Source organism: Atlantibacter sp. MEI4A-1023, assembly GCF_056155425.1.
Genome location: NZ_CM149568.1, coordinates 4,020,850 through 4,132,390, shown reverse-complemented (window position 1 = coordinate 4,132,390; position 111,541 = coordinate 4,020,850). Strand labels below are relative to the sequence as shown.

Here is a 111,541-nt window from a genome sequence, read left to right as displayed (position 1 = left end):
TGGTAGAAGATATCGAACTGAACGTGATTGTCGCCCGCTCGGTACTGGAAAAAATGGGTAATAGCGTCGATGTGGCGATGACCGGCCAGGAAGCGCTTGATATGTTTAAACTGGGTGAATATGACCTGGTGCTGCTGGATATTCAGCTCCCGGACATGACCGGGCTGGACATTTCCCGCAAACTGACCAGCCAGTTTGACGCCAGTGAACTGCCACCGCTGGTGGCGTTAACTGCCAACGTTTTGAAAGACAAAGGTGAATATCTGGCGGCGGGCATGGATGACGTGCTCAGTAAACCGCTATCTGTCCCGGCGCTTACCGCCATGATCAAGAAGTTCTGGGATTCCCGTTCTAACCATGAGGAGAGGATCGTGTCACTCGAACAACACAGCAAACAGAATGCATTGCTGGATGTCGCAATGCTGGAACAGTACATGGAACTGGTTGGACCGAAACTGATCACAGACGGTCTTGCCGTGTTTGAGAAAATGATGCCGGGCTACCTGAGCGTCCTGGATTCCAATCTGACCGCCCGGGATCAAAAAGGGATCGTCGAGGAAGGCCATAAGATCAAAGGCGCGGCGGGATCGATCGGTTTACGCCATCTCCAGCAGGTCGCGCAGCAGATCCAGTCTCCGGATCTTCCGGCATGGTGGGATAACGTCGGTGAATGGATCGAAGAGCTGAAACAGGAATGGCAAAACGACGTGGCGGTGTTGAAAGCGTGGGTAGCGAGCGCTCCAAAAAAATGACCCCGGCTATACCGGGGTGCGCGAATACTGCGCCAACACCAGGGAAATCGAGGCCATGTTAATGGTGTTGTGTTAGTCGGGTAACATGGCCGGGTAGATGAAACTGCACGTGCATTAAGATAGCAAAACTTAAATTTATTGTTACGTGAATCAGTTAAATGTGTGAAGCATAGCGTTTTATAAGCGTAATTAATCTGCTTCGGGATGTCGGAAGAAAGGAAAATCGCGATGAAAAAAATAGGCGTGGTGCTGGCAGGATGTGGCGTTTATGACGGCGCTGAAATCCATGAAGCGGTGATCACTTTACTGGCGTTGGCACGGCAGGATGCGCAGGCTTGTTGCTTCGCGCCGGATAAACCCCAGGCCGATGTGATCAATCATCTGACCGGTGATCCTATGGCGGAAAGCCGCAATGTGCTGATCGAAGCGGCGCGTATTGCCCGTGGCGCGATCAAACCCCTTAGCGCGGCCAATGCCAGTGAACTGGATGCGCTAATCGTACCGGGCGGCTTTGGTGCGGCGAAAAACCTCAGCAACTTCGCCAGCCAGGGCAGTGAATGCACCGTCGATCCTGAATTAAAGCGCCTGGTTCAGGCGATGCACGCGGCGGGTAAACCGCTGGGGTTTCTGTGTATCGCCCCCGCGATGCTGCCAAAACTGATCCCCGCGCCGCTGCGCCTGACCATCGGCACCGATATCGATACCGCCGAAGTTATTGAAGAAATGGGCGGCGAACATGTGCCATGCCCGGTTGAAGATATCGTGGTCGACGAAGAGAACAAACTGGTGACCACCCCGGCTTATATGCTGGCCAAACGTATTGATGAAGCGGCAGACGGCATTGAGAAACTGGTCGCCAGGGTGCTGGATCTGTGCGAATGACGCGGGGCCGCTTGCCGATCGTAGGCACGCTAAAACGGTGGATTGTCCGGTTACTGTTAGGGGTTTTTGGCTTGTGGATCGCCGGGATCCTGATGTTCAGCATACTGCCGGTGCCTTTTTCCGCCGTGATGATTGAGCGGCAGCTTTCCGCCTGGCTGCACGGTGATTTCGGCTATGTGGCGCACTCTGACTGGGTCGGTATGGATGAGATCTCACCGTGGATGGGCCTCGCGGTTATCGCGGCTGAGGATCAAAAATTCCCGGAGCACTGGGGATTTGATATGGCGGCGATCCAGAAAGCTGTCGCCCATAATGAGCGCAATGAAACACGCATTCGCGGCGCGTCGACGCTGTCTCAGCAAACGGCAAAAAATATGTTTCTGTGGGACGGCAGAAGCTGGCTGCGCAAGGGGCTGGAAGCCGGTTTAACCGTGGGGATCGAGACAGTATGGAGCAAGCGGCGGATCCTGACGGTATACCTCAACGTCGCCGAATTTGGCAACGGGATCTTTGGCGTGGAAGCCGCCGCGCAGCACTATTTTAATAAGTCAGCTAGCAGGCTTAGCGCCTCGCAGGCCGCATTGCTGGCCGCTGTGCTGCCAAACCCGCTGCGTTTTAAAGCGGATGCGCCGTCAGGCTACGTGCGTTCGCGCCAGGCCTGGATCCTGCGTCAAATGCAGCAGCTTGGTGGGGAGTCGTTTATGGCGCAGCACAAGCTTGATTGAGCGCGCCGGGAGGTTAGTCTTCGTCGAAACCCGCGTTAAACAACGCAATCACCGCCGCCAGCGCTTCGACTTCCTGCGGGCCATTGGCTTCGATTTCAATATGACCGCCCTGGGCGGAATCCAGCATCAACAGGCCGATAACGCTGCTGGCTTCCGCTTCGGTGCCCGCCTCGTTTCGTAATAACACTTCCGCATCAAAGCTTTGCACTAATTCGAAAAGCTTCATTGCCGGGCGGGCGTGCATGCCCAGCTTATTGGTAATTTCAACGGTTTGTTTGACGGTCATGTTTTACGTTTTTCCAGCGTGCGATGGCGGGACTGGACGTTTTTGCCGCGTGAGCGGAAGTAATCAGCCAGTTGCTCGGCAATGTACACAGAGCGGTGTTTGCCGCCGGTACAGCCAATGGCCACCGTTAAGTAGCTACGGTTGTTGGTTTCCAGCATCGGCAGCCACAGTTCAAGATAGCTGCGCGTCTGGTAGATAAAATTATGCACTTCGGTGTGGCGGTCTAAAAACGCCGCGACCGGTTTATCCAGACCGGTCATCGGACGGAGTTTCGGGTCCCAGTGCGGGTTAGGCAAAAAGCGCACGTCAAATACATAATCCGCATCGATAGGGATGCCGTGTTTAAAGCCAAAGGATTCGAACACCATGGTCAGTTCACGCTCGCGTTTACCCAACAGGCGGGTACGCAGCATTTCCGCCAGTTCGTGGACCGACATCTCAGAAGTATCGACGATCAAATCGGCGCGGGAACGCAGCGGCTCCAGTAGATCGCTTTCTTTGTCGATAGCGCTTTCCAGTGAGAGATTCTTGCTGGAAAGAGGGTGCAGGCGACGGGTATCGCTGTAACGGCGGATCAGCGTATTGCGATCGGCATCGAGAAACAGCAACTGCGGCGAGAAGGTATCCGGCAGGTTGTTCATCGCCTGTTCGAAAATTTCCGGTGATTCCGGCATGTTGCGAACGTCAATGCTGACAGCGGCGGAAATATGATTATCTGAAAGCGTCCGGGCAAGATCGGGTAGGAGCACAACCGGCAGGTTGTCTACGCAATAGAACCCCATATCTTCCAGCGCACGCAACGCCACGGACTTTCCTGAGCCTGAGCGTCCGCTGACAATCATCAATACCATCTCGATTTCTCCCACACGGCGGGCTGCTTCGGTACAGCCAGGGTGACTTCCTCCACCCGATTATTCACTTTGGTTTTCATTGCTGCCTTCAGTAATGATCTGATACAGCTCTTCGTCGCTTTGCGCGGCACGCAGGCGGCGGCAAATCGTTTTGTCCGCCAGACGCTTCGCCACTAATGACAGGGTATGCAAATGCGTTTTGGTTTGATCTGCCGGGACCAGTAAGGCAAACAGCAGATCTACGGGTTGGTTATCAATGGCATCGAATGCAATAGGCGTCTCAAGCTGTACAAACACGCCTACGGCGCGCAAGGTATCTTCTTCCAGTTTGCCGTGTGGAATGGCAATGCCGTTGCCGATACCGGTACTGCCCATACGTTCGCGGGTCAGGATCGCTTCAAATACCACTTGTGGCGGCAGGCTTAACTGTTTTGCGGCCAGTTCGCTGACGATTTCCAGAGCGCGTTTTTTGCTCTGGCAGTGAACACCGCTGCGGGTACATTCCTGGTTAAGGACACTGCTCAAATCATAAGTCATCATATTTTCACCTAAGCATTCTCAATGCCAACGGCTCGTCGTCAGTGACCACGAGCCGTTGAAACACCAGGTAAACGCCCGGACTCTTAATGTTGTTTTAGTTTATCTTTATGTTTAGTCAATTGACGCGCCAGTTTATCAATAAGCCCGTCGATGGCTGCATACATGTCTTGCCCTTCCGCACTGGCATGAATCTCCCCACCGTTCACATGCAGAGTCGCATCCGAAATGTGAGTGACCTTCTCCACTTTCAGCACAATATAGACCTGGTTTATCCTTTCAAAATACTGCTCCAGCTTGGCGAACTTCGTGTTCAAAAACTCGCGCAAAGATTCAGTGATTTCGACGTTATGTCCTGTGATGTTGAGCTGCATAGTGTCTTCCTTATCGGTTATATCAGACCAGTTGTTTACGCTGGTTTGACGGCGGAATGGACAGAGACTCTCGATATTTGGCGACGGTACGGCGTGCCACCATGATACCTTGTTCAGACAGCATGGAGGTCAGTTTACTGTCGCTCAGGGGTTTTGCCGGATTCTCGCCGGCAATTAATTTCTTCACCAGAGCCCGAATAGCGGTGGAGGAGGCTTCGCCGCCGCCTTCAGTATTCACGTGGCTGGAGAAGAAATACTTCAGTTCAAAAATGCCGCGCGGGCTATGCAAATATTTTTGGGTCGTGACGCGCGAAATCGTCGATTCGTGCATTTCGACGGCCTGGGCGATATCTGCCAGCACCATCGGTTTCATATGTTCTTCACCCTGTTCAAAAAACGCCTGCTGCTGTTCTACAATGCAGCGGCTAACACGTAACAGGGTGTCGTTGCGGCTTTCCAGGCTCTTAATCAACCAGCGTGCTTCCTGAAGGTTGCTGCGGATAAACTGGCCATCGGCGTCGTTGCGGGCGCTACTGCCCATCGAGGCATAATGTTGATTGATCTTTAAACGCGGAATACTGTCGGCATTGAGTTCTACCGTCCAGACGCCGTTGTGTTTGCGCACCAGCACATCCGGGATGACATATTCCGGCTCGCTGGTTTGAATCGACTGGCCCGGTCTGGGGTCGAGGGACTGGATAAAATTGACCGCCTCTTTGAGGATGTCTTCTTTGAGCCGCGTCACGCGCATTAGCGTGCGGAAATCGTGATTCGCCAGCAGATCGAGATGCTCACTGACGATCAGCCGCGACTCTTCCAGCCAGGGGGTGTCTTTGGCATATTGCGAAAGCTGGATCAACAGGCAATCGCGCAAATCCCGGGCGGCGACGCCGACAGGATCAAAACGCTGGATGCGCTTCAGTACGGCTTCGACTTCTTCAATATCCGTTTCGTCATCCCCGACGCTTTCCAGAATATCTTCCAGCGACACGGTGAGATAGCCGGTGTCGTCCACGGCATCGACGATAGACGTGGCAATTGCGCGGTCGGTATCGGAAAAGGGGGTCAGTTCAACCTGCCACATCAGGTAATCCTGGAGTGACTGGGTGGTTTCGCCCTGATAGATAGGCAGTTCATCATCCTGATAATCCACCCCGTTACCCGAAGGCGTTCCAGCGGTGTAGATTTCGTCCCAACTGGCGTCTAACGGCAGTTCGTCCGGCATCTCTTTTTGTTCAAGAGCGTCGGCGGTGTCCAGCGTTTCAGTATCACGGGCTTCCTGAGTGTCTATCTCATCATGAAAGTCGGTTTGCTCCAGCAACGGATTGCTGTCCAGCGCCTGTTGCAGCTCCTGCTGGAGTTCTAACGTAGACAGCTGCAACAAGCGGATCGCCTGTTGCAGTTGCGGCGTCATGGCAAGCTGTTGGCTTAGCCTCAGTTGCAAACCTTGCTTCATATTCAGAGCAACATTCCTCAGGTTTATACCCTAACTGTACAACCTCTCTGGCATCGAAGGCCGATGCAGGGAAGCGGCAAGGGGTACTTACGTCAATTATACCTGCACAGGCAGATTCTGAAGCTTCGTCAGGGAGCTTCAACCCTCTGTGATTTGCTCTACCGTATCAGAGTCTGAACTCTTCCCCAAGATACACACGTTTAACCTGTTCGTCTTGCAGGATTTGGTCAGGCGTACCGTGCGCAATCAGGTTGCCCTGGCTCACGATATAAGCGCGCTCGCAGACCGCCAGCGTTTCGCGGACGTTGTGGTCAGTGATCAGTACGCCGAGGCCGCTGTCGCGCAGATGCTCAATAATACGTTTAATATCAATTACCGAGATGGGATCTACCCCAGCAAACGGCTCATCGAGCAGAATAAATTTGGGATTCGCCGCCAGCGCACGGGCAATTTCAACGCGGCGACGTTCACCGCCGGACAGCGACTGGCCGAGGCTATTACGCAAGTGGTCGATGTGGAACTCTTCCATCAGCTCGACGGCGCGGTCTTCACGCTGTTCGCTGGTGAGATCGTCACGGATCTGCAACACCGCCATCAGGTTGTCATAAACGCTCAGGCGGCGAAAAATCGACGCTTCCTGCGGGAGGTAACCAATACCGCGACGGGCGCGGGCATGCAAAGGCAGCAGGCTGATGTCTTCATCATCAATGATGATATTCCCGGCATCGCGCGGGACAATTCCCACCACCATATAGAACGTCGTGGTCTTGCCCGCACCGTTCGGGCCGAGCAGACCCACGATTTCACCTGAATTCACCGTCAGGCTGACATCCTCGACGACGCGGCGGCCTTTATAGGCTTTGGCGAGGTTTTTCGCTGTTAATGTTGCCATAAAAAATTAGTTACTCTTGTTGGGCGCTGGCGCATTGGCGGCGGGTTTGTTCTTGTCCTGCAACTGCGACGGCACCAGCACGGTCGTCACGCGTTTGCCCTTATCGCTAAACGCCTGCATCTTCTGCTCTTTGACCAGGTAGGTGATTTTGTCGCCCTTGATGTTGCTGTCCAACTGCTCAAGGAAGGCATTGCCGGTCAGGGTCACAAAGTCATTCTGCAGTTCATAATGCATGGTATCGGCACGGCCTTTAACCGGTTTGCCGTTGTCCTGCATCTGGAAAAAGGTGGCGGGTTTACCGTAGCCGTCGATCACCTCTTTGCCGCTCTCGCCGCCCGGACGGGTGACAACCACTTTGTCGGCATTGATTTTGATCGTGCCCTGGGTCACCACGACGTTACCGGTGAAGGTCACGACGTTGCCCTGCATATCCAGCGACTGTTGATCGGATTCGATATGAATCGGCTGATCGGTATCACCGGTCAGCGCCAGCGCTGGAAAAGCCGCCGCCAGCAACGCACCGGATAAGGCAAGGTTAAGGCTGAGTTTGTTTATTTGGAATTTCATAGGACGTTCTAACCTTTTCAATCAGCTCGGCAGTTTTGCTGCGTAAGTTTCCGCGCATTTTTAGGCCGCTGGAGTTAAAGCTGGTGCCGTATAACGTCACCAGATCGTCTGACGCCACATCCTGCGTCAGTAGATTGATCTGCGCGTTATCGGTAGTAATTTTGCGTAATTGCGCTTCAGGGGTCAGCGCGTCAACAACGACATTGCCATACAGATACAGCATCCTGTCATTAGTCAGTTTGGCTTTATCTGACGTGATTGACCAGGTAGGAACTTTGTTGGCATCCAGCATGATCATGACAGGTTTCGTAAACCACGACACGCCACTATCAGAAAAGTATTCAACGTGTTGCGCTTCCAACTGGTAATTTAGCGCCCCTTCAGGACTATAAACCAGCGTGTTGGATTGCTCGCTTTGGTAAGTCGGCTCGTTGTTATTATTAACGACCTGCGTCGCGTCATCCTGGCTGGTCAGATTAATACCGATCAAAACCAGCGCGACCAGCGCGAGCAGAATGATAACCCAACGTCTGGTTTTACTCATATCGATTGCCCTTTGGCGTCTTCCAGCTTGCCCTGCGCCAGCAGCAGCAGATCGCAAACCTCACGTACCGCGCCCCGGCCACCCGCGATGTGGGTGACATAATCCGCACGCGGCGTCAGTAGAGGATGGGCATCGGCAACCGCCACGCTGAGCCCAACGTCTGCCATCACCGGCCAGTCAATCAAATCGTCGCCCACATAGGCGACCTGTTGAGCCGACAGCGACAATTTTTCCAGTAGCTCGTGATAGGCGAGCAGTTTATCCGACTGGCCCTGGTACAAATGTTTAATCTTCAGCGTGGCGCACCGGTCTTCCAGCAGTTTGGCTTTACGCCCGGTGATGATGGCCACGTCAATACCCGACGTCAGCGCGCAGCGTATGCCATAGCCATCGCGCACATTGAACGCTTTGAGCTCTTCGCCATTATTACCCATATAAATCAGGCCGTCGGACATCACGCCGTCGACGTCCAGAATCAACAGGCGGATCTTCTGTGCCTTGTGAATGACTTTTGCGCTCACCGGACCGTAACAGGTGGTGATTGCAGCATCATGATTACTCATTAAAGACTTATCCTTCATTACACTACGCCAGCGCGCAGCAGATCGTGCATATGTACCACACCCATTAACTGGTCGCCATCCGCCACCAGAACGGAGGTAATATGCCGTGATTGCATCAGGTTCAGCGCATCCACCGCCAGGGTGCCAGGGCGAACGCGTACGCCGCCAGGGGTCATCACCTCGGCAATGCTCAGGGTACGAACATCAGCATCCATATCCAGTACGCGACGTAAATCGCCGTCGGTAAAGATGCCTTCGATTTTCATCAGGTCATCGCAAACCACTACCATACCCAGCCCTTTACGGGTGATCACCAGCAGCGCATCACGTAATGACGCTTCTTTGCTGACGTGTGGGATTTCATCGCCGCTGTGCATTATATCGTTGACGCGCAACAATAACTTACGCCCCAGTGCGCCGCCGGGGTGGGAGAGGGCGAAATCTTCTGCCGTAAAACCGCGCGCTTTTAATAATGCCACAGCCAGCGCGTCACCCATTACTAAGGTGGCGGTCGTGCTGGTGGTAGGGGCCAGCCCTAACGGGCAGGCTTCCTGCGGCACATGAATACACAAATGAATGTCTGCGGCTTTCGCCATGGCGCTTTCCGGGCGGCTGGTCATGCAAATCATCGGGACGCGCAGGCGCTTGAGCACCGGGATCAGCGCAAGGATTTCATTGGATTCCCCGGAGTTGGAGATCGCAATCACCACATCCTGGGCGGTGACCATGCCGAGGTCGCCGTGGCTGGCTTCGCCAGGGTGAACGAAGAACGCAGGCGTACCGGTACTGGCGAACGTTGCCGCCATTTTTTTACCGATATGGCCGGACTTGCCCATTCCCATTACGATCACTTTGCCCGCGCAGTAAAACATCAGTTCGCAGGCCTTCACGAAATCTTCATTGATGTACTGATCAAGCTGTGCCAGACCTTCACGTTCAATATCCAGGACATCTTTCCCGGCCCTTTGAAAGTCAAAACCCGGCTGCAAATCTATGTGCGACATATGCGTTTCCGATTCATCCAATGAGATAAGATGAGCCCCAAAAAAGCAGCACCATCCATAACATAAAACCGATCAATAACCCTGCGCCGGTGCGTTTGCCGATATGGCGGGCACGTCGCCAGCAAAACAGAGCAAACAGGGCGCTAACCCCTAACATCACCCCGTAGTCACGGGTAAACGCGAGGGCGTTGATCGCGCCGGGCGCCAGCAACGCCGGTAAACCTAATACAATGGCGATATTATAAATGCTGGAGCCGATGATGTTGCCGATAGCGATATCATCTTCACCTTTACGCACGCCAGCAATAGCCGTGGCCAGCTCCGGCAAACTGGTGCCGATGGCAATAACCGTCAGGCCAATAGTGAGCTCATCAACGGCAAAGTAATGCGCCACTACCGTCGCGTTGTCGATCACCATGCGTGTAGCCATAGGCATAATAATCAGCGCCACGGCTAACCACAGAAACGCTACCGGTAGCGTGCCGCCGCGCGGCAGTTCGGCCAGTTGCTCGCGCGTCAGGCTGTCATTGCCCTGTTGCTGCGCAAGCTTTGCGATTTTAACGACAAACCACAGGTAACACACGGCAATCAGTAATAAAACTATGCCATCGGTGCGCGACAGGGCCCCGTCATAGAGAAATAAGCCTGCCAGCGCGCTCATCAGCAACATTAGCGGCAATTCGCGGCGAAGAATATCGGAATGCACGGTAAATGGATGCAGTAATGCCGCCAGGCCAGCGATTAACAGAATATTGGTTATATTTGAGCCCAGCGCTGTACCTACGGCTAAATCCAGTTGCCCATGCAGCGCTGCCGCGACCGATACCATGATTTCTGGTAGGGATGTCCCGACGCTCACCACCGTCATGCCGATAATCAATGGAGGTATATTAATGGAGCGACACAGTAACGAAGCCGCGAAAACCAGTCTATCGGCGCTATAAACCACCAGAAATAAACCAATTACTAACAGCATCGTTGCTAACAGCATGCAAAGTCCTTTCTTCAGGTATAATCGCCGGCCCACTTTACCTGATGTACTGGCCGCTCAGAGGGAAAGACTCAGGATGGTTGTGAATTCTTAATTTTGACTTTTAGCGTCCGAAAAGTAAAACAAATGCCAGCTTTGGCTAACTCTGGTGGGTAATAATCTGTAAAAATGTTGGGTTTATGGTGATGTTACGCGCCATGCTTAACCTGAAAATCACTTAAAGGATAAGTTGATGAGCCAGGCTGACTCAAATCTGGTTGAGATCCAGGGGATGCGTTTTACCCGCGGGAATCGTTGTATCTTCGATGATATTTCGCTGACCGTACCCCGAGGAAAAATCACGGCCATCATGGGGCCGTCGGGGATTGGTAAAACCACGCTCCTGCGCTTGATTGGCGGCCAGATCCAACCCGATTGCGGCGAAATTTTATTTGATGGCGAGAATATTCCCGCCATGACGCGCTCACGCCTGTATACGGTGCGTAAGCGTATGAGCATGCTTTTCCAGTCCGGCGCGCTGTTTACGGACATGAACGTTTATGAAAACGTGGCTTACCCGCTGCGGGAGCACACGCATCTGCCCGCGCAGTTGCTGAAAACAACGGTCATGATGAAACTGGAAGCCGTCGGGCTGCGCGGCGCGGCGAAACTCATGCCGTCGGAACTCTCTGGCGGGATGGCGCGGCGTGCTGCGCTGGCGCGCGCCATTGCGCTTGAACCGGATCTGATCATGTTTGACGAACCGTTTGTCGGGCAAGACCCCATCACGATGGGTGTGCTGGTCAAACTGATTTCCGAACTGAACAGCTCGCTGGGCGTGACCTGTATTGTAGTGTCGCACGATGTGCCCGAAGTGTTAAGTATCGCGGATTACGCCTATATCGTCGCTGATAAACGCATCGTCGCCCACGGGCAGGCGCAAGCGCTGCAAACCAACACCGACCCGCGCGTCAGGCAGTTCCTGGATGGCAACGCCGACGGGCCTGTACCCTTCCGTTATCCTGCTGGCGATTACCAGCACGATCTTTTACCTGGAACAGGGAGTTAAGCCACTCATGCTGTTAAATGCACTGGCATCGTTAGGCCATCGCACGCTGAAAAGCTGCGCGTCCTTTGGTCGTGCCGGTTTGATGTTATTCAATGCGTTGGTTGGGAAACCGGAATTCCGCAAGCACACGCCGCTATTGCTGCGCCAGCTGTATAACGTCGGCGTGCTGTCGATGATTATTATCATGGTTTCCGGCGTTTTTATCGGCATGGTGCTGGGGCTGCAAGGCTATCTGGTCTTGACGACCTATAGCGCGGAAACCAGCCTCGGTATGCTGGTGGCGCTGTCGTTATTGCGCGAGCTGGGTCCGGTGGTGGCGGCGCTACTGTTCGCCGGACGCGCCGGTTCGGCGTTAACGGCGGAAATTGGCCTGATGCGCGCCACCGAACAGCTCTCCAGCATGGAAATGATGGCGGTCGACCCGTTACGCCGGGTGATATCTCCGCGCTTTTGGGCGGGTGTGATCTCACTGCCGCTGCTGACCATTATTTTCGTCGCGGTAGGGATCTGGGGCGGGGCGCTGGTCGGCGTCAGCTGGAAAGGCATCGATGCGGGCTTCTACTGGTCGGCGATGCAAAGCGCCATCGACTGGCGCATGGATCTGGTCAACTGTCTGATTAAAAGCGTAGTTTTTGCCATTACGGTAACGTGGATCGCGTTATTCAATGGTTATGACGCTATCCCGACTTCAGCAGGGATTAGCCGGGCAACTACACGTACTGTTGTGCACGCATCGCTGGCCGTTCTCGGCCTGGATTTTGTGCTTACTGCACTGATGTTTGGGAATTAAGTCATGCAAACGAAGAAAACTGAAATCTGGGTCGGCGTTTTTATGCTGGTAGCACTGCTGGCGGCGCTGTTCATCTGCCTGAAAGTGGCGAATGTCACGTCGATGCGCACGGAGCCGACGTACCGTATTTATGCCACTTTCGATAATATCGGCGGCCTGAAAGCGCGTTCGCCGGTGCGTGTCGGCGGGGTGGTGGTTGGCCGGGTTGCCGACATTGAACTCGATCCGAAAACTTATTTACCGCGTGTCGCCATGGACATTGAAGATCGCTATAACCAAATCCCGGATACCAGCTCCTTGTCGATCCGCACTTCAGGGTTACTGGGCGAACAATACCTGGCGCTGAATATCGGTTTCGACGATCCTGAGCTAGGATCTTCAATTCTGAAAGAGGGCGGCACTATTCAGGATACCAAGTCCGCCATTGTGCTCGAAGACCTGATTGGTCAGTTCCTCTACAAGAGCAACAGCAGCGAGAATCAGAATCCAGGCGATGCGCCAGCGCCTGGCACCGAACATAATGGATCCATGCCTCAAAACGGCACGACGAACTAACTGGAGAATTACACTATGTTTAAACGTCTGTTAATGGTCGCCATGCTGGTGATCGCCCCGTTGGCGCACGCTGCCGATCAGTCCAATCCGTATAAGCTGATGACTGAAGCGGCACAGAAAACCTTTGATCGTCTTAAGAACGAACAACCGCAAATTCGTAAAAATCCGGATTACCTGCGCCAGGTGGTGGATCAGGAACTGCTGCCTTACGTGCAGGTTAAATACGCCGGTGCGCTGGTATTAGGCCGCTACTATAAAGACGCGACCCCTGCGCAGCGCGACGCCTATTTTGCCGCGTTCCGTGAATACCTGAAACAGGCTTATGGCCAGGCGCTGGCGATGTATCACGGCCAGACTTATCAGATTGTGCCGGAACAACCGCTGGGCGATGCCACGATCGTGCCGATTCGCGTCACCATTGTCGATCCTAACGGCCGTCCGCCGGTACGCCTGGATTTCCAGTGGCGTAAGAATACCCAAACGGGTAACTGGCAGGCATATGACATGATTGCCGAAGGCGTCAGCATGATCACCACCAAGCAAAACGAGTGGAGCGACCTGCTGCGTACCAAAGGTATCGACGGCCTGACCGCGCAACTGCAGTCAATTTCCCGTCAACCGATCACCCTGGACGATAAAAAATAATGACAGAGGCTCTGGAGTGGCGACGTGAGGACGAACGGTTAGTTCTGCGCGGCGAACTCGATCAGGAAACCGTGGTCGCGCTGTGGGAACGGCGCGAAGCGGCGATGGCGGGTATTGAGGTGATTGATCTTAACGCCCTGAGCCGCGTTGACACGTCCGGCCTGGCGCTGTTGCTGCACCTGGTTGATCTCGGCAGGCAGAGCGGTAAAACCGTGATCCTGACCGGGATGAGCGATAACTTAGCCACCCTCGCTAAGCTTTATAACCTGCCTGACGGACTTTTACCTGCCAGGGTATTCTAACCTTTTCAGTTAATTACTCTGAAAGCCTCGCAAACTATCATTGCGGGGCTTTTTGTTTGTTTAAGCGCGCCTCACTTTCCTCTAAAATGTTTGGCCTGTTTTCACTTAACGACGAATAGAGAACCCCATGGAAAATCATGAAATCCAGACAGTGCTGATGAATGCGCTGCCCCTTCAGGAAGTTCACGTTACCGGCGACGGCAGTCACTTCCAGGTTATTGCAGTGGGTGACCTGTTTGCAGAGATGAGCCGAGTGAAAAAACAGCAGACGGTTTACGGCCCGTTAATGGGGCTGATTGCCGAGAACCGCATTCATGCGGTGTCGATCAAAACGTACACGCCGCAAGAGTGGGCGCGCGACCGCAAGTTAAGTGGTTTTTAAGCTGTGGGCCTTGTGCCGGCAGCCTGTGTGATTATTAAGAGATAAATTTCCATGGATAAATTTCGTGTACAAGGTCCGTGCCGCCTTCAGGGCGAGGTAACAATCTCCGGCGCTAAAAACGCGGCGTTGCCGATCCTGTTCGCTGCGCTGCTGGCGGAAGAACCGGTAGAAATCCAGAACGTACCGCAGCTCAAAGACATCGACACCACCATGAAACTGCTGAGCCAACTGGGTACCAAAGTTGAGCGCAACGGTTCCGTATGGATTGATGCCAGCAACGTCAACATTTTCTGTGCGCCTTATGAGCTGGTGAAAACCATGCGCGCCTCTATTTGGGCGTTAGGGCCGCTGGTGGCGCGTTTTGGTCAGGGCCAGGTCTCCTTGCCGGGCGGCTGCGCTATCGGCGCGCGTCCGGTCGATCTGCATATCGTCGGCCTTGAGCAACTCGGCGCTGAGATCAAACTGGAAGAGGGTTATGTGAAAGCCTCCGTCCAGGGCCGTCTTAAAGGCGCTCATATCGTGATGGATAAGGTAAGCGTTGGCGCAACGGTGACGATTATGTCCGCTGCGACGCTGGCTGAAGGCACCACAATCATTGAAAACGCCGCCCGTGAGCCGGAAATTGTCGATACCGCCAACTTCCTGAATACTCTGGGTGCGAAAATCACCGGTATGGGCACAGACCGCATCGTTATCGAAGGCGTTGAGCGTCTGGGCGGCGGTGTTTACCGTGTTCTGCCGGACCGTATCGAAACCGGGACCTTCCTGGTCGCCGCTGCCGTTTCCGGCGGCAAAGTGGTGTGTCGCAATACCCGCCCGGACACCCTTGATGCGGTGTTGGCAAAACTGCGTGAAGCGGGTGCCGACATCGACGTGGGCGAAGACTGGATCAGCCTGGATATGCACGGTAAGCGCCCGAAAGCGGTTAATGTGCGCACCGCGCCGCATCCGGCGTTCCCAACGGATATGCAGGCGCAGTTCACCCTGCTGAATCTGGTGGCAGAAGGTACGGGCGTGATCACCGAAACCATTTTCGAAAACCGCTTTATGCATGTGCCAGAACTGATTCGTATGGGCGCGCATGCTGAAATCGAGAGCAATACCGTGATTTGCCACGGCGTGGAAACGCTGTCCGGTGCTCAGGTTATGGCGACAGATTTACGCGCTTCGGCAAGCCTGGTGCTGGCGGGCTGTATTGCTCAGGGCGCCACCTATGTCGATCGCATTTATCATATTGACCGTGGTTATGAGCGTATTGAAGAAAAATTACGGAGTTTAGGCGCTAATATCGAGCGTGTAAAAGCCAGTTAATTCTGGTAGTGGCGCATTTAATCGCGCCATCCGCCTGCACAGGAAGCCGGGGCATTGCCCCGGCTTTTTTAATTTAACGCGATCGAATTAGCTGCGAGCGATCGATAAACTCGTGGGTAATCGGGTCGTAATAACGGGAGGGCCAAATCAGCCAGGGCTCCACGCCCAGCGCATCGGCAATAATGCGCTCCCCTTTGGGCCACGGGCGCGTCAGCGCGTTGGCCAGCGTTGATGAACTCAGCCCTGCTTTTCGTGACTCAGCCGCTAAAGAGGTCCCTCTTTTGCGTAACCCTGCGATAATGTCTGCCGGATGCCAGTCTGTGACTTTCTTTTGCATGTTTTCCCTCTATACAAAAATGACGCACGCTTTCGTCTGCTGTTTTTTCCTGCAACAGATATAACATGAAAAGTTCCGAATAGTTCCTGTTAGTTTTAGATATAACCAGAAGTGTGCACAGATACGCATTATTTAATGCAAGCGATAGACGTTGACGGGAAAATTTCTGCGCCAGACGGCGCAGAAACAGGAGAGGGAAGGGAATTAATGATCGCGCTGAACAGACATATGCGCCAGTGCGATTAATGCCTCACGGTAAGGCGTGTCAGGCAGCACATCCAGGGCAGCGATGGCTTTATCCGCCTCTTCTTCAGCACGCTGGCGCGTCCATTCCAGCGAACCGCATTCCGCCATAGCGTGAAGCACCGGATCGAGAAGATGACGGCCATTACCCTGCTGAATGGCGTCACGGATCATCTTCGCCTGATCCTCTGTTCCATTCCACATGGCATGCAGCAACGGCAACGTTGGCTTCCCTTCATTGAGATCGTCGCCGACGTTTTTACCCAGCCGTTCGCCGTCTGCGCTGTAATCCAGCAAATCGTCAATCAGCTGGAACGCGGTGCCCAGATAGCGCCCATAATCCTGCAACGCCTGTTCCTGAACATCGCTGGCGCCTGCCAGGATGCCGGAGCATTGTGATGCCGCCTCGAAAAGCCGCGCGGTTTTGCTGTAAATAACCCGCATATAGCTCTCTTCTGTGATGTCAGGATCGTTGACGTTCATCAGCTGAAGGACTTCGCCTTCCGCAATGACGTTAACGGCCTCAGACATCACGCCCAGCACTTTTAGCGAACCGAGCTGGGTCATCATTTGGAACGCGCGGGTATAAATGAAATCGCCCACCAGTACGCTGGCGGCGTTACCGAATGCCGCGTTGGCTGTGGCTTTACCCCGGCGCATATCGGATTCATCCACGACGTCGTCGTGCAGAAGCGTGGCGGTATGAATAAACTCGATCAGCGCCGCAATGGTCACGTGCGCGTTGCCCTGGTAATCCAGCGCGCGAGCGGAAAGCACGGCAATCATCGGGCGGATGCGCTTACCGCCACCGCTCACAATGTAATAGCCTAACTGGTTGATAAGCTGAACATCCGAGTTGAGTTGCTCAAGGATGGTCGCATTAACGCCCGCCATATCTTGCGCGGTTAACTCATTAATTTTTTCTAAATTCATCGCAAAAGTCTGGCTATCGTCCTGTTTACCACAAGTAACAATGGAAGAACGTAAGATAGTAGGGTTGAAGACGTAGGGTTGATTGTACCGTAAAAACGTAGCAGATAAACGTCACCATCAATGTTGTGTTTTTTTTCTGCGCTGTTTCACGACAGGACTTGTCAAAGGCTCACGTTTTGCGTAATATTCGCGCCCTATTGTGAATATTTGTAGCGCACTCTGAATCCTATAGAAGGCGTGCGCGGAAGCGGAGTTTTATATGTACGCGGTTTTCCAAAGTGGTGGTAAACAACACCGAGTAAGCGAAGGTCAGACCGTTCGCCTGGAAAAGCTGGACATCGCAACTGGCGAAGCTGTTGAGTTCGCTGAAGTTCTGATGATCGCAAACGGTGAAGATGTCAAAATCGGCGTTCCTTTCGTTGATGGCGGCGTAATCAAAGCTGAAGTTGTTGCTCACGGTCGTGGCGAGAAAGTTAAAATCGTTAAGTTTCGTCGTCGTAAACACTACCGTAAGCAGCAAGGCCATCGTCAGTGGTTCACTGATGTGAAAATCACTGGCATCAGCGCTTAATACAGGGGAGCAGATTAAATGGCACACAAAAAGGCTGGCGGCTCAACTCGTAACGGTCGCGATTCCGAAGCTAAACGTCTGGGCGTGAAACGCTTTGGCGGTGAAGCAGTTCTGGCAGGCAGCATCATCGTTCGTCAACGTGGCACCAAATTCCACGCTGGCTCGAACGTAGGTTGCGGCCGTGACCACACTCTGTTCGCTTTGACTGACGGTAAAGTTAAGTTCGAAGTTAAAGGTCCGAAAAACCGTAAATTCATCAGCATCGTTGCTGAATAAGTTTTTCGTGTCCCGGTAACGGATTGAGCCCCGCACTTGTTGCGGGGCTTTTTACATTCCGTATCTGGAAAATTCTCCAGGGATTTTCATGAAACAGCAGGCTGGCATCGGTATCCTTCTGGCGCTTACCACAGCGATTTGTTGGGGCGCGCTTCCCATAGCAATGAAACAGGTGCTGACGGTAATGGAACCGCCTACGGTGGTGTTTTATCGCTTCCTGATGGCATCTATTGGGTTAGGCGCTATTCTGGCCATGAAGGGCAAGCTGCCGCTGTTAAAAATGTTTCGTAAACCGCGTTGGCTGATTCTGTTGGCTATCGCGACCGGAGGACTGTTCGGCAACTTTATTCTGTTCAGTTCTTCGCTGCAGTATTTAAGCCCGACGGCGTCGCAGGTGATTGGTCAACTGTCGCCCGTGGGAATGATGGTAGCCAGCGTTTTTATCCTCAAAGAGAAGATGCGTGGAACCCAGATTGTGGGGGCCATTATGCTGCTGTCCGGTCTGGTGATGTTTTTCAACACCAGCCTGATTGAGATCTTCACACGTCTAACGGATTACACGTGGGGCGTTATTTTCGGCGTGGGTGCCGCGACGGTTTGGGTGAGTTATGGCGTTGCGCAGAAAGTATTGCTGCGACGGCTGGCCTCGCAACAGATCCTCTTTTTGCTGTACACTTTATGTACTATTGCGATGTTCCCGTTGGCCGATCCTGAGGTCATCGGGCAATTAAGCACCTGGCAACTGGCATGCCTGGTTTTTTGCGGTTTGAACACGCTGGTAGGTTATGGCGCGCTCGCTGAAGCGATGGCGCGTTGGCAGGCGTCGCAGGTCAGTGCGCTGATTACGCTGACCCCGTTATTTACCCTGCTGTTTTCGGACTTGTTATCCATTGCCTGGCCCGATTTCTTCGCCAAACCGATGCTCAACGTATTGGGTTATGTCGGTGCGTTTGTCGTGGTTGCGGGCGCGATGTATTCCGCCATTGGTCATCGTCTCTGGGGACGCTGGCGTAAAAGCGAAGCGGTAGTCACGCTACCCCGCTCGGGCGAATGATTTACGGAGAAGTAAAATGAAGTTTGTTGATGAAGCAACGATTCTGGTCGTCGCGGGTGATGGCGGCAACGGTTGCGTTAGCTTCCGTCGTGAGAAGTATATCCCGAAAGGCGGCCCTGACGGCGGCGACGGCGGTGATGGCGGCGACGTCTGGCTGGAAGCTGACGAGAACCTGAATACCCTGATCGACTACCGTTTCGAGAAAGCATTCCGCGCCGAACGCGGACAGAACGGCCAGAGCCGCGACTGTACCGGTAAACGTGGCAAAGATGTTTCGGTGAAAGTGCCGGTCGGGACGCGCGTTATCGATCAGGGCACCGGTGAGACTATGGGTGATATGACCAAACACGGTCAGCGCCTAATGGTGGCGAAGGGCGGCTGGCACGGTCTGGGCAACACCCGTTTCAAATCGTCGGTCAACCGTACCCCGCGTCAGAAGACCATGGGTACGCCGGGCGAGAAACGCGATCTGCAACTGGAGCTGATGTTGCTGGCTGACGTGGGTATGCTCGGCTTGCCGAATGCCGGTAAATCGACCTTTATCCGTGCGGTTTCCGCAGCAAAACCAAAAGTCGCGGATTATCCGTTTACCACTCTGGTGCCAAGCCTGGGTGTGGTGCGTATGGATAACGAGAAGAGCTTTGTGGTTGCCGATATCCCTGGCCTGATTGAAGGCGCAGCGGAAGGCGCGGGTCTCGGTATCCGTTTCCTTAAGCACCTTGAACGCTGCCGCGTATTGTTGCACCTGATTGATATCGACCCGATTGATGGTTCCGATCCAGTAGAAAACGCCCGCGTGATCGTTGGCGAGCTGGAAAAATACAGCGAGAAGCTGGCTGCGAAACCGCGTTGGTTAGTATTCAATAAAATCGATCTGATCGATCGTGAAGAGGCGGAACAACGCGCGAAAGCGATTGCCGATGCGTTGGGCTGGGAAGGGGAATATTACCTCATCTCCGCAGCCACCCAGCAGGGCGTGAACCCGCTGTGTTGGGACGTGATGAACTTCATCATCGAGAACCCTATCACGCAGGAAAATGCCGAGAACGGCCCGGAAAAAGTCGAATTCATGTGGGATGACTATCACCGTCAGCAGCTTGAAGAGATGGAAGCTGAAGACGATGATGACTGGGACGACGACTGGGATGAAGATGACGACGAAGGCGTCGAAATCATCTACGAACGTTAACAAAAAAGGCCGGGTTTCCCCGGCCTTTTCCATTTAGTTATTCTGGTAAATGTCTTTGTACAGGCGGCTTTCAAAACGCACCAGCGGAATGCGTCGGTTGCGCTGATTGGCCGGTTCAACGGCGTAGCCGGACAAATACTGAATAAATGCCATCTTCTGACCGCTTGCGGTGGTGATAAACCCGGCCAGGTTGTACACGCCCTGTAGCGAACCGGTTTTCGCCGACACTTTCCCGTTTACGCCCGCCTCGTGAAGCCCGGCGCGATACTGCAACGAGCCGTCATAGCCAGCCAGAGGCAGCATCGAAATGTAATTCAACTGGGCATCATTCTGCGCGATGTACTGAAGCACCTGCATCATGGTGGCGGGGGAAATCAGGTTGTGGCGCGACAGGCCGGAACCATCAACCACAATACTGTTGCCCAAATCGACGCCCGCTTTCTGGCGCAGGATCTGGCGCACCGCATCAGCACCTGCGCGCCAGGTTCCCGGTACGCCGAAGTACTCGTGGCCAATGGTGCGAAACACGGTATCGGCAATCATGTTGTCAGATTTTTTTAGCATGATTTTTAGCAAATCATGGAGCGGTGGCGACTGCTTGCTGGCGATAACCGTTGCCTGCGGATTGGGCTGCGTTTGACGCAACAGCGTGCCGCTGTAGCTGATGCCCGCCGTTTTCAACTCCGATTTTAAAATCGCACCGGCATAGCCCGCGCCGTCCTGAATGGCAAACGCCAGCGGCAGCGGGTCCGCTCGCTGCGTCAGGCAACCGGTCAGGGTAAAGCGGTTCAAATCGCCGGGCACCACGTCCAGCTCGCAATACTGCGCTTCAGGCGAGCCTTTAGGCAAGGTTTTTACTTGGCTGAACATGGTGACCGGGTAGTAAGAGGCGATACGGATAAACGCCATATCGCCCGGTTTTGGCGCGCTGTAGAGCGAAATAGAAAAACAGTTACGGTCAACAATCGCGGCGGACGGCGGAGCGCTGAAGCATTGCGTCATATCGTTCCACGGCCAGCCCGGCGCTTTATCGTGGCTGGCGAAAACCGAGGTATCAATCAACACGTTTCCTTTGATTTCCTGAATACCGGTTTTTTTCAGCGCCGCGACTAAATTGCGTATATCCTGGCGTTTGAACGTGGGGTCGCCACCGAAGCGCAGGATCACATCACCGTTCAGCACGCCGTTCTCTTGGCTACCCCGGCTTTCCAGCGAGGTGGTGAAGCGATAGTCAGGGCCCAACTGCAATAGCGCCGCCAGCGCCGTAATCACCTTCTGAGTACTGGCGGGCAGAGCCATCTGCTGGCTGTGATAATCAATTGCCGGGGTTTGGCTGCCGACTTTCTGCACCATCAGCGCAAGGTTTGTGCCGGCGGGGAGTTGATTGATATATTCTTCAACGTTTGCTGCATTTGCAGTCAACGCCATACTTGTGGCCAATCCAATGACAAATCTGGTAAATCGCATAATCTCGCGGTAACAGCCTGGAAACGTGCCGTCATACTACGGTGCATCGTACGGTAAAGTAAACGATGACCCTCAGGGAACTTCAGGTTAAAATGCATATCAAAATGCAAAATCGTTCCTGACCTGGTGCCATGCTCCGGGTCGGTTTTTTTTTGTTTGTTACCCGGCGCCTGCGGGTGTTGGCCGGGGCGACATACTGGCCGTAGCGGGGATCACCGCTGCGAAAAGGACTGTTTAAGAGGTATAAAAATGCAAGCGATTCCGATGACCTTACGTGGTGCTGATAAATTGCGCGAAGAGCTGGATTTCCTGAAATCCGTTCGTCGTCCGGAGATCATTGCCGCGATTGCCGAAGCGCGTGAACATGGAGACCTGAAAGAGAATGCTGAATATCACGCCGCGCGTGAGCAGCAGGGTTTTTGTGAAGGGCGCATCAAAGATATCGAAGCCAAGCTCTCCAATGCCCAGGTGATTGATATCACTAAAATGCCAAACAATGGCCGCGTGATTTTCGGTTCAACCGTGACCGTGCTGAATCTGGATTCTGATGAAGAGTTAAGCTACCGCATTGTGGGTGATGACGAGGCAGATTTTAAGCAAAACCTGATCTCGGTAAACTCACCGATTGCGCGTGGACTGGTAGGAAAAGAAGTCGACGACGTTGTGGTAATCAACACCCCGGGTGGGCAAGTTGAGTTCGAGATCGTTAAAGTCGAATATCTTTAATAACGGCGATTACGGACGCACATTTTCGGCATAATCCGAATGGTTAAAGAATATACGTCTGAGTGGCAAGTTGGGCAGCAGGCGTTAGATAAAAATCATTATGATTGCGGAACGAAAATTTGCGGCTATTGTAAAGCCAGGTAAAAGGCCGCGATGCGGCCTTTTAACATCACACAGAGCATGGCATTTTGCTCAGCGCTGCCACATTATTGTTACAATTATGTGGCTCATCCGACGATGATTAACGCGGCAGGCTAATTTTGCGCTCTTGTGAAGGACGGTACAGAACGAGCGTTTTACCGATAACCTGGACATTACAGGCGCCGGTTTCCCGCACGATGGCCTCAACGACCAGGGTTTTTGTTTCGCGGTCTTCCGTGGCGATCTTCACCTTGATCAGCTCATGATGCGTAAGCGCTTGTTCAATCTCGGCCAGTACCCCTTCGGTCAAACCATTATTGCCAAGCATAACTACGGGCTTGAGCGGATGTGCCAGACCTTTCAGGTGCTGTTTTTGTTTAGTACTCAGATTCATCGGTTTTTTTACTTACGTTGGGATTGAAAACGGTTCATTCTACCGCCATCTCCCATTAATACCCAACAGATTTCAAATTGTACTGCGATGCGAAAGTGCAGGGTATTCAGCCTGACGGCATGTGGGTATCACGATGAACCCGGATGGAAATTGAAATGACAGGTAAAAAGCGTTCTGCCAGCTCGAGCCGCTGGCTCCAGGAACACTTTAGCGATAAATATGTTCAACAGGCTCAGAAAAAAGGGTTGCGTTCCCGAGCCTGGTTTAAACTTGATGAAATACAGCAAAGTGACAAACTTTTTAAGCCAGGAATGACGGTTGTCGATCTTGGCGCTGCACCCGGCGGTTGGTCCCAATATGTGGTGACGCAGATAGGCGGTCAGGGTCGCATTATCGCATGCGATCTTTTACCTATGGATCCTATCGTCGGTGTGGACTTTATTCAGGGCGATTTTCGTGATGAATTAGTCGTGAAAGCGCTGCTGGAGCGTGTAGGTGAGAGTAGAGTACAGGTTGTCATGTCAGATATGGCGCCAAATATGAGCGGGACACCTGCTGTTGATATTCCTCGCTCCATGTATCTGGTCGAACTGGCTCTGGATATGTGTCGCGATGTGTTGGCGCCGGGTGGTAGTTTTGTAGTGAAGGTGTTCCAGGGCGAAGGTTTCGATGAGTATCTTAGGGATATTCGCTCCCTGTTTACGAAGGTAAAAGTTCGTAAGCCGGATTCTTCTCGTGCCCGTTCACGTGAAGTTTACATTGTAGCGACTGGGCGCAAACTATAGTACCCTGACGCTGTTTGTTAACACAGTTGTAATATGAGGTTAATCCCTTGAGTGACATGGCGAAAAACCTAATACTCTGGCTGGTCATTGCCGTAGTGCTGATGTCAGTATTCCAGAGCTTTGGGCCCAGCGAGTCGAATGGCCGTAGGGTGGATTACTCTACCTTCTTGCAGGAAGTTAACCAGGATCAGGTTCGCGAAGCGCGTATCAACGGACGTGAAATCAACGTTACCAAGAAAGACAGTAACAAATACACGACTTATATCCCCGTTAACGATCCGAAGCTGCTTGATAACCTGATTACCAAAAACGTAAAAGTGGTTGGCGAGCCGCCGGAAGAGCCGAGCCTGCTGGCTTCCATCTTCATTTCCTGGTTCCCAATGCTGTTGCTGATTGGCGTCTGGATCTTCTTTATGCGCCAGATGCAGGGCGGCGGCGGTAAAGGCGCCATGTCGTTCGGTAAGAGTAAGGCGCGCATGCTGACCGAAGACCAGATTAAAACCACTTTTGCCGACGTCGCCGGTTGCGATGAAGCGAAAGAAGAAGTGGGCGAACTGGTTGAATACCTGCGCGAACCGAGCCGCTTCCAGAAGCTGGGCGGTAAGATCCCGAAAGGCGTCCTGATGGTCGGCCCTCCGGGTACCGGTAAAACCCTGCTGGCGAAAGCCATTGCGGGCGAAGCGAAGGTGCCATTCTTTACCATTTCCGGCTCTGACTTCGTAGAGATGTTTGTCGGTGTCGGCGCATCCCGTGTGCGCGATATGTTCGAACAGGCTAAAAAAGCCGCGCCGTGCATCATCTTTATCGATGAAATCGACGCCGTAGGCCGTCAGCGTGGCGCTGGGCTGGGCGGTGGTCATGACGAACGCGAACAAACGCTGAACCAGATGCTGGTTGAGATGGACGGCTTCGAAGGTAACGAAGGCATTATCGTTATCGCGGCGACTAACCGTCCGGACGTCCTTGACCCGGCGCTGCTGCGTCCAGGCCGTTTCGACCGTCAGGTTGTGGTTGGCCTGCCGGACGTGCGCGGTCGTGAGCAGATCCTGAAAGTGCATATGCGTCGCGTTCCGCTGTCTCCGGACATTGATGCCGCCATCATTGCGCGCGGTACGCCGGGCTTCTCCGGTGCCGATCTGGCGAACCTGGTGAACGAAGCCGCACTGTTTGCCGCCCGCGGTAACAAGCGCGTTGTGTCGATGGTTGAATTTGAAAAAGCGAAAGACAAAATCATGATGGGTGCGGAACGCCGCTCCATGGTGATGACCGAAGCGCAGAAAGAATCCACCGCGTATCACGAAGCAGGCCACGCCATTATTGGCCGCCTGGTGCCGGAACACGATCCGGTGCATAAAGTGACGATTATCCCGCGCGGTCGTGCGCTGGGTGTGACTTTCTTCCTGCCGGAAGGCGACGCGATTAGCGCCAGCCGCCAGAAACTGGAAAGCCAGATCTCTACGCTGTACGGCGGTCGCCTTGCTGAAGAGATTATTTACGGTGCTGAGCATGTTTCTACCGGTGCGTCCAACGATATCAAAGTGGCGACGAACCTGGCACGTAACATGGTCACCCAATGGGGCTTCTCCGACAAACTCGGTCCGCTGCTGTATGCGGAAGAAGAGGGCGAAGTTTTCCTGGGACGCAGCGTAGCGAAAGCGAAACATATGTCTGATGAAACCGCGCGTATCATCGACCAGGAAGTGAAAGCGTTGATTGAGCGTAACTACAATCGCGCCCGCACCATCCTGAATGACAACATGGATATTCTCCACGCCATGAAAGACGCATTGATGAAGTATGAAACCATCGATGCGCCGCAGATTGACGACCTGATGGCTCGCCGCCACGTGCGTCCGCCAGCAGGCTGGGAAGATCCAGGCACTAACAACTCTGATAACAATGGCACCCCGCAAGCGCCGCGTCCGATTGACGAACCGCGTACGCCGAACCCGGGCAATACCATGTCAGAACAGTTGGGCGACAAGTAAGCTTTAATGAAGCGGTAATGATAAAACCCTGGGCATGCCCGGGGTTTTTTTTGGTATGTGTAATGGTCTCAAGGATTAACGATGAAACTCTATGCCCAGGGATCCACGCTGGATCTTTCGCACCCTCATGTGATGGGAATTCTTAACGTCACACCGGATTCTTTTTCTGACGGCGGCAAGCACAACCGACTGGTTGATGCGGTGAAACATGCTAACGCCATGATTAATGCCGGGGCGACGATTATTGACGTGGGCGGCGAATCAACACGGCCTGGCGCTGATGAAGTCAGCGTGGATGAAGAGTTAGCGCGAGTGATCCCGGTCGTTGAGGCTATCGCGCAACGTTTTGAAGTGTGGGTTTCCGTTGATACCTCGAAACCCGACGTTATTCTCGCGTCTGCCAGAGCAGGCGCGCATATCATTAACGATATCCGTTCATTGCAGGAGCCTGGCGCGCTGGAAGCCGCTGCGCAAACCGGCCTGCCGGTTTGTCTGATGCATATGCAGGGCGAACCGCGCACCATGCAAAATGCGCCACATTATGACGACGTCTTTGAAGCGGTGAATCGCTATTTTGTTGTTCAAATCGCGCGTTGCGAAGCGGCGGGAATCGCAAAAGAGAAATTGTTGCTCGACCCGGGGTTTGGTTTCGGTAAAAATCTTCACCACAATTATCAACTTCTCGCCAGGCTATCAGAATTTCATCATTTCGAACTACCGCTATTAGTGGGAATGTCGCGTAAATCTATGGTCGGCCAGTTACTGAATGTCGGGCCGACAGAGCGATTGAGCGGCAGCCTTGCCTGTGCTGTGATCGCGGCGATGCAGGGGGCGCAAATTATTCGCGTCCATGATGTTAAAGAGACGGTAGAAGCAATGAGAGTTGTCGAAGCTACACTTTCAGCGAAGGATAAAAAACGCTATGAGTAACCGTAAATATTTTGGCACCGATGGCATCCGTGGGCGCGTAGGGGATGCGCCAATTACTCCTGACTTTGTGCTTAAACTGGGCTGGGCCGCTGGCCAGGTGCTGGCGCGTCATGGTTCACGTAAAATTATTATCGGTAAAGATACCCGTATTTCTGGCTATATGCTGGAATCCGCACTGGAAGCAGGCCTTGCCGCTGCGGGATTGTCGGCGATGTTCACTGGCCCGATGCCAACGCCTGCGGTAGCCTATTTAACCCGTACCTTCCGTGCTGAAGCGGGGATTGTGATTTCTGCCTCCCATAACCCGTTTTATGACAACGGCATCAAATTCTTCTCCATCGACGGCACCAAATTGCCTGACGAAGTGGAAGAAGCCATTGAAGCCGAAATGGAAAAAACCATTACCTGTGTAGATTCCGCACAGCTCGGTAAAGCTACCCGTATCGTGGATGCGGCAGGCCGCTATATTGAGTTTTGCAAAGCGACTTTCCCCAATGAACTCAACCTGAACGGCCTGAAAATCGTGGTGGATTGCGCCAATGGCGCGACATACCACATTGCGCCAAACGTCCTGCGCGAGCTGGGTGCCCAGGTGATTGCCGTGGGCTGCGATCCGGATGGCGTTAACATCAACGAAAAATGCGGCGCGACCGATGTCCGTATGCTTCAGGAACGTGTCGTGGCTGAGAAAGCCAACCTGGGCATTGCATTTGACGGCGATGGCGACCGTGTGATTATGGTCGACCATGAAGGTAACAAAGTCGATGGCGACCAAATTCTTTATATCATCGCCCGGGAAGGCTTGCGCCAGGGCAAACTGCGCGGCGGTGCAGTGGGTACGCTGATGAGCAACATGGGGCTGGAAGTAGCGTTGAAGCAGCTCGGTATCCCGTTTGCCCGCGCTAAAGTTGGCGACCGCTACGTACTGGAAAAAATGCAGGAAAATGGCTGGCGCATCGGTGCGGAAAACTCCGGTCACGTGATACTGCTCGACCAGACCACTACCGGCGATGGCATTGTGGCGGCGCTACAGGTATTAACCGCGATGGCCAGAAACCATATGAGCCTGCACGATCTGTGCAGCGGCATGAAGCTGTTCCCACAGGTGCTGGTGAACGTACGATTCACTGCTGGCAGCGGCGACCCGCTGGAAAGCGCTCAGGTGAAAGCGGTCACCGCCGAAGTCGAACAGGCGCTGGGCAATCGTGGCCGCGTGCTGTTGCGTAAATCTGGCACCGAGCCGTTAATCCGCGTGATGGTAGAGGGTGAAGACGAAGCGCAGGTCACTGCATTTGCCAACCGGATTGCCGACGCGGTTAAAGCTGCATAAAAAACGAAGCGCCGGAATTCCGGCGCTTTTTTATCAGGCGATGTCGGGATTTGCCTGGCGTTTCCGTAATGCCACCCCGCCGATCAGCATCAGCAACACCATTCCCGCCAGCCACGGTAGAATATTTACCAAATGCCCGGCGCGCAGAAACGTCAACACCAGCATCAGCAACCATCCACCCAGCATCGGCGGCGCGGTGCGCTTTACAATTTCCACCGGCGATACGCCAGCAATCCCCGCGATAGCAATGATCACCCCGGCAATAGGCGAAAGCGTGCGCCCAATCCCCGCAGAAAGCTGGACAGGTAACATCATTACGGCTACATCACTACAAATATGCTTACTGATTTCCGGCACCATCGGCGCGAAGGAGAAAAATGCCGCATTTCCTGACCCCATCAGCGCAGAGATAGAGAAAGTAATTAACGTCATCAGAAGAATAATCGACGCCGCGCTGAGCCCAAACTCGCTGGACATATTCAGCAGCGCGTCCACCGCGCCGGTGGCTTTTAGCCCGGCGGAGAACACCTCACCGGCGATAATCAGCGTGACCACGGTCGCAAACACGCTTCCCATACTGTCGAATACGCGCTGTAACCCGGCCATCACGTTACGGGCACTACGATGACGTAAGTACTCACAAACCAGACTGATAAAGACGCTGATAAGCACCGCCGTATCCAGAGTGATACGCAAGCTGCTAAACGCCAGGCTGCTACAGAGCAACATCAGCACCAGCGGCAGCATCGGCAGGAACATATAGAAAAGCGGCGCTGGCTGGCCTTCATTCTCTTTGAGGGTAACGTCGGCCTGTTGCGTGATGTTTTCCGGTTGACGCTTATCAAAAAAGCGCTGCACGACCACGTGAAGCAGTGCGATTAACAGCACGACAGGAACCACGACCGGCAGCTGGTCGTGAACAAAATACTCAACGACTTCTATGCCTGCGGTTTTGGCGGCCAGCACCGAGTTACCGGAACCAGGACCAAACTCAACGGCGCAGGTGCTGGCGATCACCGCTGCAACCGCCGCGCGGCTACATCCCAGGCGCGTCAGCAACGGGTAAAGCGTCGCCATGAGCAGCAGGCCCAGCCCGGTTGCGCTGCTGATAAACAGTGATAAAAACTGGCCGAGGAGTAATGCCAGGCCGAGCAATAAATAAGGCGAGTTGAGTTTTTGCAGCGGGCGAGAGGTCAGGCGCACCAGAACCTGGCTGGCGCCAATGGCGGACATATACACCGCAAACCCGCCGATCAGCATGATCTGCAAACCCAGCCCACCAAGCCGTACGCTCAGGGTATCGCGAATAAACTCAAACGTATCGAAGGCGCTGACGCCGGTGGTTTTCTTCACCAGCGCGGTGATATCCGACATGCTGAAAATCTGGGCGATAAACAGCAGCGCCAGGCCGGTTAACAGCAGCACCGCCTGGGGATTATATTTTTTTAGGATCAGCCGACCGGCAAAAATCACCGCGAGCAGTGCGATCAGTAATGACATGGCCAGTCCCTCACTCAAAATTGCCGCGGACCAGACATTCGCCAGATGCGAACATCAGTTGTCCGGCAGCGTAAGTCTGATAAAGCGACAGGTCGTCGTTAAGCACGCAGAGATCGGCGCGCTCGCCCACGGCGATACGGCCGCCGCTGATGCCTAAAGAGTCGGCAACGTTCGACGTCAGCATTGCCAGCGCCTGATCCACCGGAATACCGGCATCAACAAGACGCGGCAGCAGGCGAATATTGCCGTCAACCGGGGCGGCGGAAAGCCCTTCCACCACGCCGTTGGCGTTGAAACGCGGCACGCTGCCGTTACCATCGGAACTGATGGTGATGTTTTGCGGCGCGACGCCGGATCCCAGCGCATGAACAATCGCCTCTTCCTGCAATGTATAGCGGCTGCCGCCAGAGGTGACATCAATTGTGCCGCCGCGCCGGGCGAAAGCAATCGCCTGCTCGAACAGCGGCGCGGTGCGGGCAACGTGCGTCGGGGAAAGGTGGTGAATAGGTATACCGGCATCACATATTGCATTCAGCGCGGCGAACCCGTCAGGCAACCCGCCAAGATGAATATGCAGCAGGCCTTTTTTCCCGGCCAGCAGGGCGGCGACGCGAATGTCGCTTACCAGCCGCAACAGCTCCTGCACCGTTGGAAAAGAGCCGCGATGATCGGCAAGGGCAATCTTGACGCCCAAAATGGCAGGAATAAATGCGATATCGTCCCTCACATTACCGGTAAGGGTGCGGGTGGGCAGTTCGTAAGAACCGGTATGCATAAACGCCCGAATCCCTTCAAGATTCAGCGCCTGCATTTTGGCGTACAAATTCTTTGGTGAACGCGAGATCCCATCGGTACCCAGCACGCCAACCACGGTCGTGATGCCTGCGGAAATCAGGCGAGTCAGGTTACACGCTGGCGTTCTGCTGGCAAATCCCGCTTCGCCGCCGCCGCCGGTTAAATGAACATGCTGATCGATAAATCCGGGGACCAGCCATTTCCCTTTACAGTCGTGTGTAGTCACCGGGAAAGGGAGCGCCGGGGCGGTCTCGCTAATGCTGACAATCTTATCGCCGTAGAGTAAGACGGACTGCCTGCCTAAATCCTGTGGTGCAAAAACCCTGGCATTGGTCAGTAACGTAAACATATCAGGCCTGCTGTTAGTGTGAAAAAGGGAAGGTAAAGCATGGCGGCTTAGGAATATGAGAATTGAAATCAGTGCCGCTGCACTAAAAGGTAAAGTTTTACTTTTTGTGTGGCTATTGCGGATTTAGTATCGGGTGATACCGAAACGGCATAGCAGGGCAATACACATGGACAGTAAATGGCTGGAGGATTTCTTAAGCCTGACTCGGCACGGTAATTTTTCTCTGGCTGCACGCGAGCGATGCGTCACCCAACCGGCGTTTAGCCGCCGCGTTAAGGCGCTGGAGGAAACGCTGGGCGCGCCGCTATTTGACCGCACTACTACGCCCGTGACGCTCACGCGCTACGGTGCACGCTTTGAGCCTTACGCCAGGCAGGTGGTCTCAACGCTCAAAGAGGCGCAACACGAGCTATCGTGCATGCTGCCGCAAACCGATAACACTATCGTGATGGTGAGTTTGCATACTCTGTCGATTAATGTCCTGCCGGATATGATTAATTATCTTCATCGCACTTACCCTGAGGCCAGCTTTACGGTGAACGCCTGTATGCAAGGTATCGATAATCACTTCAATGCGTTGCTGAATCGCCAGATCGATTTGCTGATCACCTACGATCTGTTACAGGCCCAGCCATCGCTTGAAACGGCGGAACAGCTAAAGCGCACGGTCTGGCGTTATGAGCGGTTTATTCCCGTCATGGCTGCGCCTCTGCTGCCGCTTATCGCGGATGAGAGCAGCGCTATTCCCTGGCTGCGCTACAGTGACTACACGTTTGTGCAGCAAATTATCGCGCCTGCTGAAAAACAGGTCGCTTCCCGGCTCAGGCCGGTGTTTGAAAGCGGGCTCAGCGAGAGTATCCGCGAAATGGTGCTGCGGGGGATGGGGCTGGCGTGGCTGCCGGAATCGACGATTGCGGAGCAACTTGCCAGCGGTGAACTGATACAACTCTGGCCGGACAATCCCTCCCGGCAGCGCGAAATCGCGATTGTGATTTGGTGCCAGCGTCAGGAGAATCGCCCAATTCTTAGCCTTTGCTGGGAGAAATTGTCCCGAAAGTCACATGGTTGATGTTTTTTTCTGCAAACGCACAAGGATGGTGAAAATGGTCTTGCGTGCCACCCTGGCTTTGGTTAGTATTCACACCCGCTTCAGTGGGGAATGACAAACGCCTCCCACTTTACTTGGTGAAGCAATTGGTATGCGGTAACCCGCAAGGAACAGGTTGATTATGTACGAAGCTCTTTTGGTAGTTTTCCTTATTGTAGCCATTGGCCTGGTAGGTCTGATCATGCTGCAACAAGGTAAAGGCGCTGATATGGGAGCCTCCTTCGGAGCAGGCGCTTCCGCCACGCTGTTCGGTTCAAGTGGTTCTGGTAACTTCATGACCCGCATGACGGCTATTCTGGCGACGCTGTTCTTCATCATCAGCCTGGCTCTGGGTAATATCAATAGCAACAAAACCAATAAAGGAAGCGAGTGGGATAACCTGAACGCGCCAGCTCAGACTGAGAAAGTTCAGGACGCCGCGCCGGCTAAGCCGACCAGCGATATCCCGCAATAAGTTGTCAGCTTCAGTACGGTTATCGACGAAGCCGTACACAAAGTGCCGAGGTGGTGGAATTGGTAGACACGCTACCTTGAGGTGGTAGTGCCCGATTGGGCTTACGGGTTCAAGTCCCGTCCTCGGTACCAAATCATAGCAAAATTTGCATTTTAAACGTTTTAGGCGTAGTATTTGCCACGTTTTCGGACGCGGGGTGGAGCAGCCTGGTAGCTCGTCGGGCTCATAACCCGAAGGTCGTCGGTTCAAATCCGGCCCCCGCAACCACTTTCCCTGAAAGTTTTTTTTCAAATAGACTGTGATGAGCGGTTGACGCTTTACACTATGAATTTTGAAAGAAAATTCTCTCGGAAGTGTCCGGGCCGCGCTTGCGGCTTACAGGGTTCAGTTATTAAAAGCCCCGATTTATCGGGGTTTTTTGTTATCTGAGTTAATAATAACTGGGCTTTATGCCCTTTTTTTATGTCTTGGGGGTGGGCTTGTCCACATTAGAGCAAAAATTAACAGAGATGATTACAGCGCCGGTTGAAGCACTGGGCTATGAACTTGTCGGCATCGAGTTTCTTCGTGGTCGCACATCGACGCTACGCATCTATATTGATAGTGAAGATGGCATCAATGTTGACGATTGTGCTGATGTTAGCCACCAGGTGAGTGCTGTACTCGACGTCGAAGATCCGATCACTGTGGCATACAACCTGGAAGTTTCCTCACCAGGTCTCGACCGGCCACTGTTTACCGCTGAGCATTACACCCGTTTTCTGGGTGAAGAGGTAACGGTAGTACTGCGTATGGCGGTTCAGAATCGCCGCAAATGGCAGGGTGTCATCAAAGCCGTTGAAGGCGAAATGATCACCGTAACGGTTGAGGGCAAAGACGAAGTGTTCGCACTGAGCAACATTCAGAAAGCGAATCTGGTTCCCCATTTTTAACAGTCCGGATTGAGGCGAAGCCCAGGATGAACAAAGAAATTTTGGCTGTTGTCGAAGCTGTTTCTAACGAAAAAGCGGTTCCGCGCGAGAAGATTTTCGAAGCGCTGGAAAGTGCCCTGGCCACGGCAACCAAGAAAAAATATGAGCAAGAGATCGACGTGCGCGTCAGCATCGATCGTAAAAGCGGTGATTTCGATACCTTCCGTCGCTGGATGGTGGTTGAAGAAGTGACCCAGCCGACCCGTGAAATCACATTAGAAGCGGCGCAGTACGAAGATCCGAACTTCAATGTCGGTGACTATGTAGAAGATCAGATTGAATCGGTCACCTTTGACCGTATCACTACCCAGACCGCGAAGCAGGTTATTGTACAGAAAGTACGTGAAGCTGAACGCGCAATGGTGGTCGATCAGTTCCGCGAGCACGAAGGCGATATCATTACCGGCGTGGTGAAGAAAGTGAACCGCGACAATATCAGCCTCGATCTGGGAAGCAACGCGGAAGCCGTGATTCTGCGCGAAGATATGCTGCCGCGTGAAAACTTCCGTCCGGGTGACCGTATTCGCGGCGTGCTGTACTCCGTGCGCCCTGAAGCGCGCGGTGCGCAGCTGTTCGTGACCCGTTCCAAACCGGAAATGCTGATCGAACTGTTCCGCATTGAAGTGCCGGAAATCGGCGAAGAAGTAATTGAAATTAAAGCAGCCGCTCGCGATCCTGGTTCCCGTGCCAAAATCGCAGTGAAAACCAACGATAAGCGTATCGATCCGGTTGGCGCTTGCGTAGGTATGCGTGGCGCACGTGTTCAGGCGGTTTCTACCGAACTGGGCGGCGAGCGTATCGATATCGTTCTGTGGGACGATAACCCGGCGCAGTTCGTGATCAACGCAATGGCACCGGCAGATGTGGCTTCTATCGTTGTTGATGAAGATAAACACACCATGGATATCGCTGTTGAAGCCGGTAACCTGGCGCAGGCTATTGGTCGTAACGGCCAGAACGTGCGTCTCGCCTCGCAGTTAAGCGGTTGGGAACTCAACGTGATGACCGTGGAGGATCTGCAGGCGAAACACCAGGCCGAAGCGCATGCCGCTATCGATACCTTCACCAAACATCTTGGTATTGATGAAGATTTCGCTACGGTGCTGGTTGAAGAAGGTTTTTCAACCCTCGAAGAACTCGCTTACGTGCCAATGAAAGAGCTGCTTGAAATCGACGGGCTGGATGAAGCAACCGTTGAAGCATTGCGCGAACGTGCCAAAAACGCACTCACGACGCTGGCGTTGGCTCAGGAAGAAAGCCTTGGTGATAAGAAGCCGAGCGAAGATCTGCTAGCCCTGGAAGGGATGGATCGTACTCTTGCCTGGAAGCTGGCTGCTCGTGGGGTTTGTACGCTGGAAGACCTCGCCGAACAAGGCGTTGATGACCTTTCAGATATTGAAGAGTTGACGGATGAGAAAGCCGGTGAGCTGATCATGGCCGCGCGTAATATCTGTTGGTTTGGTGACGAAGCGTAATAAACTGTAGCAGGAAGGAACAGCATGACTGATGTAACCGTAAAAGCGCTGGCCGCAGAGATTCAGACCTCGGTGGACCGCCTGGTACAGCAATTCGCTGATGCAGGGATCCCGAAGTCCGCTGAAGACTCTGTGACGGCGCAAGAGAAACAAACTTTACTGGCTCACCTGAACCGTGAACATGGTTCGGCGCCGGATAAGTTGACATTGCAGCGCAAAACGCGCAGTACTTTAAGCATTCAGGGTACCGGTGGTAAGAGCAAATCGGTACAGATCGAAGTCCGCAAGAAACGCACCTTTGTAAAACGTGATCCGGCTGAGGCAGAACGCCTCGCCGCGGAAGAGCAAGCGCAGCGTGAAGCGGAAGAGCAGGCCCAACGTGAAGCAGAGGAAGCTGCAAAGCGCGAGGCTCAGGAAAAAGCGAAGCGTGAAGCGCAAGAGAAAGCTAAACGCGATGCAGACGAAAAGGCTAAACGTGAGCTTGCAGACCAGGCTAAACGCGAAGCTGCGGAAAATAGTAAAGTGAGCAATCAACAAACTGACGAAGCAACCAAAGCCGCTCAGGCTGAAAAAGCCCGCCGCGAAGCTGAAGCGAATGAACTGAAGCGTAAGGCTGAAGAAGAAGCGCGTCGTAAACTCGAAGAAAACGCTCGCCGTGTCGCTGAAGAAGCGCGCCGTATGGCTGAAGAAAACACGCCGGGCTGGACCAGCACTGAAACCGTGGAAGAAGACAAGAGTGATTACCACGTCACTACGTCTCAGCACGCTCGTCAGGCTGAAGATGACAGCGATCGCGAAGTAGAAGGCGGACGCGGCCGTGGTCGTAACACACCTAAAGTTGCCCGTCAGAAAAAAGGCAACAAACACGCTGAATCTAAAGCCGATCGCGAAGAAGCTCGTGCAGCCGTTCGTGGTGGTAAAGGCGGTAAACAGCGTAAAGGCAGCGCGCTGCAGCAGGGCTTCAACAAGCCAGCTCAGGCCGTTAACCGTGACGTTGTGATCGGCGAAACCATCACCGTTGGCGAACTGGCTAACAAGATGGCGGTTAAAGGCTCTCAGGTCATCAAAGCGATGATGAAACTGGGCGCCATGGCCACCATTAACCAGGTCATCGACCAGGAAACCGCACAGCTGGTTGCCGAAGAGATGGGCCACAAAGTTATCCTGCGTCGTGAAAACGAGCTGGAAGAAGCGGTAATGAGCGACCGTGATACCGGAGCGGCTTCTGAATCGCGCGCACCGGTTGTGACCATCATGGGTCACGTTGACCACGGTAAAACCTCGCTGCTGGACTACATTCGTTCAACGAAAGTGGCTTCAGGCGAAGCGGGTGGCATTACCCAGCACATCGGTGCTTACCACGTTGAAACTGACAACGGCATGATCACCTTCCTGGATACCCCGGGCCACGCCGCGTTTACCGCAATGCGTGCACGTGGTGCCCAGGCGACGGATATCGTGGTTCTGGTTGTTGCTGCGGACGACGGCGTGATGCCGCAAACCATCGAAGCTATCCAGCACGCGAAAGCGGCGCAGGTGCCGGTGGTGGTTGCAGTGAACAAGATTGATAAGCCAGAAGCCGATCCGGACCGCGTGAAGAACGAACTGTCCCAGTACGGCATCATGCCGGAAGAGTGGGGCGGTGAAAGCCAGTTCATCCACGTATCCGCGAAAGCCGGTACCGGTATCGATGACCTGCTGGACGCTATCCTGCTGCAGGCTGAAGTTCTCGAACTGAAAGCCGTTCGCAAAGGCATGGCAAGCGGCGTCGTTATCGAATCCTTCCTGGACAAAGGCCGTGGCCCGGTTGCCACCGTTCTGGTTCGCGAAGGTACGCTGAATAAAGGCGATATCGTACTGTGCGGCTTCGAATATGGCCGTGTACGTGCGATGCGTGACGAACTGGGTCGCGAAGTGACCGAAGCCGGTCCGTCTATCCCGGTAGAGATCCTCGGCCTGTCCGGCGTTCCGGCTGCGGGTGACGAAGTGACCGTGGTACGTGACGAGAAGAAAGCGCGTGAAGTGGCTCTGTATCGTCAGGGTAAATTCCGCGAAGTGAAACTGGCTCGCCAGCAGAAATCTAAACTGGAAAACATGTTCGCCAACATGACCGAAGGCGAAGTGTCCGAAGTGAACATCGTGCTGAAAGCCGACGTTCAGGGTTCTGTGGAAGCGATTACCGATTCGCTGTTGAAACTTTCCACCGACGAAGTGAAGGTGAAGATTGTCGGCTCCGGCGTGGGTGGTATCACCGAGACCGATGCGACCCTGGCTACCGCGTCCAACGCGATTCTGGTGGGCTTCAACGTGCGTGCCGATGCCTCTGCCCGCCGCGTTATCGAAGCGGAAAGCCTGGATCTGCGCTACTACTCCGTTATCTATCATCTGATTGATGAAGTGAAAGCGGCGATGAGCGGTATGCTGTCTCCGGAACTGAAACAGCAGATTATCGGTCTGGCTGAAGTGCGTGATGTGTTCAAATCACCGAAATTCGGTGCGATCGCGGGCTGTATGGTTACCGAAGGCACAATTAAACGTCACAACCCAATCCGCGTACTGCGCGACAACGTGGTTATCTATGAAGGCGAGCTGGAATCCCTGCGCCGCTTCAAAGATGACGTTAACGAAGTTCGTAACGGCATGGAATGTGGTATCGGCGTGAAGAACTACAACGATGTTCGCGTTGGCGATATGATCGAAGTGTTCGAAGTCATTGAGATTAAACGTACCATCGCTTAATCAGGCTGATGTGACTGCTTAATTTTAGGGGGGCCGAGTGCCCCCCGATTTGTCTGGAGATTTTACTATGGCGAAAGAATTTGGTCGCCCGCAGCGGGTGGCTCAGGAAATGCAAAAAGAAATTGCCATTATCCTGCAGCGCGAAATCAAAGATCCGCGTTTAGGTCTGATGACTACCGTATCCGGCGTGGAAATGTCCCGCGACCTGGCGTATGCAAAAGTATTCGTTACGTTTTTGAACGATAAAGACGAAGAGGCTATCAAAGCGGGCATTAAAGCCCTTCAGGAAGCCTCTGGCTTTATCCGCTCGCTGCTGGGTAAAGCAATGCGTCTGCGTATCGTGCCGGAATTAACCTTCTTCTATGACAACTCATTGGTAGAAGGGATGCGCATGTCTAACCTGGTGAGTAATGTCATCAAGGACGACGAAGCGCGTCGCGTCAACCCGGACGATAGCAAGGAGGACTGATGAGTCGTCCTCGTCGTCGCGGCCGCGATGTGCATGGCGTGTTGTTACTTGATAAGCCCGGCGGGCTTTCATCCAACGACGCGCTGCAAAAAGTAAAACGCCTCTACAATGCTAATCGGGCAGGGCATACCGGCGCGCTGGACCCGCTGGCGACCGGTATGTTGCCGATTTGCCTTGGCGAGGCGACGAAATTTTCCCAGTATCTGCTTGATTCCGATAAACGCTATCGTGTGATTGCGCGGCTCGGCCAGCGTACCGATACGTCGGACGCTGACGGCAATATCGTCCAGGAAAGGCCGGTTACCTTTACCGCTCAGGAGCTGGAGAGCGCGCTGGACAGTTTCCGTGGCGAGACGCAGCAGGTTCCAACTATGTTCTCGGCGCTCAAATATCAGGGCAAGCCGCTGTACGAATATGCACGCCAGGGGATTGTGGTACCGCGTGAAGCGCGTCCGATCACCGTGTATGAGCTGCTGTTTATTCGTCATGAAGGGCTGGAGCTGGAGCTGGAAGTTCACTGCTCCAAGGGCACCTATATTCGCACCATCATTGACGATCTGGGCGAAAAGCTCGGCTGCGGCGCGCACGTCAGCTATCTGCGTCGGCTTGCAGTGAGTAAATATCCTATCGACCGCATGGTGACGCTTGAGCAACTGACGGAACTGCGCGCTCAGGCAGATGAACAAGGCGTTGATCTGGCAACAGTGCTCGATCCGTTGCTGATGCCGATGGACAGTCCGGCTTCGGATTTCCCGATGGTGAATATTCAACCTGTTATCGCTGGCTATTTCAAAAATGGTCAGCCGGTGCGCGTCGCGGATGTGCCGTCGCAGGGCCTGGTACGCGTCACCGAAGGCGATGAGCAGAAATTTATTGGCATGGGTGAAATTGATGATGAGGGTCGCGTCGCGCCCCGTCGCCTGGTTGTGGAATACCACGACTAACGTTTGCGATAAGCTGCTGTGACAGGTAGAATATTGCGGCTAAATACACTGCCAGTCGTTATCTTAACGCTGACAGGTATCTGGGGTGGCTGAATTAGAGATCGGCACCCTCTTTTTTATCTATAATTTTGGAGTTGAAAATGTCTCTAAGCGTTGAAGCTAAAGCTAAAATCGTTTCTGAGTTCGGTCGTGGTACTAACGACAGCGGTTCTACCGAAGTACAGGTTGCTCTGCTGACTGCTCAGATTAACCACCTGCAAGGCCACTTTGCAGAGCACAAAAAAGATCACCACAGCCGTCGTGGTCTGCTGCGCATGGTTTCTCAGCGTCGTAAACTGCTCGACTACCTGAAACGTAAAGATGTAGCACGTTATACCAGCCTGATCGAACGTCTGGGCCTGCGTCGCTAATTCTTGCGAGTTTCAGAAAAGGGGGCCTTTATGGCCCCTTTTTTCAACCAGATGGCAGAAATCCACAGTACAATACTGTATTGTTGCCTGAAGGGATCTTCTTGTGCAGAGGTTCGCGCGGCTAATGAGAGGCTTGACTCCGCGACGGGGTTAGGATTGTCATTAGTCGCGAGGATGCAAAGAAGGTCAATACTCAACAGCACGCCGCATCGGTGTGCTGTCATTCATTCAGAAAGGGTATTATTTTGCTAAATCCGATCGTTCGTAAATTTCAATATGGTCAGCATACCGTCACGTTAGAGACCGGTATGATGGCGCGCCAGGCTACCGCCGCTGTGATGGTAAGCATGGACGACACCGCAGTATTCGTTACCGTTGTGGGGCAGAAAAAAGCCAAACCTGGCCAGGATTTCTTCCCGCTGACCGTTAACTATCAGGAGCGTACCTACGCCGCTGGCCGTATCCCGGGTAGCTTCTTCCGTCGTGAAGGCCGTCCGAGCGAAGGCGAAACCCTGATTGCACGTCTGATTGACCGTCCTGTTCGTCCGCTGTTCCCGGAAGGCTTCGTTAACGAAGTCCAGGTTATCGCGACCGTTGTGTCCGTGAACCCGCAAGTCCACCCGGATATCGTGGCGATGATCGGCGCGTCCGCTGCGCTGAGCCTGTCTGGTATTCCGTTCAATGGCCCAATCGGCGCTGCACGCGTGGGTTACATCAACGACCAGTATGTGCTGAACCCGACTGCCGACGAACTGAAAAACAGCAAGCTGGATCTGGTGGTTGCCGGTACTGAAGGCGCTGTGCTGATGGTGGAATCCGAAGCCGAACTGCTGAGCGAAGATCAGATGCTGGGTGCAGTGGTATTTGGCCACGACCAACAGCAGGTTGTTATCGAGAACATCAACTCACTGGTTGCTGAAGCGGGCAAACCGCGTTGGGACTGGCAGCCGGAAGCCGCTAACGACGCGCTGAACAGCCGCGTTGCTGCGCTGGCTGAAGCTCGTCTGAGCGACGCTTACCGCATTACCGACAAACAAGAACGTTATTCTCAGATCGACGCTATCAAATCTGATGTTATCGCTGCACTGCAAGCGGAACAATCAGAAGGCGACGCGCTGGATGAAAACGAACTGAACGACATTCTGCACGCTATCGAGAAAAACGTGGTGCGTAGCCGCGTACTGCGTGGCGAGCCGCGTATCGATGGCCGTGAAAAAGACATGATCCGTGGTCTGGACGTTCGTACCGGCGTACTGCCGCGTACTCACGGTTCCGCACTGTTCACCCGTGGTGAAACGCAGGCGCTGGTTACCGCGACGCTGGGTACTGCACGTGATGCGCAGAACCTGGACGAACTGATGGGCGAACGTACCGACAACTTCCTGTTCCATTATAACTTCCCTCCGTACTCTGTTGGTGAGACCGGAATGGTAGGTTCACCGAAGCGTCGTGAAATCGGTCACGGTCGTCTGGCGAAACGCGGCGTGATGGCAGTTATGCCGGATGCAGAGCGCTTCCCGTACACCGTACGCGTCGTATCTGAAATCACCGAATCCAACGGTTCTTCATCCATGGCTTCCGTGTGCGGCGCTTCTCTGGCGCTGATGGACGCAGGTGTGCCGGTGAAAGCCGCCGTTGCGGGTATCGCGATGGGTCTGGTGAAAGAAGGCGACAACTTCGTGGTTCTGTCTGACATTCTGGGCGACGAAGATCACCTGGGCGACATGGACTTTAAAGTAGCCGGTAGCCGTGAAGGTATCTCCGCGCTGCAGATGGATATCAAAATCGAAGGCATCACCCGCGAAATCATGCAGGTGGCACTGAACCAGGCTAAGGGCGCGCGACTGCACATCCTCAGCGTGATGGAGCAGGCTATCAACGCACCGCGTGGCGATATCTCCGAGTTCGCTCCGCGTATCCACACCATCAAAATCAACCCGGACAAGATCAAAGACGTGATCGGTAAGGGTGGTTCGGTGATCCGTGCGCTGACCGAAGAAACCGGCACCACCATCGAAATCGAAGATGACGGTACCGTGAAAATCGCAGCGACCGACGGTGAAAAAGCGAAATATGCTATCCGCCGTATCGAAGAGATCACCGCTGAAATCGAAGTGGGTCGCGTTTATAACGGTAAAGTCACCCGTATCGTTGATTTCGGTGCGTTTGTTGCCATTGGCGGCGGCAAAGAAGGCCTGGTACACATTTCCCAGATCGCTGACAAGCGCGTTGAGAAAGTGACTGATTATCTGCAGATGAATCAGGAAGTGCCGGTCAAAGTTCTGGAAGTGGATCGCCAGGGCCGTATTCGTTTAAGCATTAAAGAAGCAGCCGAGCCGTCTCAGCCGGCGGCCGCACCGGACGCTCCGGCAGCACCGCAAGCTGAATAAGGGTTGCTATTAGGCTCTCCATGTTCGCATGGAGAGCTCTTTGATACCGGGCTGGAAGCCGGGTTTGCAACCGGGGAACAGGACGTTCATCCAATTGTTGTCTTCGGGAGTGGGAAATGAAGCCTTTTTTGCGCTGGTGTTTCGTTGCGACAGCTCTCACGCTGGCAGGATGCAGCAACTCTGCCTGGCGTAAGAGTGAAGTCCTCGCGGTACCATTGCAACCGACTTTGCAGCAAGAAGTCATTCTGGCTCGCATGGAACAAATTCTTGCCAGTCGGGCTTTAACCGATGATGAACGTGCTCAGCTTTTATATGAGCGCGGAGTGTTGTATGATAGTCTTGGTTTGCGGGCACTGGCGCGAAATGATTTTTCACAAGCGCTGGCTATCCGCCCCGATATGCCTGAAGTATTCAATTACTTAGGCATTTACTTAACGCAGGCAGGCAATTTTGATGCTGCCTATGAAGCGTTTGATTCTGTACTTGAGCTTGATCCAACTTACAACTACGCGCATTTAAATCGCGGTATCGCCCTCTATTACGGCGGACGTTACCGGTTAGCGCAAGATGATCTGCTGGCGTTTTATCAAGACGATCCCAATGATCCTTTCCGTAGTCTGTGGCTCTATATTGCTGAAAGCAAACTGGATGAGAAACAGGCCAAAGCGTCGTTACAACAGCGCTTAGACAAATCGGACAAAGAGCAATGGGGATGGAACATTGTCGAGTTCTACCTGGGCAACATTAACGAAGCAACGTTAATGGAACGCCTCAAGGCGGACGCAACGGATAACACCTCGCTCGCTGAGCATCTCAGTGAAACCAACTTCTATTTAGGTAAGTACTACCTAAGTCTGGGGGAATTGGACAGCGCTACGGCACTGTTCAAATTAGCGGTAGCTAACAACGTACATAACTACGTTGAACACCGTTATGCATTGTTGGAATTAGCGCTCTTGGGCCAGGAGCAAGAAGACCTGGCAGAATCGGACCAGCAATAGCTGACGGACATTTATCAGCCCATAAACTTTTTTAAAGTCATCACCTTAACGGGTGAGGGCGTTTTTGTTCGTCAATCAATCAAATTTGAGCCGGTTCACACTTTTCAATGAAAATTGCAGATCTTTTTCATGATGAGTTATGTAGACTGGCCGCCATTTATCTTGAGGCACACGTACTACATGACTGAATTCGAAACCACTTTTTCTGATCTGGGGCTGAAGACTCCTATCCTTGAAGCCCTTAACGATCTGGGTTACGAAAAGCCATCTCCGATCCAGGCTGAGTGTATTCCGCACCTGCTTGGTGGCCGCGATGTTCTGGGTATGGCCCAGACAGGCAGCGGCAAAACCGCAGCGTTCTCTTTACCGCTGCTGAACAACCTTGATCCTGAATTGAAAGCGCCGCAAATCCTGGTGCTGGCCCCGACCCGCGAACTGGCGGTTCAGGTTGCTGAAGCAATGACGGACTTCTCTAAACATATGCATGGCGTAAATGTGGTAGCCCTTTACGGCGGCCAGCGTTATGACGTGCAGCTGCGCGCCCTGCGTCAGGGCCCACAGATTGTTGTGGGCACCCCAGGCCGCCTGCTTGACCATTTAAAACGCGGTACGCTGAACCTGTCCAACCTGAGCGGTCTGGTACTGGACGAAGCGGATGAAATGCTGCGTATGGGCTTCATCGAAGACGTTGAAACCATCATGGCGCAGATCCCGGAAGGTCATCAGACCGCTCTGTTCTCCGCTACTATGCCGGAAGCGATTCGCCGTATTACCCGCCGCTTTATGAAAGAGCCGCAGGAAGTACGCATTCAGTCCAGCGTGACCACTCGCCCGGACATCAGCCAGAGCTACTGGACTGTTTACGGTATGCGTAAAAACGAAGCGCTGGTGCGTTTCCTTGAAGCGGAAGACTTTGACGCGGCGATCATTTTCGTGCGCACCAAAAACGCAACCCTGGAAGTGGCTGAAGCGCTGGAGCGCAGCGGTTACAACAGCGCCGCGCTGAACGGCGACATGAACCAGGCGCTGCGTGAGCAGACCCTGGAGCGCCTGAAAGATGGTCGTCTGGACATCCTGATTGCGACTGACGTTGCGGCCCGTGGCCTGGACGTTGAGCGTATCAGCCTGGTTGTTAACTACGACATCCCGATGGATTCAGAATCTTACGTTCACCGTATTGGCCGTACCGGTCGTGCGGGTCGTGCTGGCCGCGCGCTGCTGTTCGTTGAGAACCGCGAGCGTCGTCTGCTGCGCAACATCGAACGCACCATGAAACTGACCATCCCGGAAGTGGAACTGCCGAACGCAGAACTGCTGGGCACACGCCGTCTGGAGAAATTCGCCGCTAAAGTACAGCAGCAGCTGGAAAGCAGCGATCTGGATCAGTACCGCGCCCTGCTGGCGAAAATCCAGCCGACTGCGGAAGACGAAGAGCTGGACATCGAAACCCTGGCTGCCGCGCTGCTGAAAATGGCACAGGGCGAACGTCCGCTGATCCTGCCGCCAGATGCGCCGATGCGTCCGCGTCGTGAATTCCGTGAGCGTGACGATCGTTTCGAACGTCGCAGCGATCGTAACGATCGTGGTCCGCGTAGCGACCGTCCGCAGCGTGAAGGCGAAGAGCGTCCGCGCCGTGAACGTCGTGACGTTGGCGATATGGAACTGTACCGCATTGAAGTGGGTCGTGATGATGGCGTTGAAGTTCGTCATATCGTTGGCGCTATCGCTAACGAAGGCGACATCAGCAGCCGTTACATCGGCAACATCAAGCTGTTTGCTTCCCACTCCACCATTGAGCTGCCGAAAGGTATGCCGGGTGAAGTTCTGCAACACTTTACCCGCACGCGTATTCTCAACAAACCGATGAATATGCAACTGCTGGGCGACGCGCAACCGCGTCCGGATCGCGGCGGTGAACGTCGTGGTGGTGGTGCCGGGGCTGGCGCTGGCCGTGGCGGTTTCGGCGGCGAGCGTCGTGAAGGCGGTCGTAGCGAAGGTCGTCGTTTCAGCGGCGAACGTCGTGAAGGTGGTGCAGGCCGTAGCTTCAGCGGTGAGCGTCGTGAAGGTGGCCGTGGCCCGCGTCGTGAAGATGGCGCAGCACCGTCCCGTCGTCGCTTTGGTGATGCATAAGTCCTGAACGCCTTACGGTTTACAAACTGTAAAGTTTAATAAACAGTCCCAGTCAAAATGATTGGGACTTTTTTTATCTGGTTTGTACTCATGTACTGGTACAATGACGCATCCTCTTCCAGGATTCGATTGTTACTACAGGACATAAAATGGCAACCCTCTCCACCACCAGCGTATCGCCTTCCATTCTGGGCGGCATTGTTATCATTGCAGGCACTATCATCGGCGCGGGGATGTTTTCTCTGCCGGTCGTTATGTCTGGCGCGTGGTTTTTCTGGTCGCTGGCGGCGTTAGGGATAACCTGGTTCTGTATGCTCCACTCCGGCTTAATGATCCTCGAAGCTAACCTCAACTACGCGCCCGGTGCCAGCTTCGATACCATGACCAAAGATCTGCTGGGCAAATACTGGACCTGGATTAACGGCCTCTCTATCGCCTTTGTGCTGTATATCCTGACCTATGCCTATATCTCGGCAAGCGGCTCGATACTGCATCACACGCTGTCGGAAATGTCGCTGTCGTTTTCTCCCCGGCTGGCGGGGCTGATTTTTGCTTTGATCGTGGCGTTCGTGGTGTGGCTCAGCACGCGCGCGGTCAGCAGAATGACGGCGATTGTGCTTGGCGCGAAAGTCATTACTTTTTTCCTGACCTTCGGCAGTCTGTTAGGCCATGTGGAACCCGCCACGCTGTTTAACGTCGCAGAACCGCAGCCTTCCTACTTCCCCTATTTATTAATGACGTTGCCGTTCTGTCTGGCGTCGTTTGGCTATCATGGCAATGTGCCGAGCCTGATGAAGTATTACGGCAAAGATCCGCGCACTATCGTCCGTTGCATTGTCTGGGGAACGCTTATTGCGCTGGCGCTGTATACCATCTGGCTGCTGGCGACCATGGGGAATATCCCGCGTCCGGCATTTATTGAAATTGCCCGTCAGGGCGGCAACATTGATGTGCTGGTTCAGGCGCTGGCTGGGGTGTTGAACAGCAAAACCCTCGATCTGCTGCTAATCATTTTCTCTAACTTCGCCGTTGCCAGTTCATTCCTGGGCGTAACCCTGGGCCTGTTTGATTATCTGGCGGATTTGTTCGGTTTTGATGATTCCGCGCTCGGGCGTTTCAAAACCGTGCTGTTAACCTTCGTACCGCCTGTCGCGGGCGGGATGCTGTGGCCGAACGGGTTTTTGTACGCCATCGGCTACGCCGGGCTGGCCGCCACTATCTGGGCCGCGATTGTGCCGGCATTACTGGCCCGCGCGTCGCGTAAGCGCTTCGGCAGCCCACTGTTTCGCGTCTGGGGCGGGAAGGGAATGATCGCGTTGATTCTGGTCTTCGGCATCGGCAATGCGCTGGTGCATCTGTTATCGACGGCGAATCTGCTACCGGTTTATCAATAAAAAACGCCCTCCGTGTGGAGGGCGTTCTGTTAAAGTGATTCGCGAACCTGCATCGCCAAATCGAAGGAGTGGAGACGGGCCTGATGATCGAAAATCTGCCCGTTAACCATGATTTCGTCAGCCTCGGTTTCCCGCAGGATTGACAGCAAACCGTGGCGCACTTTGGCTTTATCACCCACCAGCGACATCCCCAGCGCCTGCTGGACGCCGTACTGTTCAGCCGGGCTCCAGATACTCTCCATGCTTTCCACCGGCGGCGGTAACTGCCCGGCTTCGCCACGGCGCAGCTTCACAAATGCCTGCTGCATTGAAGTAAACAAAAACTCCGCGTCGCGATTGCTGTCGGCGGCCACAATATTGATACACACCAGCGCATACGGTTTTTCCAGCCGCGCGGACGGTTTGAACTGGGTGCGATACAGATGCAGCGCCTGGAACAGCATATCCGGGGCGAAGTGCGAGGCAAACGCGAAAGGCAGGCCCATCTGGGCCGCCAGCTGTGCGCTGTACAGACTGGAGCCTAACAGCCACAGCGGTATTTTCGCGCCGTAGCCCGGCACCGGACGCACGGCGGGGTGCGGATCGCGGGCGTCAAACCATTCCACCAGCTCATTCACATCGCGCGGGAAGTTATCTATGTCGCCGCTCATATGGCGGCGCAGCGCCATCATGGTGCGCTGATCGCTGCCCGGCGCGCGGCCCAGCCCCAGCTCGATACGGCCAGGATACAGCGCGTCCAGAGTGCCGAACTGTTCGGCGATCACCAGCGGTGAGTGGTTGGGCAGCATCACACCGCCAGAACCCAGGCGCAGCGTGGAGGTATTCGCGGCAAGATAGCCGATCAGCACCGACGTCGCCGCGCTGGCAATACCGGTCATATTATGGTGCTCAGCCAGCCAGTAGCGGTGATAGCCGCGCGCTTCGGCAAGCTTCGCTAAATCCAGAGAATGATGAAAAGCGTCCCGGGCGCTGAGCCCTTGCGGGATCGGGGCCAGGTCGAGCAAAGAGAAAGGTACAGTTGATTGCGTGGTCATAGCAGCTCACTTTGTCACAGCACTGTTTCAGATTAAAGGTCTGCCTCCGGCGCGCATGCGCCAGAAAGCTGTACCTTTTAATACTGCATTAAAATTCGCTGATTGCTGTTAACAAAGTGAGCTTTTTTTAGGCCTGTAGCTCAAGTCCGGCCAGGCGACGCCAGTAACCGTTGCAGTCGCTGTTGGCTTCCAGCGCCAGCGGTGCCGCGCCGGTTTCATTGGCGCGAAAGGCGTTTAGCATCTCGATGGTCTCCGTGCCCACAGGGGAGAGTCGCACCACATCCACTAAATCCTGCATAGAGGCTAACTCATTGCCGAGATTGTAGACGTAGCCGCTCATGGTCTGGATGCCGTTCAGCACAAACACCTGCTGGCCCTCCTGCGAATGGATAACCCGCCCGTGGGGATACTTAATGCAGCAGGTTTCGCATTCATCTTTAGGCCGGTCTTCTGAGCGCGCGGTAAAGCAGCGGGCGGAATAGGCCAGCGGCAGATGACCGTAGCTCAGCACTTCCACCTCAAACTGCTGGCGAATACCCAGCTCATCGCACTGCGTCAGCAAATTCACCAGCCAGTCGCGGGAAAGCTCCACGGGCATGCACCAGCGCATCATTCCCTGTTTCGCCAGGCGGCGCAGCGTGACGGCGTTGTAGCAGTTGAGCGCATGGCTGGCGACAAACGGCAACCCGCGCTCCCAGGCCATATTCACGGTACCGAAATCGCTGGCTTCAATCAGAAACTCGCCGTTTTCCACATAGCGTTTCAGTTCATTCAGCTCAGACGGTGCCTGCACCAGCGCTAAAGTGGAGATCACCACCTGCTTACCGCTGGCCGCAACGGTTATCGCCATCTCCAGCCAGTCGCCGACTTTGGTGTCGCGGCGTTTGCTGCATACCGATTCGCCGAGATAGACAATATCGGCGCTGCTGTTTACCGCCGCCTGGTAGAACTGTTCCAGCGTCGCTTTCGGCCAGTAATACAGTACGGGTCCTAATGAGTATTTCATGGTGGTTCCTTTACTGCCATTTGCGGTGATACGCGCCGAGCGTGGTTTGCGTGCCTTCGGACATTGCGCCGAGAGTATCCATCCAGGCCTGCTGCGGCTGGAACTGTTGCGGATTCGCCATGCAGCGGTCGATGGCCTGACGCCACACTTTCGCCACCTGGCTAACGTACGCCGGGCTACGCTGGCGGCCTTCGATTTTCACCGAAGCGATATTAGCTGCCAGCAGTTCCGGCAGCAGTTCCAGGGTGTTGAGGCTGGTGGGTTCTTCAAGGGCGTGATAGCGCTGGCCGTCAACCAGATAGCGCCCTTTACACAGCGTCGGATAGCCAGCGTTCTCCCCGTCCTGATAGCGATCGATCAGCACATCGTTCAGACGTGATTCCAGCCCCTGGGGCGTCTGCTGCCAGCGCACAAAACGCGCCGGTGAACACGCCCCGACAGTGTTGGGCGATTCGCCGGTCAGATAAGAAGAGAGATAGCAGCGGCCTTCCGCCATAATGCACAGGCTGCCGAAGGCGAATACTTCCAACGGCACCGGCGTCACGCGCGCCAGTTGCTTAACCTGGTGAATGGACAACACGCGCGGCAGCACCACCCGCGCCACATCAAAATTGCGCTGGTAAAAGCGGATTGCCTCTTCGTTGGTAGCGGACGCCTGCACCGAGACGTGGCGTTCGACGTGCGGATAGCGCTCGGCGGCGTACTCCAGCATGGCGATATCCGCCAGAATCAGGGCATCGGCCCCGGATTGCGCCGCCATATCCACCGCACGCTCCCAGCGCTGGTAGCCATCGGGATGCGCAAAAGTATTGATCGCAATATGCAGCTTACGGCGATGTTGATGAACCACATTCACCGCTTCCTGAAGTTTCTTCTCAGTAAAGTTGAGGCCTGCAAAATGGCGGGCGTTGGTATCGTCTTTCAGGCCGATATAAACCGCATCAGCCCCGTTTTCGATAGCCGCTTTCAGTGCCGGCAAGTTTCCGGCAGGACACAGCAACTCCATAGAATTTCCTGAAGGTGAGGGGGCGGACAAAAAAAGTCGCCATATTGTTAATGAACGGCGATTTTAGTTAACCTGGCAGCGACAATATTTGATTTGAGGCAGTTAAACGCGTATTGATGAAATCAATAAAGGGGTAATCAAAACGTTTAAAATCTTGATTTACGCCGCTATGTCGCAGGAACGATATGGCACAATGATGGGTCGATAGTTATCAAGGAGTAGAGCTCGTGTTAGATCAACTGCGTTCGCGCCTGGTTCGTCTTGGCCCCTCACTAATGAGGACGCCCGTTAAGCTGGCGCCCTTTGCTCTGAAGCGACAAGTACTGGAGCAGGTACTGGCCTGGCAGTTCCGTCAGGCGCTTGAAGAGGGAGAGCTGGCGTTCCTTGATGGGCGCTGGTTATGCATTGAAGTGCGCGATATCGGTTTGAGATGGTTTACTTCAGTGGAAAACGACCGGCTGGTGGTAAAAGAAGATGCGCCAGCGGATGTCAGCTTCAGCGCCGATGCCAGCGACCTTTTAATGATTGCCGCACGCAAACAGGACCCGGATACGCTATTCTTCCAGCGCCGATTAATCATTGAAGGCGATACCGAACTCGGTTTGTACGTCAAAAACCTGATGGACGCCATTGAGCTGGAGTCGATGCCAAAACCCCTGCGCATCATGCTTCTGCAACTGGCTGACTTCGTCGAAGCGGGTCTGAAAGACGCGCCGTCGACAAAAGCAACCTCAGTAGGTGAACCATGCTAATTCGTGTAGAAATTCCCATAGATGCACCTGGTATTGATGCGCTGCTGCGCCGCACGTTTAAAGACGGCGGCGAGGCGGATTTGATCCATGACCTGCGTGAAGACGGTATGCTGACGCTGGGCCTGGTGGCTACCGATGAGGAAGGGCAAGTGGTCGGTTACGTCGCGTTCAGCCCGGTGAGCGTACAGGGTGAAGATCTACAATGGGTAGGCCTCGCGCCGCTGGCGGTGGACGAATCGTTGCGCGGGCAAGGTTTAGCGCGTCAGCTGGTGTATGAAGGGCTCGATTCCCTGAATGAATTTGGCTACGCCGCCGTGGTGACGCTGGGCGATCCGGCGCTGTATGGCCGTTTCGGTTTTGAATTGGCCGCACATTACGATTTACACTGTCGCTGGCCGGGGACCGAAGCCGCATTCCAGATCCATCCGCTGGCTCCCGATGCGCTTCAGGGCGTAAGCGGTCTGGTGGAATACCACGAGCACTTCAATCGTTTCTAATCGCAGGCGCTGGTAAATCTGGGAACAGATCCGCCAGCGCGATTTCTCCCGCGACCAGGCGCTCTTTATCCCGCTTCGGCAATTGTTTAATCCGATATTCAATGCGCAACGCTTGTGAGCGCTCACCAACTTGTTGGGCGAAAACCATCGTTAATTCGCCTTTGCCCCGTAGCGAACGTGCGCCTTTACCGGTCTGATGCTGTAGCAAACGGCGCGCGGTGTCGGTGGTGACGCCGGTATAAAGCCGATTATCGGCAGTGCGAATTAAATAGAGAAACCAGCAGTTCATAAAGCGTATTCGGACGAAGATTTTGCCGCACCTTATCACGCTTTCTCTGTGACGACACTGTGGTAGTGTGTCGGCAAACCATTTTAGGAGGCGTTATGGAAGCACTGGAAAGCATCAGCCGCTGGCTCGGCAAACAGCATGTGGTGAGCTACTGCGTGGCAAACGACCAGGATATGTGGTGCGCAAATGCGTTTTACCTGTATTGCCCACAGGACGTGGCATTCTACTTGTTGAGCGACCCGCAGACGCGGCACGGGCAAATCAGCGGTGCAAGAGCGAGGGTGGCGGGTACGGTAAGCGGGCAAACCAAAAACGTCGCGCTCATACGCGGTGTGCAGTTTAAAGGCGAGATCCAGTTGCTTGAGGGCGAAGCGTCAGAGAGCCTTCGTGAACGCTATAACCGACGCTTCCCCATTGCCAGAGGGATGTCAGCGCCCGTCTGGCAAATTCGGCTGGATGAACTCAAATTGACTGACAACACTCTGGGTTTTGGTAAAAAATTTAGCTGGCAACGTCACGCTAACCGTTAACTGCCGAGCAGGCGTAGCGCCTCGCGGTTAAACGCCGGTAAATCATCTGGCGTGCGGCTGGTAACCAACTGGTCTTTATCGACCACCACTTCCTGGTCGAAAAACTCCGCGCCTGCGTTTTTCACGTCAATGACGATTGGCGTTACCGCCGTCAGCTTGCGTCCCCGGATCACGTCGGCGCTAATCAGCAACTGCGGCCCGTGGCATATCGCAAACACCGGTTTGCCGCTTTCGACAAAGTCACGGGTAAAATCGACAAAGCGGCTGTCGCCACGCAGATGATCTGGCGAATGGCCGCCAGGTAGCAACAGGGCATCAAACTCATCAGGTTTAACGTCATCAATGCCTTTATCGATAGTCACCTGAGCTTCGCCTTTTTTGCCTTTTACGGTATTCCCGGCTTGCTTCTCAATGGTGATCACTTCGTGGCCCGCTTTTTTAAATTCTTCCGCCGGGGAAGTGAACTCGGAATCTTCGAACTCGTCGGTAATCAGGACTGCAATCTTCTTGCTCATGTTTACTCCTCAGTTCGTTTTCGACACACCTAATCACTGAAAATAGTGAATACTGACTATTAAGCCTGGTTGAAGGGCATAGCTTTGCAACACGGATTAATCTGCAAGGGGGAAATGATGAGCCGGGTATTGATCACGGGTGCCAGCGGTTTAGTTGGCGGGCACTTACTTAGATTGCTGAACGACGAACCGCGCATCGAAAACATCGTCGCGCCCAGCCGCAGGCCGCTTGCGCCCATGAAAAAGATGTTTAACCCCCACGATCCGCAGCTTACGGATGCGTTAGCCCAGGCCACCGAGCCGGTGGATATTGTGTTCTGCTGTCTCGGCACTACCCGGCGCGAGGCCGGCAGCAAAGAGGCGTTTGTCCATGCCGATTTTACGCTGGTGGTGGATACGGGCCTGGCGGGGTTACGTCTTGGCGCGACCCATATGCTGGTGGTCAGCGCGATGGGCGCGAATGCCCATTCGCCATTCTTTTATAATCGCGTAAAAGGCGAGATGGAGGAGACGCTACGTGCGCAGGGCTGGCCACGATTAACCATCGCCCGTCCGTCGATGCTGATTGGCCATCGAAATAAAAAACGCGTTGCCGAGTCGCTGTTCGCACCGCTGTTCGGCCTGCTGCCGGGGAAATGGAAATCGATTCACGCGCGGGACGTGGCGCTGGCGATGTTTCAGGATGCAATGATGGGAGGAAAGCCTGGCGTGACGATTCTGGACTCTGCTGAACTGCGGGAAAAAGCGCAGCTGGCGGGGCGGTAATAAAAAGCGCCCGCGTAAATTAGCGGGCGCAAGCAGTTATTTAATATAGGTAAACGCGGTAGTGACGTGTTTCACGCCGCTCACATGGCTGGCGATATCTGCCGCCGCTTTCCCTTCGCGCTCGGTGACCAGGCCCAGCAGGAACACTTCGCTGTTCTCGGTGGTGACTTTCACGTTGGAGGATTTCACCAGATCGCTTGCCAATAGCTGGGAGCGCACTTTGGTGGTGATCCAGGTATCGGTAGAGGCGGTTCCCAGACCAATCGGCTGGCCCTGGCGCACTTCGTTATACACTTCGGTAGTGCCTTCCACTCCCATAGCGATCTGCTTCGCGCGCGAGGCCAGTTCGGTATTCGGTGCTTGTCCGGTTAACAGGACTTTGCCCTGATACGCGGTCACGTTGATGCGCGCCTCTTTCTTGATCTGCTCATCTTTAGACAATGCGCTATTGACCCGTAGCTCCAGCGTTCCGTCGTCAACCTGCGTACCTACCGAGCGCGGATCGGTAGCGGCTTTAGTGCCTACCGCCGCAGTTCCGACAACCGCTGCGGCAACGCAACCTTGTAATAGCAACGCGGCAATAAGGACTGCGAGGGGCGAAAATGCCTTCATGTGTACTCCTTAATCATCCTGGTGAGGGAAAAGCGTGTTATCTATCAAATCGCACAGACAGTTCACCGTCAGCATATGCATCTCCTGAATACGGGCGCTGCGGTGAGAAGGGATACGAATCTCTACATCCTGCGGACCCAGCAAACCCGCCAGCTCACCGCCGTCATAGCCGGTGAGGGCGACAATGGTCATATCACGGGTGACTGCGGCTTCTACCGCTTTGACGATATCCCGGCTGTTGCCGCGAGTGGAAATCGCCAGTAATACATCGCCCGCGTGGCCTAACGCGCGGACCTGTTTGGCATAAATCTCTTCATGCAACCGGTCGTTAGCGATGGCTGTTAAGACCACATTATCCGTATTTAGTGCAATGGCAGGTAAACTGGGGCGTTCGGTTTCAAACCGGTTGATCATGCTGGCGGCGAAGTGCTGGGCGTTAGCGGCGGAGGTCCCATTGCCGCAGCAAAGGATCTTATTGCCATTGAGTAAGGACTGAACCAGCGTCATTGCCGCACGAGAAATGGCATCCGGGAGAGCTTCGGCAGCAGCAATTTGAGTTTGAATGCTTTCCGTAAAGCAGACTTTGATTCGTTCTAACACAGTGATCCTTTGAAAATACGTCAATTGATTATTAGGCGGAAAACGCGTTCTCAATCCACTCGACTTCATCGCCGGTGAAGGCTAACACATCGAACCGGCAATCCACAGTATCAAAACTCTGGGACTGACGGGCGAGCCAGCCGCGCGCGGTTTGTAATAATTTATGTTGCTTGGCTTGCGTCACGCTGGCGGCGGCCCCGCCAAAACAGGCGGAGCGGCGGTAACGTACTTCGACAAACACGAGGACGTGGCGGTGTTTCATGATCAAATCAATCTCACCCCAGCGTCCGCGCACGTTTGCCGCGACAAACTGTAATCCCTGACTTTCCAGCCACAGGCGCGCCCGGTGTTCCCAGACCGCGCCCTGCTGTGAGCTTAATTTGCCCGCACCACCTGTCCCTGCTGGTATTTGAGCCATGTTAACTTCCTGTTGATCACACAATCCTGATCGGCGGTCAGCGTGCCGGTATTGCCGTTGAGCTGGAAGCCCTGCACCTGCCGCATCTGCGAAAAGTGATTCGCCAGGGACCAGGCATCAACGCCCATGGCGTACAATCGCGCCAGTGAAAAGTCATTATTCACTGCGGCCAGCGCCTGCTGCTGCAAACCGGGGTTTTCCCCGGCTAACATTGGGATTTCGCTGAATTGCAGGCCCTCCATTTCCAGACGGAAATCCGGCCCGGTATTGCCCTGCGAACTGCGTGACGAAGCATACAGCGTCGCGCCGTTATGGCTGCCGGTACGCATGGCGATCATCGGTTTGATTAATGCGATTTCATCCTGGCTAGCCACAATGTAAACCGAATCGACGTTGCCGCTGCTGCCTGCGGTGATTTGCGCATCGGTCGGCGGTGCAGGAATAGTCAGGCCGCCGATAGTGGTGGCTTGCTGGGTCGGCAGGCTGGACGCCACCGGCGAACCGGTTAAGGCAATCCCGGAGCCGCTGTTGATGCCCATTTTCAACTCCGATACCGAGCCGAATTTTTGCTGTAACACCGTACCGCCGCCCAGATGCTGCCATTGTTCGGCAAACGCGCGGGTCACGCGGTCGCCCAGCGCGCTGCGCGGCACCAGAACCAACGGATTACGTTGCCCCTGTTGCCAGATATGCTCCGCAGCGTCACGGGCTTCGTCTTCCGGGGAGAGAGCGAAATAGCAAATGTTGGCGCGGTTTTGCACGTTTTCAGGTTCATTCATCGCCAGCACGTTTAAGGGGGTATTACTGCGTACCAGCTCTTCAACGTTAGGTTTCAGCAACGGGCCGACGACAATACTGGCACCATCCTGCTGCACCTGGTTCAGGACCTGATTGAGCGGCTGGCTACTGGTGTCGTAGATTTTAATTTCCGCGCCAGGATTGGCGGGCGCACTCACGGAGGCTTGCGCAACCGGTGTCTGCGTCGCGGGTTCAGCGGCTGGCGCAGCGGCGTCCCGAGTCAGATCATTAACGTTTGCCGCCGACGGGCTGACAATGCCATCGGCTCCGGCAGGTTGTTCAGCGGCTGGCTGGTCAGCGGTAAGCTGTTCAGCGGCGGGCTGGGCGGTTTCGGTTTGTGGCGCATTTGGCGGCGTGTTTACCGGGCTGACGCCGCTGTTTTTCGCTGCTTCAAAACCCTGTTGGATCGCGCGCCCAAATACCGCGGCCTGGCCATTAAGCGGTAACAACAGAGCGATTTTGTCCGCCGAGGCGGGTTTGAAATTCTGCACGTTTACCAGTTGGGTCGGGAGTAGCTTCGCGCCTGGGTTCTGGGGATAACGGGTTTGCCAGTCCTGGATACCCGCTTTCAGCATGGCGGGATCGCTGCGGTTATCAAACCACATGCGCTGTAAATCGAGCCAACCGCGCAGCACGTTTTCATCAGCGCTAATCACCAGCGCATTGGCCTGGTCGGGCGTCATGGATGAGAGCGCTTGCCAGGTGGCGTCGATATTCTTTTGCTTATCGGCTGGTTTCAGCAGCGGCTCCTGCGCAATCAATGCGCGCAGCAGCTCCAGCGACGGGCGGCCCTGGCTGGCGTCAATCTGTGCCTGATAGTACCGGGCTTTCTGGCCGTCGTTGAAATCAGAGATATCCAGCGAGGCCAGTTCAGCAGCGGCACCCTGATAGTTTTTATTCGCCAGGATTAATTCGATGTCCAGCAGACGCTGTTCGCGGTGCTGTTCAGCGGTGAGATCGGTGGGTAATTGTCGATACAGTTCGGTCGCCTGTTCGCGTTTACCTTCCTTAATCAGGGCACGTATCGCGAGTAATTGCCAGTTGGTCTTGGTATCATCCGAGCTTTGCTGCATTTGCTGTAAGTAGTAAGCGGAATTCGCTTGTGCTTCACCCTGCATATGCGCGGCGCTTTGATCCGGCGCCTGGGTGCCGCAGCCGGCGAAAAGCAGCGCGGCCAGCACGACAGGCAGGCAGCGCGCGGCTTTAGAACGTATTAAGGTTGACGGTACCATACTGTATCCAGTGAGTTTTTTTTTAATCAATATTCAATATTAAATCGGCAATACGGACTAAACAATGAAACAACACGATTCCACCGAGAATTCTCAGGGCCAGCTTTATATTGTCCCGACGCCGATTGGCAATCTTGGGGACATAACCCAGCGGGCGCTCTCGGTGTTGCAGTCGGTTGACCTGATTGCTGCCGAGGATACGCGCCATACCGGCTTATTGCTGCAACACTTTGCCATTTCCGCGCGGTTGTTCGCATTACACGATCATAATGAGCAACAAAAAGCGCAAACACTGCTGGCGAAACTGCAGGAAGGGCAAAATATCGCGCTGGTGTCCGATGCGGGTACGCCATTGATCAACGATCCGGGCTATCACCTGGTTCGCACCTGTCGTGAGGCGGGTATTCGCGTTGTACCGCTGCCGGGACCGTGCGCCGCCATTGCCGCGTTAAGCGCGGCCGGGCTGCCGTCCGACCGTTTTTGCTACGAAGGCTTTTTGCCTGCCAAATCGAAAGCCCGCCGCGATGCGCTCAAAGCCATCGAGCAGGAGCCGCGTACTCTGATTTTTTACGAATCCACCCATCGCCTGCTGGAAAGCCTGGAAGATATTTGTACGGTACTGGGCGAGTCGCGTTATGTCGTGCTGGCCCGCGAGATCACGAAAACCTGGGAATCAATTCACGGCGCGCCCATCGGCGAACTGCTTGCGTGGGTTAAAGAAGACGAAAATCGCCGCAAGGGTGAAATGGTACTCATCGTCGAAGGCTTTGACATGCAGGAAGAGGCGTTGCCCGCTGATGCGTTACGTACTCTGGCGCTGTTGCAAGCCGAACTGCCGTTAAAGAAAGCGGCGGCGCTGGCGGCGGAAATTCACGGCGTGAAGAAAAATGCGCTGTATAAATATGCGCTGGAACAGCAAGCGCAAGAGTGATCTTGCGCTGCGCCACTGAGAAACCGGATTTGCCGTACCGGTTTCTCACACCACCATTAATTTCGCGTCGCTGTTATTCAGCAGGAGTTTATCCTCTTCGCTTAACCCGTCATCCGTTATGATGACGTCGATCTTTTCCATTGGAATGACCTGGTTAAAACCACGGCGATTGAACTTCGATGCGTCGAGAACGGCAATCACGCGATGTGCCGTCGCCGCCATTACCGCACTGATGGAATAGCCTTCGTTAAAGGTGGTAATACCGTTGGTGGTATCAAAGCCATCCGCGCCAACAAACATTACATCAGCGCTGATCCCCTGCAGTGAGCGCTCGGCGATGGTCCCGTGCATTGAGTGGGTCTTATGGCGTACCGTACCGCCGCACACCACCAGGGTGATGTCTTTATTATCAGAAAGAATATACGCAGCGGGCAGGTTATTGGTGATCACCGTGATATTGGCGCGCTTAACCAGCGCCTCCGCGATCAACAGTGTGGTACTGCCACTGTCAAGGATCACGGTCATGCCTTCTTCGATCATCGCGGCGGCCGTTTGTGCGATGCGTTTTTTAGGATCTTTAGCCAGTTGATAGCGTGCTTCGAGCAGCACTTCATGATTATCGATCTCTGCTGTGTTATTACCGGGTTTCGCCGCGCCGCCGTGAAAACGCGTTACCAGACCCTTTTCCTCAAGCAGGCGCAGGTCGGCGCGAATCGTCACTTCTGAGATACCAAAGGTGTTCGACAAGTCGAGCACCAGTACGCTGCCATGAGCATTCACCAGTTCGACTATCTTGTTGCGTCGTTCAAAGGAGTTCATCTTTTCTGTCCTTAAAAATAATTATCCTTAGTGTAATCGAAAGCGTTTTGAAAGGTTAGCGCTGCATTTCGAAAGGCGATGATAGCCAGCGTTAAATGAGGACCGGGGGTTAATTCTGCGGCGACAGACATTTGCCATGTAGGGGGCGATTTATCAGCGCCATTACGGTGTGGACGAAATCTGCCAGCCTGTCCCTGGTACCATATGTAGATAAAATCTGATTTTTTATTCCACCCGCAGCGGGACGGTATTTTGCTAATCGCTTTGGTTATACGTGGCTCGACGTCAGTATGGATCACCAGAACGGCAGAATAAGGGGGCAACGCCCCCCGTTGAATTAAGAAGGTGACTGCGAGGATGTCAACGCAGCCTGTTTTTCTGCGGCGATGAAGCCCCTCGCTCTGCGCCAGGTCAGGAATACGCCGGTGGCATAAATCGCGGCGATGACACAGAACCCAACGACATTTTGCCAGGTGAAGAGTTGGATCAGTAGCCAGGTCACCGGCGAACCGCCCTGATCCATAGACGCCACCATACCGCCTGCTTTAAGCGCGCCGGCATTAGCGGCGAGTTGGGTGTGCAGCCCAATGGTTTGTGTGGCGATCCAGAGCGTGATGCTCATGATGATGACGCCGGAAATCAGGGTGCGGAACAGGTTTCCCTGGTGCACCGCCACTGCCATCGCCACAAAGAAGCCAATGGTAGCGAGGTCGCCAAAAGGCAGCACCTGGTTTCCGGGAACCGCAATGGCAATCAAAATGGTCAGCGGAATGAATATCAGGCTGGCGGATACCACGGAAGTCTGGCCGAGCAGCAATGCCGGGTCGAGGCCAATCAAAAATTCCTGGCCGCCAAATTTGGCCTGCAGGCGTTTACGCGCATGCTTTGCGATGGGCGTTAAGCCATCCATGATCGGTTTAATCACGCGCGGCATCAGCAGCATCACGGCGGCGGTTTTGACCGCCAGTTGCAGCACGCCTTTGGCGTCATATCCGGCCAGCAAACCAATCAGAATCCCCATCACAAAGCCCACGGTAACCGGCTCGCCGAAAGGGCCAAACCGCTTCTGGACATCGTCGGCACTAAAGTGGATTCGGTTCAGGCCGGGTACTTTTTCAATCAGCGTATCCACCAGCACCGCGATGGGCCCCAGATAGGCGGATGTGCCGTGAGGGATCGCCAGGCCCTCCAGGCCAAAGTAGTCGCGCACGTCTTTAGCAAACCAGTCACCGAGCTTGTAAACAAAGGCGGCATGGACCACAACGCCGAGAATGCCAATCCAGTATGAGCCGGTCGCCAGATGCAACAGCGCGCCGGTAAAGGTCATGTGCCAAATATTCCAGATATCGACATTCACCACCCGGGTCATACGGGTCACCAGCATCACAATATTGACCGCAATGGCGATGGGAATCGCGACCAGCGCAATTTGTGAGGCCCAGGTCATCGGTGAAGATCCTGGCCAGCCAACATCCACCACGCTCAGGTTAATGTCGAAGTTTTCCGCCATTGCTTTCGCCGCAGGGCCGATAGAGTCGAGCATTAAGCCAATCACCAGCCCGATGCCGACAAAACCGATGCCGATATGCAGACCGGATTTAAAACTGTCGCCCAGTTTCATCCCCAGTAACAGGGAAAAAATAATGATGACCACCGGCAGCATCACGGTGGGGCCAAGATCGAGGATATAACGCATGATGTCGTTAAACATGATTTTACTCCGTCAGGATAGCCAGGATTTTTTGCTGCAAGGCTTCAATCCCCACGCCGGAGACGAACGGCATGCCATGCACCACGGGGATATCGCCAAAGGTCCGATCGACCCGCGCGGTGGTGCAAATAAGGTCAGCGCCTTCCATATAGGTCTCGATTTCCGTCACGCGACACTGCACCAGATCGAGTTCGATGCCCTGCGCCGCACACAGCTCTTTGATTTCCTCGGCAGCCAGGGTAGATGTCGCCACTGCGCCGCCGCAGGCGACGATCACTTTTCGTTTCATAACATTTTCCTTTTTTATAATGACGAAGCCGCGTCGGGCTGCGGTTCAATCAGGGTTTCCCAAAATGCTTTACCCAGTTCTGCCTGCGGGGTATTCAGGAGCGCCGCTATTCGCTGCGGGTTTTGCAACCCGTTGAATAGCTGGCGCAGCAGCCTGAGTTGAGCGTCTGGGTTTTCAACGATCAGCGCGATAATCAACGGGACGGCAATTTCACCGTCATCATCCGCGCGTTGAAAACAGACAGGGTTATCCGGGCGGATAAGATAGATAGCGGGCGAGATAGCGTGCAGGGCTTCGCAGTGCGGGATAGCAACCGCGTGTTGCTCCAGGGCGATACCTGTCGGAAACAATGCTTCGCGCTGTTTCAGGGCCTGCGGATAGCTTGCTTTCACGACGCCTTTTGCCAGCATTTCCGCGCCGATATGCTCAAGCGCCTCATCGCTGTTGGCGAAGTGGATACCGGTGCGAACGAACAGTTGGGTCATGACTTTCTCCTCTGGCAGCAGGAATTCGCTGTTGTATTTGATTTATTCAGGGCAAAGAAATCCCATCAGCAATATGTGTAAAATTGCTGTTATTCAGTGAGTTAAGATTATTTACGCATCGCGAGTTTCGGTTTGTTCTGGCCAGACTTAAACCGTGGCCGATATCTCTCCCTTACAGCGGCAAGTCTCATTTCCCTTGTGTACGACGGGTTTCATAACCGTTTTGGCCGGTTGTATGGAATGACGTGCAGCGTTTTCTTCGGGGCATGCCGCAAAGTGATTTTTCAATTCGGAAGCAAGTGCGCGTTTTAGCGCTGGGGTGCCATGCAACGCCAGCGGCGTCATATAAGTGCTTCGGTTTATGTGAAATGATTGCCATATCCTTTCCTTAGTCTTTCGTTTCATTTCTTATGAAAGGAATTTAATCATTTTCGTTTTTTGTAATTGTGATCTACGTTCACAATGGAAAGTTATCGGATACATTCGGAATATGTACCAGGAATGTGCAGGAAAAGGCTGAGAAGCTCGGTGGGGAGGCAAGGCAGGAATAAAAAATGCCAGCACGGCGGCTGGCATAATGGCAAGGAAACTGAAAGGCGATATCAGGTCACGGGTGCCGGGTTGAACACCGCCAGCTGATTATGCAAACCCCACTGATCGGAGAAGGTTTTCTTGCGACCACTCGCCACATCAAGGATGAAGTGGAACAGCTTCCAGCCCACCTGTTCAATGGTCTCTTCCCCGGTAGCGATAGTACCTGCGTTGATGTCCATTAAGTCATACCAGCGGTTAGCCAGTTCGGTGCGGGTCGCCATTTTAATCACCGGCACCGCCATCAGGCCGTACGGCGTACCGCGACCCGTGGTGAACACCTGCACGGTGATCCCGGAGGCCACCTGCTGGGTGCCGCACACAAAGTCGCTGGCTGGGGTCGCCGCGTAGATTAAACCGCGTTTGGTCGGGCGCTGGCCCGGCGACAGCACTTCCACAATGGCGCTCTGGCCGGATTTCGCGATAGAGCCGAGCGCTTTTTCCACCACGTTGGCCAGGCCGCCTTTCTTGTTACCCGGAGACGGGTTGGCGCTGCGGTCAGTTTTGCCCATATCGAGATAATCATCGTACCAGGCCATCTCTTCCAGCAGGCGTTTACCGACTTGTTCGTCGACGGTACGCGGCGTCAACAGATGGATAGCATCGCGGACTTCAGTTACTTCCGAGAACATCACCGTGCCGCCGCAGCGTACCAGCAGATCGGAGGCATAGCCCACTGCCGGGTTAGCCGTTACGCCGGAAAACGCATCACTGCCGCCGCACTGCATACCGACCACCAGTTCAGAGGCAGGGCAGGTTTCGCGCTTACGCTGGTTGAGTTTTTCCAGATGGCGCTCGGCGACGCGCAGAATATCGTCCACCATCGAGCGGAAGCCTACGTGCTGTTCGTCCTGCAGGCGCACAATGCTGGCATCGTCGACCGCGATGGGCTGTACGTCTTCGGTGCCCTGAAGCAGGCGCTCCGGCTGAAGTTTTTCGCACCCCAGGCCGATCACCATGACTTCGCCGCCAAAGTTAGGATTCAGGGCGATGTTGTGGATAGTGCGAATCGGGATCACTGCCGCCGGGGCGTTAATCGCCACGCCGCAGCCGTACAGGTGGTTCAGGCCGACTACGCCGTCCACGTTCGGGTAGCGCGGCAGCAGATCGCGCTCGATGATTTTAATCACGTAATCAACGACGCCCGCCACGCAATGCACACTGGTAGTGATGCCAAGCAGGTTTTTGGTGCCGACGCTCCCGTCCGCGTTGCGATAGCCATCGAAGGTATAGCCTTCCAGCGCCGGTAACGGCTCTGGCACTTTGGTCGCCAGCGGCAGAGTATTCAGCGGCGGCGCTTTCGGTAGCTCTACCAGGGATTCTTCAATCCAGCTGCCGCGCGGGATATCTTTTACCGCATAACCGATGACTTCACCGTAACGGACAATTTCGCCATGCGCGGGAATATCGCTCAGTGCGACTTTATGGCCCTGAGGAATATGTTCAATCAACTCAAGACCATCCGGAAAACGGGTGCCCGCTTTTAAGCCGTAATCATTAACAATGATGGCGACGTTATCAGTGTCGTGCACTTTAATATAAAAAGCGCCGGGCGGTTGTTGTTTAATTTCAATATTAGCCATTGTCCAGTATTCTCCGCGTGCTCAAGGCATGGTTAATAAATTAAGGAATATTATTTTTATCGGTATCAGGCGGTAATGGCAGTAAGAATGTCAGGTGTTCAAAAATAAAAATGTGACACAGATCACCAGACGTCGTGAAGCCAGTACTGGCAAGGGCGGCAATGATTAATTCTGTGGATTAGCGCCCATGAAGTTGGGGTTTTGCAAAACAAAAATCCTGTTTAACTTTGTTTTGTTGTGCAAATGCATGATGCGGGATTGAAGGGTGCTGCTTATACTGATTCATAACCTAATGGTGTGAAATTAATATCCCTGAATAACAAAATAAATATAAATACTACGCCCGCGCCGGTTCAATTTAATTCCGAATAGAGTGCCTGAGCCAGAGGTAAATAATATGATGCTTGACGTCGCCAGTGAAACCAAAAAGGGTATGCATACCCGATATTATATATTGCTGATTATTTTTATTGTTACCGCGATTAACTACGCCGACCGTGCAACGTTGTCGATCGCCGGGACCGAGGTGGCGAAAGAGCTCCAGCTCAGCGCGATTTCCATGGGTTACATCTTCTCCGCTTTCGGGTGGGCCTACTTGCTGATGCAAATTCCGGGCGGCTGGCTGCTTGACCGCTACGGTTCGAAGAAAGTTTACACCTACAGCCTGTTCTTCTGGTCACTGTTTACCTTCCTGCAAGGTTTTGTGGATATGGTGCCGCTGGCCTGGGCGGGCGTGTCGATGTTCCTGATGCGCTTTATGCTCGGCTTCTCTGAAGCGCCGTCATTTCCGGCCAACGCCCGTATCGTGGCGGCCTGGTTCCCGACCAAAGAGCGCGGCACCGCCTCGGCTATCTTCAACTCAGCGCAATATTTTTCCCTGGCGATCTTCTCGCCGCTGCTGGGCTGGCTGACGTTCGCATGGGGCTGGGAGCATGTCTTTACCGTCATGGGTGCGATGGGTTTTGTGCTGACGATCATGTGGGTCAAATTTATCCATAACCCAACCGACCACCCGAAAATGTCTGCGGCTGAGCTGGCGTTCATCAAGAAGGGCGGCGCGGTGGTTGATATGGATCACAAAAAAACCACCACTGACAGCGGCCCGAAACTGCATTACATCAAGCAGATGCTCACTAACCGCATGATGTTAGGCGTGTTCTTCGGCCAATATTTTATCAACACCATTACCTGGTTCTTCCTCACCTGGTTCCCGATTTACCTGGTGCAGGAAAAGGGCATGTCGATTCTGAAAGTGGGTATGGTGGCGTCTATCCCGGCGCTGTGCGGGTTCGCCGGTGGTGTACTGGGCGGTGTGTTCTCCGACTCCCTGATTAAACGCGGCCATTCACTGACGCTGGCCCGTAAGCTGCCGATTGTGCTGGGCATGCTACTGGCATCAACCATTATTCTTTGTAACTACACCGATAATACCGTGCTGGTCATTGCCCTGATGGCACTGGCGTTCTTCGGTAAAGGTTTTGGCGCACTGGGCTGGCCGGTTATCTCCGATACCGCGCCGAAAGAAATTGTCGGCCTGTGCGGCGGGGTATTCAATGTGTTTGGTAACGTCGCCTCTATCGTCACCCCGCTGGTGATTGGCTATCTGGTGAGTGAGTTGCACTCCTTTAACGCTGCGCTGCTGTTCGTGGGCTGTTCCGCCCTGATGGCGATGGTTTGCTACCTGTTCGTGGTGGGCGACATCAAGCGTATGGAACTGCAGAAATAAGCATCGATGACATGAAGGTAAACAGAATGAGCGCTATTTTCCCTAACAAATTCAAGGCTGCGCTGGCGGCCAAACAGACTCAAATCGGCTGCTGGTCCGCACTGGCAAATCCGATCAGCGCTGAGGTGCTGGGTCTGGCAGGTTTTGACTGGATCGTGCTGGACGGCGAACACGCGCCGAACGATATCACCACTTTTATCCCGCAACTGATGGCGTTAAAAGGCAGCCACAGCGCGCCGGTCGTCCGTGCGCCGACCAATGAGCCGATCATTATCAAGCGCCTGTTGGATATCGGTTTCTACAACTTCCTGATCCCGTTCGTGGAAACGGCGGAAGAAGCGGCGCAAGCGGTGGCGTCTACCCGCTATCCGCCGGAAGGTATTCGCGGCGTGTCGGTTTCTCATCGCGCCAATATGTTTGGCACCGTGCCGGATTACCTGACCGAATCGAACAAAAACATCACCATCCTGGTGCAGATCGAAAGCCAGCAGGGGGTGGATAACGTTGATGCTATCGCCGCGACCAACGGCGTAGACGGTATTTTTGTCGGCCCAAGCGATTTGGCCGCAGCGCTGGGCCATCTGGGCAATGCCAATCACCCGGACGTACAGCGCGCCATTCAGTACATTTTCGAACGCGCCAAAGCGCACGGCAAACCGGCAGGCATCCTGGCCCCGGTTGAAGCCGACGCCCGTCGCTATCTGGAATGGGGCGCGACCTTTGTTGCCGTCGGCAGCGATTTAGGCGTGTTCCGCTCCGCCACGCAGAAACTGTGTGACGCTTTTAAAAAATAACCACCCCCGTAATTAACGAGAGAGATTAACGCTATGACACTGAAAGTTGGTTTTATTGGCCTGGGCATCATGGGTAAACCAATGAGTAAAAACCTCATTAAAGCCGGTTATTCCCTGGTGGTTGCCGACCGCAATGCTGAGGTAATTGCTGAAGTTGTTGAGGCTGGCGCCAGTACCGCCGCTAACCCGAAAGAGATCGCCCAGCAGTGTGACGTCATCATCACCATGCTGCCGAACTCTCCGCACGTCAAAGACGTCGCGCTGGGTGAAAACGGCATTATTGAAGGCGCGAAGCCGGGCACTGTAGTGATTGATATGAGCTCCATCGCCCCGCTGGCAAGCCGTGAAATCAGCGACGCGCTGAAAGCCAAAGGCATCGACATGCTGGACGCACCGGTGAGCGGCGGCGAACCGAAAGCCATCGACGGCACTCTGTCGGTGATGGTTGGCGGCGATAAAGCTATTTTCGACAAGTACTACGATCTGCTGAAAGCGATGGCGGGCTCCGTGGTGCATACCGGTGAAATCGGCGCGGGTAACGTGACCAAATTGGCAAACCAGGTCATTGTGGCGCTGAACATCGCGGCGATGTCCGAAGCGCTGACCCTGGCAACCAAAGCGGGTGTTAATCCTGATCTGGTTTACCAGGCTATCCGTGGCGGCCTGGCAGGCAGTACCGTATTGGACGCGAAAGCGCCGATGGTGATGGATCGCAATTTCAAACCGGGTTTCCGTATCGATCTGCATATTAAAGATCTGGCTAACGCGCTGGACACCTCTCACGGCGTGGGCGCGCAGTTGCCGCTGACCGCTGCGGTCATGGAAATGATGCAGGCGCTGCGTGCCGATGGTCATGGCAACGACGACCATAGCGCGCTGGCGTGCTACTACGAAAAACTGGCGAAGATCGAAGTCACCCGGTAATAAAACAGGGCGCGGGGACGCGCCCCTGGTTTCACGCCCCGCACGGCAAGAAGGGCTTAATAATGATGAAAATTGTAATAGCACCAGACTCTTATAAAGAAAGCCTTCCTGCTGCTGAGGTAGCCCAGGCCATCGAAAAAGGATTTCGGGAAATTTTCCCTGACGCTCAGTATGTTCGCGTACCGGTTGCCGATGGCGGCGAAGGGACCGTGGATGCCATGATTTCGGCGACTGACGGCAGCAAAATTACCACTCAGGTGACCGGTCCCATGGGTGAACGCGTGAATGCCAGTTGGGGTATTTCGGGCGATAAAACGACTGCTTTTATTGAAATGGCGGAAGCCAGCGGGCTTTCGCTGGTGCCACTGAACTTACGCAACCCGCTGATTACCACTTCGCGTGGAACCGGCGAGTTGATTCTGCACGCGCTGGATAACGGGGCGCGCAATATTATTATCGGCATTGGCGGCAGTGCCACCAATGACGGCGGCGCAGGCATGGTGCAGGCGCTGGGCGCAAAGCTGACGGATGCGACCGGTAAAGAGATCGGCCACGGCGGCGGCAGTTTGATGGCGCTGAACAGTATTGATATTTCCGGGCTCGATCCGCGTCTTGCCGAATGCTCGATTCGCGTTGCCTGCGACGTGACCAATCCCCTGGTCGGCGAGACGGGCGCATCGCGGATTTTTGGCCCGCAGAAGGGCGCGACAGAAGCGATGATCGTCGAGCTTGATCGCAATCTCGGCCATTTTGCCGATGTGATCAAAAAATCGCTGCGTGTAGACGTTAAAGCGGTGCCGGGTGCGGGCGCGGCAGGCGGGATGGGTGCGGCGCTGATGGCGTTCCTGAACGCGGAGTTGCGCAGCGGCATTGAGATTGTCACCGAAGCGCTCAACCTCGAAGAACATATTCACGACTGTACATTGGTAGTAACGGGCGAAGGGCGCATCGACAGCCAAAGTATTCACGGCAAAGTGCCGGTAGGCGTGGCGAATGTGGCGATGAAGTACCACAAGCCCGTTATCGGTATTGCAGGTAGCCTGACGCCGGACGTCGGCGTGGTGCATCAGTACGGCATCGACGCGGTATTCAGTGTGCTGACCAGCATTGGGTCGCTGGAAGAGGCGTTAAAGAATGCGTTTGAAAATATCTATCGTGCATCGCGCAACATCGCGGCGACGCTGAATGTCGGGATGCATACCGCGCCTTAAGGCGTGACAGACAGGCGCAAACCCTCTATACTCCGCGCCGAAGCTGACCAGACAGTCGCCGCTTCGTCGTCGTCCTCTTTCGGGGGGAGACGGGCGGAGGGGAGGAAAGTCCGGGCTCCATAGGGCAGGGTGCCAGGTAACGCCTGGGGGGGAAACCCACGACCAGTGCAACAGAGAGCAAACCGCCGATGGCCCGCGCAAGCGGGATCAGGTAAGGGTGAAAGGGTGCGGTAAGAGCGCACCGCGCGACTGGTAACAGTTCGCGGCACGGTAAACTCCACCCGGAGCAAGGCCAAATAGGGGTTCACAAGGTACGGCCCGTACTGAACCCGGGTAGGCTGCTTGAGCCAGTGAGCGATTGCTGGCCTAGATGAATGACTGTCCACGACAGAACCCGGCTTATCGGTCAGCTTCACACATTAGAAACCCCGCTTCGGCGGGGTTTTGCTTTTTCTAAAGCATGGAAAGATGAATGACTGTCCACGACACTTTCTATGAAAAGGACGCGGCTTATCGGTCAGCTTCATACATTAGAAACCCCGCTTCGGCGGGGTTTTGCTTTTTCTAAAGCATGGAAAGATGAATGACTGTCCACGACACTCTCTATGAAAAGGACGCGGCTTATCGGTCAGCTTCATACATCAGAAACCCCGCTTCGGCGGGGTTTTGCTTTATAAGCATCCCACTACACTGTCCATTTTTACAGGACGGCGCATCCGACCTTGACCAATGACAAAGCGGGTTAGATCTTCGCCTCTTTATAATCAGGCCCGTTTGTCTTCACTATGGTCACCATCATGGCTTATCAACTGAATCTTAACTGGCCCGAGTTTTTAGAGAAATACTGGCAGAAACAACCTGTGGTGTTGAAAAATGCCTTTCCAAATTTTGTCGATCCGATTACTCCGGACGAACTGGCAGGGCTGGCGATGGAACCCGAAGTGGATAGCCGCCTGGTCAGCCATAAAAATGGTCAATGGCAGGCCGCCAACGGGCCTTTCGAGGATTTCGATAACTTAGGCGAGACCGGCTGGTCGCTACTGGCCCAGGCCGTAAACCACTGGCATATGCCGTCCGCAGAACTGGTTAAGCCGTTCCGCATACTGCCCGACTGGCGTCTGGACGATCTGATGATCTCGTTTTCCGTGCCGGGCGGCGGCGTTGGTCCGCATATCGATCAGTATGATGTATTTATCATTCAGGGCATGGGCAGCCGTCGCTGGCGCGTGGGCGATAAACTGCCAATGCGCCAGTTCTGCCCACACCCGGCGCTGCTGCACGTCGATCCTTTCCCACCGATCATCGATGAAGATCTTGAACCGGGCGATATTCTTTACATCCCGCCGGGATTTCCGCACGACGGTTTCACGCATCAAACTGCGCTCAACTACTCCGTCGGTTTCCGTGGGCCGAATGGCCGCGACTTGATCAGCAGCTTTGCCGATTATGCGCTGGAAAACGATCTGGGCGGTGAGCATTATAGCGATCCAGATTTAACCTGCCGGGAACACCCGGGCCGCGTTGAAGAATACGAGCTGGATCGTCTGCGCGAGATGATGATCGCCATGATCAAACAGCCGGAAGATTTCAAACAGTGGTTTGGCCGCTTTGCCACCACGCCGCGCCACGAGCTGGATATCGCCCCGGCAGAGCCGCCGTACGAGGCGGATGAAGTGCTTGGCGCGTTAATGGATGGTGAGATGCTGACACGGCTCAGCGGGCTGCGGGTGCTGCATATTGGCGACAGCTTCTTTATCAACAGCGAAAAGCTGGAGACGGTCGAGCCGCAGGCAGCCGATGCGCTGTGCCGCTATACCACCCTCGGTAAACAACAGTTTGGCGCGGCGCTGGATAATCCGGCGTTCGTGGATGAGTTAACCGCGCTGATTAACCAGGGTTACTGGTATTTCGACGAGTAAGGCAGAGATAAAAAACCCCGCTTTGGCGGGGTTTTGAATTTTACAGTTCTTCATGCTCAAGCCGCTGTTCGGCATCGCTGACAATCGCTTCAAGTTCGGTCAGCATCTCTTCATAGCCCCATTCTTGAGGTGTTGAAGGCGCAGCGGTCGTAGCCTGCTCTTTTAGCGCAGCGGATTGCTTCGCTTTTCCTTTGTTTTTTTTCATATCATCCTTCCCGGACAGTCCTCACACCGGCAAATCTATCAGTAATGCCCGCAGCGGTGAATCTGCGACCAGCGTTACGTTAGCTTCGTCACGAATAAACGCGCCATCGCCACAGGTGAGGATCTGTTTCTCATCGCTATGGGATACCGCATGTACGGTGCCGTGGATCGATTGCAGATAGGCACGTGGCCCATGAAGCTGGAACGACAGGCGCTCACCCTCACAGAGTTCGATATGGTGTAGCCAGACCTGCTGGCGCAACTGCAAACTGTTGTTGCTACCATCCGGCGTCGCTAGCAGTTGGGTCGCCTGGGGCAGAATTTCAATTTTTTGGATCAGCGTGTTTTCCCGCTCCGGGCAGGCGTCCAGCCAGAGCTGCATCCGCGTCAGCGGCTGGTCTTTGCTGAGGTTGTGCTCGCTATAGCTGACGCCCGGCTGGGTGGACAGCAGCAGCGCTTCTCCAGTGGAGGCGCGAACGTGGTTGCCCTCGCTGTCACGATATTCCGCCTCGCCTTCCAGAATGATATTCAGAATATCGACCTTCGGGAACGTACGCGGTTGGAAGGACGCGCCCGGTGCCAGAACCTCCTGGTTAAGCACCCGCAGGGAGGCATAACCCAGTAATTTGGGATCGAAATAGTGCCCAAAGGAGAAGGTGTAGCGAGCTTGCAGCCAACCATAGTCAGCTTGCCCGCACTGTTTGGCTGTTCTCGTCGTAATCATAATTCTTGACCTCTCTTTACCAGCTTTTATGTTAAGGCTCTGGACGCTGCATTGTTAGCCAGTTAATCTGCTGGGTATGTTCAAATTTCCTGAATGAGCACTGATGGCTAAAGAAAGAGCACTGACGCTTGAAGCGTTACGCGTCATGGACGCAATCGACCGGCGCGGCAGTTTTGCCGCCGCAGCGGATGAACTGGGGCGAGTTCCCTCCGCGCTCAGCTACACCATGCAGAAGCTGGAAGAGGAGCTGGACGTGGTGCTTTTTGACCGCTCCGGGCACCGCACCAAATTCACCAATGTGGGGCGTATGCTGCTGGAGCGCGGGCGCGTACTGCTGGAAGCCGCCGATAAGCTCACCACCGATGCCGAAGCGCTGGCGCGCGGCTGGGAGACCCATCTCACCCTCGTCACCGAGGCGCTGGTGCCCACCTCCGCGCTGTTTCCGCTAGTGGATAAACTGGCTGATAAAGCCAATACCCAGCTTTCCATTATTACTGAAGTTCTGGCGGGTGCCTGGGAGCGGCTGGAGCAGGGTCGCGCCGATATCGTTATCGCGCCGGATATGCACTTCCGTTCATCCTCTGAAATCAACTCCCGCAAGCTCTACAGCCTGATGAACGTTTACGTCGCCGCGCCGGATCACCCGATCCATCAGGAGCCGGAGCCGCTTTCTGAAGTGACGCGCGTGAAATACCGCGGCGTGGCGGTGGCGGATACCGCCCGCGAGCGCCCGGTGTTAACGGTGCAACTGTTGGATAAGCAGCCGCGTTTGACGGTCAGTTCTATCGAAGATAAAAGAAACGCGCTGCTGGCGGGAATGGGCGTGGCGACCATGCCGTATCCGCTGGTTGAAAAAGATATCGCGGAAGGGCGGTTGCGCGTAGTAAGCCCGGAATCGACCCATGAAATCGACATCATTATGGCCTGGCGCCGTGACAGTATGGGGGAGGCGAAAGCCTGGTGTCTGCGCGAGATCCCCAAACTGTTCGCCCACCTGCGTAACTAACTGATGAAAATGGCCGCACTGCGGCCATTAGATTTCGCGAATCGGATCGGGGCCGAAACGGTTTTCACCCGGCGTGCCGCGCTGGCAGTTGAAGATGAAAATCACGACCCAGCCGATAACCGGGATTAACAGCAGCAGTAACCACCATGCGGAGCGGTCGGTGTCGTGCAAACGGCGGAACTGCACCGCCCACCAGGGCAGGAACACCAACAGCCCGTAAATACCCGCCAGATATCCCTGGCCGCTGGCCGTTTGCCAACCGAGAATACTGTCCACAATGCTCAATACGGTTGTTAAAATGACGTTGACCAGCACGAACATCCAGTATTCCTTGCGACGCGCGCGGCCACCAAAACCCACATAGTTACGAATAACTTTAAAATACCAATCCATTTGTTCTGCGCCTCTTTCAGCAATAATCACTTGTTTTGTAAGCGATCACTTCAAGAATAGACGTGAATGAATGAGTGGTAAATATTCTCCGGGTCAATAGAAAGGCATCCCGAAGGATGCCATGAAGTCTTAGCGGAAGCGCTCATCGCGCCCGTGGGGCTCGCTTAAGTCCTGCTCCGGCCCGATAGAAATAATCCCGGTGGGGTTAATCGTCTTATGGCTGCGGTAGTAATGATTGCGGATATGGGCCAAATTGACCGTTTCGGCGATGCCTGGCATCTGGTAAATATCACGCAGGAATCCGTACAGGTTCAGGTAATCGCTGATGCGGTATTTATCGCATTTAAAGTGGGTCACATATACCGGATCGAAGCGCACTAACGTGGTCCACAAGCGAATATCGGCTTCGGTAAGCTGGTTGCCGGTCAGGTAACGATGGCGGCCTAAAATCTGCTCCAGCCGTTCCAGATGGCTAAAGACATTCTCCACCGCCTCATCGTACGCCTGCTGGCTGGTGGCGAACCCGGCTTTATACACGCCGTTATTCACGTTGTCGTAAATCCAGCCGTTCAGCTCATCGATTTTCTCGCGCAGCTCCGGCGGATAGTAGTCGCCGGCACGTGCGCCGTGGGCGTCGAAGGCGCTGTTCAGCATGCGGATAATCTCCGCCGACTCGTTGCTGACGATGGTTTCATTTTTCTTGTCCCACAACACCGGCACCGTCACGCGGCCTGAGTAGTGTGGATCGGCATGGAGATAAAGCTGATATAAGAACTTATGATCGTAAAGCGTATCGCCCGTCGCATCCGGGAAGTCTTTTCCAAACGTCCAGCCATTTTCCAGCATCAGCGGATGTACAACGGAGACGGAAATAAACGACTCCAGCCCTTTTAAACTGCGCATGATAAGCGTGCGGTGCGCCCAGGGGCAGGCGAGGGAAACATAAAGATGGTAACGATCTTTCTCTGTGGCGAAACCGCCTTTGCCGTTCTGGCCCGGCTCGCCATCGGCAGTCAGCCAGTTGCGGAACGCGGATTCTGAACGCTTGAAACGTCCGCCCGTTGAGGCTGTGTCATACCAGGTATCCTGCCAGACGCCGTCAACCAGTTGTCCCATTTTGCTCCTCCTCGGAATGGAAAAAGCGAGGAACAACCCTCGCTTTTTTTTAATTCAGTATAGTTGGCTTACCACTTTTTATTCAGCACACGGTCGATGCTGATAGCGCCAGGACCTGTGATGGTCAGCAGCAGGAAGCCGCCAGCAATGGTCAGATTTTTCATAAACATCAGAGAATTCACGCCTTCGGCAAAGTTGCTATGGAACAGGAATGCCGTTAGCAGCGTAAATACCGCAGTGATAATTGCAGTGGTACGGGTCAGGAAGCCAAACAGAATTGCCAGACCACCGCCAAACTCAAGCAGGATCACCAGCGGCAGCATAAAGCCCGGAACGCCCATCGCTTCCATGTATTGCTGGGTGCCAGCGTACCCGGAGATTTTGCCCCAGCCAGCGGTAATAAACAGGACTGGCATCAGGATACGTGCCATTAAAATTCCAATATCTTCAAATTTTTTCATTATATGCTCCGGGATTGCAGTGCGCGGTTACCTGGCGGTAAAGCGTCATTATTTCGCAGTTTCCACTGCTTAGTGGGCTTCGCTGTTGATAGGAAGGATAGTAAGTGCAGCTGGTGAGGATTGTTAGCGAGAAAATCTGCCAAAAATATTCAAAAATTTTGATGATGAAAAAATCTATAAATCAAAGCAAATTGAATAGCGAAGATGAGTTTTTTTATAATTCTTAAAGGCGTTATTTAAATATATTCATTTTATATATTCATTTTTGACAAATATAATCACTGAGAATCAAATCGCATTTGATAAGTAAACAAATGCCTTATATAAAATTGTCTATAAATGGACAGTCAATTCCATTCTTATTGATAGATTGTAACTATAAGATCCAACACCTTGTTCGTTATAAATGAACAACGCTTTAAAGAAAGATAAAAATTAAGAATAAATTAAAGTGTAAGGATTTTTTAAATCTGCATGTAGCGGGGATAATTTGATGAATTAATTCTTATTAATACAATATTGGATTAATTTTCAATCAGTATAAGTGCATCAATGAAAGGTGGATAAATGTTTAAGTTTGGACGCTGATTGTTGGTGCATGTGATAGGAGCGGTGATATTAAATCATCACTATCGATCGTTAATGATTATCCAGATAACGAATCAACTAAATGTTAAGTTTATTACTTATTATTTAACATTTTTGTTAATGCTTATCGTTTTATGAGTGTTATTAACAGTAGTTATGAACTTAATGAGATGTTTTTTTACTGGAGATAAATAAATGAAAAAGGCGCTTTTAGCATTGGTTCTGGCGGGTGTAATGGGTAATGCAATGGCAGCTAATACTGCCGATTTGACAGTAAAAGGCGTACTAGTCAAAGCTGCATGCTCACCAACTCTCGATAAAAATGAAGTCAGCTTTGGCAACATTCCGGTAGGTAACCTGGATAAAACAAACACCAACCAACTGGGCTCAAAAGACGTTACTCTGACCATTACCTGCGATAACGCCATGGTAATGGGTTGGACTACCCTGGACGGCCATGCCGATTCCCTACAATCTCTGACGCTGACCAAAGCAGCAGCAGATAATAGTGACGTCACTGAAGCCACTACCGAATACGGCCTGGGTAAAGCGGGCGATGTAAAAATCGGTTCCTACTCAATCGTGGCGAAAACCACTGGCGTAACCTATGACGGCACAGCGGGCGACCTGCTGGAAGTGGATAACGTGGGTCATGGTAATACTACCGTATGGACGAAAAGCACCAAAGGCGTAACCAAGCCAAGTATTCGTACCTTTACCGCGGGTGTTACCGGTGAGACTGCGCCGAAAGCCTTTAAAGTAGGTGTATTCCCGCTGAAAGTCACCGCTGCGGTGCAGGGTACCGATACGCTGAAAATCACCGAAGACACCAATCTGGACGGTCTGGCGACGATTTCCCTGAGCTATATCTAAATGAGTGGTCGGCAATAGAATAACGTCGCGGCCAGTGGTCGCGACTGTTTATTTATTGTAAGCGCATTCATGAAACTTGTGAAAATAAGGTTGCACTTTGGCGTGTTGTGGCCGCTCAGTTATTTCATATCTCTACCATCGAAGCATTGTGCTTTGTAACGTCAAAATAAGGAAAAAGACATGGGTATGTTAAAAAAAATCTTATATTTCGTTGGTATATATGTAATTACATGAGGAGTCTATTTTAACGCCTCATCGTTCCGCCGTTAATAAAGGTTGATAATATGTTTAAAAAATCCGTGGCTTGTCTTTTTAGTTTTGTTGTTATGGCTGGCAGTGCCTTTGCCAGCGATAGCGCAGATTTAAAAATTTCTGCGCTTTTTGAAGCTGGGGCATGCACACCTTCCCTAAGCAACGGCGGAGAAGTTAATTTCGGTCATATCCCGCTAGGTAATTTAAATAAAACCTCAACAAATCAGTTAGGTTCGCGTTTTTTAACCTTGACCATCGCGTGCATAGAAGTCACGCCGGTTGGTTGGGCGGTAACAGATAATAAAAAAGAAAGTATCCAGACATTAAAAATTAAGACACCGAAATATAACAATGAAGATCTTAGTGACGTTAACTATGAGTTTGGCCTTGGTAAAACCGCTGCGGGTGTTAAATTAGGAGCATACGCCATTTATACCGATATAAATAACGTGATGGCGGATGGCATTAAAGTCGACGTAATGTTTCGCACTGGTAGTGGAAGTTGGAGCAAATCTGGCGCGGGTGAAGTGAAAAATGATCCCACCTTTACATTGGCTACCACGATGTTGGTATCAGGTAGTTATTCACCCGTTGCCGCTAAAACCTTTAGCTGGCCTTTAAAGGTGACAGCAGCCATTCAGGACACCAATACGTTAAGCATTGGCGACAGTACCGCACTGGATGGTTCCTCAACGATTTCATTGTTTTATCTGTAAACATATATGGGAAGGATGAGTTACCTTTAATAATTCATATTAATTATAAATTTACTAAATACATCATTCAGCAACGGGCGATGGTGTCTGAACCGCTATTTGATAATTATAGAGGCAAGCCAGAAGTGGCGCTTAGCTAACATTATTGAAAAGGTAAAATATGAAACTCAAGAAAAGTGCATTCTTATTAGCGATGGCAGTTATCGGATTTAGCCATAGCATGGTTTCGCTGGCGGCAGGCATGGTGCCGGAAACCTCTCTGCTAATTATTAATGAGGCGGACGAAGGCGGCAGCATTAATATAAAAAATACCGATCCTAAAGCTGCGCTGCTTTACACCAACGTGGTCGATCTTGCCGATGATAAAGGCATCCATTTGATGGTGACGCAGCCGGTGGTACGTGTCGAGGCCGGTCAGACCCAGCATTTACGTTTTATTATGAAAGCCGACGCGCCATTAACGGTTGAGCATCTTAAGCGTGTCACCTTTGAAGGCATCCCTCAGAAAATGCCGGGTAAAAATAAGGTCGGCTTTAATATTCGCCAGGATATTCCGGTATTGATTCATCCGGCAAGTTTACCGGTAGTGAAAGACGCGTGGACATTACTGAACTGGAGCGCTTCGGGTTCGCAGATCACTGTGAAAAACCCCAGCCCGTATGTGGTTCGTCTTGCGTCGCAGGTTGAATTACTGCCGTCCCATGTTAGGGCTGAATTGTCTAAAACCTATATTCTGCCGGGAGAAACGTTAACTGCAAAAATCGAGAAAGGGGTTGCTGGAAACTCTCAAATTAAATTTACTCCTGCCAGTCGTTATGGAATTCAGGTGGAGAGCTATACCGCATCGTTAGCGGCTCAGTAATATATCATCTCTGGGATAAAAATGAATAATCGCATTAAGCGGATCTCTTCGCTGATCGGTCTTTGCCTGGCTCCAGTGGCGCTTTCCAGTTTTCCAGCGTTTAGCCAGGACGCGCGATTTGATATGGATATTCTAAAAACTCGTGGGCTGGATGCTTCGCTTGGCGATTATTTTGCAGATGCTTCTAAATTTATGCCTGGTCGGCAGCCCGTTTCCTTGATGGTCAACGGCAATGAAAAGGGGCAGGTGACGGCGCGCTTCGGTAAAGAAGGCGAATTGTGTGTGGATCAGGCATTTTTGCAACGTGCGGGATTGCACGTTCCTTTTGCATTACGCGTTGAGAAACCGGATGAAACCGAATGCTACGACTATAAAAAGGATTATCCGACAACAACGGTGACCGCGCTGCCCGGCGAGGAGAAGCTTTCTCTCGTTGTGCCGCAAGACGCCTTAACCAACGATGTCATTTTACCAGCGGACGTCAATCATGGCGGTACTGCCGGGCTGCTCAACTATTCATTGATCTCGTCTCAGTCCAGTTATAGCGGGTCTACCAGCCGCTACGATCAGCTGGCGCTGGAAGATGGCATCAACGTTCATGACTGGTTGCTACGCAGCCGTCAGATGATGACGCGGATGGATGGCGAGACCAACAGCGACGGGCTTTACACCTACGTGCAGCATACCTTCGAAGGCATTAAGTCTCAGATGCAGGCGGGACAGATCAACATCAGTAATACGCTTTTTTCCGGCGCGGCGATTAACGGGGTGCAGTTTTTCCCGGAAAGCGGCCTGGTGGACAATGGCGGTAGCGGCGTTACCGTCACGGGTATCGCCAGCTCGCCTCAGGCGCGCGTCGAAGTGAAACAAGCGGGGCGTCTGGTTTATTCCACCCTGGTGCCTGCCGGACCCTTTACCCTTGAGAACGTGCCGGTTTCAAGTCTTAGCCTTGCGCTGGATGTGACGGTCATTGAGACCGATGGCTCACAAAGCCGTTACACCATACCGGCGGATGCGTTGCGAGGTAATCATCTTTCCGCGCCGCAAGGGTTATCTGTGGCGATGGGGCGTACCCAGGATAAAGGTGACGATGGCAGGCAGCCCTGGTTAGCGACCTTCTCTGACGGTTGGGGTGTTCGCCCCGGACTGAACCTGAGCGCAGGCGCGATGGTGGCTGACGACTATGAAGCAGTTGCCACCCAGGCGGATATCCAGCCCTTCAGCAATACCGTCATCTCTGCCGCCCTACGCGGCTCTCGTGATGCGTACGGCGATAATCAGGGTTATAGCGGCAACATCAATCTCAGCGTAAGCGCGGCGAAAAACCTGGCATTTTCTGTCTCCGCTACCCGCTACTCAACGGGGTACCGCGAACTTACCGATACGCTTGACGATGATTTTACGCAGTACACCGGGCAGTACAGCGCAAATGCCTCCTGGAGTAATCCAACGGCAGGGGCGCTCTCACTGGGTTATAGCGTGAGCCAGGGCGCTGAAGGAAGTGATAGTTCACGTTACATCATCGCCTCATGGGGTAAGACGTTCCACTGGGCTTCAGTATCGGTGAACTGGCAGCGGCTGCTTAATCCGTCCGATGACAGCGATTACCGAAACAACGCGAATTATGGCGACATGTTGTATGTCAACGTGTCGGTGCCGTTTGGCAACCAGCGCGTAATGGGTTACATGCGTAAAACCGGAGACGAAATGCACAGTGGGGTAAGCACGTCCGGGAACATTGGACGTAACACCTATTACAACGTTTCTACTGAGCATGATAACCAGGACAATCAAAATAGTTTTGATGGTGCCATCAATAGTAACTTGCATTACACGCAGCTAGGGCTAAGCGCCGGGGTTCAGGGTTCGGACAGCCGCAACAGCAGCGTGACGCTGAACGGCGGCGTGGTAGCGCACAAAAATGGCGTGACCTTCTCACCCTATGCCGTACAGGATACCTATGCCATTGCTAACATCGGCGATCACGTGAGTGGCGTAGAGATTTCCACGCCAGATGGTACGGTATGGACCGACCACTGGGGCCAGGCGGTTGTACCGTCGCTGCCTGCTTACAAAGCGGCACGCGTTGAAATGAATACCGACACATTGCCTAAAAATATCGACGTTGATAACGGGATTTCCGTGATGGCGGCAGGGCATGGTTCCGTGAGTAACGTGAGCTTTAGCGTGCTTAATGTACGCCGTGTGATGCTCAACGTCACAATGGCGAACGGAAGTCCGTTGCCGAAAAACGCTGCGTTGCTTGATGAAGAAGGCAACTACGTCACGACAGCGGTAGATGATGGGCTGGTGTTCCTGAACGACGCGGATCAGATCAAAGCGCTGTATATGGCGAACGACGAAGGCCAGCGACAGTGTCGCATCGACTATCAACTGGCGGAAAAACGCAACCTTAACGAAATCTATGAACAAACCAAAGGGGTATGTCAGTGAAACGATATCTAACCGGTCTGGCGCTGATGCTGCTGTTTAGCGGCCTTGCACAGGCGCAATGCCAGTTATCACTGTCACGCGCGGAAATTAACTACGGCAAAGTGCACGACAGCGACTACAGCGGGCAGCATAAACGCTGGAAAACACTGAATGACAGAGACGTACAGTTAACTGCTATCTGCGATGCCCCAGCAAAAATGGCGATTTTTGTCCATGGTGGAGATCAGGATGAGGGGTTCCGTTTTGGCTCTGACAGTGTGGTGCTGGTGGCAGCGTCCAGCGCCACGTTAGATGGTAAACAAGTCATGATCGGCAAAACAATCAGTCATAGCCCTTTTGCGCTTAATGGCAACGCCAGCGATAAAAGGCTGTTGAGGGATAATGAAGGAATTGTACCGGTCAGCGGTGAGCAAATCCTTGAAGGACAACAATTTTCCGTAATGTTAACGGTGCGTCCAGCACTAAGTGACCGTGATACACAAGTCAATGACAAAAGCAAAGCGGAAAGCAATCTGCATTTTAATGTGGAAATGGAGTAGCCACTACATTGATTGTAATTGGCTCGTGCGATTTTTATTTAAGCAAAAAGATGAATGCGCAATTATTAAACATATTCGTTTTATGCGCGTCAACGAGCATCGGCAATGCAGACGACGCTGTTGATTTAACAGTTACCGGGAAGCTAAATTACGGCGCGTACGCTCCAACATAAGCAATGGCGGCATTGGTGATTTTGGTCATATTCCGCTTGGTAATTTAAGTGAAAATGAAAAAATCATTCAGGAAATAGGGCGAAAAATTTTATGATGACAGATGGGATAAATATCGATATATACACTGTGTCAGTAAATATAGCCCATTTAAAAAGTGAAGGCGTTAAGGTTGATTTGTTAAAAAAGGATTTAAACTATACCTTCGCGAAATATATGAAAGGTTTATTTAATCCCGCTGAAGAGCGATTTCTTGCCACCGTAACTGAACGGCAGGTTACTCTTTTAACAGCAAAAGTGACTAAATATCCATTACGGCTAATTGCAGTAAATAAAGTACCGATACACTTGCGATTACCGACCAGTCTAACTTTGATGATTCGGTCATGATTTCTCTTGATTATATTTAAATAACTATATGATACTTTTTTAACTAATTTATATGGGGAATATTAATCTGCTGAATGTTTGGTGCTTGAAACCGGGCAAACTAATCTGTCACAAGTGTCTCGTGCTTGAGCATACCGCCATTGCTCAGCGAGTAGTATAGGTAAGTTAAATGCAGTGCAACTAAAGCGATCAATATTTATATGCAAAAACGAAGGGGTTACTAAATTTATAGCCGCTTTCTCCTTTAACCTTGACTTACGGAAATGATATGAAAAAGAAACTGTTAGGAATGATAATGTTATGTGCATTATCGAGTGGTGCTTATGCCGGTAATAGTGTTGATTTAAAAGTCACCGGGAAACTTATGAATGGCTCGTGTACACCATCATTGGAAAATGACGGTGTGGTCGATTTTGGTCATATTGCTTTGGGGAATTTAAGTAAAACCGAAACAAATCAGTTGGGACATAAGACACAGACGTTAACGGTAACGTGTACTACTGAGATGATGGTAGGGCTTAAGGCTATTGATAACCGTACTGACTCGGAGATCCCAACGGGTATGATCATGGATATTAACCCTGATGGCTTTGATCATGACATTTCAACAGATGCTATGGGATTAGGTAAAACTGCGGCAGGAGTAAATATTGGTGCCTATATGATAGCGATTGATGAAAACAATGTCATGAGTGATGGCGTGAAAGCTGATCTGATAAGAAGCGATCACGGAGCGGCATTCACGCGTTATTCATATGGTATTCTTAATTGGGCCGATGAGCGTACCCTTTCTGCTGCGGCGGTAGGTGAGCTCACCCCTAAAGCGGCAAAAGTCACAGTATATCCATTATGGGTGACCGCAATAATACAAGGGACTGATACATTAGCACTCACTGATAATACTAATTTAGACGGTTCTGCTACTATTTCTCTGGTTTATCTCTAAGTTAAAGTAATAAGAGCAGGTATAATGTTACTACCTGCTCTTATTATGAACGATGTTAGCGCGCCTGATCCTTTACCGTATTCTTCAGCAGCTTCCACGCACTCCATGCGGCAAACCCACGTTTCCCCCAGCGCAGCAGGAAATTCGGATTTTTGATGGTCCAGATTGCGCCAACGCTACTGCCGACCAGTAACCATGAACGCAGGCCCAATAACGTATGCCAGCCGCGATCGTAGGAGCCGGTGACCTCAAGCCAGTCGCGTCGGCTCGACGCGAGGTCGAGCCGCTGCTGGTGGACCTGGGTTATCAACATGGCTTTGCGCAATTCGCGTTCAGCCTTGTTCATGACTTATCCTCCTCCAGTAAATCACGATCGTTGGCCAGTTCTTTGCGTGTGTGGCGCAGCAGGGTGGATTTACGCGCTTTTCGCAACGTCATCAAGCCCCCAATCAGCGCCAGCACCAGTAACACAGCGGTTGTCGCAATCATGGCGTTCAGACGGTATTGCGGATCGATAGCCCAGATAATCAGTACCATCAGGCTCATCAACCCAAATGCCGCGAACAGCATGGTCATGCCGAGCATCAGAAGAATTTGAACCAGGTTCGCTTTTTCTTCTTCCAGCTCGACTACCGCCAGGCGCACACGCGTTTCCACCATTTCGACAATAATGGTGATAATGCGCTGTCCGATGCCGAGAACGCCTTTACCCGGCCCTTGAGGTTGACGATACTCTGCCATATTAACGACGCGACAGAAGTACGCCCAGTACGACACCGACTGCCGCACCAATACCTACGCCAGTCCATGGATTGTCACGAACGTAATCGTCGGCACGTGCCGCCGCTACGCGGGTTTGTTCTGCGATGGCGTCGCCGGTTTCGCCCAGGCGATAACGGCTCTCTTTCAGCGCGCGTTCGGCTTTGCCACGTAATTTGCTCAACTCTTCTTTCGATTTGTCGCTGGATGAGCTCAACACTTCTTCAAGCGTATCAGCCAGCGACTTCAACTCTGCGCGCAAATGATCGGTATTATCTTTTGACATAGTTCTTCTCTCCAGTGAGTGAGGTTAACGCTCAGTAATCGCGAGCCTTCAAAGCCTTTAAATCCTGTTCAGCTTCTTTCAGTTTCCGCTCGCGTTTAGAAATCTTTTCTCGGTCGCCGCTTTGCTGCGCTTCATGTAATTCAGCGCGACGTTCAGAAATCTCAGCTTGTTGTTCGGAAATTTTCTGCTGATGCTTAGCGCGTAAATCGCTGTCGGAACAGTTAGCGCGAACCTCACTTAACGCTTTGTTCAGACCCTTGATGCGATTTTGATTGTTATGCTTTTCGGCATAGCTAATTTCTCGAAGGATTTCCTGTTCCTTCTCCTGGCATAACGAGGCGGCTTGCGCAGCGGTCGTTGAGAAAAGGATACATGCCAGGATAGTGCGGTATTTCATTGATAAACCTTCCATTGTGATGCAGCAAAACGCTGCATGTTCCAGATTATTAACGGCGCGGGTGGAGTGGATTGCGCTTACTAAGCATAGTAAGTAATAACGCAAACCCCAAAGAAACTGAAAAGATTCAGAATCCTGGAAGTCTTAACCTAAGTGGCGGGATTCGCTACGAAGACGGGATAACCAGCTGGAGGCCAGGTTGTCTTCTTCCTGTTGTGCGATGCTAAAGCCATGCGGCAGCGAGCGGTAAAGCACCTCTTTGGCGGCTTCGCTCTGCGCGCTGGAATCGAATTTAATCAACAGGATATCGTCCTGGGGCGTAATGCTTTTGAAGCGGATGCCGTTGGCATCAAGATGGTGCCAGACGGAAAAGCCGTCTGGAATGGCGACGCCCTGCGCCGTGGCGCGGATTTCCAGCGTCGACTCGGTATTGCGCAGCGCGGAAAGCGCCACGCAGAGTGAGATCAGCGCCAGGACTCCACCTGTAGCAAAGGTGAGCCTGGTCCACCGTTTTTGTCGCATCCTTTTAACCTCGATTTCCGTATTTTTTCTTCCATAACACCACTAACGATCCCACCAGACCAAATACCAGCAGTACCACCGGCAGCAGCATCAGACAGCTCATCAGCGCGTCCTCATACTTTAAAAACACCGGCGTTTTGCCCAGCAGGTAGCCAAGCGTGGTGAGAATCAACACCCACAGCAACCCGCTCATCCAGTTAAAGAACTGGAAGCGCGCGTTATTCAGCCCGGAGAGCCCGGCGATGGTGGGCAGCAGCGTGCGCACAAACGCAATAAAACGACCAATCAGCAGCGCGGATAAACCGTGCTTATGAAACAGGTGATGGGCGCGCTGGTGATAATGCGCGGGCAAATGGGAAAGCCAGTTTTGCACTATCCGCGTATTGCCGAGCCATCGCCCCTGAATGTAGCTGAGCCAACACCCGAGGCTTGCCGCTGCGGTAAGCAGTAAAATGGTTTGCGGAAAGCCCATCGTCCCTTTGGCAATCAGCACGCCCACCAGCACAAGTAAACTGTCTCCCGGCAGGAACGCGGCAGGTAACAAGCCATTTTCCAGAAACAGAATCATAAACAGCACAAAGTACAACATACCCACCATGGAGGGGTTGGACAGCGTCTCGAAGTCCTGGCTCCACAGCGCGTTTAACAGTTGGGTAAACAGTTCCATTCAATTTTCCTGGCACATCGGTTAAAGCCAAAGGTTTTATAAAGGAAACAGCATCGTGGACATTGTGATTATTAATTGGGTGGCCACATCAAGCTATGCATTACATCGCACCTGCACTATTCCCTGTCAGGTTGGCAAAGTGAGTGGGTACTTACACTGTAGCCAAGAATTGCGTCTAATTGTAACAAAGCGCAGCGCATTGCGTCAGAAAATTTGCGCGTCGTTGACAATTGATTTTGCTTACCGGGGGAGGCGCTGGCGAGGGTATTTACAAACGCTGACACTATACATGGTTTGCTTACCCTCACCGGGAGAATAGAGATTATTTTACGCTATTGGTGGCAGTATCCAGATGAACCACAGGATTTTCAGCGAATAGATAGCGATCGGCATTAAATTCAAAGTCATCGCTGGTTTCGTTAAACAACATTTGTTTGGTGTTTTCGAGGTGCTGCCACATGGCTAATTTCGCCGCGTGGGAGTCTTTACGAATCAGCGCTTTTAGGATTTTGTCATGGTCGTCGCACCAGTTGTCCACGGTACGGGAATCAATGTGCTCGTGAAGCTTTTTCCAGTACGGGTTATAGACGCGCTGAGTCCACATCTTTTCGACAATCGCCGCCAGGGCGCTGTTCTGAGTCGCAAGGGCAACCTGAACGTGAAATTGCAAATCCCATTCGGAATCGCGGAAGCATTTCTCGTTGCGCGCTTTATCCTGGATTTCCATCAGTTTCATGATGTCTTGCTTGGTCACCTGCGTCGCCGCGAATTCAGCAATATTACTTTCGATCAGCTGACGCGCCTGCAACAGCTCAAACGGACCATAGCTGGCGAACTCAAACTGCTGTTCATCCGGCATCGTATGGTATTTGGCCTGATTAGAAATCACGTGAATGCCCGAACCTTTGCGGACCTCAACGTAGCCTTCCACTTCAAGCATGATAATGGCTTCACGAACCACAGTGCGGCTCACGTTTTTTTCATCAGCAATAAAGCGCTCGGCAGGTAATTTATCACCCACCAGATAAACGCCTTGCTCGATACGGCTTTTCAGCTCAGCCGCGAGCTGCTGATAAAGTCGGCGAGATTCTGTGATTTCCATATGCAACTCCGGAATGAACTGCGGGACAACATTGATTTGTTATACCACTTTTACGGGAAACGCTCCACTTGCGGGATCAAAAAAGCCGCCCTGGAAGGCGGCTGTCAGTCAATTTAGTGACGCCGGTTAATGTTGCGCGGCGGGTTTAGGGTCGGGAGCCTGCTTTTGCAATTCCGCCATCGGTTTGTTTTGCAACAGCGTCCAGATAGCGACCGCGCCTAACAGGTCAAATACCGCCAGTACTGCGAACAGCGGGCTGAAGCCGATCGTGTCAGCCAGCGCACCCACAACCAAAGCAAACATAGTGCTCGCGGTCCAGGCCGCCATACCGGTCAGGCCGTTTGCGGTTGCCACTTCGTTACGACCAAATACGTCTGAAGACAGGGTAATCAGCGCGCCAGACAGGGACTGGTGAGCGAAACCACCGACGCACAGCAGCGCGATGGCCACATACGGGCTGGTGAACAGGCCGATCATACCTGGGCCAATCATCAGCACGGCGCCCATGGTGACGACCATTTTACGGGAGACGATCAGGTTCACGCCAAACCAGCGCTGGAACAGCGGCGGCAGATAACCCCCTACGATGCAACCGAGGTCAGCGAACAGCATCGGCATCCAGGCGAACATCGCGATTTCTTTCAGGTTAAAGCCGTAGACTTTAAACATGAACAGCGGGATCCAGGCGTTAAACGTACCCCAGGCCGGCTCTGCCAGGAAACGCGGCAGCGCGATACCCCAGAACTGACGGTTACGAATGATCTGCCACGGAGACATCTTCTTGCCGTTGTCTTTCTGGTGCTGTGCTTCCTGGCCACCAATGATGTAGTCGCGTTCTTCTTCAGTTAATTTTTTCTGGTCGCGCGGGTGTTTGTAGAAAATCAGCCAGGCCATCGCCCAGGCGAAGCTCAGTACGCCGGAGATAATGAACGCCATCTGCCAGCTGTGCATCACGATTGCCCACACTACCAGCGGCGGCGCAATCATCGCACCAATTGAAGAACCGACGTTGAAGTAACCAACGGCGATAGAACGTTCTTTAGCCGGGAACCACTCTGAGGCGGCTTTCAGGCCAGCCGGGATCATCGCGGCTTCTGCTGCGCCTACTGCGCCACGGGCCAGCGCCAGGCCGCCCCAACTGCCTGCCAGCGCGGTTGCGCCACAGAAAACAGCCCACAGAACCGCAAACATCGCGTAGCCGATTTTGGTGCCCAGTACGTCAAGGACGTAGCCTGCGACTGGCTGCATAATAGTGTAAGCCGCTGAATACGCAGCGATAATATAAGAGTACTGCTGGGTGGAGATATGTAACTCTTCCATCAGCGTCGGCGCTGCCGCCGCCACGGTGTTACGAGTCAGGTAACCCAGTATGGTGCCTAAGGTGACCAGGGCGATCATGTACCAACGTAGCCCTTTGATTTTACGCATGTGAAAACCTCATTGTTTTGAAATCCACCGTATCTACACGGTCACCTGCCAGACCAATTACGGCAGGTGTCGAAAACTGAAACGGCGGCGTTATCAGGGTTTAGCTGAAACGTTCCGTTCCTTGCCATAGAAAGTGTTTGTGGGGCAATTCGGTATCCGTACCGGTAAAGTCGCTTTTCACCTTAAGGCTGTTTTTGCGACGGCTGCAAAGATAACTTGTCATACAGCTTTAAAAGTTGAGAGCCATCACAAAAGTGCTTTTCTCTATAGGGTTATTAACAAGGCCCTGGAAGACCAGTGCTGGCGCGGCTTTACCCGGGATTTACTCCTAAAGTGGTGGACTTTTTGTTAGCGTTTATTGATCTTGCTCACTAAATAATTCTCTGTGACTAGAAATTGGTGTGATAACTTTGTCAGCATAGTTGGACGCATCTGGTTCACTCGCTCAGAGGAAGCTCACAATGACCCCGTTCATGACCGAAGATTTCTTGTTAGACACTGAATTCGCCCGCCGTCTGTATCATGATTACGCCAAAGACGAGCCGATTTTCGACTATCACTGCCACCTCCCGCCGCAGCAAATCGCCGAAAACTACCGCTTTAAAAATCTGTATGACATCTGGTTGAAAGGTGACCACTACAAGTGGCGTGCGATGCGTACCAACGGCGTGGCTGAACGCCTGTGTACCGGCGATGCCAGCGATCGCGAGAAATTCGACGCATGGGCGGCCACGGTTCCTCACACCATCGGTAACCCGCTGTACCACTGGACCCATCTGGAACTGCGCCGTCCGTTTGGTGTAACAGGTAAACTGTTGTCGCCAAAAACTGCCGATGAGATCTGGAACCAGTGCAACGAACTGCTGGCACAGGATCAATTCTCCGCACGCGGCATCATGCAGCAGATGAATGTGAAAATGGTTGGCACCACTGACGATCCGGTGGATTCGCTGGAACACCACGCCACCGTGGCGAAAGACAGCAACTTCAGCGTTAAAGTGCTGCCGAGCTGGCGTCCTGATAAAGCCTTCAATATTGAACAGGCGACCTTTAACGACTACATGGCCAAACTGGCCGAAGTCTCTGATACCGATATCCGCCGCTTTGCCGATCTGCAAACCGCGCTGACCAAACGTCTGGACCACTTCGCCGCGCACGGCTGTAAAGTGTCCGACCACGCGCTGGATGTGGTGCTGTTCGCAGAATCTAACGAAAGCGAACTCGACAGCATTCTGGCTCGCCGCCTGGCGGGTGAAAGCCTGTCTGAACATGAAGTCGCGCAGTTTAAAACTGCCGTGCTGGTCTGGCTGGGTGCGGAATATGCCCGTCGCGGTTGGGTACAGCAGTACCACATCGGCGCGCTGCGCAATAACAACCTGCGCCAGTTCAAACTGTTGGGGCCGGACGTCGGTTTTGACTCCATCAACGATCGTCCGATGGCGGAAGAGCTGTCCAAACTGCTCAGCAAGCAGAACGAAGAAAACCTGCTGCCGAAAACCATCCTGTACTGCCTGAACCCGCGCGATAACGAAGTGCTGGGCACCATGATTGGCAACTTCCAGGGCGAAGGGATGCCGGGCAAGATGCAGTTCGGTTCCGGCTGGTGGTTTAACGATCAGAAAGACGGTATGGAACGTCAGATGACCCAACTGGCGCAGCTCGGTTTGCTGAGCCGCTTTGTGGGCATGCTGACCGACAGCCGCAGCTTCCTGTCTTATACCCGTCACGAGTATTTCCGCCGCATTCTGTGCCAGATGATTGGCCGCTGGGTGCAGGCAGGCGAAGCGCCGGCGGATATCGAACTGCTGGGCGAGATGGTGAAAAACATCTGCTTTAACAATGCGCGTGACTACTTCGCCATTGAACTGAACTAATTAAGGCCGTTTGAGGTTGATATGCAATACATCAGGATCCATTCGCAAGATAACGTCGCGGTTGCGCTGACCGACCTGGCAGAAGGCAGCGTCGTCACCCTTGACGGGGTTACGCTAACGCTTCCACAGGCGGTAGCGCGTGGACATAAGTTCGCCATCAGCCCGATTGCGAAAGGTGAGAACGTTATTAAATATGGATTGCCGATTGGCCATGCTCTGAGCGATGTTGCGCCAGGCGAACATATCCATTCCCATAACGCGCGCACCAATCTGAGCGATCTGGATACCTATCGCTATCAACCGGATCTGCAAACGCTGGAACAGCAGGCCGCGGATCGCGACGTTAATATCTACCGCCGCGCCAACGGCGAGGTTGGGGTCCGCAATGAGTTATGGATCCTGCCGACCGTGGGCTGCGTCAACGGGATTGCCCGTCAGATCCAGAGCCGTTTCCTGAAAGAAACCCATGATGCCGAAGGCACCGACGGTGTATTCCTGTTCAGCCATACCTACGGCTGCTCACAGCTGGGCGACGATCACGTCAATACCCGCACCATGTTGCAGAACATGGTGCGCCACCCCAACGCGGGCGCGGTGCTGGTAATTGGCCTGGGCTGCGAAAACAACCAGGTCGATGCGTTCCGCGAAACCCTGGGTGACTTCGATCCTGAGCGGGTGCATTTCATGGTTTGCCAGCATCAGGATGACGAAGTGGAAGCCGGTCTGGAGCATCTGCATGCGCTGTATGAAGTGATGCGCCACGACCAGCGCCAGCCGGGCAAACTGAGCGAACTGAAGTTTGGTCTGGAGTGCGGCGGTTCTGACGGCTTGTCCGGTATTACCGCTAACCCGATGCTGGGCCGTTTCTCCGACTATATGATCGCCAACGGCGGCACCACGGTGCTGACTGAAGTGCCGGAAATGTTCGGTGCTGAACAACTGCTGATGAGCCATTGCCGCGATGAAGCGACGTTTGAAAAAACCGTCACTATGGTGAATGACTTCAAACAGTACTTTATCGCCCACAATCAGCCGATTTACGAAAACCCGTCGCCGGGCAACAAAGCGGGCGGGATCACCACCCTGGAAGAGAAATCTCTGGGCTGTACCCAGAAAGCGGGGGAAAGCCAGGTGGTGGACGTGCTGCGCTACGGCGAACGTCTGACCCAACATGGCCTGAACCTGCTGAGCGCGCCGGGCAACGATGCCGTCGCGACCAGCGCGCTGGCCGGTGCCGGTTGCCATATGGTGCTGTTCAGCACCGGGCGCGGTACGCCGTACGGCGGTTTTGTGCCAACGGTGAAAATTGCTACCAACAGCGAACTGGCGAAGAAAAAACCGCACTGGATTGACTTCGACGCCGGGCAACTTCTGCATGGGCAGACCATGCCGGAGCTGTTGAACCAATTTATCGACACCATTGTTGAGTTTGCTAACGGTAAGCAGACCTGCAATGAACGTAATGATTTCAGAGAACTGGCAATCTTTAAGAGTGGCGTGACATTATAATCTGTGGACTCCTGAGTTCATTTACCCCCGGCGCTCCGTTAACGAGCGCCGTTTTTTTATGATTTTAAGGACAGAGAATGACCGCGTATTGGCTGGCCCAGGGCGTTGGCGTCCTGGCTTTTGCGATTGGTATCACGACGTTTATTAATCGCGATGAAAAACGCTTCAAACTGCAACTCTCGCTGTACAGTTTTATTATCGGCTGCCATTTCTTCCTGATGGGCGCGGCACCCGCCGGGATGAGCGCAGTGCTAAACGCCTTTCGCACCGTGGTTTCGCTGCGCACCCGCAGTCTGTGGGTGATGTCGATTTTTATCGTTCTGACGTTGTCTCTTGGCCTTGCCAAACTTCACCACCCGATGGAGCTGCTGCCGATTGTCGGCACCGTCGCCAGTACCTGGGCGCTGTTTCGCTGCAAAGGGTTAACCGTGCGCTGCGTGATGTGGTGCTCCACGGCCTGCTGGGTCAGCCACAATATCTGGCTGGGCTCGATTGGCGGCTCGCTGATTGAAGGGAGTTTTTTGGTGATGAACGGCCTGAATATCATTCGTTTCTGGCGGATGCAAAAGCGCGGTATCGATCCGTTTAAAATCGAAAAAGAGAGTATGCAGAAGGAGTAAAGGGCGGGCGCAAGGCCCGCCGCTGAGGATTAACTGCGGATTGCGTTATCCGCTAAACGTTGGTCTTCCGCCTGGCAGACTGCGGCGGTGAAGATAACATCTGTTGAAGAGTTCAGCGCGGTTTCGCAGGAGTCCTGCAGAACGCCGATGATAAAGCCGACCGCAACCACCTGCATGGCGATTTCGTTCGGGATACCAAACATATTACAGGCCAGCGGGATCAGCAGCAGCGAACCGCCCGCCACGCCGGATGCACCGCAGGCGCACAGCGATGCCACCACGCTCAGCAGCAATGCGGTCGGGATGTCCATCGCAATACCCAGCGTATTCACCGCCGCCAGGGTCAGCACGGTAATGGTGATAGCCGCGCCCGCCATGTTGATGGTGGCACCCAGCGGGATCGACACTGAATAGGTATCGCGGTCCAGGTTCATCTTCTCGCACATCGCCATGTTCACCGGAATGTTGGCGGCAGAGCTGCGGGTAAAGAAGGCGGTGACGCCGCTTTCACGCAGGCAAGCTAGCACCAGCGGATAGGGGTTGCGGCGGATTTTGTACCAGACGATCAGCGGGTTGATGACAAATGCCACCAGGAACATACAGCCAATCAGCACCACCAGCAGCTGCGCATAGCCCCACAGCGTCGCGAAGCCGGTTTCCGCAAGGGTGGACGCCACCAGGCCAAAAATACCGATCGGCGCGAAGCGAATCACCAGCGTTACCATAAAGGTCACCGCGTCGGACATATCGTTAAGCAGGTTTTTGGTGGTGTCGTTGCCGTGGCGTAGTGCGAAGCCGAGGCCCACAGCCCAGACCAGAATGCCGATATAGTTGCCTTTCAGTACAGCGTCAATCGGGTTTGACACCATGCTCATCAGCAGGCCACGCATCACTTCCACAATGCCGGAAGGCGGCGTGATTTCCGTCGCGCCGGTGGTGAGGTGCAGCGTTGACGGGAAGGCGAAGCTGAACAGCACAGCCGTCAGGGCTGCGGCGAAGGTCCCGATCAGATACAAAAACAGGATAGGGCGAATATTCGTTTTTTGGCCCTGGCGGTGGTTAGCGATAGACGCCATCACCAGTACCAGTACCAGCACCGGCGCAACGGCTTTTAACGCGCCGACGAATAACGTCCCCAGCAGACCTGCCGCCATTGCCGCGTCTTTTGAAACCAACGCCAGCAGAATGCCGAGAACTAAGCCGACAAGAATTTGTTTAACCAGACTGCCGCCCGCAAGACGGCGCAACAACCCTGGTTGAGATTGCGTGCTCATAGATATTCCTTCAGATGTGATGTGGTTCCATCCCGCGTCAATATTATTAAAAGCTTTGTGACCGGATGTAACAGATGTTTGCATGGATGAGTATAGGGATTTGCCGTGCGAGAGGAAGGGGATAGTGCTGTTTTTTCCGAATCGCTCCAGCTTTTTAACTTTAAAATAACAATCATGTGACATTAATAGCACTTCTGATTCAGGTGATATTGCAAAGCCAAAATGGCTGGCTATAGCGTGACGTTCTGGCGTTTGGCGGTGACGCGTTACAGGTGACTTGCCTGTGGCGCAGGTAGCGGAATTTTCGTGAAGGGTAACGGCGTATACACAGGCGTTTTTGGCGCTACGTGGCGGCGAACGATGTCTACCATCCCTGTGAGATCGAGCCCTGGAATGATCCGCACGTCATCAGGCTTGTTGCCGAAGAAATTCTCCCAGTGACCAATCAGCACCATGCGGGGTTTCGTGAAATCCAGCAGGGCCGCGGGATAGTGATAAACCTGATGCCAGGAACCGGCACACAGTATCTCCACGTCGATGCGTTTACCGTCCGGCTCCCGGGGTGGGAACCCCCACGGCGGCGTGGCGGCGGAATCCTGATAGTGAATGCGGTAAACCGGTTTTTTCTGGTCATCCAGCAGGTCTACCAGCCACGCCACAGGCGTGCCAAGCCGCCAGTCCCGGACGTTATTCAGCGGTTCAGTAGGGGGCGATTCATAAATACCGGGCAGCAAATCCACCCCGAAAATATGCCCGGCATGCATGCTGCGAATGGGTTTTGCACGAATATAGCCGCTGTCAGAGTAAATCCATTTTCCGCTATCGCCAGGGCGCGACATATCGGGTACAGAGGCAATCTGCACTAACACATTATGCAAACGCGACAGGCGTTGCGGATCGTCACGGAACTGATATCGCAGGATATTCACCACCGTTTCTGAACCATAAATCTGCGCGTTGGGCGCCTGGTTCTGTATGACGTCAGACACATCCAGTAAGTGATCGTAATGGGCATGGCCCACCAGCAGCATCGAGACAAAGCGGGCGTCCGGCATCATTTGCTGAATTTTTACCGGATCGCTTTTCACCTTAACCGGCGGGAGCCCGGTTATGCCCGCCAGCGCCGGATTGGAGAATGACGGCGCAAAAAGTACGCCTTCGCCATGCCAGGGGAGCAACCAGCCCCCGACGCCAAGATAGTGTAACGCCGGCTCGGCGGCGTCTTTGCCCGACCAGAGCTGATGCGCACCTACCTGCGGCTTAGATAAACACCCGCACAGTAGTAGCGCCAAAACCAGCCACAGGTAGCGCATAGCCACCTCTTACGGCCAGGGCGTAAGTGTAATGATTTCAGGGCGGCTATTTTTATCGCCGTTCCGTTTCGCCACGGGGATCGGGTTTCCGCCTGTATCGAAAAACTGCACTTTCATTTGCTGTTTGTCCGCATCAATGTCGATTCGGGCAAAATTATTATTTTGGGTATAGCCCCAGGATTGATAATTCATGGTGCCCACTGCCGTTCCCGGCTGAGGGTTACTTAACAGCGTCTCATAAATATCGAAGCTGTCATTTTCCGCTATGGAATCACGAACATATTTTGCCGTTTCGCCGTTAATAAACGTATAGGGCCAGTAAAACGGCGAAGAGGTAATCGACCAGGCATGAATTTTTTCTCCGGCGATGCCGTTAATTTCAATTTCGCACAGGTTAGTGCAATGAATATCGCCAGAGAGAAAAATAACATTTTCAATCTGATGCTTAAGAAGGGTCTTTAACACCTGATTGCGCGTCTGTGGAAAGGCGCTCCAGGTATCGCTGTTATCTTTATTCCTGCGCGCCCGGAAATCATCCCCGGCGGTGGCGATTTCATTAGGGACAAATACGCCGGAAGAGACGATAAATTTAGGGCGGTTACCATAATCCTTCTGCATATGAATTAACCATGCGCATAGCCTGTCCAACTGGCTGGGTTCCGTTGGATGTTTTGAAGGCAATCCCAACAGATGGTTGTTGTTAATATTGTTGTCGTCGCGCTGGTTGGCGTCGTTTTTGTAACGCGTGGTGCGCGTATCCAGTACAAAGAAAGGGTAACCGCCGCAGTTGAAATCGTAGAACAAACGCGGCACATCCATCTCGGCCAGATATTTTTCACTGCCGATGAGCTTATCTGTGCGCTGATGAATATAGCTGTCCGGAAAGCGCGGACCGTGGATCCACTGATAACTCATATAAGCACTAATGGCGCAGTTGAATAAATCGCAACTATTGCTGAAGAAGCCGGGTAGATAATGGGTTTTGTTCACCCGATCCTGAGTCCAGTTATCTTCTATTTCATGATCGTCAAGGATCATATAAGTAGGGATATGTGAGGTTAAACGGCGGAAATTCAGGCTCTTATAGTTTTCGTGATAGGCCTCTTCAAATTCTTTATACGTGTCTGCTTTAAATGCCGGGACATAAACCGATGCCGAGTCGGCATAAATCTGATCGCCAACCATTAATACAAAATTAGCGTCAGCATGTTGTTCATACATGGCTTTGAAAATAAGGTCAGATTCCTTTTTCTTGTAAAAAGGTACCCCGTTAAACCAGTTATTGCGACAGGAGCCAAACAGAAATTTAATCGGCTGCGCGGTGGTTGGTTTGGGCTGCGTGGTAAAGTCGGCGGCCACATATTGCGCATTAAGTGTCTCATCATTTAATTGATCTGCCCAGACTCGCGCCGGGGGAAGCGTTTTAACCACTTCTTCACTGGCGTCGCCGTCCATTTCCTCCGACGGCAGGCTGATTTCCAGATACGCCATGCGAACCCGATAGCGCGTAGCGGGTTTCAACACAAAAGGCTTGAGTTTTTTCTGCTCGTCCTCATTGGCCCATAAATTCACATCCTTGCCCAGTGTATAAACCCCGGTACGGTGATACTGGCGGCGCAAGCGGAAGTACCAGATATTCTCCGCCGCCACTTTTCCATTCGCGCCCGCCACGCCAATCACGCCGACGGTGCGAATATTATTCGCGATGTCGTTTTCATCGTGGTCGGGGTAAGCGGCAATCCACAGGCGGCAGGTGGTATCGGTGGTATGCCCGACAATCGGGCCCAGCGCGGGTTTAAACAGTTTGCTCATTTTCTTACCCACCATTAAAGGCATGGCCGGTCAGGGTCACTATGGTGTGATTATAAAAGGTGCGGAAACAAGCCGGGTGATACGAAAGCGTGAATGAGCGGGTAGGGGTAAGACATTGTGATGAGGCGTCTCAACGCAGTGTTGCCGCGTTGAGACGCCCGGCCGTTATGACAACGATTTGCGCCTGTCGTTACGGTGATTCACCCAGGCGTTAATCAGCAGCGTCACCACCAGAATCCCGCCTACCACGCCAAGCGAGATAGCGATTGGGATGTGGTAGAAATCGACAATCAGCATCTTAACGCCGATAAACACCAGAATCACCGACAGGCCGTATTTCAGCATAGTGAAACGTTCCGCAACGCCCGCCAGCAGGAAGTACATGGCGCGCAGGCCGAGGATCGCGAACAGGTTAGAGGTCAGCACGATAAACGGATCTGTGGTGACCGCGAAGATTGCCGGAATACTGTCTACCGCGAAAATCACGTCGCTGATTTCTACCAGGATCAGCACCAGGAACAGCGGCGTGACGTACAGCAGGCCGTTGTGGCGCACGAAGAATTTCTCGTTTTCGATTTTATCAGTCATGCGCAAATGGCCGCGCAGCCAGCGCACGATCGGTTTCTCGCCGATGCCGGCTTCGTCTTCTTTGGCAAGCGCCATCTTCACGCCGGTAAACAGCAGGAACGCGCCGAACACGTACAACAGCCATTCAAACTGAGAAATCAGCCAGCTACCTGCGAAGATCATAATGGTACGCAGCACAATCGCGCCGAGTACGCCGTAAATCAGTACGCGACGCTGCAATGCTGGAGGAACGGCGAAGTAGCTGAACAGCATCAACCAGACGAAGACGTTATCCACCGCCAGCGCTTTCTCGATTAAATAACCGGTGAGAAAGGCGAGCGCCTGGGCGTCTGCCACCGCGCGGCCCTCGGTGCCGGTGAGATACCACCAGAAGCCTAAATTAAACAGCAACGACAGCCCGACCCAAATCAGCGACCAGACCGCCGCCTGCTTCATGGTCATGGTATGCGCGCCGCGCCGTCCCTGAAGCAACAGGTCGATGGCCAGCATAATCACCACAATGACAGCGAAGCCGCCCCACAACAGGGGAGTTCCCACGGTATTCATAAGTATCATTCCTTAAAAATGAAAAACGGCCAACGTCGGAAGACGTTAGCCGCTTTGCCTGAGCTGCAAATGGATCTCACCTTCCGGCAAGGTCTCACTTACAACGCGAAATACCCGTGTTCACCAGCGTCGTTGACGATGCCTGATACGCATTTTCGAGTTGCCCGACGACCGGGTGCACAGCACCGTATTGACGATCCGTCGGCAAGGAAGTTACTCCCCTTTGCAGATAAAAAGTATGCAGCGTCAATGATCTCGTCAACGACGCTGCCGGGGGATTTACTGAGCTTTACGCGGTTAGCGGTTCGTTGACATCATCCGCCGGAAACTTGACGCCGGTCTGGGCGCGGATCTCGGTGAGCAGTTTCGCCGTAGTGCGGCTGACCGTCAGTCCCGGATGGTTCACTTCGTGAGTTTCCACCAGCCGGGCAAAGGTTTCCGCCTCATACAGCATGGTGTTGATATGCTGGGGCAGAGAGAGATCCTGGGCTTTGCCGCCGCGCGGAATAAAGGTGATGCGCTGGCACTCGGAGATCTTCTCGATCACCAGCGTACCGGCCTCGCCCTGGATTTCGCTGTGCAGGCCAGAGTCGCTGACTTTGGAATGCAGCAGGGTGACGTCGGCATCGCCATAGTGCATCACCACCGTGCCGTGGGCATCGACGCCGCTGTCCAGCAGGCTGGCTGACGCGGTGACCGACGCCGGTTCGCCCCACAGCGCCACGGCGCTCGCCAGGCAGTAAAAACCGATATCCATAATCGAGCCGTTGGAATAGGCCGGATTAAAGGTGTTTGGGTTCTCGCCGTCCAGATAGCGCTGGTAGCGTGACGAATACTGGCAATAATTGAGCAGTGCTTTACGCAGCTTGCCGACTTTTGGCAGCGCCTGGCTCAGGGCGATAAAGTTGGGCAGGCTGGCGGTTTTGAACGCTTCGAAAAACACCACCTGGTTTTCGCGCGCTATGGCGATAGCCGCTTCCACTTCGCGCAGGTTCGACGCTAACGGTTTCTCGCAAATCACATGTTTTTTATGGCTCAGAAACAGGCAGGATTGCGAGAAGTGCAGGGAGTTGGGGCTGGCGATATACACTGCGTCAATATCGTCGCTCTGCGCCAGAGACTCCAGCGAAGTAAACAGATGCTCGACGGGATAGTCGTTGGCGAACATCTGAGCCTGTTCAAGGGTACGTGAATAGACCGCCGTGAGTTTTAATTTGCCGGTCTCATGGGCGGCATCGACGAACTGGCGGGTGATCCAGTTGGTGCCAATAACAGCGAAACGTATCATATCGGGGACTTAACTCCGCAGTGGAATGTACCCGTCAGAGTAGCATGCGATCGCAGGAAATCACGTGGCCTGTTACGCAGAACTGAGCAATGCCTGATGGGTCAGCCACAGGCGGGTATCGAATTCTAACTGGTGGTAATCCGGCTCCATATGGCAGCACAGTTGATAAAATGCTTTGTTGTGTTCTTTCTCTTTCAGGTGCGCCAGCTCATGTACCACGATCATGCGCAAAAACGGTTCCGGAGCCTGGCGGAATACCGTCGCCACGCGAATTTCCGCCTTTGCCTTCAGCTTATTGCCCTGCACCCGCGACACGGCGGTGTGCAAACCCAGCGCGTGTTTCAGCACGTGGATCTTGTTGTCCCAGGCCACTTTACTTAACGGCGAACTGCTGCGCAGATGGCGGTTTTTGATCTCCTGCACGTAGTTCCATAACGCTTTATCGGTCGCGATATCATGCAGTTGCGGATAACGCTTGTTCAGCACATCACCCAGCCGCCCCTGCTCGATCAGGCTGTTCACCTGGCTTAACAAGGATTCGGGGTAGCCCTGGAGATACAGCAGTGCGCTCATGGATGCCTCAGCGAGAGAAAAAAAGGTTTACTCAGATGCGTAATTAAGGGATAAATCGCGCGAATTTTAGCACCGTGGAGGGCCGATGAGCCAGGTTGAGTTAAATGCACGCGAATTAACGCTTGAGCGCTATCCGCCCATGCCGGAAGAGGCCCCGTTACAGGCATGGGATGCTGCCGATGAATATCTGTTGCAGGATTTGCCGCAAACCGACGGCCCGACGCTGATTTTTAACGATGCGTTCGGCGCATTAACCTGCGCGCTGGCGGCTCGCCGCCCGTGGAATATCAGCGATTCGTTTATCGCCCAGCAGGCCGCGCGGCACAACCTGCGGCTGAATCAGATTGATTCAGACAGCATCGTATTCCAGGACTCCCTCGCGCCGCTGCCTGCGGCTCCGGCGCTGGTGCTGATTAAGATCCCTAAACAGCTGGCCTTGCTGGAACAGCAGCTACGCGCCTTACGCGCGGTGGTCACGCCGGAAACCCGCATTATCGCCGGCGCTAAAGCGCGCGATATTCATAACTCCACCCTGGCGCTGTTTGAAAAAATCCTCGGGCCAACCACCACCTCGCTGGCGTGGAAAAAGGCACGGCTGATTTACGGCAGCGTGACGCTGCCTGCGCTGAATGCTGCGCCCGCGACCATAAACTGGAAACTCGACGGTACGTCCTGGACCCTCCACAACCATGCCAACGTGTTCTCGCGTACTGGGCTGGATATCGGCGCGCGTTTCTTTATGGAGCATCTGCCGGAAAACGTGGAAGGGGAGATGGTGGATTTGGGCTGCGGTAACGGCGTGATTGGCTTAACGCTACTGGCGCACAACCCGCAGGGCCGGGTGGTGTTTATCGATGAGTCGTTTATGGCGCTGGCGTCGAGCCGGTTAAACGTCGAACATAACCTGCCGGACGCGCTGGCGCGCAGTGAGTTTGTGGTGAACAATGCGCTGGCAGGCATAGAGCCGGACCGTTTTCACGCGGTGCTGTGCAATCCGCCGTTCCACCAGCAACACGCCATTACCGATCATATTGCCTGGCAGATGTTTAACGATGCGCGGCGCTGCCTAAAATACGGCGGCGAGCTGCGCGTCGTCGGCAACCGCCACCTCGATTATTACCGCAAGCTGAAGAAAATTTTCGGCAACTGCACCACCGTCGCCACCAACAATAAATTTGTGGTGCTGAAGGCGGTGAAGCTGCGTAAAAGCCGCTAAATCTCCAGCGCCAGCCGGGTGCCCTGCGCAATCGCGCGCCGGGCATCCAGCTCCAGCGCCACGTCGCACCCGCCAATCAAATGCACGGTTTTACCGGCTTCACGCAGCGGTTCCGCCAGTTCGCGGCGCGGCTCCTGCCCGGCGCACAGAATGATATTATCCACTGCCAGGATTTGCGGCTCGCCGTTAATCGTGATGTGCAAACCTTCATCGTCGATACGCTGATAGCTGACGCCGGGGACCATCTTCACGCCGCGTGACAGCAGGGTGGTGCGGTGGATCCAGCCGGTGGTTTTGCCCAGCCCTTCGCCGGGCTTGCTGGCTTTACGTTGCAGCATCACGATTTTGCGCGGGCTTTGCGGCAGTTGCGGCCCTTCAGGGCGCAATCCGCCCACCTGCTCCAGGCTGGTGTCGATACCCCATTCCGCGCAGAATTCGGCGATATTCTGGCTGGTGGGCTCGCCCCGCTGGCTCAGATACATTGCGGTATCGAAGCCAATACCGCCGCAGCCGATAATCGCCACGCGCTCGCCCACCGGTTTTTTATCCCGTAGCACGTCCAGATAGTTCAGCACACGGGGATGATCGATACCGTCAATCAGCGGAATGCGCGGCTCAATGCCGCAGGCCAGGATCACATCGTCAGCTTCTGCGAGCATCGCCGGGTTGACCGGCGTATTCAACCGGACATCCACGCCGGTAATCTCCAGCATCCGGCGGTAGTAGCGCAGGGTTTCGTAAAACTCCTCTTTACCGGGGATCTGTTTGGCGATGTTGAACTGCCCGCCGATTTCCGGGGCGGCGTCGAACAGCGTCACCCGATGACCGCGCAGTGCGGCGTTAACCGCAAACGCCAGCCCGGCAGGCCCCGCGCCGACCACGGCGAGGTTTTTTGCCACCGCCGCCGGAAGGAGCGGCATTGTCGTTTCATGGCAGGCGCGCGGGTTCACCAGGCAGGAGGTGACTTTACCGACAAAGATCTGGTCGAGACACGCCTGGTTACAGCCGATGCAGGTATTGATTTCATCCTCGCGTCCGCTTTGCGCTTTGCTGAGCAACTCGGCATCCGCCAGGAAAGGGCGCGCCATTGAGACCATATCGGCATCACCCGATGCGAGGATCGCATCAGCCACCGCCGGATCGTTTATCCGGTTAGTGGTCACCAGCGGGATCGCCATCTGGCCTTTGAGCTTGCGGGTTACCCAACTGAACGCGCCGCGCGGCACCGGGGTGGCGATGGTAGGAATACGCGCTTCGTGCCAGCCGATGCCGGTATTGATGATCGTCGCGCCCGCCGCTTCGATGGCCTTCGCCAACATCACGGTTTCGTCAAAGGTTCCGCCGCCTTCCACTAAATCGAGCATCGACAGGCGGTAGACAATAATAAAATCAGCGCCTACCCGTTCGCGCACCGTGCGCACCACTTCCGTGGCGAAGCGCATTCGGCGTGAGTAATCACCGCCCCATTCATCCTCGCGGGTATTGGTGCGCGCCGCCAGGAACTGGTTAATCAGATAGCCTTCGGATCCCATAATTTCCACGCCGTCGTAACCCGCTTCCCGCGCCAGTTGGGCGCAGGTCGCGAAGTCATTAATCAGCGCCAGGATTTCATCGTGGGTCAGGGCATGGGGCGCGAAACGGTTGATCGGCGCCTGAATAGCCGACGGCGCAACCGGATGGGGCTGATAGCTGTAGCGCCCGGTATGGAGGATTTGCAGCGCGATTTTGCCGCCTTCGCGGTGTACCGCGTCGGTCACACACCGATGATGATCCAGATGGCTGCGGTCGTTCAGCATCGCGCCGCCAGCTACCGCAACGCCAGAAGGCGCGGGTGCTATCCCTCCCGTCACAATCAGCGCCACGCCGTGCCGCGCACGTTCGGCATAAAACGCCGCCAGCCGTTCCGGGCCGTCCGGGCGCTCTTCAAGGCCGGTATGCATCGAGCCCATCAGGACACGGTTTTTTAGCGTAGTGAACCCTAAATCAAGCGGGGCGAACAGCGACGGGTAGCTCATAGTCTCTTCCAATGTAAAATTATTGTTATGTGGTCGGATGAGTTTCTAATTTAGCTGTCCTGACAAGGAATGGAAAAAGCGCAATCGGTGATTGTGATGGGATTCAAAAAACGCAGGGAATAACGGCAGGCGAGCCTGCCGTTTATATGCTTAACGGCTGCGGGCGAGGTATGTCGCCATCTCGTCGGCGGGCACCATGCCGCCGCCAGTGGCCCAGACCAGATGGGTGGCGTTGCGTAGCGCCTGCTCGCTAAAGCGGCGGCGATAGGCGTCATCCCAGCGCCACGGGCCGGGCATACCGGCCAGCGCGGAGGGCTCCAGCGCGATATGTTCCTGCTGGTTCAACATACCCAGCAGGGTGAACAGCGTGTCATCGCTCAGGGTGTAATAGCCGTCGATTAAGTGCTCCATCGCCCGGCCCACAAAACCGGAGGCGCGGCCCACCGCCAGACCGTCGGCGGCGGTCTGGTTATCAATCCCCAGATCCTGCACCGAAATAGCGTCATGCAGGCCAGTGTGGACGCCGAGCAACATACAGGGCGAGTGGGTCGGCTCAGCGAAAATACAGTGTACCGCATCGCCAAACGCCAGCTTCAGGCCGAACGCCACGCCGCCTGGGCCGCCGCCGACGCCGCAGGGCAAATAAACAAACAGCGGATGGTCGGCATTCACCTTAATTCCCGCGTCTGCGAACTGGCGTTTTAGCCTGCCGCCCGCCACCGCGTAACCCAGAAACAAATTGTGGGAGTTTTCATCATCAATAAAGAAACAGCGCGGATCCTGTTCCGCCTCGCGGCGGCCCTGTTCCACGGCGACGCTGTAGTCATCCGCGTATTCCACCACCGTGACGCCGTTGGCGCGCAGCAGCGCTTTCTTCCATTCCCGCGCGTCCGCCGACATATGCACGCTCACCTGAAAGCCCAGCCTTGCGGAAGCAATGCCGATAGACAGCCCCAGATTACCGGTGGAACCGACCGCGATACGGTGCTGGCTGAAGAACTGGCGAAACGGCAGGTCCGCCAGTTTGCGGTAATTATCGGTAAGCTGAAGCAGACCCGCCTCAAGCGCCAGTTTCTCGGCATGAAATAGCACTTCGTAGATCCCACCACGCGCTTTAATCGATCCAGAGACCGGCAGATGGCTGTCTTTTTTGAGCCACAGTTGGCCAGGCAGCGGCTGCGCATAGTGCGCTTCAAGCGCGTTTTGCATGGCGGGGATGGCCACGCAGGGGGATTCGATAATCCCGCCGCTGGCAGTGGTTTTCGGGAAAACGTGGGCTATCCAGGGCGCAAAGCGTTGCAGACGGGCTTCAGCGTCTTGCACATCGTGATGGGTTAAACCAACCCAGGGCAATCCTTCAACCAGCGAAGTGACGGCAGGATTAAACCACTGGGTTTCGCGCAGGGCGATAAGCTCGTTCAGCAGCGGAAAGCGGCTGACCAGTTGCGGAACAGTTGGCGCAGGCATGGGGGCTCCTTGTCGTTATTGAGCCCATCTTACCCGTCAGCCTTCGGATTTCACTACCTTAATGTCCACCATCCCGATGCCCAGCTTACGCGGCGAATGGCCGAGAATATTGCCTTCGTTGGTTTCCTGCGGGGCAGGGGGCACAATCACCAGCGTATTGCTGCGTGACGGGTTATCGAAATGCAGGGTGGTGGTGGTGACGTCATTGCCCAGCGTCAGGGTCTGTTCGCTGTTGCCGACCCGTACCGGGATCGGCTGGTTGGCGTTCGGCCCAAAGGCTTTGGCGGTGATCACCAGCTCGAATTTCTCCGGCAGCGGCTGGTTGTATTCAATCTTTACTTCTTTATCCAGTTGCGCGTTGGACCAGCGCCCCCAGGATTCCGGGCGGGAAATTCCGCTGAAGCTTTTTACCTCTTCCGGCGCGCCAGCGACGTTGAACACAAAGCTATCGGCTTTGTAGCGAATGTCGTTATCCACGGTTTTCAGCATGTCGACGTTACCCTGGTAGCGCAGGGTATCGATTACCGTATCGCGAAACGCCGCTTTGCCTTGCCACTTCGGTTTATCGACATGGCTGATTTTCTGCTCGCCGCCTAGCTGGCCTTGCGACACGCACCAGTCGGTGGATAACGCCCACTGTGAAGACCACAGGCGAGCCATTTTGTAGCAGCGATCGATCCAGATAAAGTTATCGCGCGGAGCGAAATCCGCCAGTTGATAGCGCAGCGGTGCGGAGTATTCGCTTTCCGGCAGCGGTTCGACTTTTTTATCCGATACCCGCAGAAGCAGCGGCAGGCGGAAGTTCGAGCCGGAAAACGCGATGGTCTGTTTTTCCTGATCGATGGTGAAGTCTTTAATTTCGCGCGGGAAATTCCACAGGCGGATCACATCCGGCTTCCAGGCCAGTACTTTCTCTTTCATGTTCAGGAACACGGTGGACAACGAGTCCCCGGACAGGCTGCTGCGCCCGAGGCCAATAAAGTTATCGCCGCCCAGGATGTCCAGCACCGTCGCGCCGTTATCCATGGTGTTGCGTTTAACCGCCATCACTTCCTGCTGGGGCTTATCGCCGCGCAGCACGAAGAAAAGGTTGTTGCGATCCTGCTGATTGAGGTATTTCCAGGCGGTGTTGTTCATCGCCAGGTGATCGGAAGAGACCACGATAACGGTATTTTTATAGTACGGTGACGCTTTGATTTTATTAATAAATGCCGCGATGTGCTGCTGGCTACAGGTTACCGCGCTAAAAGACTGATTGGCTTTGCCATCGATTTCATAACGTTTGCGCTCGCAGGTGCGTGATACAAAGCCATCCGGGTGATGCGTGTCCACCGTCAGGGTAAACAGGGAGAAGCGTTTGCCTTCTCTGGATAACGTTTCGAATTTTTGCCACGCCTGGTCGAGAACCGTGTCGTCGTAGAAGCCCCAGTCGTTGCGGTAATGCGGATCGGCAACCACGCTTTTCAGCTCATCCGCGCCGTATAAATGGTCGAAACCGTGGGATTTTAAAAATACGTCTTTCCCGGCGAAGCGCAGGCTGGCACCCTGGACAAAGTGGTTTTCGTAACCGGAGTTTTTCAGGATATCGCCAAGGCAGATATTCTGTGGGAAGAAGCTCGACATGGACGCCGACGCGTTGCCTTCAAACGGCGCGAACAGCGGAATACCGCACTGAGAGGCCACCATGCCGGCGATGGTGTAGTCGGTGCCCGGCAGTTGTGCGGTCTGGCTGAAATCGATCCCTTCATTTTTTAACGCGCCCAGCTCCGGCGTAAGGCCGGGGAAGGCCTGGTCGTCAAAATAGGTGCGTTCCAGGCTTTCGCCATAGATATACACCAGGTTGAGCTGCGGATTATCAATGACCTTTTTCGGCTCTTTGTAGTACGCCACAAAATCAGGATCGCCGTCGCGGCTTTGCGACTTCACCAGCTCGCTGATTTGGCGAAACGCCGGACTGGCGTCCACGGAGGCAAGCGCCATCACCAGCGCCAGCAGGCTGTAACCAAAATGGTAAGGGCGATGACGGCGGCGGCGTAACACCCAGGCCAGCGCGCCAAACACCAGCACCAGCGCGGCAATCAGACCAGCGCCAGGCAACAAGTATTTACCAATGCCCGCGCCCGCCAGGCTGTTGGTTAGCGTGTAGATCACCGCGTCGTTAATGCCGTCGCCGGTAAAATAGTCGCTGGCATAAAGGGTGATGTTTAAAATAACAAACAGGCCAAGAACCACCAGGGTGGCGGCAAACCACCAGGTATTACGGCCCGCCTTGAGGGAATAAATCACGATCGAGGCGATAAATAAAACAACCGAGAGCAGTTCTGACAACGCCAAATCCTCACCAGCAGGCACCACGCCTGTTCAGTCAATCATCTTTTTTAACAGCACAATCTAACTTTTCGGTAACACAGCTGCAATTCTAGTGTCATCAAAGTCTGTAGTGGTTAAGAATTGGTTTAGTTATGGGATTATTTGATTGCGCGCACATTACGTGTTGGCAGGTAGTGTAGCGGCAAAGTGTGGGGGAAATAAGGAGACAACGGGTGCAAAAAAACACCCGTTGGGAAGTTACATCAGGAAATTAACGCCCTGCTTGAGGACCAGATCACACGCCTTGGTTTTCACTTTTTCCGCTAATGGCGAATTGCCAATGGTCGCCAGGTCAAGCTGTTCGCCTTTTGCCGTATTCAGCATCCCCATCAGCCCTTCGGTGTAATCTGGCGTGGTGGTTTGCGCCTGCGGCGTGCTCAAGCCTAACTTTTCCATAATCTGGTTTTTAACGTTTTCGGTATTGGTCGCGGAAACCAGTTTTTGCTTCATGCAGTAACCGAGGATGCCCGCCACGTTAGGCATATTTTCTGAGCTTAACGCCTGGGTTCCGCCGGTGAGCAGACCACTGAGCGAGGACAGCGAGTTGCTTTGCGTACCGCTGGCTGTGGTCTGGCTCTGGGACTGGCTCAACTGGCTGGCGGCGTTGGATAAGCTCTCTTGCCAGGTCGCGGCATAGCTGCTGGTCGCCATCAACATTGCGCCACAGGCGGCAAGCTGAAACATCTGTGTTACTGATTTCATCGGCACGATCTCATGGTTGGCCTGGGTGCAGGCAAAAGTCGTGGCTAGTGTATACCGGGCCCAGGGGAAGGAAGGAGAGGGGAGCAGGCGTTTCAGAACCTGGCGCCTGCTGTTTCGGAGTTATCTGGCGCTTTTACACTTCACGACCGGTGACACGGCTGCGGTAGCTGTCCCAGTCGAAGTTCACCCACAGGCTATTGCCCAGCCGCATACGATCCATGACGCGTTCGCCGAGCAGCGCATTCATCTCTTTGATAGGCAGGTTGGTGAGCATCCCGGTGGGGCGTTTGGAGGAAGAGCGGCGGTCGACGATCTGGTTAATGATCACTTTTTCGTAGCGCGATTCGGTCTGCATACCGATCTCATCGATCACCAACAGATCTACGGTGCTGAGATCGTTAATCAGCCGCTCTTCGGTAGTATCCGCGCCATCGCTGAAGGTGTTTTTCATCGCCGACATAATATCTGCCACGGTAATGATCATCACCGATTTGCCGCGCAGCAGCAGTTCGTTGCAGATGGCGGCGGCCAGATGGTTTTTGCCAGTGCCAGGACGGCCTGAAAACACAAAGCTGGCGATGTTGCAGTCAAACTCCGCCGCGTATTTCCTGGCGCGTTCCAGCGCCTTCATCTGTCCTTCCGTTTCGACCTGATAGTTGTCGAACGAGCAGTTCATATGCAGTTCACGGATGCCGGATCGCTTAAAGGTACGCTGCATTTTCATGGCCTGGTTTTCGCGGGCGATGGAGGCCGAACGCAGTTTGCCTTGCTCTTGTTGCCAGGCGAGCAGCTCTTCGGCGGTGGTGAACGCCGGTTTAACATCGCGGGGCATCATCTTTTTCAGCCGCGTCATCAGGTCAGTGACGTGTTTCATCGTTAGCCTCTGAATCCATCGGGAATGCTGTTATCGGGTTGCGGCACGCTGTTAACGTCGCGTCGCGCCGCGCCGCCGTTGCTGGCCCGGCTGATTTGCACGCTGCGCGCCAGTTTCTGCTGCCACTGTACATGATGAAAGACTTTGCCTTCCGCCTGCCAGTAACTGATAAACGTCGCCAGTTCTTCGTCGGTCACCGGCTGGATTAAGTTAACACCCCATAGCGCCGCCATACGCTGGAAATCGGCATCGGGTTTCCATGCCGGATACATGGCGAATTTGCCCAGCGGCACCGGCACCGGATGGCTTTGCGCGGTGAGTTCATCAAACAGCTGATCTTCCAGGGCGACATCCGACTGCGGCGCGTTTAACCGGGCTTCAAGCGCAATGAGCTCCGCCATGCGGGCAGGCGATACGGCGTAAAAGGCCGGGGCGTTATCTTTAAAGACCGCCAGCGCCCCGCTGTCAGCGCGGGAGAGGGCGCCCTGCGGGTCGTGATAAAAGGCATCAATACCGATAACGTCGGGTGTGAGGATTTTGGAAGACATAAAACGTTCTCAAAACAGGAGGTTAACTACACGGGCTGACAAGCATCAGTCCTGGCTGGCGATGCACTTTCCATAGTAGCACAGTCGGGGGATGCTTTTGACGCTTCCCCCGACATTCATGACGATCAGACGCGGGGCTTTTTGCGGTATAACCATAACCCCGGCAGCGAGAGGCCAATAGACAGCGCGCCGACAATAAAAGAGGCTTTCAGGAAATTGGTGACCAGCGCCACCATCAGCGGGTCGCTGTAGCCGAAGTGGCTGAGTTTTACAGCGGAGATCATGGCGGTATAAGCGTAGATCCCCGGGAACATCGGGATCACGGCGGCGACGGTAAACACCTTGGGATGCGCCAGATACCAGCGCGACCAGCGGATGCCGATAATGCCCACCAGTATTGAGGCGACAAACGTGCTCCACTCGATATTGAATCCCGCCGTCATCATCGCCATCCGCGAACCATGACCTATCGCGCCCAATAACGCACACCACGGCAACGCCCGCTGTGGCACGTTGAATACCAGCGCGAATCCTACCGCCGGAATGGCAGATAGCAGCATGTCCTGAAGCAGCGCGAGGATAAAATCGATTACGCCCATCCGCGCAGCCCCCACAGTGATAATGCCATCACCACGCCAATACAGGTCGCCAGCGTCAACAGGCTTGCCATCGCCCAGCGTGCCAGGCCGGTGTTGATATGGCCTTTAAACATATCCGCCACGGCATTTATCAGCGGGAAACCGGGCACCAACAATAATACGCTGGCGGCCATCGCCACGGTTGAGGTGTGAAGAAAGGGGGCAAGCGTAAGCAGCAAGCCGGATACTGTGGTGGCGACAAACGCCGTCAGACAAAAGTTGATCTGCGGATGCAGGTGGCGCTGGGTAAAGACCTGGCGCACATACATGGCCACGGCGCTGGCGATAAAGGTCACCAGCGCGCCATCCCAACCGCCGTTGTTTAGTTTGCAGAAGCAGGCGCAGGACAGCCCCACCATCGTAACTACCAGCCAGCGCGGATAGCGCAATGGCTTAATCTGATTAAAGCGTTTTTTCACCGTTGGGAGATCGATGAGTTTATGCTCCGCCAGAATCACGATGTGTTGAACCTCAGTGACCACATGCATATTAATGCCGCGATCGACGTTTTTGCGCGTTGAGGTCAGGCATTGATCGTCCTTAATGGTCGTCAGCACGATAGCGTTTGCAGAAATGGAGCTTTCCACGCTGTCCATACCTAACGCCAACCCTAACCGGGTCGACAGTTCTTCAATCAGCGCACTTTCGGCACCGTGCTGTAATAAAAACAGACCGCACTGAATACATAAGCGGGTGACTTCCCGCTGCGTAACAACTTCTTGTTCCATGGTTCAGGCAAAACACTCGACAACAAAAAGAGAAGAGAACGGTTTTAACATATCGGTCAGCATAACATTTAGTCATCAGGATCAATTTTTCAGCAGAAAGTTATTCGCTTGCTGGATCTGGATAAGGCATAAATTCTGCGAAGTTTTGCAACCAAAACACCTTTTGGTGGTTTGTTTCGAAGGGGCAGGTTTTTTGGGCCAACCATGCTAAATAAAGAGAGGAAAACTGCTTTTAAAAAATATTGTAATCGGTGGGTTATCTATTTTTTAAATTATTTCTATCATTTGGACTTCGACAGCTTTGGCTCTCCTGTTTTTGATGGTTTTTTTAGCTGGCTGCCCGTAAGCCGACCTCAATAAAGGAATAGCTATCAAAAAATCGATAAAACGAGGCGTTACTCGCCTCGTTAAATCAAAAGTGGTTATTTATTAACTGTCTTTTGTATGATTATGGATAACCTGTTCAGCTTTCTGTATTGGGGACACTATTTTTAAATAATGTATTTAATTAATCTAAAACCATTTGATGGCTATTAAGAGGGAGCGTAATAGCGATTAATGTTTATTAATGGACAGTATTGGTTTCAGTTTGTAACTCTTTTCTTTCGTTATGAATTTATTCTTAATTCACTTTTTATTGCTACATATTGACTCTTTGAAAGCGCATTTTTAGAATGTTCTTAAGTTAATCGTGCCTCAGGCAGAATGCATTCGTGTTCTGCGGTTTTTCGATGCTTGAGAGTAAACTCAATCTATTAATTAAAATATTGTAAAAGCTTAAATCATACAGGATAAGAATATCTATAAAATATTCATGGAGGAAGTGTGTTGCCCATTTACAACAGGCAAGGAATTGTCGTTAGCGAAACGCCTTTAATGCATACGGGACTTCAGAAAGTCGTCGATAGTCATATCGAACGAATGGGGCTGGTGCATTTTACCGATGTGAAAAACATCGGTAACAGCGAATTAATGCGAGCCTCGGTAGTTATCGCTGAGCTGGGTGGTGACGAGCAAAAACTTGCCCGTGAATGCGATATTTACTATTCCTTGATCTCCCGTTTCCGGGAGATTCACTGGGTGTTTTTAGTTCCCAGAGCATGTTTTGCCAGGGCGGTCGAATGGTTGATGCGCCCAGAAACCACGTTGCTATCAACGTGCGAATCCACAGAAATCATAGCCAATGCCATTTTCCTGGGGAGCCAGAAAGTCGAACGGATCAGCCATTTACTCCTGGCCACCAAAGAGGATGGCAACAGTGATGATGAAAACACGCCGTTATTAACGGCTTCAGAGAAACAAGTCTTACGGTTGTTAGCGAAAGGTTGGGGTATCAACCAGATAGCTCAACTGCTTAAGAAAAGTAATAAAACCATTAGCGCTCAAAAACACAGTGCAATGCGTCGCCTGGCGCTGAAATCCAATGCTGAAATGTATGGGTGGATAAATAGCTTCCAGGGGTTAAAGGAGTTGAATTTATTATCTATGCACAGGGAAACACAACAATGGAACAATATGGCAGTGAACTAAACATTGCGGTAATAGAAACCTGCGCATTAATTGCCGCAGGAATGAAAGCGCTTTTTGCGAAGCAATCTCAATACCGCGTCACCTTTTTTAATAACCGGGATGAGTTTATGCAAATGCGTGCGCATATCCCGTTCCACGGCGTTATTTTTTCGCTGTCCGGATCACGGGAGCATCGCCGGGATTGTCTGCAATTATTTAGCGAAATCGCCTCCGTACAGCCGAGCCTGAAACGTATTGTTATGGTGAATGGTACTGATGAAGCGAAATTAATTACCCAGCTGTCGCAAACGATGATCAGCGGCGTGGTGAATAAGGATTCGCCGGTGGTGCGCTTCTATGACGAGCTTTCAGCATTGCTGAATGATTCAGGGCGCGCTACCGAGAACAGCGCTAACCACTGGTATATTAGTAATAGCCCGCGCTTGCTTAGCCCTACCGAGCGCGTCATCCTGCGCTATTTGACAGATGGTTATTCTGTTTCGCAGATCGCGTCCTGTCTTGAGAGGAACATCAAAACGATACGCGCGCATAAATTTAATGCCATGCTGAAGTTGGGTGTCAATAATGATGCCGGGCTGTTAGATGCGGCGGATATCCTGCGCTATCGCAATAACTTTTTGTAAGTTATTCAGGCCGGAACCGGGCCTGAATAATGCATCGCGCGAGACTTACTGACACACATCAACCCAGTGCGCGGCGGTGAGTTCCGCCAGCCGCTGGGGAGAAATACGTACGGCGCTATGGATGGCGCCCGCTGCGGGTAACACTTCCTGATACGTTTGCAGCGAAACGTCGCAATAGACCGTGAGAGGGTGCTCCAGCCCGAATGGGCATACCCCGCCAACAGGATGTCCCGTCCATGTGACAACTTCATCGCTATTCAGCATGCGCGCCTTAGCACCAAAAGTAGCCTTAAGTTTTTTATTATCCAGCCGCGCATCACCCTTTGCGACGACCAGGATAATCTCTTCTTTCACTTTCAGCGATAACGTTTTTGCAATTTGGCCGGGCTCAACGTTATGCGCGGCCGCTGCCAGGGCTACCGTCGCCGTGCTTTGATTTAATTCGATGATGTCGATATCCGGGGCGTGCTCAGCTAAAAATTTACGTACAGACTCAATACTCATTATGGGCTCCTGCATCATGTCGCCCATTAATCTGGCACAGCGGCTTTGCGCTTGTAAATTGACAATCTTTCACCTGCCGTTAACACCAGACCAATTAGCGATCTTCTTCACAATGACAAAAAGTGGACACTGTAACCGGTTGCAGGCCTGGTGGGGCGGATTAATACTGAGTTCGTTATCTCTTTCTGATTCATTCGATTAGTCGCTTCTAACCCTCTCTTTTACCGTGCTTTACGCAGGGTGTATGGGAAAGGATGCACAGTGGTCGTCGTAGTGCTGGCATCTGCATTTCATCGCCTGACAGGAGAACTGCGATGTCTGCCAATCATGCTGCATTCAATGTCATCTTCCGCTTTGTAGAAAACTATGTCAGTCCCGTCGCCGTGCGCATTTCCTCCCAGCGCCACGTTATGGCCATCCGTGATGGCTTTATTTCTGCCATGCCGTTTATGATCGTGGGTTCGTTCCTGTTGGTTTTCGCCTATCCGCCCTTTTCACCGGATACGACCTGGAGCTTCGCCCGTAGCTGGCTGGCGCTGGCGAAACAATTCGAAGGGCAGATCCTGTCGCCGTTTGATATGACTATGGGGATCATGTCGATCTACATCTGCGTGGCCATTGCTTATAACCTCGGCAAACACTACATGAAGAGTCACCAGCTTGATCCCTTTATGGGGGCGATGCTGTCGCTGATGGCGTTTTTGCTGGTAGCCGCGCCGAAAACTAAAGGCGCGTTGCCAGGAGATAGCCTTGGCGGCACCGGCATTTTCACCGCCATTCTGGTGGCAATTTACTGCGTTGAGATGATGCGTTTTTTGAAAACGCACAATATCGGCATTCGCCTGCCTGATCAGGTGCCGCCGATGATCAAGAACTCGTTTGACTTGCTGATCCCGGTGCTGGTGGTCGTGCTTACGCTTTACCCGCTCAGCCTGCTGATCCAGTCGCAGTTCGATATGCTGATCCCACAAGCGATCATGTCGATTTTTAAACCACTGGTGGCGGCAGCAGATTCGTTACCGGCGATTTTGTTGGCGGTACTTATCGGCCATCTGCTGTGGTTTGCCGGCATTCACGGTGCGGCCA

Annotated in this window: 116 protein-coding genes, 2 tRNA genes and 1 other RNA gene (2 of these 119 running past the window's edge); 60 read left to right on the top strand and 59 right to left on the bottom strand. The window is 53.6% G+C overall.

Annotated features, from left to right (window positions below; translation table 11 throughout):
* From arcB to mtgA, 3 genes are all read left to right on the top strand, one after another.
* Positions 1 to 752: the 3' end of an aerobic respiration two-component sensor histidine kinase ArcB gene (gene arcB, locus ACVV26_RS19635; RefSeq protein WP_474798946.1), read on the top strand. The gene continues 1,585 nt to the left of window position 1, outside the view; only the last 752 of its 2,337 coding nucleotides appear in the window; the start codon falls outside the window, past its left edge; the stop codon is at positions 750 to 752.
* 228 nt (positions 753 to 980) lie between these two features.
* The gene (elbB, locus tag ACVV26_RS19630; RefSeq protein WP_474798945.1) at positions 981 to 1,634 is read left to right on the top strand and encodes an isoprenoid biosynthesis glyoxalase ElbB; all 654 of its coding nucleotides are present in this window, start codon (positions 981 to 983) and stop codon (positions 1,632 to 1,634) included.
* A complete protein-coding gene (mtgA, locus tag ACVV26_RS19625; RefSeq protein WP_474798944.1) occupies positions 1,631 to 2,359 on the top strand; it encodes a monofunctional biosynthetic peptidoglycan transglycosylase in 729 nt (242 codons plus the stop codon). Before elbB ends, mtgA begins: the two co-directional genes overlap by 4 nt.
* Before the next feature lie 13 nt (positions 2,360 to 2,372).
* On the opposite strand, the gene npr is transcribed toward mtgA, so the two are convergent.
* From npr to ACVV26_RS19570, 11 genes are all read right to left on the bottom strand, one after another.
* Entirely contained in the window at positions 2,373 to 2,645 is a 273-nt protein-coding gene (gene npr / locus ACVV26_RS19620; protein ID WP_125294223.1) for a PTS phosphocarrier protein NPr, read from the bottom strand.
* Positions 2,642 to 3,496, bottom strand: a complete 855-nt coding sequence (gene rapZ / locus ACVV26_RS19615; protein ID WP_312983901.1) for an RNase adapter RapZ — start codon at positions 3,494 to 3,496, stop codon at positions 2,642 to 2,644. Before rapZ ends, npr begins: the two co-directional genes overlap by 4 nt.
* A 60-nt stretch (positions 3,497 to 3,556) precedes the next feature.
* Entirely contained in the window at positions 3,557 to 4,036 is a 480-nt protein-coding gene (gene ptsN / locus ACVV26_RS19610; protein ID WP_183169760.1) for a PTS IIA-like nitrogen regulatory protein PtsN, read from the bottom strand.
* A gap of 83 nt (positions 4,037 to 4,119) precedes the next feature.
* A complete protein-coding gene (gene hpf, locus ACVV26_RS19605) occupies positions 4,120 to 4,407 on the bottom strand; it encodes a ribosome hibernation promoting factor (protein ID WP_125294226.1) in 288 nt (95 codons plus the stop codon).
* A gap of 22 nt (positions 4,408 to 4,429) precedes the next feature.
* Positions 4,430 to 5,863 carry an RNA polymerase factor sigma-54 gene (gene rpoN / locus ACVV26_RS19600; protein WP_474798943.1) on the bottom strand — a complete coding sequence of 478 codons (1,434 nt, stop codon included), beginning with the start codon at positions 5,861 to 5,863 and terminating at the stop codon, positions 4,430 to 4,432.
* 166 nt (positions 5,864 to 6,029) lie between these two features.
* The gene (lptB, locus tag ACVV26_RS19595; RefSeq protein ID WP_183169758.1) at positions 6,030 to 6,755 is read right to left on the bottom strand and encodes an LPS export ABC transporter ATP-binding protein; all 726 of its coding nucleotides are present in this window, start codon (positions 6,753 to 6,755) and stop codon (positions 6,030 to 6,032) included.
* A gap of 6 nt (positions 6,756 to 6,761) precedes the next feature.
* Positions 6,762 to 7,322 carry a lipopolysaccharide ABC transporter substrate-binding protein LptA gene (lptA, locus tag ACVV26_RS19590; RefSeq protein ID WP_474798942.1) on the bottom strand — a complete coding sequence of 187 codons (561 nt, stop codon included), beginning with the start codon at positions 7,320 to 7,322 and terminating at the stop codon, positions 6,762 to 6,764.
* On the bottom strand, positions 7,291 to 7,866 hold the full coding sequence (gene lptC / locus ACVV26_RS19585) for an LPS export ABC transporter periplasmic protein LptC (RefSeq protein ID WP_474798941.1): 576 nt from the start codon (positions 7,864 to 7,866) through the stop codon (positions 7,291 to 7,293). The genes lptA and lptC overlap by 32 nt, the downstream gene beginning before the upstream one ends.
* Positions 7,863 to 8,429: a 3-deoxy-manno-octulosonate-8-phosphatase KdsC gene (kdsC, locus tag ACVV26_RS19580; RefSeq protein WP_474798940.1), complete on the bottom strand. Its 567-nt coding sequence runs from the start codon at positions 8,427 to 8,429 to the stop codon at positions 7,863 to 7,865. Before kdsC ends, lptC begins: the two co-directional genes overlap by 4 nt.
* A gap of 17 nt (positions 8,430 to 8,446) precedes the next feature.
* Entirely contained in the window at positions 8,447 to 9,433 is a 987-nt protein-coding gene (gene kdsD, locus ACVV26_RS19575; protein ID WP_474798939.1) for an arabinose-5-phosphate isomerase KdsD, read from the bottom strand.
* Positions 9,434 to 9,446: 13 nt separating this feature from the next.
* Complete coding sequence (locus tag ACVV26_RS19570) at positions 9,447 to 10,424, bottom strand: calcium/sodium antiporter (RefSeq protein WP_474798938.1); 978 nt, start codon at positions 10,422 to 10,424, stop codon at positions 9,447 to 9,449.
* A 232-nt stretch (positions 10,425 to 10,656) separates the two neighbouring features.
* Here ACVV26_RS19570 and mlaF point away from each other — a divergent pair, with 232 nt between their 5' ends.
* The 7 genes from mlaF to murA all read left to right on the top strand — a co-directional run bounded on the left by mlaF (position 10,657) and on the right by murA (position 15,457).
* A complete protein-coding gene (gene mlaF / locus ACVV26_RS19565; protein ID WP_474798937.1) occupies positions 10,657 to 11,472 on the top strand; it encodes a phospholipid ABC transporter ATP-binding protein MlaF in 816 nt (271 codons plus the stop codon).
* 7 nt (positions 11,473 to 11,479) lie between these two features.
* Positions 11,480 to 12,262: a lipid asymmetry maintenance ABC transporter permease subunit MlaE gene (gene mlaE / locus ACVV26_RS19560; protein WP_312983899.1), complete on the top strand. Its 783-nt coding sequence runs from the start codon at positions 11,480 to 11,482 to the stop codon at positions 12,260 to 12,262.
* A gap of 3 nt (positions 12,263 to 12,265) precedes the next feature.
* Positions 12,266 to 12,817 (top strand): outer membrane lipid asymmetry maintenance protein MlaD, encoded by a 552-nt coding sequence (gene mlaD, locus ACVV26_RS19555; protein ID WP_474798936.1) that lies wholly within the window; start codon positions 12,266 to 12,268, stop codon positions 12,815 to 12,817.
* Between the two features lie 15 nt (positions 12,818 to 12,832).
* Positions 12,833 to 13,462, top strand: a complete 630-nt coding sequence (mlaC, locus tag ACVV26_RS19550; RefSeq protein WP_474798935.1) for a phospholipid-binding protein MlaC — start codon at positions 12,833 to 12,835, stop codon at positions 13,460 to 13,462.
* Positions 13,462 to 13,764, top strand: a complete 303-nt coding sequence (gene mlaB / locus ACVV26_RS19545) for a lipid asymmetry maintenance protein MlaB (protein WP_474798934.1) — start codon at positions 13,462 to 13,464, stop codon at positions 13,762 to 13,764. The genes mlaC and mlaB overlap by 1 nt, the downstream gene beginning before the upstream one ends.
* Before the next feature lie 127 nt (positions 13,765 to 13,891).
* Positions 13,892 to 14,146 (top strand): BolA family iron metabolism protein IbaG, encoded by a 255-nt coding sequence (ibaG, locus tag ACVV26_RS19540; RefSeq protein WP_002434217.1) that lies wholly within the window; start codon positions 13,892 to 13,894, stop codon positions 14,144 to 14,146.
* 51 nt (positions 14,147 to 14,197) lie between these two features.
* On the top strand, positions 14,198 to 15,457 hold the full coding sequence (gene murA, locus ACVV26_RS19535; protein WP_474798933.1) for a UDP-N-acetylglucosamine 1-carboxyvinyltransferase: 1,260 nt from the start codon (positions 14,198 to 14,200) through the stop codon (positions 15,455 to 15,457).
* Positions 15,458 to 15,530: 73 nt separating this feature from the next.
* Here murA and sfsB read toward each other — a convergent pair whose 3' ends face one another.
* Both sfsB and ispB read right to left on the bottom strand, forming a co-directional pair.
* Complete coding sequence (gene sfsB / locus ACVV26_RS19530) at positions 15,531 to 15,794, bottom strand: DNA-binding transcriptional regulator SfsB (RefSeq protein ID WP_474798932.1); 264 nt, start codon at positions 15,792 to 15,794, stop codon at positions 15,531 to 15,533.
* A 204-nt stretch (positions 15,795 to 15,998) separates the two neighbouring features.
* Positions 15,999 to 16,970, bottom strand: a complete 972-nt coding sequence (gene ispB, locus ACVV26_RS19525) for an octaprenyl diphosphate synthase (protein ID WP_312985222.1) — start codon at positions 16,968 to 16,970, stop codon at positions 15,999 to 16,001.
* A 259-nt stretch (positions 16,971 to 17,229) separates the two neighbouring features.
* Here ispB and rplU point away from each other — a divergent pair, with 259 nt between their 5' ends.
* From rplU to cgtA, 4 genes are all read left to right on the top strand, one after another.
* Positions 17,230 to 17,541 (top strand): 50S ribosomal protein L21, encoded by a 312-nt coding sequence (gene rplU / locus ACVV26_RS19520; protein WP_002434221.1) that lies wholly within the window; start codon positions 17,230 to 17,232, stop codon positions 17,539 to 17,541.
* Positions 17,542 to 17,559: 18 nt separating this feature from the next.
* Entirely contained in the window at positions 17,560 to 17,817 is a 258-nt protein-coding gene (rpmA, locus tag ACVV26_RS19515) for a 50S ribosomal protein L27 (protein ID WP_017457338.1), read from the top strand.
* 88 nt (positions 17,818 to 17,905) lie between these two features.
* A complete protein-coding gene (locus ACVV26_RS19510) occupies positions 17,906 to 18,871 on the top strand; it encodes a DMT family transporter (RefSeq protein ID WP_312985220.1) in 966 nt (321 codons plus the stop codon).
* 16 nt (positions 18,872 to 18,887) lie between these two features.
* Positions 18,888 to 20,060: an Obg family GTPase CgtA gene (cgtA, locus tag ACVV26_RS19505; protein WP_474798931.1), complete on the top strand. Its 1,173-nt coding sequence runs from the start codon at positions 18,888 to 18,890 to the stop codon at positions 20,058 to 20,060.
* 33 nt (positions 20,061 to 20,093) lie between these two features.
* Here the strand turns inward: cgtA and dacB are convergent, their stop codons facing one another.
* The gene (gene dacB / locus ACVV26_RS19500; protein WP_474798930.1) at positions 20,094 to 21,527 is read right to left on the bottom strand and encodes a serine-type D-Ala-D-Ala carboxypeptidase; all 1,434 of its coding nucleotides are present in this window, start codon (positions 21,525 to 21,527) and stop codon (positions 20,094 to 20,096) included.
* 249 nt (positions 21,528 to 21,776) lie between these two features.
* On the opposite strand from dacB, the gene greA reads away from it, so the two are divergent.
* Positions 21,777 to 22,253 (top strand): transcription elongation factor GreA, encoded by a 477-nt coding sequence (gene greA / locus ACVV26_RS19495; RefSeq protein WP_312985214.1) that lies wholly within the window; start codon positions 21,777 to 21,779, stop codon positions 22,251 to 22,253.
* Positions 22,254 to 22,494: 241 nt separating this feature from the next.
* Here greA and yhbY read toward each other — a convergent pair whose 3' ends face one another.
* Entirely contained in the window at positions 22,495 to 22,788 is a 294-nt protein-coding gene (yhbY, locus tag ACVV26_RS19490; RefSeq protein ID WP_125294245.1) for a ribosome assembly RNA-binding protein YhbY, read from the bottom strand.
* Between the two features lie 155 nt (positions 22,789 to 22,943).
* Here yhbY and rlmE point away from each other — a divergent pair, with 155 nt between their 5' ends.
* The 4 genes from rlmE to glmM all read left to right on the top strand — a co-directional run bounded on the left by rlmE (position 22,944) and on the right by glmM (position 27,821).
* On the top strand, positions 22,944 to 23,573 hold the full coding sequence (gene rlmE / locus ACVV26_RS19485) for a 23S rRNA (uridine(2552)-2'-O)-methyltransferase RlmE (RefSeq protein ID WP_474801924.1): 630 nt from the start codon (positions 22,944 to 22,946) through the stop codon (positions 23,571 to 23,573).
* 56 nt (positions 23,574 to 23,629) lie between these two features.
* Entirely contained in the window at positions 23,630 to 25,561 is a 1,932-nt protein-coding gene (ftsH, locus tag ACVV26_RS19480; RefSeq protein ID WP_040459606.1) for an ATP-dependent zinc metalloprotease FtsH, read from the top strand.
* Positions 25,562 to 25,642: 81 nt separating this feature from the next.
* Positions 25,643 to 26,491 carry a dihydropteroate synthase gene (gene folP / locus ACVV26_RS19475; RefSeq protein WP_474798929.1) on the top strand — a complete coding sequence of 283 codons (849 nt, stop codon included), beginning with the start codon at positions 25,643 to 25,645 and terminating at the stop codon, positions 26,489 to 26,491.
* The gene (gene glmM, locus ACVV26_RS19470) at positions 26,484 to 27,821 is read left to right on the top strand and encodes a phosphoglucosamine mutase (RefSeq protein ID WP_474798928.1); all 1,338 of its coding nucleotides are present in this window, start codon (positions 26,484 to 26,486) and stop codon (positions 27,819 to 27,821) included. The genes folP and glmM overlap by 8 nt, the downstream gene beginning before the upstream one ends.
* 33 nt (positions 27,822 to 27,854) lie before the next feature.
* Here the strand turns inward: glmM and dcuC are convergent, their stop codons facing one another.
* Both dcuC and iadA read right to left on the bottom strand, forming a co-directional pair.
* A complete protein-coding gene (gene dcuC, locus ACVV26_RS19465; RefSeq protein ID WP_474798927.1) occupies positions 27,855 to 29,321 on the bottom strand; it encodes a C4-dicarboxylate transporter DcuC in 1,467 nt (488 codons plus the stop codon).
* 10 nt (positions 29,322 to 29,331) lie between these two features.
* A complete protein-coding gene (gene iadA / locus ACVV26_RS19460) occupies positions 29,332 to 30,465 on the bottom strand; it encodes a beta-aspartyl-peptidase (RefSeq protein WP_474798926.1) in 1,134 nt (377 codons plus the stop codon).
* Positions 30,466 to 30,631: 166 nt separating this feature from the next.
* On the opposite strand from iadA, the gene ACVV26_RS19455 reads away from it, so the two are divergent.
* The 15 genes from ACVV26_RS19455 to mtr all read left to right on the top strand — a co-directional run bounded on the left by ACVV26_RS19455 (position 30,632) and on the right by mtr (position 45,950).
* Complete coding sequence (locus tag ACVV26_RS19455) at positions 30,632 to 31,534, top strand: LysR family transcriptional regulator (protein ID WP_474798925.1); 903 nt, start codon at positions 30,632 to 30,634, stop codon at positions 31,532 to 31,534.
* Positions 31,535 to 31,694: 160 nt separating this feature from the next.
* Positions 31,695 to 32,027, top strand: coding sequence for a preprotein translocase subunit SecG (gene secG, locus ACVV26_RS19450; RefSeq protein WP_125294252.1), 333 nt, complete (start codon positions 31,695 to 31,697; stop codon positions 32,025 to 32,027).
* Positions 32,028 to 32,071: 44 nt separating this feature from the next.
* Positions 32,072 to 32,158 (top strand) — tRNA-Leu (locus ACVV26_RS19445).
* Positions 32,159 to 32,217: 59 nt separating this feature from the next.
* Positions 32,218 to 32,294: transfer RNA gene (locus tag ACVV26_RS19440), tRNA-Met, on the top strand.
* A 212-nt stretch (positions 32,295 to 32,506) separates the two neighbouring features.
* The gene (gene rimP / locus ACVV26_RS19435) at positions 32,507 to 32,959 is read left to right on the top strand and encodes a ribosome maturation factor RimP (protein ID WP_148051893.1); all 453 of its coding nucleotides are present in this window, start codon (positions 32,507 to 32,509) and stop codon (positions 32,957 to 32,959) included.
* Positions 32,960 to 32,985: 26 nt separating this feature from the next.
* Positions 32,986 to 34,473 (top strand): transcription termination factor NusA, encoded by a 1,488-nt coding sequence (gene nusA / locus ACVV26_RS19430; RefSeq protein WP_312985203.1) that lies wholly within the window; start codon positions 32,986 to 32,988, stop codon positions 34,471 to 34,473.
* A 24-nt stretch (positions 34,474 to 34,497) separates the two neighbouring features.
* Positions 34,498 to 37,212, top strand: a complete 2,715-nt coding sequence (gene infB, locus ACVV26_RS19425) for a translation initiation factor IF-2 (protein ID WP_474798924.1) — start codon at positions 34,498 to 34,500, stop codon at positions 37,210 to 37,212.
* Between the two features lie 67 nt (positions 37,213 to 37,279).
* The gene (rbfA, locus tag ACVV26_RS19420) at positions 37,280 to 37,681 is read left to right on the top strand and encodes a 30S ribosome-binding factor RbfA (RefSeq protein ID WP_312985199.1); all 402 of its coding nucleotides are present in this window, start codon (positions 37,280 to 37,282) and stop codon (positions 37,679 to 37,681) included.
* A complete protein-coding gene (truB, locus tag ACVV26_RS19415) occupies positions 37,681 to 38,625 on the top strand; it encodes a tRNA pseudouridine(55) synthase TruB (RefSeq protein ID WP_474798923.1) in 945 nt (314 codons plus the stop codon). The genes rbfA and truB overlap by 1 nt, the downstream gene beginning before the upstream one ends.
* 140 nt (positions 38,626 to 38,765) lie before the next feature.
* Positions 38,766 to 39,035, top strand: coding sequence for a 30S ribosomal protein S15 (rpsO, locus tag ACVV26_RS19410; protein WP_002434239.1), 270 nt, complete (start codon positions 38,766 to 38,768; stop codon positions 39,033 to 39,035).
* Positions 39,036 to 39,280: 245 nt separating this feature from the next.
* Positions 39,281 to 41,425, top strand: a complete 2,145-nt coding sequence (pnp, locus tag ACVV26_RS19405) for a polyribonucleotide nucleotidyltransferase (protein ID WP_474798921.1) — start codon at positions 39,281 to 39,283, stop codon at positions 41,423 to 41,425.
* Between the two features lie 116 nt (positions 41,426 to 41,541).
* Positions 41,542 to 42,426, top strand: coding sequence for a lipoprotein NlpI (gene nlpI, locus ACVV26_RS19400; RefSeq protein ID WP_312985196.1), 885 nt, complete (start codon positions 41,542 to 41,544; stop codon positions 42,424 to 42,426).
* 107 nt (positions 42,427 to 42,533) lie between these two features.
* On the top strand, positions 42,534 to 42,614 hold the full coding sequence (gene yrbN, locus ACVV26_RS19395) for a protein YrbN (protein ID WP_121497548.1): 81 nt from the start codon (positions 42,534 to 42,536) through the stop codon (positions 42,612 to 42,614).
* Positions 42,607 to 44,556, top strand: coding sequence for a DEAD/DEAH family ATP-dependent RNA helicase (locus tag ACVV26_RS19390; protein ID WP_474798919.1), 1,950 nt, complete (start codon positions 42,607 to 42,609; stop codon positions 44,554 to 44,556). Before yrbN ends, ACVV26_RS19390 begins: the two co-directional genes overlap by 8 nt.
* A gap of 149 nt (positions 44,557 to 44,705) precedes the next feature.
* Positions 44,706 to 45,950: a tryptophan permease gene (gene mtr, locus ACVV26_RS19385; protein ID WP_474798917.1), complete on the top strand. Its 1,245-nt coding sequence runs from the start codon at positions 44,706 to 44,708 to the stop codon at positions 45,948 to 45,950.
* A gap of 29 nt (positions 45,951 to 45,979) precedes the next feature.
* On the opposite strand, the gene ACVV26_RS19380 is transcribed toward mtr, so the two are convergent.
* From ACVV26_RS19380 to ubiU, 3 genes are all read right to left on the bottom strand, one after another.
* Positions 45,980 to 46,984, bottom strand: coding sequence for a luciferase-like monooxygenase (locus ACVV26_RS19380; RefSeq protein ID WP_474798915.1), 1,005 nt, complete (start codon positions 46,982 to 46,984; stop codon positions 45,980 to 45,982).
* Between the two features lie 127 nt (positions 46,985 to 47,111).
* A complete protein-coding gene (locus tag ACVV26_RS19375) occupies positions 47,112 to 47,990 on the bottom strand; it encodes a U32 family peptidase (protein ID WP_474798913.1) in 879 nt (292 codons plus the stop codon).
* Between the two features lie 10 nt (positions 47,991 to 48,000).
* A complete protein-coding gene (ubiU, locus tag ACVV26_RS19370; RefSeq protein WP_474798911.1) occupies positions 48,001 to 48,996 on the bottom strand; it encodes a ubiquinone anaerobic biosynthesis protein UbiU in 996 nt (331 codons plus the stop codon).
* Between the two features lie 227 nt (positions 48,997 to 49,223).
* Between ubiU and ubiT the strand changes: the two genes are divergently transcribed.
* Positions 49,224 to 49,748 (top strand): ubiquinone anaerobic biosynthesis accessory factor UbiT, encoded by a 525-nt coding sequence (ubiT, locus tag ACVV26_RS19365; protein ID WP_312985185.1) that lies wholly within the window; start codon positions 49,224 to 49,226, stop codon positions 49,746 to 49,748.
* On the top strand, positions 49,742 to 50,245 hold the full coding sequence (locus ACVV26_RS19360; protein WP_474798909.1) for a GNAT family N-acetyltransferase: 504 nt from the start codon (positions 49,742 to 49,744) through the stop codon (positions 50,243 to 50,245). The genes ubiT and ACVV26_RS19360 overlap by 7 nt, the downstream gene beginning before the upstream one ends.
* Here the strand turns inward: ACVV26_RS19360 and ACVV26_RS19355 are convergent.
* Complete coding sequence (locus ACVV26_RS19355) at positions 50,232 to 50,534, bottom strand: GIY-YIG nuclease family protein (protein WP_474798907.1); 303 nt, start codon at positions 50,532 to 50,534, stop codon at positions 50,232 to 50,234. The genes ACVV26_RS19360 and ACVV26_RS19355 overlap by 14 nt on opposite strands.
* A gap of 95 nt (positions 50,535 to 50,629) precedes the next feature.
* On the opposite strand from ACVV26_RS19355, the gene ACVV26_RS19350 reads away from it, so the two are divergent.
* On the top strand, positions 50,630 to 51,064 hold the full coding sequence (locus ACVV26_RS19350; protein WP_474798905.1) for a YhbP family protein: 435 nt from the start codon (positions 50,630 to 50,632) through the stop codon (positions 51,062 to 51,064).
* On the opposite strand, the gene ACVV26_RS19345 is transcribed toward ACVV26_RS19350, so the two are convergent.
* Complete coding sequence (locus tag ACVV26_RS19345) at positions 51,061 to 51,579, bottom strand: type 1 glutamine amidotransferase domain-containing protein (protein WP_317677943.1); 519 nt, start codon at positions 51,577 to 51,579, stop codon at positions 51,061 to 51,063. The genes ACVV26_RS19350 and ACVV26_RS19345 overlap by 4 nt on opposite strands.
* A gap of 117 nt (positions 51,580 to 51,696) precedes the next feature.
* On the opposite strand from ACVV26_RS19345, the gene ACVV26_RS19340 reads away from it, so the two are divergent.
* Positions 51,697 to 52,344, top strand: a complete 648-nt coding sequence (locus tag ACVV26_RS19340) for an NAD-dependent epimerase/dehydratase family protein (protein ID WP_474801921.1) — start codon at positions 51,697 to 51,699, stop codon at positions 52,342 to 52,344.
* A gap of 36 nt (positions 52,345 to 52,380) precedes the next feature.
* On the opposite strand, the gene dolP is transcribed toward ACVV26_RS19340, so the two are convergent.
* Genes dolP through ACVV26_RS19320 form a run of 4 tightly spaced genes read right to left on the bottom strand, consistent with a single transcriptional unit; the run spans position 52,381 to position 56,004 of the window.
* Complete coding sequence (gene dolP / locus ACVV26_RS19335) at positions 52,381 to 52,956, bottom strand: division/outer membrane stress-associated lipid-binding lipoprotein (RefSeq protein ID WP_474798903.1); 576 nt, start codon at positions 52,954 to 52,956, stop codon at positions 52,381 to 52,383.
* A gap of 9 nt (positions 52,957 to 52,965) precedes the next feature.
* The gene (gene diaA / locus ACVV26_RS19330; protein ID WP_125294272.1) at positions 52,966 to 53,556 is read right to left on the bottom strand and encodes a DnaA initiator-associating protein DiaA; all 591 of its coding nucleotides are present in this window, start codon (positions 53,554 to 53,556) and stop codon (positions 52,966 to 52,968) included.
* Positions 53,557 to 53,587: 31 nt separating this feature from the next.
* The gene (locus ACVV26_RS19325) at positions 53,588 to 53,974 is read right to left on the bottom strand and encodes a YraN family protein (RefSeq protein WP_474798900.1); all 387 of its coding nucleotides are present in this window, start codon (positions 53,972 to 53,974) and stop codon (positions 53,588 to 53,590) included.
* A complete protein-coding gene (locus ACVV26_RS19320; RefSeq protein WP_474798898.1) occupies positions 53,932 to 56,004 on the bottom strand; it encodes a penicillin-binding protein activator in 2,073 nt (690 codons plus the stop codon). The genes ACVV26_RS19325 and ACVV26_RS19320 overlap by 43 nt, the downstream gene beginning before the upstream one ends.
* Before the next feature lie 64 nt (positions 56,005 to 56,068).
* On the opposite strand from ACVV26_RS19320, the gene rsmI reads away from it, so the two are divergent.
* Positions 56,069 to 56,935: a 16S rRNA (cytidine(1402)-2'-O)-methyltransferase gene (gene rsmI / locus ACVV26_RS19315; protein WP_474798896.1), complete on the top strand. Its 867-nt coding sequence runs from the start codon at positions 56,069 to 56,071 to the stop codon at positions 56,933 to 56,935.
* Between the two features lie 45 nt (positions 56,936 to 56,980).
* Here the strand turns inward: rsmI and ACVV26_RS19310 are convergent, their stop codons facing one another.
* From ACVV26_RS19310 to garD, 5 genes are all read right to left on the bottom strand, one after another.
* The gene (locus tag ACVV26_RS19310; protein WP_474798894.1) at positions 56,981 to 57,754 is read right to left on the bottom strand and encodes a DeoR/GlpR family DNA-binding transcription regulator; all 774 of its coding nucleotides are present in this window, start codon (positions 57,752 to 57,754) and stop codon (positions 56,981 to 56,983) included.
* Positions 57,755 to 58,091: 337 nt separating this feature from the next.
* On the bottom strand, positions 58,092 to 59,465 hold the full coding sequence (locus ACVV26_RS19305) for a galactitol-specific PTS transporter subunit IIC (RefSeq protein ID WP_474798892.1): 1,374 nt from the start codon (positions 59,463 to 59,465) through the stop codon (positions 58,092 to 58,094).
* Positions 59,466 to 59,469: 4 nt separating this feature from the next.
* Positions 59,470 to 59,754: a PTS galactitol transporter subunit IIB gene (gene gatB, locus ACVV26_RS19300; RefSeq protein WP_312985165.1), complete on the bottom strand. Its 285-nt coding sequence runs from the start codon at positions 59,752 to 59,754 to the stop codon at positions 59,470 to 59,472.
* Positions 59,755 to 59,768: 14 nt separating this feature from the next.
* Complete coding sequence (gatA, locus tag ACVV26_RS19295) at positions 59,769 to 60,239, bottom strand: PTS galactitol transporter subunit IIA (protein WP_474798890.1); 471 nt, start codon at positions 60,237 to 60,239, stop codon at positions 59,769 to 59,771.
* A 602-nt stretch (positions 60,240 to 60,841) separates the two neighbouring features.
* A complete protein-coding gene (gene garD / locus ACVV26_RS19290; protein ID WP_474798888.1) occupies positions 60,842 to 62,413 on the bottom strand; it encodes a galactarate dehydratase in 1,572 nt (523 codons plus the stop codon).
* A 397-nt stretch (positions 62,414 to 62,810) separates the two neighbouring features.
* Here garD and ACVV26_RS19285 point away from each other — a divergent pair, with 397 nt between their 5' ends.
* From ACVV26_RS19285 to ACVV26_RS19260, 6 genes are all read left to right on the top strand, one after another.
* Positions 62,811 to 64,139, top strand: a complete 1,329-nt coding sequence (locus ACVV26_RS19285) for an MFS transporter (RefSeq protein ID WP_474798886.1) — start codon at positions 62,811 to 62,813, stop codon at positions 64,137 to 64,139.
* A gap of 26 nt (positions 64,140 to 64,165) precedes the next feature.
* On the top strand, positions 64,166 to 64,933 hold the full coding sequence (garL, locus tag ACVV26_RS19280) for a 2-dehydro-3-deoxyglucarate aldolase (RefSeq protein ID WP_474798884.1): 768 nt from the start codon (positions 64,166 to 64,168) through the stop codon (positions 64,931 to 64,933).
* A 33-nt stretch (positions 64,934 to 64,966) separates the two neighbouring features.
* A complete protein-coding gene (gene garR, locus ACVV26_RS19275) occupies positions 64,967 to 65,857 on the top strand; it encodes a 2-hydroxy-3-oxopropionate reductase (RefSeq protein WP_312985155.1) in 891 nt (296 codons plus the stop codon).
* 65 nt (positions 65,858 to 65,922) lie between these two features.
* Complete coding sequence (gene garK, locus ACVV26_RS19270) at positions 65,923 to 67,068, top strand: glycerate 2-kinase (protein ID WP_312985223.1); 1,146 nt, start codon at positions 65,923 to 65,925, stop codon at positions 67,066 to 67,068.
* 39 nt (positions 67,069 to 67,107) lie between these two features.
* Positions 67,108 to 67,486, top strand: an RNA gene (gene rnpB, locus ACVV26_RS19265) — RNase P RNA component class A.
* A 379-nt stretch (positions 67,487 to 67,865) separates the two neighbouring features.
* Positions 67,866 to 68,987 carry a ribosomal protein uL16 3-hydroxylase gene (locus ACVV26_RS19260; protein ID WP_474798882.1) on the top strand — a complete coding sequence of 374 codons (1,122 nt, stop codon included), beginning with the start codon at positions 67,866 to 67,868 and terminating at the stop codon, positions 68,985 to 68,987.
* Positions 68,988 to 69,027: 40 nt separating this feature from the next.
* Here the strand turns inward: ACVV26_RS19260 and ACVV26_RS19255 are convergent, their stop codons facing one another.
* Both ACVV26_RS19255 and ACVV26_RS19250 read right to left on the bottom strand, forming a co-directional pair.
* Complete coding sequence (locus ACVV26_RS19255) at positions 69,028 to 69,192, bottom strand: hypothetical protein (protein WP_474798880.1); 165 nt, start codon at positions 69,190 to 69,192, stop codon at positions 69,028 to 69,030.
* A 21-nt stretch (positions 69,193 to 69,213) separates the two neighbouring features.
* Positions 69,214 to 69,915 (bottom strand): pirin family protein, encoded by a 702-nt coding sequence (locus ACVV26_RS19250; RefSeq protein WP_474798878.1) that lies wholly within the window; start codon positions 69,913 to 69,915, stop codon positions 69,214 to 69,216.
* A gap of 103 nt (positions 69,916 to 70,018) precedes the next feature.
* On the opposite strand from ACVV26_RS19250, the gene yhaJ reads away from it, so the two are divergent.
* Complete coding sequence (gene yhaJ, locus ACVV26_RS19245) at positions 70,019 to 70,921, top strand: DNA-binding transcriptional regulator YhaJ (RefSeq protein WP_312985569.1); 903 nt, start codon at positions 70,019 to 70,021, stop codon at positions 70,919 to 70,921.
* A gap of 27 nt (positions 70,922 to 70,948) precedes the next feature.
* Here yhaJ and ACVV26_RS19240 read toward each other — a convergent pair whose 3' ends face one another.
* The 3 genes from ACVV26_RS19240 to ACVV26_RS19230 all read right to left on the bottom strand — a co-directional run bounded on the left by ACVV26_RS19240 (position 70,949) and on the right by ACVV26_RS19230 (position 72,891).
* Positions 70,949 to 71,314 (bottom strand): DUF805 domain-containing protein, encoded by a 366-nt coding sequence (locus tag ACVV26_RS19240; RefSeq protein WP_312985568.1) that lies wholly within the window; start codon positions 71,312 to 71,314, stop codon positions 70,949 to 70,951.
* A 129-nt stretch (positions 71,315 to 71,443) separates the two neighbouring features.
* On the bottom strand, positions 71,444 to 72,430 hold the full coding sequence (locus ACVV26_RS19235) for a glutathione S-transferase family protein (protein WP_474798876.1): 987 nt from the start codon (positions 72,428 to 72,430) through the stop codon (positions 71,444 to 71,446).
* Positions 72,431 to 72,498: 68 nt separating this feature from the next.
* Positions 72,499 to 72,891 carry a DoxX family protein gene (locus tag ACVV26_RS19230; protein ID WP_474798874.1) on the bottom strand — a complete coding sequence of 131 codons (393 nt, stop codon included), beginning with the start codon at positions 72,889 to 72,891 and terminating at the stop codon, positions 72,499 to 72,501.
* Positions 72,892 to 73,674: 783 nt separating this feature from the next.
* On the opposite strand from ACVV26_RS19230, the gene ACVV26_RS19225 reads away from it, so the two are divergent.
* The 7 genes from ACVV26_RS19225 (at position 73,675) to ACVV26_RS19195 (ending at position 80,682) form a co-directional block, all read left to right on the top strand.
* A complete protein-coding gene (locus tag ACVV26_RS19225) occupies positions 73,675 to 74,352 on the top strand; it encodes a DUF1120 domain-containing protein (protein WP_474798872.1) in 678 nt (225 codons plus the stop codon).
* 284 nt (positions 74,353 to 74,636) lie between these two features.
* Positions 74,637 to 75,320, top strand: coding sequence for a DUF1120 domain-containing protein (locus ACVV26_RS19220; RefSeq protein ID WP_474798870.1), 684 nt, complete (start codon positions 74,637 to 74,639; stop codon positions 75,318 to 75,320).
* A gap of 160 nt (positions 75,321 to 75,480) precedes the next feature.
* Positions 75,481 to 76,182, top strand: a complete 702-nt coding sequence (locus ACVV26_RS19215) for a fimbria/pilus chaperone family protein (protein WP_474798868.1) — start codon at positions 75,481 to 75,483, stop codon at positions 76,180 to 76,182.
* A 21-nt stretch (positions 76,183 to 76,203) separates the two neighbouring features.
* Positions 76,204 to 78,636, top strand: a complete 2,433-nt coding sequence (locus ACVV26_RS19210) for a fimbrial biogenesis usher protein (RefSeq protein WP_474798866.1) — start codon at positions 76,204 to 76,206, stop codon at positions 78,634 to 78,636.
* Positions 78,627 to 79,175 carry a DUF1120 domain-containing protein gene (locus ACVV26_RS19205; RefSeq protein WP_474798864.1) on the top strand — a complete coding sequence of 183 codons (549 nt, stop codon included), beginning with the start codon at positions 78,627 to 78,629 and terminating at the stop codon, positions 79,173 to 79,175. Before ACVV26_RS19210 ends, ACVV26_RS19205 begins: the two co-directional genes overlap by 10 nt.
* A 264-nt stretch (positions 79,176 to 79,439) precedes the next feature.
* Positions 79,440 to 79,736: a hypothetical protein gene (locus tag ACVV26_RS19200; protein ID WP_474798862.1), complete on the top strand. Its 297-nt coding sequence runs from the start codon at positions 79,440 to 79,442 to the stop codon at positions 79,734 to 79,736.
* Between the two features lie 268 nt (positions 79,737 to 80,004).
* Complete coding sequence (locus tag ACVV26_RS19195) at positions 80,005 to 80,682, top strand: DUF1120 domain-containing protein (RefSeq protein WP_474798860.1); 678 nt, start codon at positions 80,005 to 80,007, stop codon at positions 80,680 to 80,682.
* Positions 80,683 to 80,737: 55 nt separating this feature from the next.
* Here ACVV26_RS19195 and ACVV26_RS19190 read toward each other — a convergent pair whose 3' ends face one another.
* From ACVV26_RS19190 to ACVV26_RS19155, 8 genes are all read right to left on the bottom strand, one after another.
* Positions 80,738 to 81,028: a YqjK-like family protein gene (locus ACVV26_RS19190; RefSeq protein WP_312985551.1), complete on the bottom strand. Its 291-nt coding sequence runs from the start codon at positions 81,026 to 81,028 to the stop codon at positions 80,738 to 80,740.
* Positions 81,025 to 81,423 carry a phage holin family protein gene (locus ACVV26_RS19185; protein WP_002437598.1) on the bottom strand — a complete coding sequence of 133 codons (399 nt, stop codon included), beginning with the start codon at positions 81,421 to 81,423 and terminating at the stop codon, positions 81,025 to 81,027. Before ACVV26_RS19185 ends, ACVV26_RS19190 begins: the two co-directional genes overlap by 4 nt.
* A gap of 1 nt (position 81,424) precedes the next feature.
* Positions 81,425 to 81,727 (bottom strand): ElaB/YgaM/YqjD family protein, encoded by a 303-nt coding sequence (locus tag ACVV26_RS19180; protein WP_312985549.1) that lies wholly within the window; start codon positions 81,725 to 81,727, stop codon positions 81,425 to 81,427.
* 31 nt (positions 81,728 to 81,758) lie between these two features.
* Positions 81,759 to 82,124 (bottom strand): DUF1090 domain-containing protein, encoded by a 366-nt coding sequence (locus ACVV26_RS19175; protein WP_312985547.1) that lies wholly within the window; start codon positions 82,122 to 82,124, stop codon positions 81,759 to 81,761.
* A gap of 144 nt (positions 82,125 to 82,268) precedes the next feature.
* The gene (mzrA, locus tag ACVV26_RS19170) at positions 82,269 to 82,646 is read right to left on the bottom strand and encodes an EnvZ/OmpR regulon moderator MzrA (RefSeq protein ID WP_312985545.1); all 378 of its coding nucleotides are present in this window, start codon (positions 82,644 to 82,646) and stop codon (positions 82,269 to 82,271) included.
* A gap of 4 nt (positions 82,647 to 82,650) precedes the next feature.
* Complete coding sequence (gene yqjA, locus ACVV26_RS19165; protein WP_183169693.1) at positions 82,651 to 83,313, bottom strand: DedA family general envelope maintenance protein YqjA; 663 nt, start codon at positions 83,311 to 83,313, stop codon at positions 82,651 to 82,653.
* A 322-nt stretch (positions 83,314 to 83,635) separates the two neighbouring features.
* Entirely contained in the window at positions 83,636 to 84,415 is a 780-nt protein-coding gene (exuR, locus tag ACVV26_RS19160) for a transcriptional regulator ExuR (RefSeq protein ID WP_474798858.1), read from the bottom strand.
* Positions 84,416 to 84,541: 126 nt separating this feature from the next.
* Positions 84,542 to 85,843, bottom strand: coding sequence for an MFS transporter (locus ACVV26_RS19155; RefSeq protein WP_474798856.1), 1,302 nt, complete (start codon positions 85,841 to 85,843; stop codon positions 84,542 to 84,544).
* Between the two features lie 461 nt (positions 85,844 to 86,304).
* On the opposite strand from ACVV26_RS19155, the gene uxaC reads away from it, so the two are divergent.
* From uxaC to ACVV26_RS19140, 3 genes are all read left to right on the top strand, one after another.
* Positions 86,305 to 87,717, top strand: a complete 1,413-nt coding sequence (gene uxaC, locus ACVV26_RS19150) for a glucuronate isomerase (protein ID WP_474798854.1) — start codon at positions 86,305 to 86,307, stop codon at positions 87,715 to 87,717.
* A gap of 21 nt (positions 87,718 to 87,738) precedes the next feature.
* Entirely contained in the window at positions 87,739 to 89,226 is a 1,488-nt protein-coding gene (locus tag ACVV26_RS19145) for a UxaA family hydrolase (RefSeq protein ID WP_474798852.1), read from the top strand.
* Between the two features lie 77 nt (positions 89,227 to 89,303).
* Positions 89,304 to 89,846 carry a YgjV family protein gene (locus ACVV26_RS19140; RefSeq protein WP_474798850.1) on the top strand — a complete coding sequence of 181 codons (543 nt, stop codon included), beginning with the start codon at positions 89,304 to 89,306 and terminating at the stop codon, positions 89,844 to 89,846.
* Positions 89,847 to 89,875: 29 nt separating this feature from the next.
* On the opposite strand, the gene sstT is transcribed toward ACVV26_RS19140, so the two are convergent.
* From sstT to ACVV26_RS19110, 6 genes are all read right to left on the bottom strand, one after another.
* Positions 89,876 to 91,120 carry a serine/threonine transporter SstT gene (gene sstT, locus ACVV26_RS19135; protein WP_474798848.1) on the bottom strand — a complete coding sequence of 415 codons (1,245 nt, stop codon included), beginning with the start codon at positions 91,118 to 91,120 and terminating at the stop codon, positions 89,876 to 89,878.
* A 266-nt stretch (positions 91,121 to 91,386) separates the two neighbouring features.
* Complete coding sequence (locus tag ACVV26_RS19130) at positions 91,387 to 92,433, bottom strand: MBL fold metallo-hydrolase (RefSeq protein ID WP_474798846.1); 1,047 nt, start codon at positions 92,431 to 92,433, stop codon at positions 91,387 to 91,389.
* Positions 92,434 to 92,442: 9 nt separating this feature from the next.
* Positions 92,443 to 94,245 (bottom strand): alkaline phosphatase D family protein, encoded by a 1,803-nt coding sequence (locus ACVV26_RS19125; protein ID WP_474798844.1) that lies wholly within the window; start codon positions 94,243 to 94,245, stop codon positions 92,443 to 92,445.
* A 165-nt stretch (positions 94,246 to 94,410) separates the two neighbouring features.
* Positions 94,411 to 95,379 (bottom strand): TerC family protein, encoded by a 969-nt coding sequence (locus ACVV26_RS19120; protein ID WP_474798842.1) that lies wholly within the window; start codon positions 95,377 to 95,379, stop codon positions 94,411 to 94,413.
* Between the two features lie 289 nt (positions 95,380 to 95,668).
* Positions 95,669 to 96,667, bottom strand: a complete 999-nt coding sequence (locus ACVV26_RS19115) for a Gfo/Idh/MocA family protein (protein WP_312985512.1) — start codon at positions 96,665 to 96,667, stop codon at positions 95,669 to 95,671.
* Between the two features lie 72 nt (positions 96,668 to 96,739).
* The gene (locus tag ACVV26_RS19110) at positions 96,740 to 97,240 is read right to left on the bottom strand and encodes a M48 metallopeptidase family protein (protein ID WP_474798840.1); all 501 of its coding nucleotides are present in this window, start codon (positions 97,238 to 97,240) and stop codon (positions 96,740 to 96,742) included.
* A gap of 85 nt (positions 97,241 to 97,325) precedes the next feature.
* On the opposite strand from ACVV26_RS19110, the gene rlmG reads away from it, so the two are divergent.
* Positions 97,326 to 98,456, top strand: coding sequence for a 23S rRNA (guanine(1835)-N(2))-methyltransferase RlmG (rlmG, locus tag ACVV26_RS19105; protein ID WP_474798838.1), 1,131 nt, complete (start codon positions 97,326 to 97,328; stop codon positions 98,454 to 98,456).
* On the opposite strand, the gene ACVV26_RS19100 is transcribed toward rlmG, so the two are convergent.
* The 8 genes from ACVV26_RS19100 to ACVV26_RS19065 all read right to left on the bottom strand — a co-directional run bounded on the left by ACVV26_RS19100 (position 98,453) and on the right by ACVV26_RS19065 (position 107,798).
* Positions 98,453 to 100,471, bottom strand: a complete 2,019-nt coding sequence (locus ACVV26_RS19100) for an oxidoreductase (RefSeq protein ID WP_474798836.1) — start codon at positions 100,469 to 100,471, stop codon at positions 98,453 to 98,455. The two genes, rlmG and ACVV26_RS19100, sit on opposite strands and share 4 nt — an antisense overlap.
* Before the next feature lie 150 nt (positions 100,472 to 100,621).
* A complete protein-coding gene (gene dsdA, locus ACVV26_RS19095; protein ID WP_474798834.1) occupies positions 100,622 to 101,938 on the bottom strand; it encodes a D-serine ammonia-lyase in 1,317 nt (438 codons plus the stop codon).
* A gap of 36 nt (positions 101,939 to 101,974) precedes the next feature.
* On the bottom strand, positions 101,975 to 104,266 hold the full coding sequence (gene opgB / locus ACVV26_RS19090; protein WP_474798832.1) for a phosphatidylglycerol--membrane-oligosaccharide glycerophosphotransferase: 2,292 nt from the start codon (positions 104,264 to 104,266) through the stop codon (positions 101,975 to 101,977).
* A 240-nt stretch (positions 104,267 to 104,506) separates the two neighbouring features.
* A complete protein-coding gene (locus tag ACVV26_RS19085; RefSeq protein WP_474798830.1) occupies positions 104,507 to 105,010 on the bottom strand; it encodes a YjjA family protein in 504 nt (167 codons plus the stop codon).
* 133 nt (positions 105,011 to 105,143) lie between these two features.
* Positions 105,144 to 105,884 carry a replicative helicase loader DnaC gene (gene dnaC / locus ACVV26_RS19080; RefSeq protein ID WP_474798828.1) on the bottom strand — a complete coding sequence of 247 codons (741 nt, stop codon included), beginning with the start codon at positions 105,882 to 105,884 and terminating at the stop codon, positions 105,144 to 105,146.
* Positions 105,885 to 105,886: 2 nt separating this feature from the next.
* Positions 105,887 to 106,432 (bottom strand): primosomal protein DnaT, encoded by a 546-nt coding sequence (gene dnaT / locus ACVV26_RS19075; RefSeq protein WP_474798826.1) that lies wholly within the window; start codon positions 106,430 to 106,432, stop codon positions 105,887 to 105,889.
* A 125-nt stretch (positions 106,433 to 106,557) separates the two neighbouring features.
* A complete protein-coding gene (locus ACVV26_RS19070; RefSeq protein ID WP_312985489.1) occupies positions 106,558 to 107,031 on the bottom strand; it encodes a threonine/serine exporter in 474 nt (157 codons plus the stop codon).
* Positions 107,022 to 107,798 carry a threonine/serine exporter family protein gene (locus ACVV26_RS19065; protein ID WP_312985487.1) on the bottom strand — a complete coding sequence of 259 codons (777 nt, stop codon included), beginning with the start codon at positions 107,796 to 107,798 and terminating at the stop codon, positions 107,022 to 107,024. Before ACVV26_RS19065 ends, ACVV26_RS19070 begins: the two co-directional genes overlap by 10 nt.
* An 825-nt stretch (positions 107,799 to 108,623) precedes the next feature.
* Between ACVV26_RS19065 and ACVV26_RS19060 the strand changes: the two genes are divergently transcribed.
* Both ACVV26_RS19060 and bglJ read left to right on the top strand, forming a co-directional pair.
* Positions 108,624 to 109,328, top strand: a complete 705-nt coding sequence (locus ACVV26_RS19060) for a helix-turn-helix domain-containing protein (RefSeq protein ID WP_474798824.1) — start codon at positions 108,624 to 108,626, stop codon at positions 109,326 to 109,328.
* Positions 109,304 to 109,951: a DNA-binding transcriptional activator BglJ gene (gene bglJ, locus ACVV26_RS19055; RefSeq protein WP_474798822.1), complete on the top strand. Its 648-nt coding sequence runs from the start codon at positions 109,304 to 109,306 to the stop codon at positions 109,949 to 109,951. The genes ACVV26_RS19060 and bglJ overlap by 25 nt, the downstream gene beginning before the upstream one ends.
* 45 nt (positions 109,952 to 109,996) lie before the next feature.
* On the opposite strand, the gene ACVV26_RS19050 is transcribed toward bglJ, so the two are convergent.
* Positions 109,997 to 110,455 carry a YbaK/EbsC family protein gene (locus ACVV26_RS19050; protein WP_474798820.1) on the bottom strand — a complete coding sequence of 153 codons (459 nt, stop codon included), beginning with the start codon at positions 110,453 to 110,455 and terminating at the stop codon, positions 109,997 to 109,999.
* A 314-nt stretch (positions 110,456 to 110,769) separates the two neighbouring features.
* On the opposite strand from ACVV26_RS19050, the gene ACVV26_RS19045 reads away from it, so the two are divergent.
* Positions 110,770 to 111,541: the 5' portion of a PTS sugar transporter subunit IIC gene (locus ACVV26_RS19045; protein ID WP_474798818.1), read on the top strand. The gene runs 572 nt beyond the window's last position; only the first 772 of its 1,344 coding nucleotides appear in the window; the start codon lies at positions 110,770 to 110,772; its stop codon lies beyond the right edge, outside the window.

Excerpts from the sequence above, each read along its gene's own strand:
- elbB (WP_474798945.1), top strand. The coding sequence starts at position 981 with ATGAAAAAAATAGGCGTGGTGCTGGCAGGATGTGGCGTTTATGACGGC.
- mtgA (WP_474798944.1), top strand. The coding sequence starts at position 1,631 with ATGACGCGGGGCCGCTTGCCGATCGTAGGCACGCTAAAACGGTGGATT.
- npr (WP_125294223.1), bottom strand. The coding sequence starts at position 2,645 with ATGACCGTCAAACAAACCGTTGAAATTACCAATAAGCTGGGCATGCAC.
- rapZ (WP_312983901.1), bottom strand. The coding sequence starts at position 3,496 with ATGGTATTGATGATTGTCAGCGGACGCTCAGGCTCAGGAAAGTCCGTG.
- ptsN (WP_183169760.1), bottom strand. The coding sequence starts at position 4,036 with ATGATGACTTATGATTTGAGCAGTGTCCTTAACCAGGAATGTACCCGC.
- hpf (WP_125294226.1), bottom strand. The coding sequence starts at position 4,407 with ATGCAGCTCAACATCACAGGACATAACGTCGAAATCACTGAATCTTTG.
- rpoN (WP_474798943.1), bottom strand. The coding sequence starts at position 5,863 with ATGAAGCAAGGTTTGCAACTGAGGCTAAGCCAACAGCTTGCCATGACG.
- lptB (WP_183169758.1), bottom strand. The coding sequence starts at position 6,755 with ATGGCAACATTAACAGCGAAAAACCTCGCCAAAGCCTATAAAGGCCGC.
- lptA (WP_474798942.1), bottom strand. The coding sequence starts at position 7,322 with ATGAAATTCCAAATAAACAAACTCAGCCTTAACCTTGCCTTATCCGGT.
- lptC (WP_474798941.1), bottom strand. The coding sequence starts at position 7,866 with ATGAGTAAAACCAGACGTTGGGTTATCATTCTGCTCGCGCTGGTCGCG.
- kdsC (WP_474798940.1), bottom strand. The coding sequence starts at position 8,429 with ATGAGTAATCATGATGCTGCAATCACCACCTGTTACGGTCCGGTGAGC.
- kdsD (WP_474798939.1), bottom strand. The coding sequence starts at position 9,433 with ATGTCGCACATAGATTTGCAGCCGGGTTTTGACTTTCAAAGGGCCGGG.
- ACVV26_RS19570 (WP_474798938.1), bottom strand. The coding sequence starts at position 10,424 with ATGCTGTTAGCAACGATGCTGTTAGTAATTGGTTTATTTCTGGTGGTT.
- mlaF (WP_474798937.1), top strand. The coding sequence starts at position 10,657 with ATGAGCCAGGCTGACTCAAATCTGGTTGAGATCCAGGGGATGCGTTTT.
- mlaE (WP_312983899.1), top strand. The coding sequence starts at position 11,480 with ATGCTGTTAAATGCACTGGCATCGTTAGGCCATCGCACGCTGAAAAGC.
- mlaD (WP_474798936.1), top strand. The coding sequence starts at position 12,266 with ATGCAAACGAAGAAAACTGAAATCTGGGTCGGCGTTTTTATGCTGGTA.
- mlaC (WP_474798935.1), top strand. The coding sequence starts at position 12,833 with ATGTTTAAACGTCTGTTAATGGTCGCCATGCTGGTGATCGCCCCGTTG.
- mlaB (WP_474798934.1), top strand. The coding sequence starts at position 13,462 with ATGACAGAGGCTCTGGAGTGGCGACGTGAGGACGAACGGTTAGTTCTG.
- ibaG (WP_002434217.1), top strand. The coding sequence starts at position 13,892 with ATGGAAAATCATGAAATCCAGACAGTGCTGATGAATGCGCTGCCCCTT.
- murA (WP_474798933.1), top strand. The coding sequence starts at position 14,198 with ATGGATAAATTTCGTGTACAAGGTCCGTGCCGCCTTCAGGGCGAGGTA.
- sfsB (WP_474798932.1), bottom strand. The coding sequence starts at position 15,794 with ATGCAAAAGAAAGTCACAGACTGGCATCCGGCAGACATTATCGCAGGG.
- ispB (WP_312985222.1), bottom strand. The coding sequence starts at position 16,970 with ATGAATTTAGAAAAAATTAATGAGTTAACCGCGCAAGATATGGCGGGC.
- rplU (WP_002434221.1), top strand. The coding sequence starts at position 17,230 with ATGTACGCGGTTTTCCAAAGTGGTGGTAAACAACACCGAGTAAGCGAA.
- rpmA (WP_017457338.1), top strand. The coding sequence starts at position 17,560 with ATGGCACACAAAAAGGCTGGCGGCTCAACTCGTAACGGTCGCGATTCC.
- ACVV26_RS19510 (WP_312985220.1), top strand. The coding sequence starts at position 17,906 with ATGAAACAGCAGGCTGGCATCGGTATCCTTCTGGCGCTTACCACAGCG.
- cgtA (WP_474798931.1), top strand. The coding sequence starts at position 18,888 with ATGAAGTTTGTTGATGAAGCAACGATTCTGGTCGTCGCGGGTGATGGC.
- dacB (WP_474798930.1), bottom strand. The coding sequence starts at position 21,527 with ATGCGATTTACCAGATTTGTCATTGGATTGGCCACAAGTATGGCGTTG.
- greA (WP_312985214.1), top strand. The coding sequence starts at position 21,777 with ATGCAAGCGATTCCGATGACCTTACGTGGTGCTGATAAATTGCGCGAA.
- yhbY (WP_125294245.1), bottom strand. The coding sequence starts at position 22,788 with ATGAATCTGAGTACTAAACAAAAACAGCACCTGAAAGGTCTGGCACAT.
- rlmE (WP_474801924.1), top strand. The coding sequence starts at position 22,944 with ATGACAGGTAAAAAGCGTTCTGCCAGCTCGAGCCGCTGGCTCCAGGAA.
- ftsH (WP_040459606.1), top strand. The coding sequence starts at position 23,630 with ATGGCGAAAAACCTAATACTCTGGCTGGTCATTGCCGTAGTGCTGATG.
- folP (WP_474798929.1), top strand. The coding sequence starts at position 25,643 with ATGAAACTCTATGCCCAGGGATCCACGCTGGATCTTTCGCACCCTCAT.
- glmM (WP_474798928.1), top strand. The coding sequence starts at position 26,484 with ATGAGTAACCGTAAATATTTTGGCACCGATGGCATCCGTGGGCGCGTA.
- dcuC (WP_474798927.1), bottom strand. The coding sequence starts at position 29,321 with ATGTCATTACTGATCGCACTGCTCGCGGTGATTTTTGCCGGTCGGCTG.
- iadA (WP_474798926.1), bottom strand. The coding sequence starts at position 30,465 with ATGTTTACGTTACTGACCAATGCCAGGGTTTTTGCACCACAGGATTTA.
- ACVV26_RS19455 (WP_474798925.1), top strand. The coding sequence starts at position 30,632 with ATGGACAGTAAATGGCTGGAGGATTTCTTAAGCCTGACTCGGCACGGT.
- secG (WP_125294252.1), top strand. The coding sequence starts at position 31,695 with ATGTACGAAGCTCTTTTGGTAGTTTTCCTTATTGTAGCCATTGGCCTG.
- nusA (WP_312985203.1), top strand. The coding sequence starts at position 32,986 with ATGAACAAAGAAATTTTGGCTGTTGTCGAAGCTGTTTCTAACGAAAAA.
- infB (WP_474798924.1), top strand. The coding sequence starts at position 34,498 with ATGACTGATGTAACCGTAAAAGCGCTGGCCGCAGAGATTCAGACCTCG.
- rbfA (WP_312985199.1), top strand. The coding sequence starts at position 37,280 with ATGGCGAAAGAATTTGGTCGCCCGCAGCGGGTGGCTCAGGAAATGCAA.
- truB (WP_474798923.1), top strand. The coding sequence starts at position 37,681 with ATGAGTCGTCCTCGTCGTCGCGGCCGCGATGTGCATGGCGTGTTGTTA.
- rpsO (WP_002434239.1), top strand. The coding sequence starts at position 38,766 with ATGTCTCTAAGCGTTGAAGCTAAAGCTAAAATCGTTTCTGAGTTCGGT.
- nlpI (WP_312985196.1), top strand. The coding sequence starts at position 41,542 with ATGAAGCCTTTTTTGCGCTGGTGTTTCGTTGCGACAGCTCTCACGCTG.
- yrbN (WP_121497548.1), top strand. The coding sequence starts at position 42,534 with ATGAAAATTGCAGATCTTTTTCATGATGAGTTATGTAGACTGGCCGCC.
- ACVV26_RS19390 (WP_474798919.1), top strand. The coding sequence starts at position 42,607 with ATGACTGAATTCGAAACCACTTTTTCTGATCTGGGGCTGAAGACTCCT.
- mtr (WP_474798917.1), top strand. The coding sequence starts at position 44,706 with ATGGCAACCCTCTCCACCACCAGCGTATCGCCTTCCATTCTGGGCGGC.
- ACVV26_RS19380 (WP_474798915.1), bottom strand. The coding sequence starts at position 46,984 with ATGACCACGCAATCAACTGTACCTTTCTCTTTGCTCGACCTGGCCCCG.
- ACVV26_RS19375 (WP_474798913.1), bottom strand. The coding sequence starts at position 47,990 with ATGAAATACTCATTAGGACCCGTACTGTATTACTGGCCGAAAGCGACG.
- ubiU (WP_474798911.1), bottom strand. The coding sequence starts at position 48,996 with ATGGAGTTGCTGTGTCCTGCCGGAAACTTGCCGGCACTGAAAGCGGCT.
- ACVV26_RS19360 (WP_474798909.1), top strand. The coding sequence starts at position 49,742 with ATGCTAATTCGTGTAGAAATTCCCATAGATGCACCTGGTATTGATGCG.
- ACVV26_RS19355 (WP_474798907.1), bottom strand. The coding sequence starts at position 50,534 with ATGAACTGCTGGTTTCTCTATTTAATTCGCACTGCCGATAATCGGCTT.
- ACVV26_RS19350 (WP_474798905.1), top strand. The coding sequence starts at position 50,630 with ATGGAAGCACTGGAAAGCATCAGCCGCTGGCTCGGCAAACAGCATGTG.
- ACVV26_RS19345 (WP_317677943.1), bottom strand. The coding sequence starts at position 51,579 with ATGAGCAAGAAGATTGCAGTCCTGATTACCGACGAGTTCGAAGATTCC.
- ACVV26_RS19340 (WP_474801921.1), top strand. The coding sequence starts at position 51,697 with ATGAGCCGGGTATTGATCACGGGTGCCAGCGGTTTAGTTGGCGGGCAC.
- dolP (WP_474798903.1), bottom strand. The coding sequence starts at position 52,956 with ATGAAGGCATTTTCGCCCCTCGCAGTCCTTATTGCCGCGTTGCTATTA.
- ACVV26_RS19325 (WP_474798900.1), bottom strand. The coding sequence starts at position 53,974 with ATGGCTCAAATACCAGCAGGGACAGGTGGTGCGGGCAAATTAAGCTCA.
- ACVV26_RS19320 (WP_474798898.1), bottom strand. The coding sequence starts at position 56,004 with ATGGTACCGTCAACCTTAATACGTTCTAAAGCCGCGCGCTGCCTGCCT.
- rsmI (WP_474798896.1), top strand. The coding sequence starts at position 56,069 with ATGAAACAACACGATTCCACCGAGAATTCTCAGGGCCAGCTTTATATT.
- ACVV26_RS19310 (WP_474798894.1), bottom strand. The coding sequence starts at position 57,754 with ATGAACTCCTTTGAACGACGCAACAAGATAGTCGAACTGGTGAATGCT.
- ACVV26_RS19305 (WP_474798892.1), bottom strand. The coding sequence starts at position 59,465 with ATGTTTAACGACATCATGCGTTATATCCTCGATCTTGGCCCCACCGTG.
- gatB (WP_312985165.1), bottom strand. The coding sequence starts at position 59,754 with ATGAAACGAAAAGTGATCGTCGCCTGCGGCGGCGCAGTGGCGACATCT.
- gatA (WP_474798890.1), bottom strand. The coding sequence starts at position 60,239 with ATGACCCAACTGTTCGTTCGCACCGGTATCCACTTCGCCAACAGCGAT.
- garD (WP_474798888.1), bottom strand. The coding sequence starts at position 62,413 with ATGGCTAATATTGAAATTAAACAACAACCGCCCGGCGCTTTTTATATT.
- ACVV26_RS19285 (WP_474798886.1), top strand. The coding sequence starts at position 62,811 with ATGATGCTTGACGTCGCCAGTGAAACCAAAAAGGGTATGCATACCCGA.
- garL (WP_474798884.1), top strand. The coding sequence starts at position 64,166 with ATGAGCGCTATTTTCCCTAACAAATTCAAGGCTGCGCTGGCGGCCAAA.
- garR (WP_312985155.1), top strand. The coding sequence starts at position 64,967 with ATGACACTGAAAGTTGGTTTTATTGGCCTGGGCATCATGGGTAAACCA.
- garK (WP_312985223.1), top strand. The coding sequence starts at position 65,923 with ATGAAAATTGTAATAGCACCAGACTCTTATAAAGAAAGCCTTCCTGCT.
- ACVV26_RS19260 (WP_474798882.1), top strand. The coding sequence starts at position 67,866 with ATGGCTTATCAACTGAATCTTAACTGGCCCGAGTTTTTAGAGAAATAC.
- ACVV26_RS19255 (WP_474798880.1), bottom strand. The coding sequence starts at position 69,192 with ATGAAAAAAAACAAAGGAAAAGCGAAGCAATCCGCTGCGCTAAAAGAG.
- ACVV26_RS19250 (WP_474798878.1), bottom strand. The coding sequence starts at position 69,915 with ATGATTACGACGAGAACAGCCAAACAGTGCGGGCAAGCTGACTATGGT.
- yhaJ (WP_312985569.1), top strand. The coding sequence starts at position 70,019 with ATGGCTAAAGAAAGAGCACTGACGCTTGAAGCGTTACGCGTCATGGAC.
- ACVV26_RS19240 (WP_312985568.1), bottom strand. The coding sequence starts at position 71,314 with ATGGATTGGTATTTTAAAGTTATTCGTAACTATGTGGGTTTTGGTGGC.
- ACVV26_RS19235 (WP_474798876.1), bottom strand. The coding sequence starts at position 72,430 with ATGGGACAACTGGTTGACGGCGTCTGGCAGGATACCTGGTATGACACA.
- ACVV26_RS19230 (WP_474798874.1), bottom strand. The coding sequence starts at position 72,891 with ATGAAAAAATTTGAAGATATTGGAATTTTAATGGCACGTATCCTGATG.
- ACVV26_RS19225 (WP_474798872.1), top strand. The coding sequence starts at position 73,675 with ATGAAAAAGGCGCTTTTAGCATTGGTTCTGGCGGGTGTAATGGGTAAT.
- ACVV26_RS19220 (WP_474798870.1), top strand. The coding sequence starts at position 74,637 with ATGTTTAAAAAATCCGTGGCTTGTCTTTTTAGTTTTGTTGTTATGGCT.
- ACVV26_RS19215 (WP_474798868.1), top strand. The coding sequence starts at position 75,481 with ATGAAACTCAAGAAAAGTGCATTCTTATTAGCGATGGCAGTTATCGGA.
- ACVV26_RS19210 (WP_474798866.1), top strand. The coding sequence starts at position 76,204 with ATGAATAATCGCATTAAGCGGATCTCTTCGCTGATCGGTCTTTGCCTG.
- ACVV26_RS19205 (WP_474798864.1), top strand. The coding sequence starts at position 78,627 with ATGTCAGTGAAACGATATCTAACCGGTCTGGCGCTGATGCTGCTGTTT.
- ACVV26_RS19200 (WP_474798862.1), top strand. The coding sequence starts at position 79,440 with ATGATGACAGATGGGATAAATATCGATATATACACTGTGTCAGTAAAT.
- ACVV26_RS19195 (WP_474798860.1), top strand. The coding sequence starts at position 80,005 with ATGAAAAAGAAACTGTTAGGAATGATAATGTTATGTGCATTATCGAGT.
- ACVV26_RS19190 (WP_312985551.1), bottom strand. The coding sequence starts at position 81,028 with ATGAACAAGGCTGAACGCGAATTGCGCAAAGCCATGTTGATAACCCAG.
- ACVV26_RS19185 (WP_002437598.1), bottom strand. The coding sequence starts at position 81,423 with ATGGCAGAGTATCGTCAACCTCAAGGGCCGGGTAAAGGCGTTCTCGGC.
- ACVV26_RS19180 (WP_312985549.1), bottom strand. The coding sequence starts at position 81,727 with ATGTCAAAAGATAATACCGATCATTTGCGCGCAGAGTTGAAGTCGCTG.
- ACVV26_RS19175 (WP_312985547.1), bottom strand. The coding sequence starts at position 82,124 with ATGAAATACCGCACTATCCTGGCATGTATCCTTTTCTCAACGACCGCT.
- mzrA (WP_312985545.1), bottom strand. The coding sequence starts at position 82,646 with ATGCGACAAAAACGGTGGACCAGGCTCACCTTTGCTACAGGTGGAGTC.
- yqjA (WP_183169693.1), bottom strand. The coding sequence starts at position 83,313 with ATGGAACTGTTTACCCAACTGTTAAACGCGCTGTGGAGCCAGGACTTC.
- exuR (WP_474798858.1), bottom strand. The coding sequence starts at position 84,415 with ATGGAAATCACAGAATCTCGCCGACTTTATCAGCAGCTCGCGGCTGAG.
- ACVV26_RS19155 (WP_474798856.1), bottom strand. The coding sequence starts at position 85,843 with ATGCGTAAAATCAAAGGGCTACGTTGGTACATGATCGCCCTGGTCACC.
- uxaC (WP_474798854.1), top strand. The coding sequence starts at position 86,305 with ATGACCCCGTTCATGACCGAAGATTTCTTGTTAGACACTGAATTCGCC.
- ACVV26_RS19145 (WP_474798852.1), top strand. The coding sequence starts at position 87,739 with ATGCAATACATCAGGATCCATTCGCAAGATAACGTCGCGGTTGCGCTG.
- ACVV26_RS19140 (WP_474798850.1), top strand. The coding sequence starts at position 89,304 with ATGACCGCGTATTGGCTGGCCCAGGGCGTTGGCGTCCTGGCTTTTGCG.
- sstT (WP_474798848.1), bottom strand. The coding sequence starts at position 91,120 with ATGAGCACGCAATCTCAACCAGGGTTGTTGCGCCGTCTTGCGGGCGGC.
- ACVV26_RS19130 (WP_474798846.1), bottom strand. The coding sequence starts at position 92,433 with ATGCGCTACCTGTGGCTGGTTTTGGCGCTACTACTGTGCGGGTGTTTA.
- ACVV26_RS19125 (WP_474798844.1), bottom strand. The coding sequence starts at position 94,245 with ATGAGCAAACTGTTTAAACCCGCGCTGGGCCCGATTGTCGGGCATACC.
- ACVV26_RS19120 (WP_474798842.1), bottom strand. The coding sequence starts at position 95,379 with ATGAATACCGTGGGAACTCCCCTGTTGTGGGGCGGCTTCGCTGTCATT.
- ACVV26_RS19115 (WP_312985512.1), bottom strand. The coding sequence starts at position 96,667 with ATGATACGTTTCGCTGTTATTGGCACCAACTGGATCACCCGCCAGTTC.
- ACVV26_RS19110 (WP_474798840.1), bottom strand. The coding sequence starts at position 97,240 with ATGAGCGCACTGCTGTATCTCCAGGGCTACCCCGAATCCTTGTTAAGC.
- rlmG (WP_474798838.1), top strand. The coding sequence starts at position 97,326 with ATGAGCCAGGTTGAGTTAAATGCACGCGAATTAACGCTTGAGCGCTAT.
- ACVV26_RS19100 (WP_474798836.1), bottom strand. The coding sequence starts at position 100,471 with ATGAGCTACCCGTCGCTGTTCGCCCCGCTTGATTTAGGGTTCACTACG.
- dsdA (WP_474798834.1), bottom strand. The coding sequence starts at position 101,938 with ATGCCTGCGCCAACTGTTCCGCAACTGGTCAGCCGCTTTCCGCTGCTG.
- ACVV26_RS19085 (WP_474798830.1), bottom strand. The coding sequence starts at position 105,010 with ATGAAATCAGTAACACAGATGTTTCAGCTTGCCGCCTGTGGCGCAATG.
- dnaC (WP_474798828.1), bottom strand. The coding sequence starts at position 105,884 with ATGAAACACGTCACTGACCTGATGACGCGGCTGAAAAAGATGATGCCC.
- dnaT (WP_474798826.1), bottom strand. The coding sequence starts at position 106,432 with ATGTCTTCCAAAATCCTCACACCCGACGTTATCGGTATTGATGCCTTT.
- ACVV26_RS19070 (WP_312985489.1), bottom strand. The coding sequence starts at position 107,031 with ATGGGCGTAATCGATTTTATCCTCGCGCTGCTTCAGGACATGCTGCTA.
- ACVV26_RS19065 (WP_312985487.1), bottom strand. The coding sequence starts at position 107,798 with ATGGAACAAGAAGTTGTTACGCAGCGGGAAGTCACCCGCTTATGTATT.
- bglJ (WP_474798822.1), top strand. The coding sequence starts at position 109,304 with ATGGAACAATATGGCAGTGAACTAAACATTGCGGTAATAGAAACCTGC.
- ACVV26_RS19050 (WP_474798820.1), bottom strand. The coding sequence starts at position 110,455 with ATGAGTATTGAGTCTGTACGTAAATTTTTAGCTGAGCACGCCCCGGAT.